96 protein-coding genes, 1 tRNA gene and 2 pseudogenes (1 of these 99 only partly in view) are annotated in these 114,700 nt (G+C 60.1%); 47 read left to right on the forward strand and 52 right to left on the reverse strand.

Features of this window, described 5'->3' with window-relative positions:
- The 7 genes and pseudogenes from NRB16_RS02660 to NRB16_RS02690 all read right to left on the reverse strand — a co-directional run.
- Positions 1-545, reverse strand: a pseudogene (locus NRB16_RS02660) (hypothetical protein); the annotation flags it as partial.
- Positions 532-4,017 (reverse strand): toxin VasX, encoded by a 3,486-nt coding sequence (locus tag NRB16_RS02665; RefSeq protein WP_306456352.1) that lies wholly within the window; start codon positions 4,015-4,017, stop codon positions 532-534. The gene NRB16_RS02665 and the pseudogene NRB16_RS02660, both read right to left, overlap by 14 nt.
- A complete protein-coding gene (locus NRB16_RS02670) occupies positions 4,014-4,895 on the reverse strand; it encodes a DUF4123 domain-containing protein (protein WP_253113153.1) in 882 nt (293 codons plus the stop codon). The genes NRB16_RS02665 and NRB16_RS02670 overlap by 4 nt, the downstream gene beginning before the upstream one ends.
- 198 nt (positions 4,896-5,093) lie before the next feature.
- The gene (locus NRB16_RS02675; RefSeq protein WP_257105411.1) at positions 5,094-6,455 is read right to left on the reverse strand and encodes an imelysin family protein; all 1,362 of its coding nucleotides are present in this window, start codon (positions 6,453-6,455) and stop codon (positions 5,094-5,096) included.
- Positions 6,456-6,644: 189 nt separating this feature from the next.
- Positions 6,645-8,696: a bifunctional diguanylate cyclase/phosphodiesterase gene (locus NRB16_RS02680; protein ID WP_045488129.1), complete on the reverse strand. Its 2,052-nt coding sequence runs from the start codon at positions 8,694-8,696 to the stop codon at positions 6,645-6,647.
- Between the two features lie 406 nt (positions 8,697-9,102).
- Positions 9,103-9,684, reverse strand: a complete 582-nt coding sequence (locus NRB16_RS02685; RefSeq protein WP_257105412.1) for a superoxide dismutase — start codon at positions 9,682-9,684, stop codon at positions 9,103-9,105.
- A 197-nt stretch (positions 9,685-9,881) separates the two neighbouring features.
- The gene (locus tag NRB16_RS02690; protein WP_045494343.1) at positions 9,882-10,484 is read right to left on the reverse strand and encodes a LysE/ArgO family amino acid transporter; all 603 of its coding nucleotides are present in this window, start codon (positions 10,482-10,484) and stop codon (positions 9,882-9,884) included.
- Between the two features lie 93 nt (positions 10,485-10,577).
- Between NRB16_RS02690 and NRB16_RS02695 the strand changes: the two genes are divergently transcribed.
- From NRB16_RS02695 to NRB16_RS02710, 4 genes are all read left to right on the forward strand, one after another.
- The gene (locus NRB16_RS02695; protein ID WP_253113159.1) at positions 10,578-11,468 is read left to right on the forward strand and encodes a LysR family transcriptional regulator ArgP; all 891 of its coding nucleotides are present in this window, start codon (positions 10,578-10,580) and stop codon (positions 11,466-11,468) included.
- A gap of 70 nt (positions 11,469-11,538) precedes the next feature.
- On the forward strand, positions 11,539-12,540 hold the full coding sequence (locus NRB16_RS02700) for an NAD(P)-dependent oxidoreductase (RefSeq protein WP_045488136.1): 1,002 nt from the start codon (positions 11,539-11,541) through the stop codon (positions 12,538-12,540).
- 60 nt (positions 12,541-12,600) lie between these two features.
- The gene (locus NRB16_RS02705) at positions 12,601-13,464 is read left to right on the forward strand and encodes an ATPase (protein WP_257105413.1); all 864 of its coding nucleotides are present in this window, start codon (positions 12,601-12,603) and stop codon (positions 13,462-13,464) included.
- Positions 13,465-13,808: 344 nt separating this feature from the next.
- Positions 13,809-14,372 carry a hypothetical protein gene (locus NRB16_RS02710; protein WP_257105414.1) on the forward strand — a complete coding sequence of 188 codons (564 nt, stop codon included), beginning with the start codon at positions 13,809-13,811 and terminating at the stop codon, positions 14,370-14,372.
- Here NRB16_RS02710 and NRB16_RS02715 read toward each other — a convergent pair whose 3' ends face one another.
- Positions 14,373-15,422 carry an alkene reductase gene (locus NRB16_RS02715; RefSeq protein ID WP_045488140.1) on the reverse strand — a complete coding sequence of 350 codons (1,050 nt, stop codon included), beginning with the start codon at positions 15,420-15,422 and terminating at the stop codon, positions 14,373-14,375.
- 49 nt (positions 15,423-15,471) lie between these two features.
- Positions 15,472-15,786 carry a helix-turn-helix transcriptional regulator gene (locus NRB16_RS02720; protein ID WP_253139513.1) on the reverse strand — a complete coding sequence of 105 codons (315 nt, stop codon included), beginning with the start codon at positions 15,784-15,786 and terminating at the stop codon, positions 15,472-15,474.
- A gap of 163 nt (positions 15,787-15,949) precedes the next feature.
- Here NRB16_RS02720 and NRB16_RS02725 point away from each other — a divergent pair, with 163 nt between their 5' ends.
- Positions 15,950-16,576 (forward strand): ACP phosphodiesterase, encoded by a 627-nt coding sequence (locus tag NRB16_RS02725; RefSeq protein ID WP_257105415.1) that lies wholly within the window; start codon positions 15,950-15,952, stop codon positions 16,574-16,576.
- Here NRB16_RS02725 and NRB16_RS02730 read toward each other — a convergent pair.
- Together NRB16_RS02730 and olsB are read right to left on the reverse strand one after the other, a co-directional pair.
- Positions 16,507-17,298 (reverse strand): 1-acyl-sn-glycerol-3-phosphate acyltransferase, encoded by a 792-nt coding sequence (locus NRB16_RS02730; RefSeq protein ID WP_257105416.1) that lies wholly within the window; start codon positions 17,296-17,298, stop codon positions 16,507-16,509. The two genes, NRB16_RS02725 and NRB16_RS02730, sit on opposite strands and share 70 nt — an antisense overlap.
- Complete coding sequence (gene olsB, locus NRB16_RS02735; protein ID WP_045488149.1) at positions 17,298-18,053, reverse strand: L-ornithine N(alpha)-acyltransferase; 756 nt, start codon at positions 18,051-18,053, stop codon at positions 17,298-17,300. The genes NRB16_RS02730 and olsB overlap by 1 nt, the downstream gene beginning before the upstream one ends.
- 207 nt (positions 18,054-18,260) lie before the next feature.
- Between olsB and NRB16_RS02740 the strand changes: the two genes are divergently transcribed.
- From NRB16_RS02740 to NRB16_RS02755, 4 genes are all read left to right on the forward strand, one after another.
- The gene (locus NRB16_RS02740) at positions 18,261-19,367 is read left to right on the forward strand and encodes a serine hydrolase (protein WP_257105417.1); all 1,107 of its coding nucleotides are present in this window, start codon (positions 18,261-18,263) and stop codon (positions 19,365-19,367) included.
- Positions 19,364-19,690, forward strand: a complete 327-nt coding sequence (locus NRB16_RS02745) for a hypothetical protein (RefSeq protein ID WP_045488155.1) — start codon at positions 19,364-19,366, stop codon at positions 19,688-19,690. The genes NRB16_RS02740 and NRB16_RS02745 overlap by 4 nt, the downstream gene beginning before the upstream one ends.
- A 94-nt stretch (positions 19,691-19,784) precedes the next feature.
- Complete coding sequence (locus tag NRB16_RS02750; protein ID WP_158497587.1) at positions 19,785-19,928, forward strand: hypothetical protein; 144 nt, start codon at positions 19,785-19,787, stop codon at positions 19,926-19,928.
- Positions 19,929-19,930: 2 nt separating this feature from the next.
- Positions 19,931-21,088, forward strand: a complete 1,158-nt coding sequence (locus tag NRB16_RS02755; RefSeq protein ID WP_045488157.1) for a phosphatidylserine/phosphatidylglycerophosphate/cardiolipin synthase family protein — start codon at positions 19,931-19,933, stop codon at positions 21,086-21,088.
- 434 nt (positions 21,089-21,522) lie between these two features.
- Here the strand turns inward: NRB16_RS02755 and NRB16_RS02760 are convergent, their stop codons facing one another.
- Complete coding sequence (locus NRB16_RS02760; RefSeq protein ID WP_257105418.1) at positions 21,523-23,046, reverse strand: fumarate hydratase; 1,524 nt, start codon at positions 23,044-23,046, stop codon at positions 21,523-21,525.
- Positions 23,047-23,237: 191 nt separating this feature from the next.
- Between NRB16_RS02760 and NRB16_RS02765 the strand changes: the two genes are divergently transcribed.
- Positions 23,238-24,188 carry an iron-sulfur-binding ferredoxin reductase gene (locus NRB16_RS02765; protein ID WP_257105419.1) on the forward strand — a complete coding sequence of 317 codons (951 nt, stop codon included), beginning with the start codon at positions 23,238-23,240 and terminating at the stop codon, positions 24,186-24,188.
- Positions 24,189-24,249: 61 nt separating this feature from the next.
- On the opposite strand, the gene pyk is transcribed toward NRB16_RS02765, so the two are convergent.
- Positions 24,250-25,701, reverse strand: coding sequence for a pyruvate kinase (gene pyk, locus NRB16_RS02770; RefSeq protein WP_045488166.1), 1,452 nt, complete (start codon positions 25,699-25,701; stop codon positions 24,250-24,252).
- 178 nt (positions 25,702-25,879) lie between these two features.
- Here pyk and NRB16_RS02775 point away from each other — a divergent pair, with 178 nt between their 5' ends.
- Positions 25,880-26,254, forward strand: coding sequence for a tol-pal system YbgF family protein (locus NRB16_RS02775; protein ID WP_045488169.1), 375 nt, complete (start codon positions 25,880-25,882; stop codon positions 26,252-26,254).
- 190 nt (positions 26,255-26,444) lie between these two features.
- Positions 26,445-26,804 carry a PilZ domain-containing protein gene (locus tag NRB16_RS02780; RefSeq protein WP_045494355.1) on the forward strand — a complete coding sequence of 120 codons (360 nt, stop codon included), beginning with the start codon at positions 26,445-26,447 and terminating at the stop codon, positions 26,802-26,804.
- A gap of 26 nt (positions 26,805-26,830) precedes the next feature.
- On the opposite strand, the gene NRB16_RS02785 is transcribed toward NRB16_RS02780, so the two are convergent.
- Genes NRB16_RS02785 through NRB16_RS02810 form a run of 6 tightly spaced genes read right to left on the reverse strand, consistent with a single transcriptional unit; the run spans position 26,831 to position 33,628 of the window.
- Positions 26,831-28,162, reverse strand: a complete 1,332-nt coding sequence (locus tag NRB16_RS02785; RefSeq protein WP_257105583.1) for a DUF58 domain-containing protein — start codon at positions 28,160-28,162, stop codon at positions 26,831-26,833.
- Positions 28,163-28,170: 8 nt separating this feature from the next.
- Positions 28,171-29,208, reverse strand: a complete 1,038-nt coding sequence (locus NRB16_RS02790; protein ID WP_045488172.1) for a MoxR family ATPase — start codon at positions 29,206-29,208, stop codon at positions 28,171-28,173.
- The gene (locus NRB16_RS02795) at positions 29,205-30,407 is read right to left on the reverse strand and encodes a DUF4350 domain-containing protein (protein ID WP_045488175.1); all 1,203 of its coding nucleotides are present in this window, start codon (positions 30,405-30,407) and stop codon (positions 29,205-29,207) included. Before NRB16_RS02795 ends, NRB16_RS02790 begins: the two co-directional genes overlap by 4 nt.
- Entirely contained in the window at positions 30,404-31,954 is a 1,551-nt protein-coding gene (locus tag NRB16_RS02800) for a DUF4129 domain-containing protein (protein WP_257105420.1), read from the reverse strand. The genes NRB16_RS02795 and NRB16_RS02800 overlap by 4 nt, the downstream gene beginning before the upstream one ends.
- A complete protein-coding gene (locus NRB16_RS02805; protein ID WP_257105421.1) occupies positions 31,941-32,921 on the reverse strand; it encodes a stage II sporulation protein M in 981 nt (326 codons plus the stop codon). Before NRB16_RS02805 ends, NRB16_RS02800 begins: the two co-directional genes overlap by 14 nt.
- Positions 32,918-33,628, reverse strand: a complete 711-nt coding sequence (locus NRB16_RS02810; protein ID WP_045488183.1) for an RDD family protein — start codon at positions 33,626-33,628, stop codon at positions 32,918-32,920. Before NRB16_RS02810 ends, NRB16_RS02805 begins: the two co-directional genes overlap by 4 nt.
- A 241-nt stretch (positions 33,629-33,869) precedes the next feature.
- On the opposite strand from NRB16_RS02810, the gene sbcB reads away from it, so the two are divergent.
- Complete coding sequence (sbcB, locus tag NRB16_RS02815; protein WP_257105422.1) at positions 33,870-35,300, forward strand: exodeoxyribonuclease I; 1,431 nt, start codon at positions 33,870-33,872, stop codon at positions 35,298-35,300.
- A 201-nt stretch (positions 35,301-35,501) separates the two neighbouring features.
- Here the strand turns inward: sbcB and mvaT are convergent, their stop codons facing one another.
- Positions 35,502-35,879, reverse strand: a complete 378-nt coding sequence (gene mvaT, locus NRB16_RS02820) for a histone-like nucleoid-structuring protein MvaT (RefSeq protein WP_257105423.1) — start codon at positions 35,877-35,879, stop codon at positions 35,502-35,504.
- Between the two features lie 505 nt (positions 35,880-36,384).
- Between mvaT and purU the strand changes: the two genes are divergently transcribed.
- On the forward strand, positions 36,385-37,236 hold the full coding sequence (purU, locus tag NRB16_RS02825) for a formyltetrahydrofolate deformylase (protein WP_045488193.1): 852 nt from the start codon (positions 36,385-36,387) through the stop codon (positions 37,234-37,236).
- 78 nt (positions 37,237-37,314) lie between these two features.
- Entirely contained in the window at positions 37,315-37,515 is a 201-nt protein-coding gene (locus tag NRB16_RS02830) for a hypothetical protein (protein WP_045488195.1), read from the forward strand.
- Here NRB16_RS02830 and NRB16_RS02835 read toward each other — a convergent pair.
- Both NRB16_RS02835 and NRB16_RS02840 read right to left on the reverse strand, forming a co-directional pair.
- The gene (locus NRB16_RS02835) at positions 37,488-38,252 is read right to left on the reverse strand and encodes a DUF2334 domain-containing protein (protein WP_257105424.1); all 765 of its coding nucleotides are present in this window, start codon (positions 38,250-38,252) and stop codon (positions 37,488-37,490) included. The genes NRB16_RS02830 and NRB16_RS02835 overlap by 28 nt on opposite strands.
- A complete protein-coding gene (locus NRB16_RS02840) occupies positions 38,245-39,342 on the reverse strand; it encodes a glycosyltransferase family 1 protein (RefSeq protein ID WP_257105584.1) in 1,098 nt (365 codons plus the stop codon). Before NRB16_RS02840 ends, NRB16_RS02835 begins: the two co-directional genes overlap by 8 nt.
- A gap of 176 nt (positions 39,343-39,518) precedes the next feature.
- Here NRB16_RS02840 and NRB16_RS02845 point away from each other — a divergent pair, with 176 nt between their 5' ends.
- Positions 39,519-41,009 (forward strand): DUF853 domain-containing protein, encoded by a 1,491-nt coding sequence (locus NRB16_RS02845; RefSeq protein ID WP_257105425.1) that lies wholly within the window; start codon positions 39,519-39,521, stop codon positions 41,007-41,009.
- Between the two features lie 42 nt (positions 41,010-41,051).
- Here the strand turns inward: NRB16_RS02845 and NRB16_RS02850 are convergent, their stop codons facing one another.
- A complete protein-coding gene (locus tag NRB16_RS02850; RefSeq protein WP_045488204.1) occupies positions 41,052-42,524 on the reverse strand; it encodes an inorganic phosphate transporter in 1,473 nt (490 codons plus the stop codon).
- Between the two features lie 175 nt (positions 42,525-42,699).
- The gene (locus tag NRB16_RS02855) at positions 42,700-42,897 is read right to left on the reverse strand and encodes a hypothetical protein (protein ID WP_045488206.1); all 198 of its coding nucleotides are present in this window, start codon (positions 42,895-42,897) and stop codon (positions 42,700-42,702) included.
- A gap of 763 nt (positions 42,898-43,660) precedes the next feature.
- On the opposite strand from NRB16_RS02855, the gene pcaR reads away from it, so the two are divergent.
- From pcaR to NRB16_RS02880, 5 genes are all read left to right on the forward strand, one after another.
- Positions 43,661-44,503, forward strand: a complete 843-nt coding sequence (gene pcaR / locus NRB16_RS02860) for a pca regulon transcriptional regulator PcaR (protein WP_045488209.1) — start codon at positions 43,661-43,663, stop codon at positions 44,501-44,503.
- Positions 44,504-44,650: 147 nt separating this feature from the next.
- Entirely contained in the window at positions 44,651-45,511 is an 861-nt protein-coding gene (locus NRB16_RS02865; RefSeq protein ID WP_253113228.1) for a CoA transferase subunit A, read from the forward strand.
- The gene (locus tag NRB16_RS02870; RefSeq protein ID WP_045488215.1) at positions 45,508-46,287 is read left to right on the forward strand and encodes a CoA-transferase subunit beta; all 780 of its coding nucleotides are present in this window, start codon (positions 45,508-45,510) and stop codon (positions 46,285-46,287) included. The genes NRB16_RS02865 and NRB16_RS02870 overlap by 4 nt, the downstream gene beginning before the upstream one ends.
- Positions 46,284-47,486, forward strand: a complete 1,203-nt coding sequence (pcaF, locus tag NRB16_RS02875) for a 3-oxoadipyl-CoA thiolase (protein ID WP_173426718.1) — start codon at positions 46,284-46,286, stop codon at positions 47,484-47,486. The genes NRB16_RS02870 and pcaF overlap by 4 nt, the downstream gene beginning before the upstream one ends.
- A gap of 248 nt (positions 47,487-47,734) precedes the next feature.
- Positions 47,735-49,027: an MFS family transporter gene (locus NRB16_RS02880; protein ID WP_045488221.1), complete on the forward strand. Its 1,293-nt coding sequence runs from the start codon at positions 47,735-47,737 to the stop codon at positions 49,025-49,027.
- A gap of 93 nt (positions 49,028-49,120) precedes the next feature.
- On the opposite strand, the gene adeC is transcribed toward NRB16_RS02880, so the two are convergent.
- From adeC to NRB16_RS02895, 3 genes are read right to left on the reverse strand one after another with little or no spacing between them, the layout of a single operon-like run.
- Entirely contained in the window at positions 49,121-50,581 is a 1,461-nt protein-coding gene (adeC, locus tag NRB16_RS02885; RefSeq protein WP_045488224.1) for an AdeC/AdeK/OprM family multidrug efflux complex outer membrane factor, read from the reverse strand.
- Positions 50,578-53,712: an efflux RND transporter permease subunit gene (locus NRB16_RS02890; RefSeq protein WP_257105426.1), complete on the reverse strand. Its 3,135-nt coding sequence runs from the start codon at positions 53,710-53,712 to the stop codon at positions 50,578-50,580. The genes adeC and NRB16_RS02890 overlap by 4 nt, the downstream gene beginning before the upstream one ends.
- 3 nt (positions 53,713-53,715) lie before the next feature.
- Positions 53,716-54,876: an efflux RND transporter periplasmic adaptor subunit gene (locus NRB16_RS02895; RefSeq protein WP_045488228.1), complete on the reverse strand. Its 1,161-nt coding sequence runs from the start codon at positions 54,874-54,876 to the stop codon at positions 53,716-53,718.
- Positions 54,877-55,116: 240 nt separating this feature from the next.
- Between NRB16_RS02895 and NRB16_RS02900 the strand changes: the two genes are divergently transcribed.
- Positions 55,117-55,782, forward strand: a complete 666-nt coding sequence (locus NRB16_RS02900) for a TetR family transcriptional regulator (RefSeq protein WP_253113234.1) — start codon at positions 55,117-55,119, stop codon at positions 55,780-55,782.
- A 43-nt stretch (positions 55,783-55,825) separates the two neighbouring features.
- Here NRB16_RS02900 and NRB16_RS02905 read toward each other — a convergent pair whose 3' ends face one another.
- Positions 55,826-57,361, reverse strand: coding sequence for an MDR family MFS transporter (locus NRB16_RS02905; RefSeq protein WP_257105427.1), 1,536 nt, complete (start codon positions 57,359-57,361; stop codon positions 55,826-55,828).
- Positions 57,362-57,711: 350 nt separating this feature from the next.
- On the opposite strand from NRB16_RS02905, the gene NRB16_RS02910 reads away from it, so the two are divergent.
- On the forward strand, positions 57,712-57,954 hold the full coding sequence (locus NRB16_RS02910) for a hypothetical protein (protein ID WP_045488234.1): 243 nt from the start codon (positions 57,712-57,714) through the stop codon (positions 57,952-57,954).
- 8 nt (positions 57,955-57,962) lie between these two features.
- Here the strand turns inward: NRB16_RS02910 and NRB16_RS02915 are convergent, their stop codons facing one another.
- The 7 genes from NRB16_RS02915 to bglX form a co-directional block, all read right to left on the reverse strand.
- Complete coding sequence (locus NRB16_RS02915) at positions 57,963-58,586, reverse strand: flavin reductase family protein (protein WP_253139212.1); 624 nt, start codon at positions 58,584-58,586, stop codon at positions 57,963-57,965.
- Between the two features lie 226 nt (positions 58,587-58,812).
- Entirely contained in the window at positions 58,813-59,280 is a 468-nt protein-coding gene (locus NRB16_RS02920; RefSeq protein WP_253113240.1) for a hypothetical protein, read from the reverse strand.
- Positions 59,281-59,625: 345 nt separating this feature from the next.
- Positions 59,626-60,948, reverse strand: coding sequence for an MFS transporter (locus tag NRB16_RS02925; protein ID WP_045488242.1), 1,323 nt, complete (start codon positions 60,946-60,948; stop codon positions 59,626-59,628).
- 174 nt (positions 60,949-61,122) lie between these two features.
- Positions 61,123-63,498 (reverse strand): PAS domain-containing sensor histidine kinase, encoded by a 2,376-nt coding sequence (locus NRB16_RS02930; protein ID WP_257105428.1) that lies wholly within the window; start codon positions 63,496-63,498, stop codon positions 61,123-61,125.
- A 129-nt stretch (positions 63,499-63,627) separates the two neighbouring features.
- The gene (locus NRB16_RS02935) at positions 63,628-64,950 is read right to left on the reverse strand and encodes a sigma-54 dependent transcriptional regulator (RefSeq protein ID WP_045488248.1); all 1,323 of its coding nucleotides are present in this window, start codon (positions 64,948-64,950) and stop codon (positions 63,628-63,630) included.
- Positions 64,947-66,713 (reverse strand): ATP-binding protein, encoded by a 1,767-nt coding sequence (locus NRB16_RS02940; protein WP_045488251.1) that lies wholly within the window; start codon positions 66,711-66,713, stop codon positions 64,947-64,949. Before NRB16_RS02940 ends, NRB16_RS02935 begins: the two co-directional genes overlap by 4 nt.
- 60 nt (positions 66,714-66,773) lie before the next feature.
- Positions 66,774-69,077 carry a beta-glucosidase BglX gene (gene bglX / locus NRB16_RS02945; protein WP_257105429.1) on the reverse strand — a complete coding sequence of 768 codons (2,304 nt, stop codon included), beginning with the start codon at positions 69,075-69,077 and terminating at the stop codon, positions 66,774-66,776.
- A 438-nt stretch (positions 69,078-69,515) separates the two neighbouring features.
- On the opposite strand from bglX, the gene NRB16_RS02950 reads away from it, so the two are divergent.
- Positions 69,516-70,151: a YgcG family protein gene (locus NRB16_RS02950; protein ID WP_257105430.1), complete on the forward strand. Its 636-nt coding sequence runs from the start codon at positions 69,516-69,518 to the stop codon at positions 70,149-70,151.
- 23 nt (positions 70,152-70,174) lie between these two features.
- Positions 70,175-70,792, forward strand: coding sequence for a TPM domain-containing protein (locus NRB16_RS02955; protein WP_045488257.1), 618 nt, complete (start codon positions 70,175-70,177; stop codon positions 70,790-70,792).
- Positions 70,793-70,862: 70 nt separating this feature from the next.
- Here the strand turns inward: NRB16_RS02955 and NRB16_RS02960 are convergent, their stop codons facing one another.
- Together NRB16_RS02960 and NRB16_RS02965 are read right to left on the reverse strand one after the other, a co-directional pair.
- The gene (locus NRB16_RS02960) at positions 70,863-71,867 is read right to left on the reverse strand and encodes an alpha-xenorhabdolysin family binary toxin subunit B (RefSeq protein WP_257105431.1); all 1,005 of its coding nucleotides are present in this window, start codon (positions 71,865-71,867) and stop codon (positions 70,863-70,865) included.
- A 25-nt stretch (positions 71,868-71,892) separates the two neighbouring features.
- Complete coding sequence (locus tag NRB16_RS02965; protein WP_084709980.1) at positions 71,893-73,086, reverse strand: alpha-xenorhabdolysin family binary toxin subunit A; 1,194 nt, start codon at positions 73,084-73,086, stop codon at positions 71,893-71,895.
- A 290-nt stretch (positions 73,087-73,376) separates the two neighbouring features.
- Between NRB16_RS02965 and NRB16_RS02970 the strand changes: the two genes are divergently transcribed.
- Entirely contained in the window at positions 73,377-74,597 is a 1,221-nt protein-coding gene (locus NRB16_RS02970) for an SAM-dependent methyltransferase (RefSeq protein WP_045488264.1), read from the forward strand.
- On the opposite strand, the gene NRB16_RS02975 is transcribed toward NRB16_RS02970, so the two are convergent.
- Positions 74,590-75,489, reverse strand: a complete 900-nt coding sequence (locus tag NRB16_RS02975; RefSeq protein ID WP_257105432.1) for a DMT family transporter — start codon at positions 75,487-75,489, stop codon at positions 74,590-74,592. The genes NRB16_RS02970 and NRB16_RS02975 overlap by 8 nt on opposite strands.
- A 201-nt stretch (positions 75,490-75,690) precedes the next feature.
- Here NRB16_RS02975 and yiaY point away from each other — a divergent pair, with 201 nt between their 5' ends.
- Together yiaY and NRB16_RS02985 are read left to right on the forward strand one after the other, a co-directional pair.
- Entirely contained in the window at positions 75,691-76,839 is a 1,149-nt protein-coding gene (yiaY, locus tag NRB16_RS02980) for an L-threonine dehydrogenase (RefSeq protein ID WP_257105433.1), read from the forward strand.
- A 62-nt stretch (positions 76,840-76,901) separates the two neighbouring features.
- Complete coding sequence (locus tag NRB16_RS02985) at positions 76,902-77,237, forward strand: DUF2025 family protein (protein ID WP_257105434.1); 336 nt, start codon at positions 76,902-76,904, stop codon at positions 77,235-77,237.
- On the opposite strand, the gene fliB is transcribed toward NRB16_RS02985, so the two are convergent.
- From fliB to rtcR, 4 genes are all read right to left on the reverse strand, one after another.
- On the reverse strand, positions 77,234-78,418 hold the full coding sequence (gene fliB, locus NRB16_RS02990; RefSeq protein ID WP_257105435.1) for a flagellin lysine-N-methylase: 1,185 nt from the start codon (positions 78,416-78,418) through the stop codon (positions 77,234-77,236). The genes NRB16_RS02985 and fliB overlap by 4 nt on opposite strands.
- 166 nt (positions 78,419-78,584) lie before the next feature.
- Positions 78,585-79,523, reverse strand: coding sequence for a DMT family transporter (locus tag NRB16_RS02995; protein WP_257105436.1), 939 nt, complete (start codon positions 79,521-79,523; stop codon positions 78,585-78,587).
- A gap of 97 nt (positions 79,524-79,620) precedes the next feature.
- Positions 79,621-80,355, reverse strand: a complete 735-nt coding sequence (locus NRB16_RS03000) for an AraC family transcriptional regulator (RefSeq protein WP_257105437.1) — start codon at positions 80,353-80,355, stop codon at positions 79,621-79,623.
- Between the two features lie 199 nt (positions 80,356-80,554).
- Positions 80,555-82,153, reverse strand: a complete 1,599-nt coding sequence (rtcR, locus tag NRB16_RS03005) for an RNA repair transcriptional activator RtcR (protein WP_257105438.1) — start codon at positions 82,151-82,153, stop codon at positions 80,555-80,557.
- 204 nt (positions 82,154-82,357) lie between these two features.
- Here rtcR and NRB16_RS03010 point away from each other — a divergent pair, with 204 nt between their 5' ends.
- The 6 genes from NRB16_RS03010 (at position 82,358) to NRB16_RS03035 (ending at position 91,225) form a co-directional block, all read left to right on the forward strand.
- Positions 82,358-83,923 carry an RNA-binding protein gene (locus tag NRB16_RS03010; RefSeq protein WP_253113313.1) on the forward strand — a complete coding sequence of 522 codons (1,566 nt, stop codon included), beginning with the start codon at positions 82,358-82,360 and terminating at the stop codon, positions 83,921-83,923.
- A 359-nt stretch (positions 83,924-84,282) separates the two neighbouring features.
- On the forward strand, positions 84,283-85,509 hold the full coding sequence (locus NRB16_RS03015; RefSeq protein WP_253113321.1) for an RtcB family protein: 1,227 nt from the start codon (positions 84,283-84,285) through the stop codon (positions 85,507-85,509).
- Positions 85,510-85,630: 121 nt separating this feature from the next.
- Positions 85,631-86,662, forward strand: coding sequence for an RNA 3'-terminal phosphate cyclase (gene rtcA / locus NRB16_RS03020; protein ID WP_257105439.1), 1,032 nt, complete (start codon positions 85,631-85,633; stop codon positions 86,660-86,662).
- A 146-nt stretch (positions 86,663-86,808) separates the two neighbouring features.
- Positions 86,809-88,404: an ATP-binding cassette domain-containing protein gene (locus NRB16_RS03025; protein ID WP_045488296.1), complete on the forward strand. Its 1,596-nt coding sequence runs from the start codon at positions 86,809-86,811 to the stop codon at positions 88,402-88,404.
- A 90-nt stretch (positions 88,405-88,494) separates the two neighbouring features.
- Positions 88,495-90,636, forward strand: coding sequence for a TonB-dependent siderophore receptor (locus tag NRB16_RS03030; RefSeq protein ID WP_257105440.1), 2,142 nt, complete (start codon positions 88,495-88,497; stop codon positions 90,634-90,636).
- 148 nt (positions 90,637-90,784) lie between these two features.
- Positions 90,785-91,225, forward strand: a complete 441-nt coding sequence (locus NRB16_RS03035; RefSeq protein WP_045488299.1) for a RidA family protein — start codon at positions 90,785-90,787, stop codon at positions 91,223-91,225.
- 45 nt (positions 91,226-91,270) lie between these two features.
- Here the strand turns inward: NRB16_RS03035 and dmeF are convergent, their stop codons facing one another.
- Positions 91,271-92,203, reverse strand: coding sequence for a CDF family Co(II)/Ni(II) efflux transporter DmeF (gene dmeF / locus NRB16_RS03040; RefSeq protein ID WP_045488302.1), 933 nt, complete (start codon positions 92,201-92,203; stop codon positions 91,271-91,273).
- A 61-nt stretch (positions 92,204-92,264) separates the two neighbouring features.
- On the opposite strand from dmeF, the gene NRB16_RS03045 reads away from it, so the two are divergent.
- The 5 genes from NRB16_RS03045 to NRB16_RS03065 all read left to right on the forward strand — a co-directional run bounded on the left by NRB16_RS03045 (position 92,265) and on the right by NRB16_RS03065 (position 95,518).
- The gene (locus NRB16_RS03045; RefSeq protein ID WP_257105441.1) at positions 92,265-92,540 is read left to right on the forward strand and encodes a metal/formaldehyde-sensitive transcriptional repressor; all 276 of its coding nucleotides are present in this window, start codon (positions 92,265-92,267) and stop codon (positions 92,538-92,540) included.
- A gap of 40 nt (positions 92,541-92,580) precedes the next feature.
- Entirely contained in the window at positions 92,581-93,228 is a 648-nt protein-coding gene (locus NRB16_RS03050; protein ID WP_257105442.1) for a DUF998 domain-containing protein, read from the forward strand.
- Between the two features lie 96 nt (positions 93,229-93,324).
- Positions 93,325-94,284 (forward strand): alpha/beta hydrolase, encoded by a 960-nt coding sequence (locus NRB16_RS03055; protein WP_084710240.1) that lies wholly within the window; start codon positions 93,325-93,327, stop codon positions 94,282-94,284.
- Positions 94,268-95,065, forward strand: a complete 798-nt coding sequence (locus tag NRB16_RS03060) for an AraC family transcriptional regulator (RefSeq protein ID WP_257105443.1) — start codon at positions 94,268-94,270, stop codon at positions 95,063-95,065. The genes NRB16_RS03055 and NRB16_RS03060 overlap by 17 nt, the downstream gene beginning before the upstream one ends.
- 78 nt (positions 95,066-95,143) lie before the next feature.
- A complete protein-coding gene (locus tag NRB16_RS03065) occupies positions 95,144-95,518 on the forward strand; it encodes a cupin domain-containing protein (protein ID WP_045488311.1) in 375 nt (124 codons plus the stop codon).
- Positions 95,519-95,676: 158 nt separating this feature from the next.
- On the opposite strand, the gene dsbD is transcribed toward NRB16_RS03065, so the two are convergent.
- Positions 95,677-97,404, reverse strand: coding sequence for a protein-disulfide reductase DsbD (gene dsbD, locus NRB16_RS03070; RefSeq protein WP_257105444.1), 1,728 nt, complete (start codon positions 97,402-97,404; stop codon positions 95,677-95,679).
- A gap of 163 nt (positions 97,405-97,567) precedes the next feature.
- Between dsbD and NRB16_RS03075 the strand changes: the two genes are divergently transcribed.
- From NRB16_RS03075 to NRB16_RS03090, 5 genes and pseudogenes are all read left to right on the forward strand, one after another.
- Positions 97,568-98,245 (forward strand): response regulator, encoded by a 678-nt coding sequence (locus NRB16_RS03075; protein ID WP_045488315.1) that lies wholly within the window; start codon positions 97,568-97,570, stop codon positions 98,243-98,245.
- Positions 98,242-99,576, forward strand: coding sequence for an ATP-binding protein (locus NRB16_RS03080; RefSeq protein ID WP_045488318.1), 1,335 nt, complete (start codon positions 98,242-98,244; stop codon positions 99,574-99,576). The genes NRB16_RS03075 and NRB16_RS03080 overlap by 4 nt, the downstream gene beginning before the upstream one ends.
- Before the next feature lie 110 nt (positions 99,577-99,686).
- Positions 99,687-100,457 (forward strand): annotated as a pseudogene (locus tag NRB16_RS29545) (MCP four helix bundle domain-containing protein); the annotation flags it as partial.
- On the forward strand, positions 100,455-101,312 hold the full coding sequence (locus tag NRB16_RS29550; protein ID WP_373568429.1) for a methyl-accepting chemotaxis protein: 858 nt from the start codon (positions 100,455-100,457) through the stop codon (positions 101,310-101,312). The pseudogene NRB16_RS29545 and the gene NRB16_RS29550, both read left to right, overlap by 3 nt.
- 118 nt (positions 101,313-101,430) lie before the next feature.
- A complete protein-coding gene (locus NRB16_RS03090) occupies positions 101,431-103,089 on the forward strand; it encodes an FMN-binding glutamate synthase family protein (RefSeq protein WP_253113342.1) in 1,659 nt (552 codons plus the stop codon).
- Between the two features lie 107 nt (positions 103,090-103,196).
- Here the strand turns inward: NRB16_RS03090 and NRB16_RS03095 are convergent, their stop codons facing one another.
- On the reverse strand, positions 103,197-104,186 hold the full coding sequence (locus NRB16_RS03095) for a hypothetical protein (protein ID WP_257105445.1): 990 nt from the start codon (positions 104,184-104,186) through the stop codon (positions 103,197-103,199).
- 9 nt (positions 104,187-104,195) lie between these two features.
- On the opposite strand from NRB16_RS03095, the gene NRB16_RS03100 reads away from it, so the two are divergent.
- Entirely contained in the window at positions 104,196-104,549 is a 354-nt protein-coding gene (locus tag NRB16_RS03100; protein ID WP_257105446.1) for a hypothetical protein, read from the forward strand.
- A 734-nt stretch (positions 104,550-105,283) separates the two neighbouring features.
- Here NRB16_RS03100 and NRB16_RS03105 read toward each other — a convergent pair.
- From NRB16_RS03105 to NRB16_RS03130, 6 genes are all read right to left on the reverse strand, one after another.
- Positions 105,284-105,357 (reverse strand) — tRNA-Gly (locus tag NRB16_RS03105).
- A 143-nt stretch (positions 105,358-105,500) separates the two neighbouring features.
- Positions 105,501-106,394 (reverse strand): alpha/beta fold hydrolase, encoded by an 894-nt coding sequence (locus tag NRB16_RS03110; RefSeq protein ID WP_045488363.1) that lies wholly within the window; start codon positions 106,392-106,394, stop codon positions 105,501-105,503.
- 348 nt (positions 106,395-106,742) lie between these two features.
- Positions 106,743-107,435, reverse strand: a complete 693-nt coding sequence (locus NRB16_RS03115; RefSeq protein ID WP_257105447.1) for a pseudouridine synthase — start codon at positions 107,433-107,435, stop codon at positions 106,743-106,745.
- Between the two features lie 2 nt (positions 107,436-107,437).
- Complete coding sequence (locus NRB16_RS03120; RefSeq protein ID WP_045488369.1) at positions 107,438-107,668, reverse strand: cysteine-rich CWC family protein; 231 nt, start codon at positions 107,666-107,668, stop codon at positions 107,438-107,440.
- Positions 107,665-109,134 (reverse strand): sensor domain-containing diguanylate cyclase, encoded by a 1,470-nt coding sequence (locus NRB16_RS03125; protein ID WP_045488371.1) that lies wholly within the window; start codon positions 109,132-109,134, stop codon positions 107,665-107,667. The genes NRB16_RS03120 and NRB16_RS03125 overlap by 4 nt, the downstream gene beginning before the upstream one ends.
- Positions 109,135-109,237: 103 nt before the next feature.
- Positions 109,238-112,486 carry a dermonecrotic toxin domain-containing protein gene (locus NRB16_RS03130; protein WP_257105448.1) on the reverse strand — a complete coding sequence of 1,083 codons (3,249 nt, stop codon included), beginning with the start codon at positions 112,484-112,486 and terminating at the stop codon, positions 109,238-109,240.
- A gap of 299 nt (positions 112,487-112,785) precedes the next feature.
- On the opposite strand from NRB16_RS03130, the gene NRB16_RS03135 reads away from it, so the two are divergent.
- Together NRB16_RS03135 and ung are read left to right on the forward strand one after the other, a co-directional pair.
- Positions 112,786-113,214, forward strand: a complete 429-nt coding sequence (locus NRB16_RS03135; protein WP_257105449.1) for a hypothetical protein — start codon at positions 112,786-112,788, stop codon at positions 113,212-113,214.
- A gap of 122 nt (positions 113,215-113,336) precedes the next feature.
- Positions 113,337-114,029: a uracil-DNA glycosylase gene (ung, locus tag NRB16_RS03140; protein ID WP_257105450.1), complete on the forward strand. Its 693-nt coding sequence runs from the start codon at positions 113,337-113,339 to the stop codon at positions 114,027-114,029.
- Between the two features lie 203 nt (positions 114,030-114,232).
- Here ung and NRB16_RS03145 read toward each other — a convergent pair whose 3' ends face one another.
- Positions 114,233-114,700: the end of an AbrB family transcriptional regulator gene (locus NRB16_RS03145; protein ID WP_257105451.1), read on the reverse strand. Its footprint extends 564 nt past the window's final position; only the last 468 of its 1,032 coding nucleotides appear in the window; its start codon lies off the right edge, out of view; it ends in the stop codon at positions 114,233-114,235.

Here is a 114,700-nt window from a genome sequence, read left to right on the forward strand (position 1 = left end):
CCATATTTGGTTGGCACGAGACGGCTGCTGAGACAGGCAATCACACTTTCCCAAGGGATGATGCAGGGTTTGTCACCGCGCTTGGCCACATAGGCCACTTCGCGACGTTGACGGTTGAAGCGGATGGGCGGGATACGGGACAGGACCCAGATGGCGTGGAGGATGGGGAGGCCGGTGATTGATGCTATAAGTGCCAAAATAATTGGAAGGAAATTCCCTCCAGTAAACGCGATAATGATGACCTCAGAGAAAGTTCGATCCCATGCTAAAGAGATGTATAAGTCCAAGACGAGTGCAGTCAAGAAATAGAGCAGGCTTATTCCTAAAATGCTGCCTATGAAAAATCTGATAGAAAGCTCAAAAGAAGCTTTGCCTAGCATAAAGTCCATGTAGGTTTGGTTAGCGTTCTTTTGCAGTTCCCTGCCACTGAAAGGTTTGACTCCAGTCGGTAATGGCAGTGGGGCCAGATAAAAAACTTTCTGGCCTGGCTCGTCCTCCGTATCGCCGGCGCGAGGGAGCCGGTCGTATTTATTATCGGTTGTCATTGATAAATTTTCTGGTGATCTGGGTAGGAGGAAGTTCAGCGGTAATACTGGGCGGCACAATCAGTGGGGTGATCGATTTGTTGGGCATATCCTGAGTGAGCGTAACGCGATAATTCAGGTAGCCGGTGTCCGCATTAAGGAAGTCTTCGGCCAGCGCAGGCTTTACCGCCAGGCATAACTCCAGAGTTACTTGATGTCCCTGAAGCTCCGTGGGAATGCTGAGTTGTAGAGTCAGTGGCATGACGCCTGCAATGCTCAGCATTTCCCGGAAAAACTCGCTGAACTCTCGTTTGTCCGGGCCGTTCAGCCAGGTGACTCTCCAGCGCAGCGAGTCGCTGTCCAGCATGCCGGGTGTCATTGCTGGCAGGATTAACTGCAAGACCCTGGCCGACTCTTGCGTGGCAGGGTCTTCTGCGATGCCTTTGTCGATGATCGTTGGGCGCAGGGTCGACTCTGCCAGTTTCTGCCGTGATTGAGCATCGCTCCATCCCTGAGGTTGTGTGCCCCATACGCAGCCGACCAGCCAGCGTTGCAAGTGGTCGAGATGGTAGAAGTTATAGAGCGTCTCACCGGCCAGCTGCAGAGCCAGAGCGGCCAGCCCCCAAAGATTCAAGCGAGCGGAGAGACTTAAGAATCTGGTCCCTCGGGTAGCCCACGCCTGATTGGCCACCAGTTTTCGCTGTGACGGATCGGCTTTGAGGACTTCCCTCAGTAATCCCCCAAATTCTTTAACCGCAGCGCCACTTTGAGTTACAGCGACTCCTGAGGCGATCAGGTCGCCACTCAAGCCGATAAACGCAGCGGTGCGTTCTTCCCATGTGCCTGTGGATATTGCATCGCGCCACTTGTTCATATTTTTGCCGAGTATGTAGGCGGACGGTATGACGTTCAATATGGCCACGCCGCCACCGAGACCCAAGCCAAGTTTGCCTATCTTGACCGCAGGCAGAGCGCCTGCTGAGTGGCTGGCAAGCGTCGCTACTCTTGCCATTGTTCTGTCCAGCATCGCAATCTTGGCCAGTTGGTAGGCGGTCAGGCTGCTATTGGTAAAGCTGATAAGCGCGACAAAGATAGGAAGGAAAATTTCATAAGAAAAGCCCTCTTTTTTCGAATCTTTCAGCCCTGTTTCCACGGCCGACTTCAAGTTCATCAGTTGAAAAACGCTCAGTATCGAAGGCACCAGCCCACTCTTGAACGCCGCCCGATAAGTTCCCGAAGTACCGTATCCGCCAAGCGCCCCCGCCTGTACTCGACGAACCTCATCCTGCAAGGCCATGCGTTGTGACTCTGGCATATCCAGCCTGACCCCTATATACCCACTTGGTAAGGTATTGGTCGGTGATGTCGAGCTGTCGATCAAACGCCCCAACGCCCTTCGTTGATGGCGGACAGTTGAAAGTTTCTGCTGAACAAGGTGCCTTTCCTGTTTTATTTCATACCGCTCTTCAGGTGTCAGTCTTCGGCTCTGGGCGCGTTTTCTCAGACGGTTGGCCGTTCGGCGCAATTGCGTCTCTTCCTCCGTCCACTGATGAAAGCGCACCAAGCGCTGTTTGAACTCTGCGATATCCGACTCGTTGGCGATTTGCAGATGCAGGCCTTCGGTTTGCAGCGCGACCAGCATGCCCAGCCGTTGAGCGCGGTTGGTGGCCTGGGCCATCTTGTCCAGATGCGCTTTCAGGTCCTGGCTGTCGAGCAGTGACTGGGTTTGCGCGTGCCAGTCATTCAGGCTGTTGGCAATGGCGGGGATGTAGCTGGCCAGAACCCCCTGATGCAGCGCCTGCAACTGCGGTGGCAGGTTCAGGCTGGTGGACCAGTGGTTGTTCATGATCCGTTCGATTTGCGCGAGCCGGCTGCTGGCGTCGGCCAGGCCGGAGGTGAAGTTGCGCGTGTCGTCCAGCCACTTGGTCAGGTCGCCCACCTTGGTTTTCAGGTAGCTGACATCCAGCCGGGTCTGAAAAGCCGGCAAGATGAAATGCGGATTGTTGTCAAAGAACTCGCCCACCTTGCGCAGGCCTTCGTCAGTGCGGCACAGGTCGCGCATGCAGTTTTGTTCGAGGCTCAGCGCGTGGTGCAGTTGCCCTTTGCGTTCTGCGGGGTTGAAGTACCAGGCGCTGCGATGAAATTCGCCGCTGGCAAACAGTTCGACACGATCTTCGCTCACCTCATCCAGACGCTGCTGCCAGCGCTTGAGGTGGGCACGTTCCTGTTGCAGATAGCTCTGCATCTCTTCATGGCGAACAAGGTCGTGAATACCTCTGGCGCCGATCCCAACACCATTCAAGACGCCCTGACTGGTGTCGTTGAGTGCCTCTATTTCACTTTTCAGGTCCTCATAACGCTGCTTGCCCAGCGCCTTGATCATCTCTTGCTGACGCAGGTCCATGGTTTGTCTGGCCAACTGCGTAGCAGGTGTCTGCATGGGAATGACTTCTCCCCGGTTTGAGTAAGTAATGCCGTGCCGATAGGGCGGTGTCAGGTCCTGGCGGTGTTCCCAGAGCCATTTGTTGCGGGCATTGACCCAGGCATAGATCCGCGTGCGCTCCTGTTCGGTGGTGGCGTGCAGCAGGAGGGGAAGGTCGGCCGGGGTCTTGCGCGCGGTGTGTTCACCCACGGTCATCAGGGTGTCGATGTAGCTGGCGGTGATGTAACGCAGTTCGTTGTCGTGCTCTTCGCGCCAATTGCTGATCCAATCGACGATCGTGTCTTGCTCCTGTGCCAGGTCCTGCATAATGCCCAGGCTGTCTTCGAGCACCAGGTAGAGATGGTCGTGCTCGTAGCGGCTCACCAGAATCTGCTTCAGCTCACCGATATGGGCCTCACGAAACAGCCTCTGGTGCTCCCAGCAGTAGTCTTCACGCTCCTGTTCAGGCGTACCGGGTACGGCGCACTGGGCCGCAGGTGGTTCAGCGACTTCTGCCAATTGCAGCGCAACCTGCATCTCGACCCGTAGATGCTTGCCGCCATGCTGGCAGTCGGCCTTGGCCAGATGGATTTGTTGCATGAAGTAGTAGCGGTCTGCTGCGCTGTGCAGCACCTGTGAGCACTTGGCGGCGCTCCATTGCAGCTCGGCGTACGCCACATGCAACATGGCGTCTTTGGCGAAAATCAGCTCGGGTTCGCCAACCGGTGTCTGGCGCAGATCCTGAGTGACTTCGCCACCCCGCCACAGACATTCCTCCAATAGCCCGTCGGCAAGGCGGTATTCATGCAGCAGGCGGCTGCTTTCTTCAATGATGTACAGGTAGCCGTCGCGGACCAGGCGCAGACCCAGCGGCCTTTTGAGGTTTCGATAACGCTCGCCGTCGGGTTTGCTGTGCAGGCGCTCCACTCGCCCGTAACGAAGCGGGATCAGTTGCACCTTGTCCCCCGTCAGCGGGCAGGCACTGACGTTGTTCATCACGTCCAGATGACTTTTTGCCCGCGCCTCCCAGTAGGCTTTTTCCAGCGGGCTCAAGGTGGTTTTGCGACTCATGAGAGGGCTCCAGTACGCGCTCGTTCCACCACCAGGGCGTTGGCCTGCTGAATACGTTGGGAGTGAGTCAATGACGACACGTTGAGCACCAGTTGGCGGATATCGGCATGAGCTTCGGGTGGCTGGCGGTCGAGAAACTGGCTGACGTTGGCGTAATGAAACAGATCAATCTCGGTGCTGAAGCCCATTTCGCAGGCTTGCCGGGCAAGCCTGTACAAGTGCTGGTAGCGGTGCGCCAGGCTGGCGTCGGGCAAATAGTCGGGAAAGAACCGGTGCATGTGCTGCTCCAGTTCGACGACCTTGATGCGCAGGTCGGCGTCACCCAAGGCCTGGGTCTGGGCCGGGTTGAGGCAGTACAAGGCAGCGTTATGATCAGATGCCGCGCAGCCCTCACGTATGTGGCGTATCCAGCGCTGATCGATGACGTCGACGGCGTACAACTGGTCGATTGGGCCGAACAGGCGGTTATCCGTGTGCCGGGGATACAGGCCAAACAGGGCGTTGGCGACGAGCGGGTCAGAGATATTCAGATAGGTCGGCTTACGTCCAGGCTCATCGACAAACAGCAGCCAGCGCAGATGCTGGAGCAGGGTGTCTGTCGTTGCCTGGCTGAACAGCAGTAAGCCCCACTCTTTGTCTGCCTGTTCGAGAAACAACTGATAGACCGGATCATGGCTGTCTGTAATCGCCACCAGGTAGGGGGACTTGTCTACCAGGTCCTTGAAGCGGGTCATCAGAAACACCGGATGCGCATCAATATCGCCCCGACACTGGTAAAGCGTTTTGGCCAGTTGTGGGACGTTGACCGCGTTGAACAGCACAAAGGCGTTACAGCTTGACCAGGGAAGATTGGCGGGGCCGGATTCGAGTTCGGACATGGGCGCGGCTTCAAAAAATGCGAGAAGCGCGATAGTCGTCAGGGATGCGCAGGCGGGCAATGGGCTGTAGGTGCTTTAGGAATAGCCCTACAGTATTTGCAGAAAGGTCGCAGCCTGACGCGGCCAGTAAGCGTGTTCACAAACAAAAATGCCGGTCAGCGAACTGACCGGCATTGGATGACGCACCTTGCAACGTGATCAGAATTCGTGATCGGCGTTATCCGGGTTCAGGTCGGTGATGCCCAGCTTGCCAGCGGCTTGCTCGATGGCACCGGTCTGTTTGACCAAGGCTGCGATGGCGTCACGCACCACCTGGTTGCCTTCGGTGTTGCCGGCAGCGATCAACTGGTCGAAATGCTCGCCCTTGTTCGCGCGGTCAACCAGGACCTGCAGTTTGGCCTGGGTGCTGTCCAGGTCGGCGCGCAGGGTGGTGTCGGTGGCTGCATCGGCCTTGGCGACCAGCGACGACAGGCTCGGGCCGCTGATCTTGGTGCCGTCGGTACGGGTGTATTCGCCCAGGTAGACGTTACGGATACCCAGACCATTGTAGTAATGCGAGTTGTGGGTGTTGTCGCTGAAGCAGTCGTGCTCGTCTTCGCTGGAGTTGGCTTCCAGCGCGACTTTCATGCGCTCGCCGGCCAGTTCGCCGAGCGACAGGCTGCCCATGCCGAACAGGATCTTGCGCAGACCGTTTTCGCCGGACTCGCCTTCCAGGGTTGCACGGTAGTTGTCAGCAACGCCCGGCTTCCAGTTGTTGACCATCTCTTCGAGGTCGGTTACCAGCAGCTCGGTCACCGCCTTCAGGTAGGCGCGGCGACGCTCATTGTGGCCGCCGGTGGCGCCAGCGCCTTCGAGGTAATCAGTGGCCGGACGCTCACCGGCACCAGGGCCGTTACCGTGCAGATCCTGACCCCACAGAAGGAATTCGATGGCATGGTAGCCGGTGGCAACGTTGGCCTCCGAACCGCCCAGTTCATTGAGGCTGGCCAGCGTCTCGGCAGTGATTTCCTTGACGTCTACCTTGTCTTCGCCTACCTGAATCTCGGTATTGGCGATGATGTTGGCGGTGGCGCCCGGGTTGCCCAGCGCGTGCTGGTAATCCTTGGCGACGTAGTCGATCAGGCCTTCGTCCAGCGGCCAGGCGTTAACCTGACCCTCCCAGTCATCAATGATGGTGTTGCCGAAGCGGAACACTTCGCTCTGCATGTAAGGCACCCGCGCAGCCAGCCACGCATCGCGAGCGGCCTTGAGGGTCTTGTCGTTCGGGGTGGCGAGGAATTCGTCGATTGCCGTCTGCAGCTTCTTGGCACCGGCTTCGGCGTCGCTGAACACCGCATAAACGATACCGGCGTAGTTGGCGACTACGGCTTTGGCAGCGGTTTCGTCCAGTTGCGAGGCAGAAGCGGCTGCCGGCGCGGCAGCAGGAGTCGCTGCGGCCGGTGCAGTGGCTGGAGCGGGGCTGGCGGCTGGCGCTGCTGCTTTGTCCTTGCCTTCGCCGCAACCGGCGAGAGAGATAGCGATGGCCAGCAGACTGGCATAAGCCAGGGGCGTACGAATCATGACGAAATCCTGCGTCTGGGAAAGGGGGGGAGGGCGCCGGGCGCCCTGAAAACTGCGACATGATGCGAAAGATTTGCATTCGGTGTAAAGGCATAACGCCGGTAAACATTCGTGTTGGTCGCAAACGGATGTAACTAATGTTTACAAGATGGCGGGATACAGTGTGCCAGAGGTGTCTATCAGCGGGACTCAGAACGCTGGCGCACTGCTGCGTCTGGCCTGCTTCAGATAAGCCAGCAACTCACGACTCGGCAGCGGCTTGCTGTAGTAGTAGCCCTGGCCTTCATGGCAACCCTCGGAGATGACGTAAGCTTCCTGCTCGGCGGTTTCCACCCCCTCGGCGATGACCTGCATGCCCAGGCTCTTGCCCAGCTGGATGATGGCGCGCACGATGGTCGCATCATCATCGTCATCGATCAGGTCTTGCACGAAGCTCTTGTCGATCTTGATCTTGTCCAGCGGCAGGCTCTTGAGGTAACTCAGTGATGAGTAACCGGTGCCGAAATCGTCGATGGCAATCAGGGCGCCGGAGCGGCGCAGGCTTAGCAGGTGTTGTGCGGCAGTGTTGATGTCTTCCATCAGGCCGGTTTCGGTGACCTCCAGCTCCAGGCTGCGTGGCGGCAGGCGGTAGATTTGCAGCAGGTTGTTGACCACCCGCGGCAGCTCGCTGTGGTGCAACTGTACGGTCGACAGATTGACTGCCATGCGCAGTTCGCAGAAGCCTTGATCGTGCCATTCACGCAACTGACGGCAGGCCTGGTCGAGCACCCATTCACCGATGGCGATGATCGTGCCGTTCTGTTCCGCCAGCGGAATGAACACATCAGGCGGGACCATGCCGTGTTCCGGGTGCTGCCAGCGGATCAGGGCTTCAACGCCCATGATCGAATGATCGCGATAGCTGACCTGTGGCTGATAGACCAGATACAGCTGGTTGCGCGGCAAGGCTTCGCGCAGGTCTTTTTCCAGTTCGCGGCGACGGCGCATTTCGCTGTCGACACTGGCGATATAGAACTGATAGCGGTTGCGTGAGCGGGTCTTGGCGAGGGTCATGGTCTGTTCGGCTTTTTGCAGCAGCTTTTCAGTGCTGTCGCCATCCTCTGGATAGAGGGTGATGCCGATGGTGGCGCGCAGGCGGATTTCCTGCTGTTCCAGCGCAAAGGGAGCTTCCAGGCCATCGAGAATGTTCTGAGCCAGCTCGGCGGCCTCATAGGGCTGTTCAATATCCGCCTGGACCAGTGCGAACTGGTCGCCGCCCAGCCTGGCCAGTGCCCCCAGCCGACCGCTGTGGGTCCGCAGACGATCAGCCAGGGCCAGCAGTAACTGGTCGCCAGCCTGATAGCTGAATTGCTCGTTGATACCCTTGAAGTCATCCAGGCCGACACAGAGCACCGCCACGCGGTGCTGCTGGCGGCCGGCGGCGTCCAGAATCTGATCCAGTTGCTGCTGCAATTGCAGGCGGTTGGGCAGCCCGGTGAGAAAGTCGTACTGGGCCATGCGTTGCAGGCTGTTTTCCGCCTCATGGCGCAGATGAGTATTGCGCTCTATGGAGGCCAGCAACTGGTTGGCGGTATTGATCCACAGGCCCAGCTCGTTTCTTTCGTGGCCTTTTAATTGAGGAAGCTGATGTTCGCTTGGCCGGTCAGGGTTGATCTCGGTCAGTGCCTCGATAATCTTCGATAGCGGTTTGGTGAGCATCCAGTGATAGACCAGATACAGCACCAACCCCATGGCCAGTGCGCGCAACGTCCCGGAGAGGAAGATGATCAAGGCGCTGGTCAGGAAGCTTTCACCATAGTGGGCGGTGTCAAGGGTGATGCGCAGGTCGCCGTAGTATTCACTGTACGGTGCACGGCCGGTCAGTTGGGTGGTGAAGCTGCGTTCCTGGCCAAGAATCAGGTCAGTCAGCCAACGGCTGGACGAACTTTTGAGGGGGCGTTCCTTTTCGGCCAGCAAGGTCTCGTTGGGGTGGCCGATTGAGGCCTGGCGCACCGAAGCGTCCTGAAACAGACCTTCAATGACCTGCATGCCCATTTCCCGGTCCAGGCTGTACACCGCTTGGGTCGACGGGTCGCGAAACATATCAAGGATGCGTTCGGCATCGGCGGCGACCGTCTGCCGCGTCTTGTAGGCATCGAAGACAATCTGGGCGCAACTCAACACAACGCCTACCAGCAGCGCTGAAAGCAGTACGACGCGCAAGAGCTTCACTGACAGGCTGTGTTTGAGTTCCAGCTTCAAGTGGTCATTCCTTAATCCGTTTCGGGAACCTAGCGTTCTTCGATAACCATTCGAACTGCCTGTGGTTCAAGGAGCGACTCATCAGGCTCGCCCACTCGCGACGTATGCCGACCGGTTTGCGGGAGTCGGGCATATCACTGTGTCGGACACACAGGTATGGAACTTGAGCGGGAACCAGCAAAATACAAAAAGTGACATTACTACGCTATCGCTTTCTGATGAGCTAAAAAGTGTGCCTCTATTCTAGTCTGTGACGGGCTGCTCAATCTTTTTCCCGTTTTTTTCATAACCCGCCTGCCAGAGCGTCCGGCGGTCACCGGTGTGCGCCAAGGCGCAAAAAAGGGTGCCAAAATGCGGACAACAAAAAACCCGGACGCGCCGGGTTTTTTGTTGGGGGAGCGGGGAATCAGGCAGCGTACTGCTGAGCCACGAAGTCCCAGTTGACCAGGTTCCAGAACGCTTCAACGTACTTTGGACGCAGGTTGCGGTAGTCAATGTAGTAAGCGTGTTCCCAGACGTCGCAGGTCAGCAGCGGGGTGTCGCCGTTGGTCAGCGGGTTGCCGGCACCGATGGTGCTGGCCAGCGCCAGGCTGCCGTCGGCTTTCTTGACCAGCCAGCCCCAGCCGGAACCGAAGGTGCCGATGGTGACCTTGCTGAACTCTTCCTTGAATTTTTCGAAAGAGCCGAACGAGCTGTTGATGGCATCGGCCAGTGCGCCGGTAGGCTCGCCGCCGCCATTCGGCGACAGGCATCCCCAGTAGAAAGTGTGGTTCCAGACCTGGGCCGCGTTGTTGAAGATACCGCCCGAAGAAGTCTTGATGATTTCTTCCAGGGTCTTGCCTTCGAACTCGGTACCAGGGACCAGGTTGTTCAGGTTCACGACGTAGGTGTTGTGGTGCTTGTCGTGGTGAATTTCCAGGGTTTCAGCGGAAATGTGCGGCAGCAGTGCGTCTTTGGCATACGGCAGCGGCGGCAATTCAAAAGCCATGGTCTATCTCCTTTCAGGTCGAGTGCGTCAATCGCTGGGCCGCTCACGGTGCGGCCGTTCAACAACGTTGCGCCGGGAGTTTTCCACTCTTATGCGGCGCAGGTCCCGGATCATAGCACCGGGCCTGCGGCTTAACCACGTAACAACTGTATGGAATAGAGGTTCCGCTGGCGTATCCAACGCACCCTTTAATCGATTCAAACATTGCGTATCAGTTGTATGGCGACACTGAACATCATCACCGCGACCATCAGGTCGACCAGCCGCCAGGTCGTTGGGCGGGCCAGCCAGGGCGCCAGCCATGCAGCCCCGATCGCCAGTGCGGAAAACCACATCAGCGATGCGCTGGCAGCGCCGGCAACATAAGCACCCGGCACACTCTGCTGGGCCCCTAGCGAGCCGATCAACAGTACGGTATCGAGATACACATGGGGGTTAAGCAGTGTCACGGCCAGCGCGCTGAGCAGCACTGCCCGCCGCGAGCGCGTCCCCTGACCGGCACCGTGCGCCAGGCTCTGTCGGGCGCAGGCGCGGCGCAAGGCTTGCAAACCATACCAGGTGAGAAACAACACCCCGCCCCAACGGGCGACGGTTAGCAGGGTGGGGTTCTGCATCAGTACGCTGGCCAGACCGAATACGCCGACGGCGACCAGCACCGCATCGCAGAAGATGCACAGCAATGCCACCGGCACATGGTGCTCACGGCGCAATCCCTGGGCCAGAACAAAGGCATTCTGGGTGCCGATCGCCATGATCAGGCCGAGGGCGACCAGCAGGCCGTTAAAATAGCTTTGCCACATGATGAGAGTGTCCAGATCCGGGTTTTGACTGGCGATTCTGCGCAGATTGCCTGTATAAGAAAAATCAATCATCGTCATCACTCGTTAGGAAAAATGATGTTCGATTACAAGCTTCTCGCGGCGCTGGCAGCAGTGGTCGAACAAGCCGGCTTCGAGCGCGCAGCGCAGGTGTTGGGGTTATCCCAGTCAGCTGTTTCACAACGCATCAAGCTGCTGGAGGCGCGCGTCGGTCAGCCGGTGCTGGTGCGCACTACGCCGCCGGGGCCAACCGATATAGGCCGGCGCCTGCTCAACCATGTCCAGCAGGTGCGCTTGCTGGAGCGCGACCTGCAAGGCCAGGTTCCCAGCCTGGATGAAGACGGCCTGCCCGAGCGGCTGCGTATCGCACTCAATGCCGATAGCCTGGCCACCTGGTGGGCGGCGGCGGTTGGTGAGTTCTGTATCGCCCATCGGTTGATGCTGGACCTGGTGGTCGAGGACCAGGAGGTGGGCCTCAAACGCATGCGCGCCGGCGAAGTGGCAGCCTGTGTGTGTGCCAGCGAGCGGCCGGTGGCCGGTGCCCGCAGCCTGCGGCTGGGTTCAATGCGCTACCTGGCGTTGGCCAGCCCGCGCTTTATCGCCCGGCATTTTCCCGATGGCATCGAAGCGGCGAAGCTGATTCAGGCACCGGTGCTGGTCTTCGGCCCTGACGATACCTTGCAGCATCGCTATCTGGCCTCACTTGGTCTGCACGACAGTTTCGAGCATCATTTGTGCCCGTCCTCGGAAGGCTTCGTGCGTATGCTGGAGGCCGGACTGGGGTGGGGGCTGGTGCCTGATCTGCAAGTGGTCGAACAGTTGCGCGGCGGGCAACTGGTGGATCTGTTGCCCGGGCACAGTATCGAAGTGCCGCTGTACTGGCATCACTGGCGCAATGGCGGCCAGTTTCTGAACCGGCTTACCGAGCATCTGGCCCGACAGTCTGGCCAGTGGCTGGTGCCGTGATGGCGTTATAGAGCGTCACTGCACCCTTGTTTGAGGTTTCTCTCCAGGTTTGGGTTGAAAGGATAGGTAGATGAAGATTCTGGTCACCGGCGCGGGCGGCTTCATTGGCGGGCGCTTTGCGCGGTTCGCTCTGGAGCAGGGGCTCGACGTACGGGTCACTGCCAGGCGCAGTGAGGCCGTTGAGCAACTGATCAGCCTGGGGGCCGAGTTCATGCCCGCTGATCTGGCTGATGCCGAGCGGGTCAGGGCGCTGTGCAAGGAGGTCGATAGCGTTGTGCATTGCGCCGGTGCGGTGGGCTTCTGGGGGCGGCGCCAGGCGTTCATGCAGGCCAACGTGCAATTGACCGAAAATGTGGTCGAAGCCTGCCTGAAAGAAAAAGTCCGGCGGCTGGTCCATCTGTCTTCGCCGTCGATCTGTTTTGATGGGCGCTCGCACCGCGGTCTCAAGGAAGATCAGGTGCCGCGGCGGTTTGCCAATGCCTATGCCGCCACCAAGTACCTGGCGGAGCAAAAGGTCTTCGGCGCCCAAGAGTTTGGTTTGCAGACCATCGCCCTGCGTCCCCGGCTGGTGACGGGCGCTGGCGATCACAGTATCTTTGCGCGACTGATAAAAATGCAGGCCAAGAACCGCCTGGCGATCGTCGGTAACGGTTTGAACGTGGCGGATTTCACCAGCATCGGCAACCTCAACCAGGCATTGCTGCGTTGTCTTGAAGTCGGCAATGCGGCCTTGGGGCAGGTCTACAACATCAGCAACGGTCAGCCGGTGCCGCTCTGGGATGCGATCAACTACGTCATGCGCCAGATGCAGTTACCGCAGGTCAGGCGCTACCGCTCTGTCGGACTGGCCAGCAGTATGGCGATGCTCAACGAGGCCGTGTGCCTGCTTTGGCCTGGCCAGCCGGAACCCACGATGTCACGTCTGGGGGTGCAGATGATGAGCAAGGATTTCACCCTGGATATCAGCCGTGCCCGGCATTATCTGGGTTATGACCCGCAGATCAGCCTGTGGTCGGCGCTCGATGAGTTCTGTGCCTGGTCAAAGGCGGGGCATCTGTATCAAGGCTATTAACCGTAGCGCCGTATTCGGGCATTTATACTGCCTCGGGCTGGACCACTTTAAGGATTGAGTATGCGTAACGATCCACACGACGACATCGATGACATCCCCAGCCTGAGTGCCAGGGATGATGACGATGACGACTTCGTAACGGCCAAAGGCGCCCGTGAGCGCACCACGGTGTATTCCCGTGACACGCCAGTGGTCAAGGTCAGGCCCGCCAGCACCGGTGCGCTTTGGGCGCTGATAGGCGCGCTGGTAATCGCTTTTTGTGGCCTGGGTTGGTGGAGCTTTCAGCAGATTTCGCTGATGGAGCAGCAACTGGTGGCAACCCAGGAGAGCTTTGCCAGGATCAGCGAAGACGCGGCAGGCCGCCTGCAGGACATCTCCGGCAAGATGGTGGCCACCGAAGCGCTGAGCAGCGATGGCGAAGTCCTCAAGCAGCGTCTGGGCCTGCTGGAAGCGCAACTGCAAGACCAGGAAAAACAGCGCGAAAGCACCGAGGGCCAGCAGGGCAGCCTGGACAAGCGCCTTGAGCAGCTAGGTGGCCAAGCGACCCAGCAGCAGAGCGAACTGAGCCAGGTGCAGGAGCAGCTCAAGACGTTGCTGGCCGAACTCAACGCGTTCAAAACGGCCCTGCCTGAACAGCTCAAGGCGGCGCAGGGCGAGCAGGGTAAGCTCGATACCCAGCTCAAGGCGTTGGCTGCCGACGTTGCGGCGTTGAAGAAGCAGGGCAATTCCACGGCTGCCATCGAGCGTCTGGAGCAGGAACTGCTGGTGCTCAAGAGTGAGCAGGAAAACCGTCCTGCGCCGAGCGCTGGCAATGGTCCGAATAACGCCGAGTTTGATGCGTTCCGTACCCAGGTCACCCGTAATATCAATGCCTTGACCAGCCAGGTGCAGAATCTGTCGCAGCGCATCGGGTCCGGGCAGTGATGGGCCCGCGGGCGTTGAATTGATTGCAGTAATTGGCGGTGCGTTACATATGTAGCGCACCGTGTCAGACAGGGTGTTTTATCGTGCGGCCATCCTCAACCAGATGGAGTTTCACGATGAAAGGACCCAGTGCAATCAATAGCTTCAATAAACGCCTCGCCCCGCGCATACCACCTGGCAAGCCCAAACCGTCTGTTTCGCCGACGCCTGCGCCGCCCAAACCCGGGGCTGCGACCGGCCAGCCGCCCAGGCCCCTGCCGCCAGGGGGCAGGCCAACCCCAGGCACTCAGCGTCCTGGTAGCCAGACGCCAGGTCCAGGTTCCGTCACTGCCGGTACCCGCCCTGTGATCCCGCCAAAACCTGCCGCAAAGGCCCCTGAGCCTGCACCGCGCAAGCCATCACCTGGCGCGGTTACCGCACCGGGCATGCTGCCCATGCTCAGCGATACGCCGCGTAACCGGCTGGACGCCTCGACGCTTCCTGAATTGCCTGCCCGCCCGGCGCCGCTGGAAAACGTTCTGAACGTTACCGGTATCCTGGCCAATGTAGCGACAGTGGGCGGCGTGTTGTATCCGGTTGGCAGTGTCTTTCCTGACCGCGACACCGCGGTGTTACCCGATGGTGTCGTCATCGACAAGCAGGCTCAGGCCGCCATCCACCCCAATGGGGCGGTGCAGTATGCCGACGGCACCCTCCTGCACCCCGACGGGGTCAGGCAGTACCCCAATGGTGATATCGAAAATCCGGACGGTTCCTGGCGCAAGCAGGACGGGCCGATCTTTTACCCGGATGCCAATGGCCAGGAGCGCTGGCTGTACCCGGACGGCACCGTGACCGATACCGAGGGCAATGAGCTGGGGGTGATCGACCCTACCCAGGTGGCAGCCCTGTTCGAGGCTGTCGTGTGATCAAAGGCGCGGGTAGTCGATATAGCCAACCGGCCCTTTACCGTAGAACGTTTGCGGGTTGGCCTGGTTTAGCGGGGCATCCTGCGCCAGCCGCTCGGTCAGGTCCGGGTTGGCGATAAACGGCACACCAAAGGCCACGGCATCCGCCTTGCCGCTTTCGAGCCAGGCGGTGGCGCTGGCTTTGGTGAATTTCTCATTGGCGATGTACACCCCGCCAAAATCCTTTTTCAGGCGCGGCCCCAGGCTGTCGGCAGCTTCGTGCTCGCGCGAGCAGATAAAGGCGATGCCGCGCTTGCCCAGTTCTTTCGCCACATAGCTGAAGGTTTCGGTCAGGTTGTCATCGCCCATGTCGTGAGCATCGGCACGCGGTGCCAGATGCACACCGACCCGGCCTGCGCCCCAGACTTCGATCAGCGCATCGGTGACTTCCAGCAGCAGGCGTGCACGATTTTCCAGCGAACCGCCGTAGCGATCAGTGCGCAGGTTGGTGCTGGTTTGCAGGAACTGGTCGATCAGGTAACCGTTGGCGGCATGCAGTTCGACACCGTCAAAGCCTGCGGCCTTGGCGTTCTCTGCACCACTGCGATAGGCGTCGATGATGTCGCCGATTTCGGCCAGTTCCAGGGCGCGCGGTGTCGGGTAGTCTGCCTGCGGGCGTAACAGGCTCACATGGCCGGCTGGCTGAACCGCGCTGGGCGCCACCGGGGCTTCACCGTTCAGATAAGAGGGGTGCGAGATGCGCCCGACATGCCACAACTGCACCACGATACGGCCACCGGCGCCGTGCACCGCTTTGGTGATATTGCTCCAGCCGCGCACCTGGTCGCTGGACCAGATGCCGGGGGTGTCAGGGTAGCCCACGCCCATCGGCGTTACGGAAGTGGCTTCGCTGATGATCAGGCCCGCCGAGGCCCGCTGCACGTAATACTCGGCCATCATTGCATTGGGTACCCGGCCTTCGTCGGCGCGGCAACGGGTCAATGGGGCCATGATGATGCGGTTGGGCAGTTGCAGCTCGCCCACGGTGATCGGGTCAAAGAGTGTAGTCATGCACGAAACCCTCTAATGGTTAATCTGTTGGTTTTTCAAAACACGCTGTTCAGCCCGGGTTGTCGAGCTCTTGAACCAACGCGGCAATGAACGCCTGGATGGTGTCTTCATTGCGTTTGAAGAAATGCCACTGGCCGGCCTTTTTGCTGATGATCAGGCCGGCGCGTTGCAAGGTGGCAAGGTGCGCAGACACTGTCGATTGCGAAAGCCCGGTGCGCTGATCGATTTGCCCGGCGCATACGCCATGCTCATGGCAATGTTGCTGGGACGGAAAAAACGCCTCGGGCGTCTTGAGCCACACGAGAATGTCGCGGCGGACCGGGTGGGCCAGGGCTTTGATGATTTCGTCGAGGTCGATGTTCAGGGTCATTTTGAGAGTGCTGCGGTGCGTCTCGGTAGCGAGAACCATATATCGTTGTATCGCGATGTACAAATATCCAGAGTGACTAAGTACGGTATAAATCGGTATATCGGGTTATGACGATATAGAGGTGACCCTGGCGCTAAACCGGCGTAGGCTTGCAGCCATGAACTACCTCGCACATCTTCATGTTGGCGGTCAGCGTCCAGCGCAACTGCTTGGCAGCCTGTACGGTGATTTCGTCAAAGGAACCCTGGCCGGGCGTTTTGCTCCAGAGCTGGAGGCTTCGATTCGCCTGCATCGACGCATCGATGTCTTTACTGACCAGCACCCTTTGATCAAGGCAGCATTGGCCCGGTTCACTGAAGGCAATCGGCGCTATGCCGGGATCGCGCTGGATGTGTTCTTCGACCATTGCCTGGCCCGCGATTGGGCTCAGTATGCCGATGAGTCGCTGGATGACTTTACCGGCAAGGTCTATGGTTTGTTGGCTGCCGAGCCCGACTTGCCAGAGCGGCTGGCGTTGGTGGCACCGCGCATGGCGGCGCAGGACTGGTTGGGGTCATACCGCGATTATGAGGTCGTTGAGGCGGCCTTGAGTGGCATCGCCCGGCGCCTGTCGCGGCCTGCGGGCCTTTACGAAGCCATGCGCGAGTTGCCTGGCTTGTACCGGCCCTTGAGCGCCGACTTCAAGACCTTCTACCCGCACTTGCAGGCATTTGCTCAGGCCGCTTTGGCCGACGAGGCGGCGACGGTGACGTCTTCGCAGGTCGTACCGAACAGCGCGTGCTGAACCGCCTGTTGCGCCTGGTAGGCCAGGGCGGCACGTTCCTGGCCGTTACTGGCAATCGGCTTGAGCAGGTGAATATGCACGTCGCTCTGTGGGTTGGCGAACAGGCGGCGGATGTGTGACAGCAAGTCATCATCACCGATGAACGGCGCAATCGGGTCAGGTTGGCCGTCGCGGCGGTATTCAATGGCCACCGGCTGCAGAGCGACTTCAGCTTCTATGGCACTGGCCAGCAAGCGACCATGGAAGGTGCGCAAGGCGCGGCCATCGGTGGTGGTGCCCTCCGGGAAAATCATCAGCGGGCTGCCTTGTTGCAGCAAGCCGCTCATCTGGCGTTGCACCAGGCGGCTGTCACCGGCGCCGCGGCGGATGAACAGGGTGCCGGCCTTGAGCGCCAGCCAGCCGGCGATGGGCCAGGTGCGTACCTCGGCCTTGGACAGAAACGACAGCGGGGTCAGTTGGCCCAGCAGTGGAATATCGGTCCATGACACGTGATTGCAGACCCACAGCATCGGCTCGCGGGGCAACTCACCGTGTACCGTCACGCGAAACGGCAGGGCGTTGCTCAGACGTGCCATGAACCAGCGGCTGCAGTTTTGCCGCAGACGCATGGAGCCGCCGAGCCTGAGGCGTTCGAGTGTCGCCACCAGCGTTGCCAGCAGCAGGCCGGCGCCGATCACCAGCAACACCCGGGCCACGCGCGCAAGGCTGCGCAGCCGGCTCATTACACGGCCGCCTTGAAATGGCGGGCGTAGCGCGGGCAGAGCTCATCGCGCTTGAGCAGGATGAACACGTCGGCCACCTGGAAGTCCTGATCCCAGCACGGCTCGCCGCAGATCTTCGCGCCCAGCCGCATATAGGCCTTGAGCAAGGGCGGCATTTCGCAGATCACGTTGCCAGGTACATCCATGCTCGGCAGCGGGGTCTTGGGTTCGGCGCGCAGGTGTTCGGTGCACAGGTAGCGCTCGCGCAGCCGCTGCATGATCGCGTGGGCCTGTACGCCGCCGTCCTGCATCGGGATGCTGGCGCACCCCATCAGGTAGCTGTAGCCGCCTTCGTTGAGCACTTCGGCCAGTTCGCTCCACAGCACGGCAATGGTGCCGCCGTTGCGGTAGGCCGGGTCGACACAGGTGCGCCCCAGTTCCAGGATCGGACCTTGCAGATGGGCCAGGCCATGCAGGCTGAATTCTTCTTCGCTGTAGAAGCGTCCCAGCGTGCTGGCGGCTTTGTGATCCAGCAGGCGGGTGGTGGCCACCAGGCGCCCGGTGTTCAAGTCGCGTACGCCGATGTGCATGCAGTGGACATCATAGTCATCGACGTCCAGGCCCTGTTCAGCGCCTTTGAGCCGGGCGTTGAACTCTTCGCTGAATACGCTGAAGCGCAGTGCCTGGGCTTCGAGCAGGGCGCGTGGCCCGGCCAGGCGTTCGGCCTGCAGACGACGTTCGGAACTGTTGTCACGGATGCGGGCAATCTGGGTCATGCGAACTCTCCGGGAGCCAGCCATGCAAGGGGCCGGTCGACTGATTTGTCCAAGCGCATTGCTGTACTTGCAGGCTAGGGAGGTGCCGTGTCATGCCCGTGAAGATTTGGTGATGCTTGTGTTACGGCGCATTTCCTTGTCTTGACGAATCGGTTTTGTCATCAAAAGTTGCTAACGTCGCGCAAACCTCCAGTGGAACATTCCCTCATGGCAGCTCGCCTGGTCAGGCTCGGCCTGCTTCTTGTCTTGAATGTCGCCTGCGCCTTCAGCCATGCCGAGCAGTGGCCAGATGCGCAGTGGAGCCGCGCGCCTGTGGTGGCAACGCCGGCCCTTGGGGGGCTTGAAAGCTACGCGTTCCCTGCACGTGACGAGGTTGAGCGCAAAGGCGTGCGCAGCGATGCCTTGCTGGTCATCCGTGACGGGCAGATCGTCTACGAACGTTATGCCGGGGTGACCGGCGTGAACACACCACACCTGACCTGGTCGGTGAGCAAGAGCGTGCTGGCCACCTTGCTGGGCGTGGCATTCGGTGAAGGCCGGTTGCGCTTGCAGGACCCTGTCGCAAGATTTTATCCGTCGTTCAAGGCGCACCCGGATGTCACCCTGGCCGACCTGCTGCATTGGTCATCGGGACTCGACTGGCAGGAAGACTACGAGTACGCGCCGCTCAACTCTTCGGTGGTGGCGATGCTCTACACCCGTGGCCGGCAAGACATGGCCGGTTTTACCGCCAGCCATGCCAAGGCCTGGGCGCCAGGTACTGCATGGCGCTACTCCAGTGGTGACAGCAATGTGCTGGCGGCAGCATTGAAGGGCATGGTCGGCGAGCAGGCTTACCCCGACTACCCGTGGACGGCGCTGTTCGAGCCGCTGGGCATTAGCAGTGCGGTGTGGGAGCGCGATGCCAGCGGCACCTTTGTCGGTTCGTCCTACCTGTACATGACCGCCCGCGACCTGGCCCGGATCGGCTTGCTGATGCAGCGGTCCGGGCGCTGGCAGCAGCGACAGTTGGTGCCTCAGGCCTGGGTCGATTTTGTCCTGGCGCCCTTCGCCGGTCATAACGCCGAGGCGGGCAGCGAAGTCATTGGCGGGCATTGGTGGCTCAACCGCACCGCGTCCGGTGCTGCCGGGCCGTGGCCACAGGCACCGGCTGATACCTTTGCCGCGCTGGGGCATTGGGGGCAGGCCTTGTATGTGATCCCCAGTGCCGGGCTGGTAGTGGTGCGTTATGGCGACGACCGGGACGGCAGCTATCAGCACGCTGAACTCTTGAACCATGTACTGGCCGCATTTGGCCCGCAGGCCCGCCCATGAGCCGTCAGAAAAACCTGATCCGCCGCCATCCGTTATTGAGCATGGTGCTGCCGGTGCTGATCGTGCTGGCGGTCTGGGCATGGCAGCATCGGGTCGCGCTACAGGTGTTTCCCGACATCATCAGTGCCTACACTGCCAAGGAGTACTGTTCGTGCCGCTATGTCACGGGCAACCCTGCCCAATACTGTCGCAGCTATGTGAAACAGTACCTGCCCGCCACCTTGCAGGAAGATCAGGCAACCCGTACCGTGACCGCCAGTGGCCTGGGGCGTAGCAGTCGGGCCATGTGGCTGGGGCAGCGACAGGGCTGTCGTCTGCTGTAGTTCTGGTAGCGAACCGGGCGGTTTGCCTGTGGTCTGACAGGCACAGACAAGCCACCTCAAGGTGGCTGTCACTGCCTTTCTTTGCGGAGTCTGCATGCTCGAACGCCTTTGTCTTTTGCCCGCCCAGGCCAACGGGTATCCAGACAATGAATCCTTACGGTTGCCATTTACCGCAGGCCTCGATGCGCCGCGTTTCACGATGCCGGTGGGCGCCATGCTGATGTTCGCGGCGCACTGAGCATGGGCGGTGCGATTTTTCCGTGGCGCAAGGACAATCAGTTCGAACTGCTGATCGACGGTCCGGTATTTTTCCCACGCATGCTGGCCGCCATCGACAGCGCTGTGCAGCAGGTCGATCTGGAGTTGTATCTGGTCGAGGCGGGCGCGTGTGCCGAAACCGTGGTGCAGGCGCTGACGGCTGCCGCGCAGCGTGGGGTTATCGTTCGTTGTCTGTTCGATGGCTATGGTGCCCAGGCGTTTGGTAACGACTTGCGCCAGCGTCTGGAGAGTGCCGGGGTTATCCTGCGCTTCTACAACCCGATACGCTGGCAGCGTGGTTTGCGTAACTTCTACCGTGATCACCGCAAATTGCTGTTGGTCGACAAGCGCTTGGCGGTAGTCGGTGGTACCGGGGTCACTGATGAGTTCTGGGAGCCGCACAAACCGGTCAGCCAGTGGCATGAGGTGATGGTGCAGGTTCAGGGGCCGCTGGTGATCGACTGGCAGGCGTTGTTCGACCGGCAGTTTCACGTCAACGAACGGCGCACCGCCTGGCGACCCGAGCAGAATTTCGGCCTCACCCATTTACCCAGAGTCCCGACATCCGGGCAGGGCTTGGGGCGGGTGGCCTATGCCGATGCCCGCCAGCACCGTGACATTGTTCAGTCACTGGTCCGCGCCCTGCACAGCGGCCAGCGCCGTATCTGGCTGGCGACGCCGTATTTTCTACCGACCTGGCGTGTGCGCCGGGCCTTGCGCAAGGCGGCGCTGCGTGGCGTGGATGTGCGCCTGCTGCTGACCGGGCCGCGCACTGATCATCCTTCGGTACGCTACGCAGGTCATCGTTACTACCCAAGACTGCTGCGCGCCGGGGTGAAAATCTTCGAGTACCAGCCGTGCTTCCTGCACCTGAAAATGGTGTTGATCGACGACTGGACCAGCATTGGCTCGTGCAACTTCGACCACTGGAACCTGCGCTTCAACCTGGAAGCCAACGTCGAAGCCATCGACCCGGTCCTCACCGCACAAGTCAGTGCCAGCTTCAGCGCCGACTTTGCCAACAGCACACAGGTCACCCTGGCTGACTGGAAATCCCGGCCATTGTGGCGGCGAGTCAAACAGCGGGTCTGGGGCTGGCTGGACCGGCTGGTGGTCAATTTGCTGGACAGACGTGGTTGAACCGAAGTTGCCTGATGAGCTATGCCGTTGCCATCGCCCACGTTTTTAGAGGTGGCGCAGGATCGCTCCTGCACAGCATTGCCGCTGGCAGGTCAATCAATTGAGCCTTCTCCCTCTCGGCATTGCCGATGGCCACCAGTTCACCGATCAAGACACGCCTGACCATGCGCATTGTCCCGAGTGGTCTAGCTGATCGCTTTTGGCAGCAACACCACCAGTGTTGCCAGCACCATCCTGTTGCTCGGCCACGCCCGATAACCTGACGGACCTGACCAGAAGGGAGAAGGGCTTGTCATCCCTGACACTTTTCCAGCACTGCGGCGCCAGTGTGCGGGCTGCCACGGCGCAGGTCTACTGACAGAAATGACAGGCCCTGACGGGCGGGCATAAAAAAGCCCGGCCATTTCTGGCCGGGCTCTCCTCTGACGCAGTGCTTACTGCACCTCTACCGCCAGGCTGTCGCTGATCTTTTTCTGCCAGATCGCGGGACCGGTGATGTGCACCGACTCACCCTTGCTGTCCACCGCAACGGTGACCGGCATGTCCTTGACCTCGAACTCGTAGATCGCTTCCATGCCCAGCTCGGCGAAGGCAACCACTTTCGATTTGCGGATCGCCTGGGCCACCAGGTAAGCCGCGCCGCCGACCGCCATCAGGTAAACCGCTTTGTGATCCTTGATCGCGTCGATGGCAGCAGGGCCGCGCTCGGACTTGCCGATCATGCCCAGCAGGCCGGTCTGCTCAAGGATCTGACGGGTGAATTTGTCCATCCGCGTTGCGGTGGTCGGGCCAGCCGGGCCTACCACTTCTTCACGAACCGGGTCGACCGGACCGACGTAGTAAATGAAGCGACCCTTGAGGTCCACCGGCAGGCTTTCGCCCTTGTTGAGCATCTCGACCATGCGCTTGTGCGCGGCATCGCGGCCGGTGAGCATCTTGCCGTTGAGCAGCACGGTTTCGCCTGGCTGCCAGCTCTGTACTTCTTCCGGGGTCAGTGTGTCGAGGTTCACGCGGCGGGCCGACGGACCGGCTTCCCAGACGATTTCCGGGTAGGCGTCCAGCGGCGGGGCTTCCAGTTCGGCCGGGCCGGAACCGTCGAGCACGAAGTGCGCGTGACGGGTGGCGGCGCAGTTGGGGATCATGCACACCGGCAGGGAAGCGGCGTGGGTCGGGTAGTCCATGATCTTGACGTCGAGCACGGTGGTCAGGCCGCCCAGCCCCTGGGCACCGATGCCCAGCTGGTTGACCTTCTCGAACAGCTCCAGGCGGATCTCTTCGATGCGGTTCTGCGGGCCGCGGGCCTTGAGCTCGTGGATGTCGATGGATTCCATCAACACTTCCTTGGCCATCACTGCCGCTTTCTCTGCGGTGCCGCCGATGCCGATACCCAGCATGCCCGGTGGGCACCAGCCAGCACCCATGGTGGGTACGGTTTTCAGGACCCAGTCAACGATCGAGTCGGATGGGTTGAGCATGGCCATCTTCGACTTGTTTTCCGAGCCGCCGCCTTTGGCTGCAACGTCCACCTCGACGGTATTACCCGGCACGATGGAGTAATGAATGACCGCCGGAGTGTTGTCCTTGGTATTTTTGCGGCTACCGGCCGGGTCGGCCAGGATCGAGGCGCGCAGGACGTTTTCCGGCAGGTTGTAGGCGCGGCGTACGCCTTCGTTGATCATGTCGTCGACGCTCAGCGTCGCGCCATCCCAGCGCACGTCCATGCCCACGCGCACAAACACGGTCACGATACCGGTGTCCTGGCAGATCGGCCGGTGGCCGGTGGCGCACATGCGCGAGTTGATCAGGATCTGGGCAATGGAGTCGCGCGCTGCCGGAGACTCTTCACGCAGATAGGCTTCATGCATCGCCTGGATGAAGTCCACGGGATGGTAGTAGGAAATGAACTGCAGGGCGTCGGCAACGCTCTGTATCAGGTCGTCTTGCTTGATCACGGTCATGCAGCGCGCTCCTCTTCAGGGTCGGGAACATTGATTACGCTAATCGGCGTGGCGCTGGCGGCAGGTTAGAGCCGGTCCAGCGCGTTCGGTCTCACGTCGTAGCGGGCGCAAAAGGCGCGGCAGTATAACCCGCCCGGCCAGCCAACCTGTACAATCGCCGATATTTTTACCGGTGGTGTCAGGAATTCTCGATGCCCAATCTGCGAGTTGGTGAGCGGCGCTGGCCGGTCGATGTTGCCAGTAACCTGCTCGATGCACTGCATCAGGCCGGGATTGCCATTCCTTATAGTTGCCGGGCAGGCAGTTGCCATGCCTGCCTGGTGCGCTGCCTTGAAGGCGAGCCGCTGGATGCGCGCCCCGAGGCGCTGGCCGCCGCCAAACGAGAGCAGGGCTGGCGCCTGGCTTGTCAGTGTCGGGTGGTTGCCGACCTTGCCGTGGAAGTCTTCGACCCCCTGAAAGACGGCATGCCGGCGCAGGTCATCGGCTGTGACTGGCTCAGCGCCAACCTGTTGCGTCTGCGTCTGGAACCGCAGCGTATGCAGCGCTATCGCGCGGGGCAGCATCAAGTGCTGTGGAGTGCCAACGGCATCGCTCGGCCGTACTCACTGGCCAGCCTGCCCGGCGAAGACCCCTTTCTCGAATTTCATATCGATTGCCGCCATCGCGGGGCTTTTTGTTCGGCTGCGCGCCAGTTGCAGCCTGGCGATCATCTGCGCCTGGGTGAGTTGCGCGGCGGCGCTTTGCACTATGACCTGGACTGGCAGGAGCGACCCCTGTTGTTGCTGGCGGGTGGCAGTGGCCTTGGGCCGTTGTGGGGCGTGTTGCGCGAGGCCTTGCGTCAGCAGCATCAAGGCAATATTCGGGTTATCCACCTGGCGCATGACAGCACCGAGCACTATCTGGCCGGCGATTTGCGCCAGCTTGAGCAGCAACATCCGCAACTGCAGGTGCGGCTGGTCACTGCGGTCGAGTTGCAGGCGGCGTTGGCTGAACTGCGTTTGTTGGCGCGTCAGGCCGTGGCGTTGGTCTGTGGCAGCGCCGTCAGTGCCGAGACCTTTGCCAAGAGTCTTTACCTGGCCGGGGTCGCACGTAACCGGGTGCTGACGGATGTGTTTCTGGGGGCGGGCGATACGGTGCGCTGAGCACATGAAAAAGCCCCGGTCGCTCACGCGCCGGGGCTTTTTTCTACAACGTGCAGCCGTCTCAGACCAGCGGGTCGCCAACGTGCAGGATCTTCATGCCGTTGGTGCCACCGATGGTGTGGTAGCTGTCGCCCTTGGTCAGGATGACCCAGTCGCCTTGCTCGACCAGCCCGCGCTTGAGCAGCTCGTCTACCGCAGCCTGGCTGACCTGGCCTGGCGGCAGCGAAGCCGGATCGAACGGGATGGTGTACACGCCGCGGAACATGGCCGCACGGGCCTGAGTATCGCGGTGCGGAGAGAAGGCGAAGATCGGTACCGACGAACGAATCCGCGACATGATCAGCGGGGTGTAGCCGCTTTCGGTCAGGGCGATGATCGCTTTTACGCCAGGGAAATGGTTGGCGGTGTACATCGCGGCCAGCGCGATGCTCTCGTCGCAACGGGTGAAGCTTTCGCCGATACGGTGCTTGGAGCTCTTGCCGGTTGGGTGACGTTCAGCACCCAGGCAGATACGTGCCATGGCCTGGACGGCTTCGACCGGATAGGAGCCGGCGGCACTTTCTGCCGAGAGCATTACCGCGTCGGTGTAGTCGAGCACGGCGTTGGCCACGTCGGAGACTTCAGCGCGGGTCGGCATCGGGCTGGTGATCATCGACTCCATCATTTGCGTGGCGACGATCACAGCCTTGTTGTGGGTGCGCGCATGGGCAATGATTTTCTTCTGCACGCCAACCAGCTCGGCGTCGCCGATTTCAACGCCCAGGTCGCCACGGGCAACCATGACTGCATCGCTGGCGCGAATCAGTGCATCGAGGGTTTCATCGTTGGCAACAGCTTCGGCACGCTCGATCTTGGCCACCAGCCAGGCAGTGCCGCCGGCTTCATCGCGCAGCTGACGAGCGTATTCCATGTCTGAGGCGTCACGCGGGAACGACACGGCCAGGTAGTCCAGGTCCATCTCGGCGGCCAGCTTGATGTCACGCTTGTCTTTGTCGGTCAGGGCCGGCGCAGTCAGGCCGCCACCGAGGCGGTTGATGCCTTTATGGTCCGAAAGCGGGCCGCCGACCTGTACGGTGCAGTGCAGATCAGTGGCGGTCTGGGTATCGACACGCATGACCACGCGGCCGTCGTCCAGCAGCAGTACGTCACCCACGCCACAGTCTTTGACCAGGTCCGGGTAGTCGATACCGACGATTTCCTGGTTGCCATCGGTCAGCGGGTGAGCGGTGGAGAAAGTGAACTTGTCACCGACCTTGAGCTCGATACGCTTGTCGGTAAATTTGGCGATACGAATCTTCGGACCTTGCAGGTCGCCCAGCAGTGCGACGAAGCGGCCGTGTCTGGCAGCGATCTCGCGGATCAGCTTGGCGCGAGCCTTGTGCTCGTCCGGGGTGCCATGGGAGAAGTTGAGGCGGGCAACATCCAGACCCGAGAGGATCAGTTGCTCGATGACTTCCGGCGAGTTACTCGCAGGGCCCAGTGTGGCGACGATTTTGGTACGGCGAACGGTCATGCACAAACTCCTTGATTGAAGCGCAGCGAGAGGCTACTCCTCTCTGGACCTGTAGTCATTGTTCCTTTGCACTACCTTGCTGTCATCAGACAGGGCAATCGTCTGACAGCTGGTTGGTCAGGCGGGCTGAAGAAATTTGCATTGCCGCCGATATCAGGCACAGAACAGGAGATGACCCATGCGTATCTTGATGATTATCGTGTTGCTGGCCGCCGTCAGTGGTTGTACCCGTTGGGCGATGAACTCCAACCTCAACAGTGCTTACCGCGCCTATGACCGTGGCGACTGCGACAGTGCGCTGTTGTCCTTGTCCAAGGTGGATCGACAAAGCCGGGCGCGCCGTTATGTGCAGCCTGAGGTATCGATGCTGCGTGGCCAGTGTCTGGAAAAACAAAAACTGTATGTCGATGCCGCGCAGACCTATCTGTTCATCATCAACCAGTATCCGGGCAACGAATATGCGTTCCGTGCCAGGGCGCGGCTCGATACGCTGGCGCAACTGGGCCACTACCCGCAACGTGAGCCGGCGAAAACTTTTCCTGCTTCACGCTAGTTACACCCGATTGGATGATTGGTACTGTAATCGGGTGGATCTAAATATAAATTGCGCTAGTCTGTGTGTTAACGGAATGAAAGGGCTGAAAAGCCCTGCATCCAGGGATTTTCATGCAGCGGGCCGGGGCACTCGTGCAGCGTTTACAACGTCATCATGAATGCCACCCGTGGTCATTGAAGGGGCTGCCATGCTTAAGGACAGAAGAATAGAACGGCACGAGCTGCAGTATTTTCTCCAGGTGTTCAATCGGTATACCGATCGACCCATGGGGTGTCTGGGCAACGTCTCCGAAGATGGATTGATGCTCATCAGCGATTTGCCGATGCTGGTGGGCGGGCGCTTCGACCTGCGTCTGAAAGTGCCGTCGGGCAACGACGGCTTTCGAATGGTCGATGTCAGTGCGACGTGCCAGTGGTGTCACGAGGACGTGACGCCGGGTTGTTATGACTCGGGGTTTCATATCCAGGAAGCGCCGCAGGAGTACTTCGATCTGATGCACAGCCTGCAGCATTATTTCAGCTTCTATCCTCTGGAAGCTTCAGCCTGATCGACAGCAGGCATGGGAGTGCGGCGTTATAGAACGCCGCCTTTCTTCAATCCCAGATAGCGGTTTATCAAATGCGCGCCGAGTTCTTCGGGGCGTACATCGATCACGGGTATCCCTAGCGCTTCGAGACGCTCGTGCAGGCTATTGCGAGCGTTGAGAAAGTCGACCGCACCACAGTAGGCCAGCGCCTGATCGTAGCGCTCGACCTGTTCTTCACGCAGGCGGTCCAGCACACTTTCGCGCAGGCTGGCGATCAGCACCCGGTGACGTTGGCCCAGTTGCCGTACGGCGCACAGCAGTTGTTCATCATCTTCATCGCGCAGGTTGGTGACCAGAATCACCAGGGCACGGCGTTTCTGCCTGCTCAATAGCTGCTGTACAGCGGCGTTGTAGTCAGCGGGGCGCCGGGTACTCTGCAGGTCGAACAGCGCGTTGAGCAACAGGTTCAACTGGCGCTGGCCCTTGCCGGGCGGCAGGTGGCGTTGCTGTTCGCCGGCAAAGGTCGACAGGCCGACTGCGTCGCCATGGCGCAGGGCGATGTGGCTGAGGAGCAGGCAGGCATTGAGGCCGTGATCGAAGTGCGCCAGCTCATCGTCCTGGCTGCGCATGCGCCGTCCGCAATCGAGCATCAGCATGATCTGCTGATCGCGCTCGTCCTGATATTCGCGGGCTATCGGTGTGCGATGCCGGGCAGTGGCTTTCCAGTCGATCTGCCGCAGGCTGTCGCCTTCACGAAACTCCCGTAACTGATGAAATTCCTGGCCCAGGCCACGGCGTTGCAATTGACGCACACCGATCTGACTCAGCCAGTTTTCGATACCCTGCAGCGGTCCGTCATAGAGACGGGCAAAGTCGGGATAGACCTTGACGGGGGCAGGCAGGGCCAGGTAACGGCGGCTTTCCCAGAGCTGCAGCGGGCTGTACAGGATCACCTCGCAGCGTTCGAAGTTGAAGCGCCCGCGTTGCAGTGGACGCAAGCGCCAGTTCAGGCGTGCCGTCTGCTGAGGGGGCAGGTTCAGGTTTTGTGGCAGGTGTTCAAATTCCAGCCCGTCCGGTACATGGTCGAAGATGCGCAGTTGCATGACTGCGGCGGCGTCGTGTTGCACCTCCAGTTGCGCGTCGCTCCAGCGCCCCAGCGCCAGGCTGGCGGGCATATGCCGCTGCAGCCGCGGGGAGGGCAGGCGCGCAACCCGTACGGCGTCGAGCAAGGCGATGCCAAGCAGCGCCAGCAAGGTCGCCCAGTAGAGGGTGATGGCGAGTTCGGGAACCCTGATCGCCAGCGCAGACAGTATGCCCGGCACCAGAGCCAGGCTTGCCAGCAGGGCAAGTGCGCCCAACAGGCGCAGCGCAGGTCGCAGTCGCTGGGTCATAGGCGCGGAGCCGGGACCTGATCGAATATCTGGCGCAGAACCTGATCCACCGACAGGCCTTCCATGTCCAGTTCCGGAGCCAGGCGTACCCGGTGGCGCAGCACTGCCATGGCGCAGCTCTTGATGTCATCGGGGGTCACGAACTCACCGCCGCGCAGCAAGGCTCTGGCGCGTCCACCGCGTACCAGTGCGATGGAAGCACGGGGGCCGGCGCCCAGCGTCAGGCCTGCCCAGTTACGGGTTGCCCGGGCCAGCCGAACGGCGTATTCGAGCACTTGCTCATCGACTGGCAGTTCGCTGGCAACCTGTTGCAGCGTCTGCACTTCGTGGGGTTGCATCACCACCAGCAGAGGTTGTACGTCGAGCATGTCGGCGCGGCTTGAGCGGGTCACCTGGCGAACCATCTCGACCTCTTCATGGGCCTGTGGGTAGTCCATGTGCAGCTTGAGCATGAAGCGATCCAGCTCGGCTTCCGGCAACGGGTAGGTGCCTTCCTGTTCGATCGGATTCTGGGTGGCCAGTACCATGAAGGGCTGCGGGATAGGCAGGGTCTTGCCTTCCAGGGTGACTTGCCCCTCCTGCATGGCCTCAAGCAGCGCCGCCTGGGTCTTGGCCGGTGCACGGTTGATTTCGTCGGCCAGCAGCATATGGGTGAACAGCGGACCCTTGCGCAGTTTGAATTGTTCGCTCTGCAGGTCGTACACCGCGTGCCCGGTGACGTCACTGGGCATCAGATCCGGGGTGAACTGGATCCGGGCGAACTCGCCGCCAAGACAGCGCGCCAGCGCCCGTACCAGCAGGGTCTTGCCCAGTCCGGGAACGCCCTCGATCAGTACGTGGCCGCCACCGATCAGGGCGGTGAGTACGTCGTCGATCATGCTGTTCTGGCCAATCAGGGCTTTTTGCAGTTCACGACGCAAGGTCTGCGCCCGCTGGCTCGCCTGTTGGCGTTCAGCCGCTTGGGAAGAGGCCTGCAGCGGTGGCTTGTCAAGGTTTTCAACGGGATCAGACGGTGCGCTGTTGGACTCGCTCATAGGGCATTCCTGAGAGTTTGCAGATGGGCTACCTGACGGGTGAAGTCGGCGCTGGACAGGCGTTGCGCCGGACGCGGGCGCATCGCCAGGCTTATGGCACTGGTTGACTGGCGGCTGAGCCTGGCGAGAACCTGCCACTGTTCGGTGACAACCAGCGTCTCGAAGCCGGGGTGACGTTGACGGGCACGACGCAGGATGTCTTGTTGCAGGTTTTTCAGCAGCGCCTGTTGCCCGCGATGCCTCAGCAGGAAGTCGGCGCTGGCACGCAGGTGTTCGACCAGTTGCCGACGACCGGCAGGTGCCGGCCATTGCAGCGGCCCCTCACGCATTGCCACCCGCCATACGGCGAGCGCCAGCAGCAAGGCCAGGGTCACTATCGCCAGTGGAAAGTGACGCAGCAGCAAGCTCAGCAACGTATCGTGCCGGGCCTGGGCGATCAGCGTCACGCTGCTGTCCTGGGTCAGGTACCAGAGTAGCCAGGCGTTGTCGTATTCACCGATGCTGTGGTTGGTCCACAATTGTGAATCGGTAAGTACTGTGACCAGGCCGGCGCCATGCTCCAGTTGCAGCATGTGGGTGGCATTGGCACTGTTGGCCCAGTAGGCGGCCAGGTCTTGCGGGTCTTCCAGATGATAGGCCGGGTCGAAGCTCATGTAGGCCGGGGCATCTTCGTTTTCAAGATACAGCCGGGTCAGGTGTGGCCAGGGCGTCTTGGCCGGTGTGGGGCGCGCCATCGGAACGGCCGGTGCGCTGCCTGAATCCTCCGCTTGTGTCTTGGGCAGGTCGCGGGTCAATGACTGGCGAATCTGCAGACGGTCAAGCAGCAGGTCGCCGCTGCGTTGTTGCTGCTCGTCCCACAGTTGTTCGGCGACCACTACCAGATGACCACCTGCATCGGCCCAGGCCAGCAACGGGTCGACCTGCTCGGGCGTCATGCGCGAGCGATCATCGAGAATCAGCAGGGTCTGGCGCTGCGTTGTGGGTTCGGGCAGCTCGGTCCAGGTATCGGCTGAGCGAACCGTTATCGAGCGCTGGAGCAAGAACTGTTCGGCTGCCAGATAGGGGTTGGTCCTGGCTTCTGGCGACGGGCCGCGATCGATGGTTTCCTCGTAAGGTTCCAGCTGCCTGATGAACAGTACGATCACCACTGCCAGCACAACCGAGACCAGCAAGCCCGGCAGTAGATAGCCGCGCTTCATGGGCGTGCTCCGGTCTCGAACAGGCTGCGCCAGCGTTCACACAGCTCGGGCAGTACATGCGCGGCGGGCAGCCGATGACCATAGGCAAGATTCTGCCAGTGCCCGGTCAGCTCATGGCTGAAGTCGCTCAGGGCCGGTTTGTTGAGGCTGGCGATGCGCTGCAGCGCCTGTTGTTCGGTATCGGCGCTTTTTAATGGCAGTTGGTAATCAGTGATCAAATGACTGAGCAAGGCCCGGTAAAGCAGGCTCAGAGCCTCACGAGGTTGGTCTGGCCAGAGCGCCAGGACAGTGCCTGCGATGTCGTCGGGTAAACTCTGGGCGCTGACTTGCAGACCGAATAACTGCGCCGGGGGATGGGCAGTGACTGGTTTGTCTCTGCCGGGTGAGGCGATGAACAACCGCAGCCACTGACGGTAGCGCCAGATCACCAGGCCCAGCAGGCCGATGGCCAGGCTCCACAGCAGGATCTCGAACAGATGGGCGAGTACGTTGGCGCCTTTGAGCAGGTGGTTTAGCCAGTCGAACCATGTTGATGGTGCTTGTCCCGCGGTGGGCGGTTGTTCCTGCGCCTCTGGAAGCCGCCAGCCGGTTACGGTTTCTGGGTTCTTGAAGGGCGGCTTCTCCAGCAGGTCAGTGATCGCCGCATGTGATTGCTGGCTGTTAAGCGGCTGGTGCGTCAGGCGCGTGCTCTGGGGCGAGGGCTGTACGGATTCCGGGGCAGGCGAGGCGTAGGCCCAACCGCTGTGCGGTAGCGCGCCCAGCAGCAATAATGCGCCGACCACCAGAGTTGCAGCGCTACCGGCCAGACGCTGGCGCAGGCGTTTGAACACCAATTCGATATCCCAGGCTTCCAGCCGGGTACGGCGGTTGAGGTAGAGCATGAAACCACAAGACACGTAGACCGGCCCCCAGGCGATCAGGGCCACTGCGTACAAGAGGTTGAGCAAATGATCGACCCACAGTAGCTGGTCATCGCTGCCCAATATCAGTAGCCAGCTCCAGTCGACATCCATCTGCCGAGGCATGAAGACATAGACCAGCATGATTGCTGCGGTGTACAGGACCAGCTCCAGGTGCGCGCCTGCCAGGGTCAGGCAACGCGCGGCACGGGTGTCTGCCTGACACAGCACCGCCAGACGCAGGCGACGTGCTTGGCCGCTCAGCCCTTCGAGTTGCTGGACCGGCAAGGTGAAACTGCGCAGCAGGCTCAGGCGGCGCCAGAGCAGGCTTGGCAGCAGCTCGCGCTTGAGCAGACCGGGCCAGGCCTTGAGTGCTTGCTTGAGGGTCGGCGTTGCGCCAAACAGGGCGCGTGACAGGATCCATAGTGGCAGTCGTTCGTAAAGCGGCTTGAACCACCAGAACAGCGCGATGACCACGCTGGGGTAATCCCATAGCACAAGGCTCAATACGCCAAGAATCGGCAGGGTGACCAATGCCCAGGACAGCATCAGCAGGCTCCGATGCCGGCCGGCCAGCAGGACACCCAGATCCAGGGCTTCCCAGGCCGGGCGCGGGCGGATGGCGATACTGGCGTCAGTCAGGCGCATGGGTGTTTTTTCCGGCAAGTAACAGCCAGGCGGCCACCAGGCTCCACAGGATCCCGCCCGCCAGGTACTTGATCCATGGCGCAGGCCAGCTCATCGATGACCAGTAGGCTTCGATGAAGGCCGCGATCAGCAGCATGAACATGACCCCGCCCATCATTTGCACGCTTTGCCGGGCTGCGTTACGCAATGCCAGGGCGCGGGTCATGCGTCCCGGTGCCAGCAGTGCCCAGCCGAGTTTGAGGCCTGCTGCGCCAGCGATGACAATGGCGGTCAGTTCGAAGGCGCCATGGCCCGCGACGAATGGCCAGAAGGTCTGACCGTAGCCGATCTGGGTCAGGTGACCGGCCACTGCGCCGATCAGCAAACCGTTATAGACCAGGAAGAACAGGCTGCCCAGGCCGAGCAGCAAGCCGCTGGCGTAGGTCTGAAACGCGATGCCGATGTTGTTCATGATGTAGTAACCGAACATCACCCAGTCCTCGCCGGAGCCGCGTTCTGCCGGCACGCCGATGCGCCTTGAGCCCGGGTCGTACATGCCCTGCATCTGGTGCACCTGCTCCGGAGCGAGCACGCTGTAGACCATTGCAGGAACGGCATGCACGAGCAGGCCCATGCCCAGCATGCAGGCGAAAAACAGCAGGGCCGAGACCGCCACAAACCGCCACTCGGCCCTGACCCTGCGGGGGAAACCTGCCAGTACGAAGGTCAGCATCGTCATCAACTGATTGCTGCGATGCCGGTACAGCTGCTGATGGCCACGCAATGCCAATTGCTGCAGCGAGTCGACCAGATAACTGCTGTAGCCACGCTCTCTGGCCAATGCGAGATGCTGGCAGATGCGTCGGTAATCCAGGCTGAAGGTCTCGCTGGCCGTGATGGTGCGAGCGTTTTTTTCGAGCAGGGTCAGACGCGTGGCGAAACGCTGCCAGTCGGCCTGATGAAGGTTTTCAAACAGGCTTTGTTTCATGGCGCCCCCAGCAGGCCACGGGCTATGCCGTTGATCCGGCTCGCCGCCTGCCCGGGCGCAACTTGCAGCGGCTCGGCCAGCAAGCCAGCCAGCTCTCGGGTTCGCGAGTCCGACAGCTCGCCCTGGCGCTCGGCAAAATCGAGGATGGCACGTTGTTCGGCCAGTTGCAGAGCGAACGGTGCAATAGCAGGCGGTGCATCGGGCAGCACCGGAGGTTGGCGCAGTGGTTCGTTATAGACCACCAGTGTGGCTGCTGCCAGGTCGCCCAAGCGTTTGAAGTGCGGGTGATTGAGGCATGCGAGGGCGCCTGCGGCATACCCGAAAGGCAGCATGTCGACCATGCGCAACAGATTACGGATCAGCGATGAGGTCCAGCCGACCGGTGTGCCATCGTCGTGAATGACTCGCAAGGCCATCATTTGCTTGCCCGGGGTGCGACCCTGATTGAGCACTTCGAATAACACCGGATACCACCAGTTGATCAGGAACAAGCCAATGGCCGACAGTCCCATGCCCAAATCACCGAACAGACTCAGGGCACCATAGCCGGTCAGTAGCAGCAGACCACGCAGCAACAGGTCGATGCTGAACGCCAGGGCACGCACTGTCAGGCCTGCCGGACGTAACAGCAAATCGATGCCTTCTGGCGTTTCAATCCCGAGCCGGGTGTCCAGAGGTGCTGCCTGCCTTGGCGAAACTGGAAACATGATGTGCGGTACTTGAGAGTAAAAGGAGAGGGGGGATTATGCTGCTGCCTTGCAAGGGGGTGTCTAAAAAACTGGGCGATTCCCACATGCAGTGAACCTATCCTGACTGGCTTATCGAGGCAATGGGAATACGTCGATAGACAATGCAGGATATGTCCGTGTTCATTGTTGAATTTGGCAAATTAGCCATTTACGTGTTGATAGCCCTACACTTTATCGGTCTACCGTTCAGGAATAACCCGTGAATCCCAGCATCTTCTGGCACGACTACGAAACCACCGGCATCAACCCGCGCAGTGACCGACCATTGCAGATGGCCGGGATCCGCACCGATGCCGAGCTCAACGAAATCGGCGCTCCGGTCAACCTGTACTGCCAACCGAGCGACGATATCCTGCCGCATCCTGCGGCCTGCCTGGTCACAGGGATCACTCCGCAACGTCTGGCAGAGAAGGGCTTGTGCGAGGCCGACTTCATGACTCGTGTGCATGCCGAGCTGGCGCAGCCAGGTACTTGTGGTGCGGGTTACAACACGTTGCGTTTCGATGATGAAGTTACCCGTTACAGCTTGTATCGCAATTTCTTTGATCCTTATGGTCGGGAATGGCAGAGCGGTAACAGCCGTTGGGATTTGATTGATGTTGTACGCGCTGCCTGTGCATTGCGCCCGCAAGGCATTGTCTGGCCTGAAGAGGAGGGGCGCATCACGCTCAAACTCGAACGCTTGACCGCTGCCAATGGTATTGAGCATGGTCAGGCTCACGATGCGTTGTCCGATGTGCGCGCCACTATTGCGCTTGCGCGGCTGATCCGTGAGCGTCAGCCAAAACTTTATGACTATCTGTTTACACTGCGCAGTAAGCAAAAGGTTCAAGAGCAGATTCGCTTGCTGCAACCTGTTGTGCATATATCCGGGCGTTTTTCGGCGGCCCGACACTATCTGGGGGTGGTGCTGCCTCTTGCCTGGCATCCGCACAATCGCAATGCGCTGATTGTCTGCGACCTGCACCTGGATCATTCGCCACTGCTGGCACTCGATGCCGATACGCTGCGCGAGCGGCTGTACAAGCGTCGTGAAGAGTTGGCGCAGGGAGAACTACCGGTTCCGCTGAAACTTGTGCATATAAATCGCTGCCCGGTGCTCGCACCGCTAAGTGTGTTGCGTGAAGAAGACCAGCAACGTTTGCAACTGGACATGACGCTGATTCGTGAACGGGCCACGGCATTGGTGCAGGAGCAGGAACTTTGGCAGCCGCGTTTGCAAAACCTCTATGGGCGTGAAGAGTTCACGGCTCAGCAAGATCCCGAGCAGCAGCTGTATGACGGTTTTATTGGTGACCGTGATCGAAGACTGTGTGAGCAAGTGCGTGAAGCCGAGCCGCAGCAATTGGCGCAACCGGTCTGGCCTTTTGATGACGCGCGTTTGCCGGAGCTGTTGTTTCGCTACCGGGCGCGTAACTTTGCCGAAACCCTGAATGCGCAGGAGCAGCAACGCTGGCTGGAGTTTTGCCAGGCACGTCTGACACGCCCGGAGTTCGGCGCTCCCAACACGCTGCAAAGCTTTACCAAGGCGCTGATTGAGTTGTCGCTCAATGCCAGGCCTGAGCAGTTGAAGGTATTGAGTCAGTGGCAGGATTATGTGCAGGTATTGCGAGGCCGGCTGGGGATCTGAAACGGGTCGGCCTGGAGGCGGTGCTTGCCTGAAGCCCGCTGTGAAGTTGAGGGCGCGGGTGAGTTTTCGTACATGCCTTGTAGGCTTATCAACAAAAGAGCGACCCTTAAGCTGTCAGCATATTGAACGTGTCATGATGTTTGTAAAAAGCAGGTAATAAAAAACGCCAGCGAGCTGGCGTTTTGCACTACAAGACGGTGATTAACCCAGCAGGGTCGACCAGCTTTCGACTTCGTCGCCGCCCCACTTGGCTTTCCACTCTTTCAGCGTTTTGTGGTTGCCGCCTTTGGTTTCGATCACTTCGCCATTGTGCGGGTTCTTGTACTGCTTGACTTTACGAGCGCGTTTGGTGCTGGTGGTTTTCACCACGCCACGTGGTGCCTTGTTAACTTTGGCATCCGGATCAAGCAGGGAAATGATGTCACGCAGGGATTTCTGGTACTCGCCCATGAGGGTGCGCAGTTTGCCTTCAAACTCCAGCTCGGCCTGCAATTTGTCATCTTGGGACAGATTTTTCAAACGGGCTTGCAGTTCTTTGATGGCTTCTTCAGTAGCGCGGTATTCGTTGATCAGCGACATGGGGTATACCTATGTTGGGAGGGGCGTCAGGGCTGCAGTCAGGTAATAATAGTCAGTGGACTTGAGCAAGTAAACATCAAATAGTTGTTTTGTCTGAAATAGCAGGTGATATACCGATTTCCTACAGAAAGCGAGAAACTAGGCGGCGGCCTAATTGACCTGAAAAGATGTTGCTTTAAGCAGTATTGGCGCGAGCCTGTGGCGGCTGAGGGCGGCAGAAATACCCGGCATCTTGTTGCATTAGTCTGCACCGCTCCTGCCGTGCCGAGGCTCTTTTAAGAATCCTTCATGAGTCCCTGAATGCACGGCTTCAGTGCACGAAAAGTACCGGTTAAATGGCGTTGTTTTCAGTGCTGGCGGAGTCTCGATGCAATGATGGCAAGGTGCAATTTGCGGCCGAAGGCCTTTTGCTATCCCTGGCGGTGTTTACATGACGTCATTACTGCAGTTTTGCCGCGTAGCGGCTAGAATGGCCGCCTTTTTTACGTAGTCTGGAGTTTTGCCCATGCGCACTTTTCGCCTGGTGAGTGCTTGCCCGGACCGGGTCGGCATCGTTGCCAAGGTCAGTAACTTTCTGGCGTCCTACAACGGATGGATTACCGAGTCGAGTCACCATTCTGACAGTCTCAGTGGCTGGTTCTTCATGCGCCACGAAATTCGTGCCGACAGTCTGCCGCTGGACCTGGAAGGCTTGCGTGCAGCGTTTGCACCCATTGCCGAAGAGTTCTCGATGGAGTGGCGAATTACTGACTCGGCCCAGAAAAAGCGTGTGGTGCTGATGGCCAGCCGTGAGTCTCACTGCCTGGCGGACCTGCTGCATCGCTGGCACAGCGATGAACTGGACTGCGAGATCGCCTGTGTGATTTCCAACCATCAGGACCTGCGTGGCATGGTCGAGTGGCACGGCATTCCTTATCATCACGTACCTGTGGACCCGGCCAACAAGCAGCCAGCCTTCGCAGAGGTTTCTCGTCTGGTCGGTGAGTATCAGGCTGACGTCGTGGTCCTGGCCCGCTACATGCAAATCCTTCCGCCACAGCTGTGTCAGGAGTACGCCAACCAGGTGATCAACATTCACCACAGCTTCCTGCCATCGTTCGTGGGCGCCAAACCGTACCACCAGGCGGCGATGCGTGGCGTGAAACTGATTGGCGCCACTTGCCACTATGTAACCGAAGAGCTGGATGCCGGCCCTATCATCGAACAGGACGTGGTGCGTATCAGCCATCGTGAAAACATCGAGACGCTGGTGCGTCTGGGGCGTGATGTTGAGAAGCTGGTGCTGGCTCGCGGTTTGCGTGCTCACCTGGAAGACCGGGTGATGGTGCACGACAACAAGACCGTGATCTTCGACTGATTGCCGGTAACTCCTCCAGGCTCTGGCGGGTGGTGACTGATCGGTTTAAGGTCTGTCTTCCACTGCCGGAGCCAGGACATGAGCGATCCTCTGAATAAAGCCACTGCAAGCCCGCCCCCGGTGATCGGCGAAGGTTGCCTGAGTCGTTATGATCCCGATGCGTTGAGCCCCGAGGATGGCGCTGATTTTTCGGCAGCCGCCCAATTGTGGCGTCAGTTGCAAGAGGTTTCCAACGCCGCTGACAACGAGCCTCATTGCGATACCGAAGCCGATATCTGAGCACTCAGCCAGACGTATTTGGTCTGCGCTACACGACCTTGCTCAAGCAGTCTCTGCAGCGCTGCGAGCCAATATCGCCTTGCCAGCTCGTGATGCATGTCCACCGGATGCAGGCCCAGGCGAATGACCTGAGCCTGGCGCCACTGCGTTTCCTGCCAACGATTGAACACCCATGAAGCCCCGCGCCGCCAAGCGCTGCGGGCACTCCATACCAGGCCCGGAGCCCGCAGCGCAGTGAAGTCTGGCAGGCGGTATAAGTGGTGCGGGCTGCTGGTGTAGCTCAGCGGTCGCTCGCGCAATGCCAGGCGAGTACCGGGGCTCATCAGCCAGGACGGCGCCACGAATCCGTGCAGCGGCCATGCATGGCGCTGAAAAACGGCAATCCCGGCATCCAGGCGCATCAATGCCTGATCGTGCGATAACGAGTAGAACTCGCCCTCGCGGGTGTAAACCCGTCGCATCAGAAAATCAGCCGCATGGCGTGGTGGCGGGCCGGTATCGCAATGCTGATAACCGTGCAAAACCAATTCATCCCCGCGCGCCAGTCGCGTGTCGAGAAAATCAAGCAGTGCCGGGTCGTTGTCCAGAGGATTACGCTGATGAAAGTCCGGCACCACCAGCCAGGTCATCGCAACGCTGCCCAGTGCATCCACCGCCGCCACGAAAGGCAGGTAGCTGCGCCAGGTGCACGGCGCAACATCGTGCAGCACCAGCAGCAGGACTGATTGCTCAGCCATTGGCTGTCACTGGCAGATGGCTGCCCAGCACGGCCTGGTAGTGCTCAAGCAATCCGGCAACGACCCTGTCCCAGTTGTAATGTGCTTCGACATGCCGCCGGGCAATCTGCCCCACAGCCCTGACATCGTGTTCAAACAGCTCGCGTACCGCACTGGCCATGGCCTTGGGCTGATTGGCTGCGCACAGCAGGCCACATTCACCAGGGACGATCTCGCTGAACGCCCCGGCGTCGACGGCGACCACCGCAATGCCACTGGCCATGGCTTCGAGTATCACCAGGCCGAAGGTTTCCTGATCACCGGCATGCAACAGCGCGTCGGCACTGGCCAGCCATTGCGCGACCTCGGTTGCCTTGCAGAAGCGGCCGATCACCGAGACGTTGTCCGGCACTTGGGTCGGCATGTGCGAGCCTATCAGCAGCAAGTGGTAGCGCGGCCCGAGTTGTTTCATGCAGTGCAATAGAACATTGATGTTCTTCTCCCGGGAGCCGCGGCCGGCAAACACCAATAGCCGGGTATCCGGGCGCAAGCCCAGGCGTTGCCTCAGATCAGGGTCACGTCGGGTGGGGGCGAAGATCTGTAGATCAACACCCAGCGGTTGCACATGGACCTGTTCAAGGCCCATGCCGATCAGTTTGCTGGCCATGACCTGGCTGGGCGCCAGAATTCGGTCGAAGTTGCCATACAGCTTGCTGATGTAAGCCTGGGCGCTGCTGTTGATCCACTGGCCCATCCGGTTGCTGATTAGCAGAGGCAGATCGGAGTGATAAAAACCGATCACCGGCACATCGAGCTGACGCCGTGCATCCAGCGCGGCCCAGGCGGTCAGGTAAGGATCGCCGACCTCAATCAGATCCGGTTTGAGATTGTGCAGCATGGTTCGCCAGGGGCTGACCCGCAGTGGAAAGCGATAACCGTTGCCAAACGGTAATGGGGTTGCCGGAACCTGATGCACGCCGTCGTTGTGGCTGGAGCGCGCGCCAGGAATCAACAGGCTGTGTTGCACGCCTGGATAGTGTTGCAAACGCCGGTGTTTGGCATCCAGATAAGTGCGCACGCCACCGCTGGCCGGTGCGTAGAACATCGTCATGTCGGCGATATGCACGTGAGGGACTCCTCAGGTGAGTGGACCTCTCTTGCTGACCACCGGCAACTGCGGTTGTTCGTGACGACCGGCTACCGCCCGCCGGATGGCAGCCATCAGCCTCGAAGAGATGACGTAACGGGTCAATACTTGAGCAGATCCTGAACAAGAGGGGTGAAGTCATGCCCGATACTGTGCAACTGGTGCTGGGCGCAGATCCGTACGGACAACCGGTCGGTCAGGATCTGCGTCTGGCCAATCGACACGGGCTGATCGCTGGCGCGACCGGCACTGGCAAGACCGTCACTTTGCAGCGTCTGAGCGAAGCCTTCAGTGATGCCGGGGTGGCGGTGTTCGCCGCTGATATCAAGGGCGATCTGTGCGGCCTGGGCGCTGCTGGCAATGCGCAAGGCAAAGTGGCTGAGCGCATTGCCGGCATGCCCTGGCTGGGGCATCGGCCGCAAGGCTATCCTTTGGTACTTTGGGATATCGATGGCAAGTCTGGCCATCCACTGCGTACCACCCTCAGCGAAATGGGACCGTTGTTGCTCGGCAACCTGCTGGCGTTGACCGACAGTCAGCAGTCGGCGCTGTATGCCGCTTTCAAGGTCGCCGACCGGGAAGGTTTGTTGTTGCTGGATCTCAAGGACCTCAAGGCGCTGCTCAATCATCTGCGCGAGCACCCGAACCTGCTGGGCGAAGACGCGGCATTACTGACCGCGCCCTCCAGCCAGGCATTACAGCGCCGTCTGGCAGGGCTTGAGCAGCAGGGCGCCGAGGCGCTGTTTGGTGAACCGGCGTTACAGTTGCAGGACATTCTGCAGCCGGCCAGTGATGGTCGCGGGCGTATTCATTTGCTCGACGCCAGCCGCCTGGTGCACGAGGCACCGAAGGTCTATGCGACCTTTCTGCTCTGGCTGTTGGCCGAGTTGTTCGAGCAATTGCCCGAGCGCGGTGATGCCGATAAACCGGTGCTGGCGTTGTTCTTTGACGAGGCGCATCTGTTGTTTGGCAATACACCGCAGGCGCTGCAGCAGCGGCTGGAGCAGGTGGTGCGATTGATCCGCTCCAAAGGTGTCGGGGTGTATTTCGTCACTCAGTCGCCCGGTGACTTGCCGGATGCGATTCTTGCTCAGTTGGGGTTGCGTATCCAGCATGGCCTGCGGGCTTTCACCGCCAAAGAACAACGCGCCTTGCGCGCCGTGGCTGAAGGTTTCAGGCCTAACCCGCAGTTCAACAGCCTGTCGGTACTGACGGAGCTGGGCATTGGTGAAGCACTGGTCGGTACGCTGCAGAGCAAGGGCACCCCAGCCATGGTGCAGCGAGTATTGATTGCCCCGCCGCAGTCACGCATCGGTCCGCTTAATGAGTCTGAGCGAGCGGCATGGGTGCGCCAGTCTCCTTTGGCCGGGCACTATGACCAGGCATTTGATCGCGAGTCTGCCTATGAGCGGCTGGCGGTGCGCAGCGTGGCCGCGCCTGCTGGCGAACCGCCTGAGCCAACGGCATCGTCAGGTGCGGATGACTTCGGTGACAAGGCCGGGGCTTTTCTCGGCGGTCTGGCGGGCAGGGCAATGAAAAACGCCATGCGTCAGGCCGCCAATCAGTTGGGCCGTCAGTTGTTGCGTGGGGTTATGGGGTCATTGCTGGGCGCCAGCAAGAAGCGCCGCTGACAGCCTGACAGGCCCCCAGGCAGAACCTGGGGGCCTTGTGCGTCAGACCAGCGTCTTGGACGCCAGCCAGAACAGGCCGGCGGAAAGGGCGATGGTCGCTGGCAGGGTCAGGACCCAGGCCAGCAGGATGGTACGCACGGTGCTGGACTGCAGACCGCTGCGGTTGGCAACCATGGTACCGGCCACACCCGAAGACAGAATGTGGGTAGTGGATACTGGCAGGCTGAAGATGTTAGCCAGGCCAATAGCCGTTGCGGTCGTGATCTGGGCCGACATGCCTTGGGCATAGGTCATGCCCTGACGGCCGATTTTCTCGCCGATGGTCAGAACGACCCGTTTCCAGCCGACCATGGTGCCGATACCCAGCGCCAGGGCGACCGCCAGAATCACCCAGAACGGGGCGTATTCGGTGGTTGCAGTCAGGTCCTTGCGCAACTTGGCGAGGTCGGATTTCTCGCGGGCGGCCAGATCAGGCAGCTTGCTGACCTTGCGCGCAGTATCGTCCAGGCACAGCAAGTAACGGCGTACTTCGATACGGTCTTCAGCGCTCAGTGCCCGGTAGTCGGTCACCCCCTGAAGCTTGGCCAGCAGCGCATCAATGGTCGGTTCGGTCTGTTTGGGGTCGCATGCCGCGCTGGAAGGCAGGTCGCCTTTGTCGGTCTTGCCCATGGCGAGGAACTCGCCCAGAGTGGCATTGTTGCGCTGGTAGAACTGGCTCAGATGCAGGGTGGCGTCGCGGGTGCGCTCAATCTGATAAGTGGTGCTGTTCTGGTCGAGCACAAACTGTGCTGGCACGATACCGATCAGCACCAGCATGATCAGGCCGATGCCTTTCTGGCCATCGTTGGAGCCATGCACGAAGCTTACCGCCATGGCGGAAATCACCAGCACCAGGCGATTCCAGAACGGCGGGTGTTTCTTGTCGTCGAGTTCGCGGCGCTGCTCCGGGGTCTTGTGCATTTTCGACAGCGGGCGCCACCACTTCAGTACAAGCAGCACAAGGCCGGCAGCCAGAAAACCACCCAGCGGCGAGAACACCAGAGACATGCCGATATCGGCTGCCTTCTGCCAGTTGACGCCTTCGCTCACCGGGATGCCGTTGATCAGTGCATTGGCAAGGCCGACGCCGAGAATCGAACCGATCAGGGTATGCGAGCTGGAAGCCGGGATACCGAAGTACCAGGTGCCGAGGTTCCAGGCGATGGCGGCGGTCAGCAATGAAAAGACCATCGCCAGCCCGTGGCCGGTGTTGACGTTGATCAGCAACTCCACCGGCAGCAGGTGAACAATCGCATAGGCCACACCGACCCCGCCGAGCAATACCCCCAGGAAGTTGAAGACGCCGGAGGCGAAGACCGCCAGATGCGGTGGCATGGCCTTGGTGTAAATGACTGTCGCTACCGCATTGGCGGTGTCATGAAAGCCATTGATGAACTCGAACGATAGGACGAATGCCAGGGCGAGCAGCAGACTCACAAGCACCCAGGGATCAAGCCCGCTGAATAAATCGATCATGTAGGTTTTCTGATGCGTTCTGAAGGGGGCGAGATTATGACAGAAAAAATACACTTCGACGCACCGACTGCTGGTCGGTATCGATCAGATCTGTTTCGCGGTCATGACATCGCCGGTCCAGCAGGACAGTGGCAAGCATCAGAAAAGCGCCGGTGGGCTTACAACAGCCGGACGATCACTGCTCTTCTTTCAGTTCTTTTTCCATGCGTTGCAGTTCTTGCTTGAACGCCTGGTCCTGAACCGTGGCTCTTTTACGCCAGGGTTTGCGTTCCGGGTCCGGTTGTGCGGCGTAGGTAGTGACTTCGCCGCCATAAACCTCCTTGAATCGTTGTTCCTGGCGCTCAAGTTCCGCGCGCATTTCATCTTTAGTCACGATGTTACCTGGTCAAGTCAAATGAACTCTGGTGCAAACGTCAGGCATCGGGAATGTGCACTCGTTCAGTGTCCTTACAGGGCGATTGGCCAAGGGTATTGAACCATCGAGGCCCATTGGACACTTTGAACGTCATGCCACATTCGGTGGCTGGCGGCTACGGGCACCAGAAAAAAACATCTGTCGTAGCGACATGGGTATTTGCGCATCCGCGGGGCGGTTGCCGGGCTGGCTTGTGTCGGATCAACGCAACAGGGAATTGCGTGGCACATCGAAAAGGCGCTCAGGCCCTGAATGACACGATGGGCACCGTCACGGCACAAGGTATTGCCAACCAGATGAAAGCTACTATCTCCAAGAAGTCTGCGGACGTCAACTACAGGCACTGTCGTTTTCAGGATGCTTTGTTAGTGTTCGGCCTATTGAAGTTTATAGCGAACGCATCATGAAAGAACTTTCATGGCATCGAAGGTTGCAGTGAGCTTGCAAAAGAGGCAGAGCGCGGCGCAGCAGAGGGCAAATAAAAACGGCCTTGCTTCGTGGACAAGGCCGTTGCCTAGGACTTCTCAGTGGGTACCTGACCAGGATTTCCAAGAAGCCACTTCATGGCAGGCATAAAGGTATAAGTATATTTGTCATGGGTCAATTGCGATTATCGGCCACTTGTTCGATAATCGGACGGTCTGACCTGTGCCCATCTGTAGTGTCCAGGCCTGAAACCGTTGATATACAAGGCCTGCAAGGGTAAGTCCGAGGTGTTGTCATGAATGAAGAACTGCGCAATTCTTTTGTCTCGCTGGCACCTCCGATCGTGGCTTCACCTGCGCGACGTATTCAGGCGCTGACCGGCGATCCTGATTTCATGACCTCGCTGGCTCGCGGCCTGGCGGTCATTCATGCCTTTCAAGAGCGCAAGCGTCACCTGACCATTGCCCAGATCAGCCACCGTACCGAGATCCCGCGTGCGGCAGTCAGGCGTTGTCTGCACACGCTGATCAAGCTCGGCTACGCAACGACGGACGGTCGCACCTACTCGCTGTTGCCTAAAGTCCTGACGCTGGGGCATGCCTACCTGTCGTCCACCCCGCTGGCAGTGTCTTCGCAACCCTATCTGGACCGCATGAGCGATCAGTTGCATGAGGCCTGCAATATGGCCACGCTGGAGGGCGAGGACATTTTGTATATCGCCCGCTCGGCGACCACTCAGCGCTTGATCTCGGTAGACCTCTCGGTGGGTGGGCGACTGCCGGCCTATTGCACGTCCATGGGGCGGATTCTGCTGGCGGCACTCGACGACGTGTCGCTGCGCGAATACCTCGACCATGTCGACCTGCAACCCAAAACCAGCCGGACCATCCGTACTGTTGAAGCGCTTTATGAATGCCTGCAGCAGGTTCGTCAGCAAGGCTGGTGCATTGTCGATCAGGAACTGGAGCAAGGCCTGCGCTCGATCGCCGTGCCGGTGTATGACGCTTCCGGCCAGGTACTGGCGGCACTGAACGTCAGCACCAGTGCCGCGCGAGTGGCGCGTAGCGAACTGGAACAGCGCTTTTTACCGATCATGCTCGACGCCAGCCGGGAACTGAGCGCGCAGATTTTTACCTGATTCGGTCAATCAAATTCGTTCGATTATCGAACGAATAATCGATTATCGGATTGTTTGCCTGGGTGCCTCGCGCATAACCTCATGTCCATCGCGGCGCGAATCAACGCGCCGATCATTGAACGTGATGTTTGGGTTCGGGAGCACCTCATGGCTGAAATCATGTCTTTACGCGATGCGGTGAAACAACTGGTCAACGATGGCGACACCGTTGCGCTGGAAGGTTTCACTCATCTGATCCCCTCGGCAGCGGGCCACGAAATCATTCGCCAGGGCAAGCGTGAGCTGACTCTGGTGCGGATGACTCCCGACCTGATCTACGATCAGTTGATCGGTGCCGGTTGCGTCAAGCGCCTGGTGTTTTCCTGGGGCGGTAACCCTGGGGTCGGTTCGCTGCACCGCCTGCGTGATGCCGTCGAAAAACAGTGGCCGCGGCCGTTGGAACTTGAAGAGCACAGCCATGCCGACCTGGCCAACGCTTACGTCGCCGGCGCATCGGGGCTGCCGTTCGCGGTACTGCGCGCCTACGCCGGTTCCGACCTGCCCAAAGTTAACCCGTTGATCAAGACAGTCACCTGTCCGTTCACCGGTGAAGTGCTGGCCGCCGTGCCGTCGGTGCGTCCGGACGTCACCGTGATCCATGCGCAAAAGGCCGACCGCAAAGGCAACGTGTTGGTCTGGGGTATTCTCGGTTCGCAGAAGGAGGCGGCCCTGGCGGCCAAGCGCTGCATCGTCACCGTCGAGGAGATCGTCGACGACCTGCAGGCGCCGATGAACGCCTGCGTGCTGCCAACCTGGGCGCTGAGTGCGGTCTGCCTGGTACCCGGCGGTGCGCATCCGTCCTACGCCCACGGCTACTACGAGCGTGACAACCGCTTCTATCAGGACTGGGACCCGATCGCCCGTGACCGTGAGACGTTCCAGGCCTGGATTGACCAATACATCCATGGCACAGCGGATTTCAGTGAATTTCAACGCAAGCTGGCCAGCGCCGCGGAGGCAAAGCAATGACTTACTCGACCAGTGAAATGATGACCATTGCCGCCGCGCGTCGTCTCAATAACGGCAGCGTATGCTTCGTGGGCATCGGCCTGCCGTCCAAAGCCGCCAACCTGGCGCGCCTGACTTCCAGCCCTGATGTGGTGTTGATCTACGAGTCAGGCCCGATTGGCGCCAAGCCGAGCGTGCTGCCGCTGTCGATCGGCGACGGTGAACTGGCCGAAACGGCTGACACCGTGGTGTCGACCAGTGAAATTTTCCGCTACTGGCTGCAAGGTGGCCGGGTCGACGTGGGGTTCCTTGGCGCGGCGCAGGTCGACCGCTTCGGCAATATCAACACCACGGTGGTCGGTGACTACCACGCGCCGAAAGTTCGCTTGCCGGGCGCAGGCGGTGCGCCGGAGATCGCAGGTTCTGCCAAGTCGGTGCTGATCATCCTCAAGCAGTCACCGCGCTCGTTCGTCGAACGTCTGGATTTCATCACCTCCGTAGGCCATGGCGAAGGCGGCGACTCGCGCAAGCGTCTGGGTCTGCCAGGTGCCGGCCCGGTGGGGATCATCACCGACCTGTGCATCATGGAGCCGGAGCAGGGCAGCAACGAGTTCGTGGTTACTACCCTGCATCCAGGTGTAACCCGTGAGCAGGTGGTTGCAGCCACTGGCTGGCCGGTGCGCTTTGCTGAAAACGTAACGGTGTCTGGCGAGCCGACCGAGGTTGAACTGGCCGCCCTGCGTGACCTGGAAGCCCGGACTGCGGCTGCTCATGGTCAAGTGGCAGGAGAAGCCTGATGCGTGATGTATTCATCTGCGATGCCATCCGCACGCCGATTGGCCGCTTCGGTGGCGGGCTGGCCGGCGTACGCGCTGACGATCTGGCAGCCGTTCCGATCAAGGCATTGATCGAGCGTAATCAGTCGGTCAACTGGCAGGAGGTTGACGAAGTGTTTTTCGGCTGCGCCAACCAGGCCGGCGAAGACAACCGCAACGTGGCGCGCATGGCAGCGTTGCTGGCCGGCCTGCCGCCAAGCATTCCTGGGGTGACCCTCAATCGCCTGTGCGCATCCGGTATGGATGCTATCGGTACCGCTTTTCGGGCCATCGCTGCCGGTGAAATGGAGCTGGTGATTGCCGGTGGCGTGGAATCGATGTCCCGTGCGCCATTCGTAATGGGCAAGGCCGATGCGGCCTATTCGCGAGGCATGAAGCTGGAAGACACCACCATTGGCTGGCGCTTCATTAACCCGTTGATGAAGGCCCAGTACGGTGTCGATGCGATGCCGGAAACCGCCGATAACGTGGCTGACGATTACAACATTTCCCGCGCCGACCAAGACGCTTTTGCCTTGCGCAGCCAGCAACGTACGGCTGCGGCGCAGGCGGCAGGTTACTTTGCCGAGGAAATAGTGCCGGTACGCATTGCCCACAAAAAGGGCGAGACCATTGTCGACACCGATGAACACCCGCGTGCCGAAACCACGCTGGAGGCGCTGGCCCGGCTCAAGCCGGTCAACGGTCCGGACAAGACCGTCACCGCCGGTAATGCTTCAGGGGTCAACGACGGTGCAGCGGCGTTGATCCTGGCGTCCGCCGAAGCGGTCAAGAAACATGGCCTGACCCCGCGTGCGCGGATTCTCGGTATGGCCAGTGCTGGTGTCGAACCCCGGGTCATGGGGATCGGCCCGGTACCTGCGGTGCGCAAACTGGTCGAGCGTCTGGGCATTGCGGTGACTGACTTTGACGTCATCGAACTGAACGAAGCCTTTGCCAGCCAGGGCCTGGCGGTGCTGCGCGAGCTGGGTCTGGCTGACGATGCGGCGCAGGTCAACCCTAACGGCGGCGCCATCGCCCTGGGCCATCCGTTGGGCATGAGTGGCGCGCGTCTGGTGCTGACGGCCTTGCATCATCTGGAAAAGACCGGTGGCCGCAAAGGTCTGGCGACCATGTGTGTCGGCGTGGGCCAAGGCTTGGCACTGGCCATCGAGCGCTGAGTTTCACGTTTCACCCGGCAATCCTCCAGATCCGGCCCTGGCTCCACGAACAGGCAGGCTCCGGGGCTGGCGGATTGCCCTTTCTGCTGGACTCCTCCTTCCTCAACGCAGGCTCTGGCCTGCGCTTTTTCCCGCCGGGATAGCTGCTCGCATTGAACTTTAGGTTCGATGAATGTGACCAATTGTTTCAGGGGTAGCCTCGTCTGCTCAGGGATGACGCTGCCGATATCACACGGGGAGACCAGCCAATGGCAACCACCATGCATTACACCGGCGAAGAGCGCCGCAAACGAATCTTCGCTATCGTGGGGGCCTCTTCGGGCAACCTGGTCGAATGGTTCGACTTCTATATCTACGCTTTTTGCGCCATCTACTTTGCGCCGGCGTTCTTTCCCTCCGACGACCCTACCGTGCAGTTGCTCAATACCGCTGGTGTCTTCGCTGCCGGATTTCTGATGCGGCCGATTGGCGGCTGGCTGTTTGGCCGGGTCGCCGACAAGCACGGGCGCAAGAACTCCATGCTGATTTCGGTGAGCATGATGTGTGCAGGCTCGCTGGTGATCGCCTGTTTGCCGACCTATGCCTCCATCGGCGCTTGGGCACCGGCCTTGCTATTGGTCGCGCGCCTGATCCAGGGATTGTCGGTCGGTGGTGAATACGGCACCACGGCAACTTACATGAGTGAAGTGGCCCTGCGCGGGCAGCGCGGCTTCTTTGCCTCGTTCCAGTACGTGACGCTGATTGGCGGTCAGTTGCTGGCGGTGCTGACGGTGGTCATTCTTCAGCAGTTTCTCAGCACCGAGGAACTGCGTGCCTACGGCTGGCGGATTCCGTTCGTGATCGGTGCCTGTGCGGCAGTCATTGCGCTGTTGCTGCGCCGCAGCCTGAACGAAACCACTACCGCCGAAAGCCGCGATGACAAAGACGCCGGCAGCGTGGCTGCGTTGTTCAAACACCATAAAGCAGCGTTTATCACGGTATTGGGTTACACCGCCGGTGGTTCGCTGATTTTCTATACCTTCACCACTTACATGCAGAAGTACTTGGTCAACACCGGTGGAATGGAGCCCAAGACCGCCAGCTTCATCATGACCGGGGTGCTGTTTTTGTACATGTGCATGCAGCCGCTGTTCGGCATGCTGGCCGATCGTATTGGCCGACGTAACTCGATGCTGTGGTTCGGCGCGTTGGGGACTCTGTGCACGCTGCCGATTCTGACCGCGCTGAAAAGCGTCGAAAGCCCGTTCATGGCGTTCGTGTTGATTACCCTGGCGTTGGCCATTGTCAGTTTCTATACGTCGATCAGCGGCCTGGTCAAAGCGGAGATGTTCCCGCCTCAGGTACGTGCGCTGGGTGTTGGCCTGGCTTATGCCGTGGCCAATGCAGTGTTTGGTGGCTCGGCGGAATATGTGGCGCTGAACTTCAAGAGCCAGGGGGTGGAGAACTACTTCTACTGGTATGTGACGATCATGATGGCCGTGGCGTTTCTGTTCAGCCTGCGGCTGCCGAAACAGCCGGCCTATTTGCATCATGATCATTGATTTGCAGTGTGCTGTGGCGTGAGCGATCCGGTGCATGCCTTCAGAAAAAACAAACCCGCCATAAAAGGCGGGTTTGTTTTCACAAACAGAAACTCAGAACAACTGCACCGAAGGTTTTTCCTTGGCCAGCGGCTGAATCTGCCCGCTGTTCTCGTACCAGCCGCCACCGAGCGCCTTGTACAGATTGACCTCACTGGTCAGCTGCGACAGACGATCAGTAATCAGCGTCTGCTGGGCACTGAACAACGAACGCTGTGAGTCCAGGAACGTCAGGTTGCTGTCGATCCCGATCCGGTAGCGACGTTCTGCGAGACGATAGTAGTCCTGACTGGCAGCCACGTAGTCGCGCTGCGCCTGCAACTGCTCGTCATAGGTCTTGCGTGCTGCCAGGCCATCGGACACTTCCTGGAACGCCGTCTGGATCGCCTTCTCATAGTTGGCAACGTTGATCTCTTTCTGGATTTTCGAGTAATCCAGGCTGGCCCGCAGGTTGCCAGCGTTGAAGATCGGCAGGTTGATACTCGGCTGGAACAACCAGGTACCCGAACCACCCTTGAACAGCCCCGACAGATCAGGGCTGATTGATCCGGCATTGGCGGTCAGGCTGATGCTTGGGAAGAACGCTGCACGGGCTGCACCGATATTGGCGTTGGCCGCCTTGAGGTTATGCTCGGCCTGGAGAATATCCGGGCGGCGTTGCAGCAGATCCGATGGCAGGCCGGCCGGCATTTCGCTAAGCAGGTCGGCACTCAATGGCTGGGCTTCAGGCAGGTTGGCCGGCAGGCCGGTGCCCAACAGCAGGGTCAGGTTGTTCTGATCCTGGGCAACCAGACGCTGATACTGGGCCAGCCGTGCCTTGGCGCTTTCCACCGACGTACGTGCCTGGCTCAGGTCCAGCGCCGAGGCCACACCCACTTCGTTGCTACGGCTGGTCAGACGCAGGCTTTCCTCATAGGTCTTGAGGGTGTCCTGGGTCAGCTTGAGCAGTTCCTTGTCGGCCTGCCAGGTCAGGTAAGCGTTGGCAACGCTGGCGACCAGGCTGATCTGGGTCGAGCGTCGCGCTTCTTCGCTGGCGAAGTAGGTCTGCAAGGCCTGTTCACTGAGGCTGCGCACCCGACCAAACAGGTCCAGCTCATAGGCGCTGACGCCCAGGGTGGCCGAATAGCTGCTGGTGATGCTCGACTGGCCGGTGCTGGACATGTCGGCCGGCATGCGCTGGCGACTGCCGCTGCCGGTGGCCGAGACCGCCGGGAACAGGTCAGAACGCTGAATGCGGTACTGCGCGCGATAAGCATCGATGTTCAACGCCGCGACGCGCAGGTCGCGGTTGTTTTCCAGCGAGGTCTGGATCAGTTGCTGCAACGCAGGGTCGCGGAAGAACTGCCGCCAGCCTTGTTCGGCTGCTGCCATGTTGGCCGCTTCGGCCGGCCCATAAGCCGGACCTTGCGGGTATTGCGCGGCCACCGGAGCGGCCGGCTGCTGATATTCGGGAATCAGCGAGCAGCCGCCGAGAATGAACGCGGTGACTGCCAGAGAGATCAGGGACTTGCTCATTGGCCAGCCTCATGCTGTGGAATGTTTTTCTGTTTGCTCTTGAACAGCCCCGAAATCGAGACAAAGAACAGCGGCACCCAGAAGATCGCCAGAACGACGGCGGTAATCATACCGCCAATTACGCCAGTACCAATCGAATGCTGGCTACCCGAGCCTGCGCCGCTGGCAATGACCAGTGGTACAACACCAAGAATAAACGCCATCGAAGTCATGATGATCGGGCGCAAACGCATCCGGCAGGCTTCGATTGTAGCCTCTACCAGGCCTTTGCCCTGTTCGTGCAGTTCCTTGGCGAACTCGACGATCAGAATGGCGTTCTTCGCTGCCAGACCCACTGTCACCAATAGCCCGACCTGGAAGAACACGTCATTGGACAAGCCGCGCAAGCTGGTTGCCATCAGTGCACCGATAACCCCCAGCGGTACGACCAGCATGACTGCAATCGGGATCGACCAGCTCTCATACAGGGCCGCCAGGCAGAGGAATACGACCAGCAGCGACAGGGCGTAGAGGGCCGGCGCCTGAGAGCCGGACAAGCGTTCTTCGTACGACAGGCCGGTCCAGGAGATACCGATGCCCGCAGGCAGATCCTTGGCCAGCCGCTCGATCTCGGCCATGGCCTGGCCGGTACTGTAGCCCGGTGCCGGAGTACCCAGTACTTCCTCGGCAGGTACACCGTTGTAACGCGACAGTTTTGGCGAACCAAACACCCACTCGCCGCTGCTGAACGCCGAGAACGGCACCATTTGCCCGGAGCCATTACGCACGTACCACTTGTTCAGGTCTTCAGGGTTCATGCGCGCATCGGCATTACCCTGCAGGTAAACCTTCTTGACCCGGCCACGATCAATGAAGTCGTTTACGTAGCTACTACCGAAAGCAATCGACAGGGTGCTGTTTATGTCCGCCAGGCTGATGCCCAAGGCGCGGGCGCGCTCGTCATCAATGCTGAGCTGATATTGCGGCTCATCGTTCAGGCCGTTGGGGCGTACACCCGCGAGGATCTTGCTTTGCGCTGCTGCCCCGAGCAACTGATTGCGTGCCTGCATGAGTTTGTCATGGCCGACACCGCCCTGGTCCTGCAGGTAGACGTCGAAACCGGTGGCGTTACCCAGTTCCAGTACCGAAGGCGGGACCACTGCGAACACCATTGCATCGCGCAGGGTAAAGAAGTAGCCCTGTGCACGCTTGGCCAGCTCGAACACGCTGTTGTGCGCGCCTTCGCGCTCACCCCACGGTTTAAGCAATACGAAGGCGATACCCGAGTTCTGGCCCCGGCCTGCAAAGTTGAAGCCGTTGACGGTAAACACCGACTGTACCGAATCGGATTCCTTGCTCAGCAAGTGCTCACGCATGGTGTCCATGACCTGCTGGGTGCGCTCGGCAGTGGAACCGGCCGGGGTCTGCACCTGCACGAACATCACGCCCTGGTCTTCCTCTGGCAGGAACGCGGCCGGGATGCGGTTGAACATCCAGACCATGCCGACGCAGATCAGTACGTAGCCCAGGTAGGCTGGCCACTTGTGCTTGAGCATCCCGGCCACGCCGCGCTCGTAACCGTGAACGCCACGGTCGAAGGTGCGGTTGAACCAGCCGAAAAACCCGCGTTTCTCCAGATCGTGGGAGTGGTCGATAGGTTTGAGCATGGTGGCGCACAGCGCCGGGGTGAAGATCAGTGCCACGATCACCGACAGGGCCATGGCCGAGACGATGGTGATCGAGAACTGCTTATAGATGACCCCGGTGGAACCACCGAAGAACGCCATGGGCAGCAGTACTGCCGACAGCACCAGGGCAATACCTACCAGCGCGCCCTGAATCTGCTCCATGGAGCGGATCGTCGCATCGCGTGGTGAGAGTTTATCTTCGATCATCACCCGTTCGACGTTTTCCACCACAACGATGGCATCGTCCACCAGCAAACCGATGGCCAGCACCATACCGAACATGGTCAGGGTGTTGATGGTGAAGCCGAATGCCGCGAGGATACCGAAGGTGCCCAGCAGTACCACCGGCACAGTCAGGGTGGTAATCACCGTGGCGCGGAAGTTCTGCAGGAACAGGTACATCACCAGAAAGACCAGAACCACGGCTTCGAGCAGGGTGTGGACTACGCCGGAGATCGACTCGCTGACCACCGGGGTGGTGTCATACGGGAATACGACCTTCATGCCCGGCGGAAAGAACGGCTCCAGCGAGCTCACGGTCGCACGAATCGCTTTGGCCGTGTCCAGGGCGTTGGCACCCGGTGCCAGTTTGATCGCCAGACCAGAAGCCGGTTTACCGTTGAACTGCGAGTCGACGCTATAGTTCTGTGCACCCAGGCCCACGGTCGCGACATCTTTCAAGCGTACTTGAGAGCCGTCGGTGTTGACCTTGAGCAGGATGTTTTCAAATTGCTCGGCAGTCTGCAGCCGGGTCTTGCCAATAATGGTCGCGTTGAGTTGCTGGCCCTGAACGGCTGGCAGGCCGCCCAACTGGCCGGAAGCAACCTGGACGTTCTGGGCACTGACCGCTGTCCTGACATCATCCGGGGTCAACTGAAAGTTGTTCAGCTTGGCCGGGTCGAGCCAGATCCGCATCGCATACTGGGCACCGAATACCTGGAAGTCGCCTACCCCTGAGGTCCGCGAAATAGGGTCCTGCATGTTGGAGACGATGTAGTTGGCCAGGTCTTCCTTGGTCAGGCTGCCGTCTTCAGATACCAGACCGATCACCATCAGGAAGTTTTTCACGGCCTTGGTAACGCGAATACCCTGTTGCTGCACTTCCTGCGGCAACAGAGGCGTGGCCAGGTTCAGCTTGTTCTGCACCTGAACCTGGGCGGTGTCAGGGTTGGTGCCTTGTTCGAAGGTCACGGTAATGGTCATGCTGCCGTCGGAGGTACTTTCCGAACTCACATAACGCAGGTTGTCGATGCCGTTGAGCTGCTGCTCAATGACCTGAACCACCGTATCCTGGACCGTCTGCGCCGAGGCACCCGGATAGGTGACCTGAATGGCGATGGCTGGCGGGGCGATGCTCGGGTACTGGTTGATCGGCAGCTTGAGAATCGACAGGCCGCCCACCAGCATGATCACCAAGGCGATCACCCAGGCAAAAATAGGGCGATCAATAAAGAATTTCGACATGGGTTACTCCCCTTGGCTGCCAGCGGCTTTGTCAGTGGCCGCAGCAGGTGCCGGGTTGGCGCCTTTGACGTTGGTCGCTTCGGATACTTTGACTTCGGCACCAGGCTTGACGTACTGCAGGCCCTCGGTGATTACCCGGTCACCTTCGCTCAGGCCTTTTTCGATCAGCCACTTGTCGCCCACGGTGCGGTTGGCCACCAGGGTGCGCAGCTCGACCTTGTTGTCCTTATTGACGACCAGTGCGGTCGGCGTGCCTTTTTGGTCGCGGGTCACGCCCTGCTGCGGCGCGAGAATGGCCTTGGCGTTAGTGCCCGCCTGTAACTGGGCGTGAACGAACATGCCTGGCAGCAGACGATGCTCAGGGTTTGGGAACACGGCACGCAGGGTGACCGAACCGGTGCCCTGGTCGACCGAAACCTCGGAAAACTCAAGCGTGCCTTCCTGCGGGTAGGCGCTGTTGTCTTCCAGGGTCAGCTTGACCTTGGCGGCATTGCTGCCGACTTTCTGCAACTTGCCGCTTTCCAGATCCGAACGCAGCTTGAGCATTTCGGCGGAGGACTGCACTACATCCACATAAATCGGGTCGAGCTGCTGAATGGTCGCCATGGCTTCGGTTTGCGCATTGCTGACCAGCGCACCTTCAGTCACCGAAGAGCGACCGATACGGCCGGAGATTGGCGCCAGGACCTTGGTGTAGCGCAGGTTGATCTCGGCGGTTTGCAGCGACGCCTGGGCTTCGCGGCTGGTGGCCACGGCCTGGTCGTATTCCTGGCGGCTGACGGCTTGCTCGTTGACCAGCAATTTGTAGCGGTCGGCCAGCGATTTGGCCGATTGCAGGGTGGCACGGGCGCTGTTGGCCGTGGCCTCGTACATGGCCGGATCAATCTGATAAAGCTGCTGGCCAGCCTTGACGTCGCCGCCCTCGGTGAACAGACGCTTGAGAATGATGCCGTTGACCTGTGGGCGTACTTCGGCCACCCGGAACGCGGTGGTGCGGCCTGGCAGCTCGGTGGTCAGGGTGTAGGGCTGTGCTTTGAGGGTAACAACGCCGACCTGAGGAGTCTGAGCGGGCGGGGCCGCTTCTTCCTTCTTGCTACAACCGCTGAGCAGTGTTGCCAGGGCGACGGCAGTGACCAGAACGGGAACAGCTGGCTTGAATTGCATGAAGATCCTCGGGGGCCGAAAGCCTTGATTGCTCAAGAAAGTAAAGGTGTAAAAAAATTTTGCAGCTAGATACGTAGCATGCTAATAAATATACTTACATTCACGGCTGTTTGTAAACAACCTGCCACTACGCTTCATGAAGCTGTAATCGCGATCGGGACAAGGCGTAACAAAGGCCGCCCGAGCACATCTCCAGGCCACGTGCAGCAAGGGCTGGAGCATTTTTAGAGGTTTTATGCCATGGTTCGTCGTACCAAAGAGGAAGCCCAAGTTACTCGCGCCCAGATTCTCGAGGCCGCCGAACAGGCGTTCTATGAGCGCGGCGTAGCGCGTACCACCCTGGCCGATATCGCCACCCTGGCCGGTGTGACGCGCGGTGCCATCTACTGGCATTTCACCAACAAGGCCGAACTGGTACAGGCCATGCTCGACAGCTTGCACGAGCCTCTTGAAGAAATGTCCCAGGCCAGTCTGAGCGAGGACGAGACCGACCCGTTGGGTTGCATGAAAAAGCTGCTGATTCATTTGTTTCGCCAAGTTTCCAGAGACCCTAAAACCCGGCGCATCAATGAGATCCTTTTCCATAAGTGCGAGTTCACCGATGAAATGTGCGACTTCCGCCGTCAGCGACGTGATAACGCTTTGTGGTGTAACGAACGTATCGGTCTTTCATTAAGCAATGCCGTGCGCAAGGGCCAGCTCCCGGCGGAACTGGACATCGACAAAGCCGCCATCGGCCTGCATGCCTTTGTCGATGGCATCCTTGCCCAGTGGTTACTGATACCTGAAGGTTTCTCGCTGGACCAGCAGGCTGAGCAATGGGTCGATGTGTGCATGGACATGCTGCGCTTTAGCCCCGCGTTGCGTATTGCTAAGGTAGCCCCGGCAGTATTATCGGCCGGTTAACGGTTATAGCCGTTGTTGGCCAGCCTGTCATGGCAGATAGATGTCATTCACGGCCACGCAGCATCTGATTGGGCATGGCCAGTGCGGCGGCCAGGCCCAGCAGGGCGATTGCCGCACTGACCATCAGCAACTGCCGGAAGGTCACCGCCAGCTCGGCCCGCAAAGCTTCAAGGGCCGGCCCGCTACTGGCGTTAAGGCTGTCGAGCAGGGCATTACCCGACTGTCCCTCGCCACCCAGGCTGCCAGCCCCCATATGTCCGATCCCGGTATCCTGCAGCATGGCCAGCAGCAGTGCCGACATCAATGCCACGCCCAGTGCCCCGCCCAATGAGCGGAACAAGTTGCTGGTGCTGGTCGCCACCCCGATATCCTTGGCCTGTACGGCGTTCTGGCTACCCACCAGCGAGGTGGGGAACTGCATGCCGGTGGCGATGCCGGTCAGGATCATGAACAGGCTGGTCAGCAGTACATCCTGCGGTGCACTGAAGGCCATGCCCATGATCGTCAGTGGCATCAGCAAGGCGCCACTGACAATCAGCGGTTTGTAGCGGCCGCTCAAGGAGGTATGACGCCCGGCACAGTAGGCGCCCAACGGCATGCCCATGGCCAGCGGCAGCAAATGCAGCGCTGCGCTGTCGGCGCCTGAGCCGGTCAGCGTCTGATAGCGCAGCGGCATCAGGACGCTGAGGGAGATCGACTGGAAACTGGCAAAAAATACGGTGATCCAGCACAGCACTGCGCTGCGGCTGGCGAACAGATGCATCGGCAGCACCGGCTCGATGGCTTTGCGTTCGTAAGCAATGAACAGCGCCAGGCTCAGCAAGGCTATGCCGAGCAACCACTGCACCGGGCGGTCGTTCAACGCATGGCCCTGGCCGATCTGGGTGATGCCCAGTAACAGCGCGCTGAGGCCGATGATCATCAACATGCTGCCCAGATAATCGATCACCGGTTTGCGCTGCGGTGTTGGCAGACCCCTGAGGGTGCGCCGGGCGACCAGCCAGGCGGCGATGCCCAGCGGCAGGTTGATGAGAAACACCCAGCGCCACGACAGATACTCAGTCATCAAGCCGCCCAATACCGGGCCTGCGACGCTGGCCAAGGCGTACATACTGCTGAAATAACCCTGATAACGGCCGCGTTCACGAGGCGGGATTATGTCACCGATGATTGCCTGACTGACCGATACCATGCCGCCGGCGCCTATACCTTGCAGCACCCGGGCCAGCACCAGTTGTTCCATATTTTGCGCCAGCGCGCAAAACAACGAGGCGAGGGTGAACAGCGCAAGGCCGGTAAGCATCAGGCGCCTGCGCCCATAGAGGTCGCCCAGCTTGCCGTAGATCGGCACGGCTACGGTCATGGCCACCAGATAACCCGAGATCACCCAGGCCAGTAGCTCGACATCGTGCAATTGGCTGGAAATGGCAGGCAACGAGACGGCAACGATGGTTTGATCCAGCGCACTGAGAAAGATCGCCAGCATCAGGGCGAACAGAATGCTGCGAATTCCCGGCGTGGTTGCGGGTGTCGATGGGCTAGGGCAGGTCACGGCAAAACCTGAAGGCTGTTGTGCCATCAGTCTATTGCGTTAGCTTGCTAATCGATAGCCCTGCGAAGTACTACTCGGGTCGTCATCGCAATACCACGAGTGAAGCATTTGCCGGGGCGCAGTGGCCGAACATACAGACCACGCTATGTGGCGACAGGCGCGCCAGTTCGATGCGGTAGGCGCCTGCTGCGTAGAGGGCGACGACGGCGACAAGACCCACTGCAGCCAGGCATTTTCTTGTTGTGACTCTCATAAGGCACCCCTTGGATCAACCGTGGAGTAGAGGAAGAGTTACTTAGAGTCTAGGTCATGCTGGCAAACCTGCTGGCACCGCAGGTTAGAATTGCGGCCCGATTTTCAGGACAGGCAAAAGATCCATGGCACGCAAGGTTTTCGAGTATTACGAAGCGGTCACCGCGATGATCCCGACCCAAGGCGGCTATCAGGCCGCAATCGCTGTCAAATCGCTGGAGGGCGGCGGTGCGCCGCGTTTTCATGCGGTGTTGCCGGGTCAGCTGTTCAAGACTGCTGATGACGCTGACCAGGCTGCCAGCGACGAGCTGGAGCGCTTGCTCGACGTGGATGCTGACGCCGACCTGGTGTGGCGTCAGGTTTCCTGAGTCCCGGCTCAGACCACCGGGCGGTTCATTTTGAACAACGCTTCAGGGCCCAGTTGGAAGTAGTCCGCCGGTCCACCGCCACGCAAAATCGGCTCGGCGGCAGCCGTGTCATAAATGCCGTCCTTGAGTAGCCAGCTGGCGATATGGACGGCCACCACCTCGCCGAGAATCAGCCAACTGGGCACCGGCTCCTGATCTGCACGTTTGAGCTGGATGATTTGTGTCACCTTGCATTCGAATGACACCGGCGTCTCTTTGACTCTGGGCGTCGAGATCACCTGTGAAGGCAGGGGCGTCAGGCCGGCGAGACGAAATTCGTCGACCTCGGCCGGTACTGCTGCGCAGCTCTGATTCATGGCCTCGGCCAGTGAGCGTGTGGCCAGGTTCCAGACGAACTCACCGGTCTGTTCGATGTTGTTCAGGCTGTCTTTGCGGCCCACGCTGCTGAAGCCGATGATCGGCGGAGTGTAGTTGAAGGCATTGAAGAAGCTGTATGGCGCCAGGTTCAGAACCCCCTGGGCATCCTTAGAAGAAATCCAGCCGATGGGCCGAGGGCCGACGATGGCGTTGAACGGGTCGTGCGGCAGGCCATGGCCTTTAGCGGGTTCGTAAGAGTAAATCTCGTCTGACATGGCGGTTTTCCTTGCTGCCGGAGGACTGGTAAAGCCTATGGATTATCGCCTCACAGAGCCTGTCGAGGACAGGCACCGTGTTGGTATAAGCGTGCCCGATACTGTAGTACCGCAGAGTTTCATCAGTTCAGTTCTCGTGAAAGCCCGAAGCCAAAAAAAATGCCAGTCAGGGGGCTGACTGGCATACAAGGAGCATCAAGGGAGGAGGATGAAGCGATGAAGCAAATCAGATCAGGCGGTTAGCACCGACACGGTCAGCGCCATCGGCGGCCAGGCGGTTGGCGCCTACGTGGTCAGCACCGTCGGAGGTCAGGCGGTTGGCGCCTACGTGGTCAGCACCGTCAGCGGCCAGGCGGTTGGCACCTACATGGTCGGCACCATCGGAGGTCAGACGGTTGGCGCCCACGTGGTCTGCACCGTCGGCGGCCAGGCGGTTGGCGCCTACGTGGTCAGCACCGTCGGAGGTCAGGCGGTTGGCGCCCACGTGGTCGGCACCGTCAGCAGCCAGGCCTTGATCGGCGCTGCTATTGGTGTCCAGAACTGGCTGGCGGTTAGGGCCAACGTTGTCCGAGCCATCGGCTGCGATGTAGTCAGCGCTCAGAGGTTGTTGAACGGCATCAGTCACCGGCAGGGCGAAAGCGCTGGTAGCCATTACGGAGAAAGCGATGCTGGCAAACAGAGTGGTCTTTTTCATGATGGTAGCTCCAATTCGGGAAGTCGGTTCGGGTTCAGTTGTGTTCCCGGTATGGAGGCCATGTTACGTGTCCAAGGATTATTAAGAAGTTAATAGGGTTGTTAGCGATCATTGCTGAAAATGATAGTTGGCCTCGATGCCCGGTTTTCGGGCCTTGTACAAGAAATCGAACGCTTGACGTGCATTTTTCGGGATATCTCACGGGAAAGCATCTTGACAAATCAAGAAGCACTATTAAATCAAGGCCTGCGGGTTCAGGGCCGGCTCGTGCAGTGGCTGCTCGCTGAACGAAAAAGGGGCAGCCCACGCTGGTGGACTGCCCCCTGATATCACTGTGACGCTAGATCAGTCGGTCTCGATCCGCGAGTGCTTACGGGTGTCCTTCATAAAGATGTACACCAGCAGCGAGCAGGAAATGCACGCAGTGACGTACCAGTAGTAGCCGCTTTCCATACCGATGCTCTTGAACCACAGGGCGATGAATTCGGCAGTGCCGCCAAACAGCGAGACGGTCAGGGCGTAAGGCAGGCCGACACCCAGGGCACGGATTTCGGCAGGGAACAGCTCAGCCTTGACCACGGCATTGATCGAGGTATAGCCACTGACGATGATCAGTGCGCCCATGATCAGGAAGAACGCGCCCCACCAGGTCTGGATGGTCTGCAGAGTGGTGAGGATGGGTACGGTGCACAGAGTCCCCAGTACGCCGAAGGCGATCAGGATTGGACGGCGGCCGATCTTGTCGGACAGCGCGCCGACCAGCGGCTGCAGACACATGAACAGGAACAGCGTCGCGGCCGAGATCATGGTCGAGTCGCTTTTGCTCATGCCTACGGTGTTGGCCAGGTACTTCTGCATGTAGGTGGTGTAGGTGTAGAACGCCAGGGTGCCGCCCATGGTCAGGCCGACCACGGTCGCCAGCTCTTTGGGATGACGCATCAGGGTGCGCATCAGGCTTTCCTTGGGTTCCTGTTTCTTCGCCTTGGTGAACGACTCGGTTTCTTCCATGCCGCGACGCAGGTACAGAGCTACCACCGCACACAGGGCACCGATGATGAACGGAATACGCCAGCCCCAGGAGTACAGCTGTTCCTCGGTCAGCGTCTGTTGCAGAACGATCAATACAGCCAGGGCGATGAGCTGGCCGGAAATCAGGGTCACATACTGGAAGCTGGAGAAGAACCCGCGACGCTCCTTGGTCGCCATCTCGCTGAGGTAGGTGGCCGAGGTGCCGTACTCGCCCCCGACCGACAGGCCTTGAAGCAGACGGGCGATGATCAACAGGATCGGCGCACCGATGCCGATGGTTTCATAACTTGGGGTCAGGGCAATGACCAGTGAGCCGAAGCACATCAGGATGACCGAGGCCATCAGTGCGGCCTTGCGGCCTTTGCGGTCAGCGTAGAGGCCCATCAGCCAACCGCCGATCGGGCGCATCAGGAAGCCTACGGCGAAGATTGCGGCGGTGTTGAGCAACTGTGCGGTCGTGTCGCCAGCAGGGAAAAAAGCCTTGGCAAAATACAGCGAAAAGGCCGCATAGACATACCAGTCGTACCATTCGACCATGTTGCCTACTGAACCACTGAAAATCGACTTCAGGCGCGAGGAGGTGGTTTTTTCGGAGGCAGAGGTGCCAGCCGACTCTGAGAGGGAGTTGGGGAGGGCCATAGTGATCCTTGTCCGGTCATTGTTTTTAGAAAGCCGTCGTGCAGCCTTATGACCCTTTTGCAGAACCTGTGCCACATAGAGAAAGCCCGGAATAGAGCCGTTATGGCAGTCCGGATAAGCAAGAATCCGCTTATTGACCGGCCAGCCATAAGCGGATTCTTGCTTATAAAAGTCTCAGCGACGGTGACGCTGCACGCAGCTATGCAGTCGTGCGCTGAGCTCTTCAACCCGGTAGGGCTTTGGCAACAAGTCAAAGCGCTCAGCCTGCTCATGGCTGACGTCGACAAACTCGGTGCTGTAACCGGTGGTGAGGATTACCGGCAGGTCTGGCCATTGGCGATGGATCTGTGCGCAGAGTTCGAGGCCGCTCATGCCGGGCATGGCGATATCGGAAAACACCACATGGAAATGTTCCGGGCGATTCTTCAGCTCCTGCAAGGCTTCACGGGCGCCAGGCACCCATAAGACTTTGAAGCCGGACTGTTCGAGCATGGCCGAAGTGTAGGTGCCGATCTCCGGGTTGTCCTCGACCATCAGCACCTGCAAACCACTTTCGCCAGCCGTGACGGTGACCGGTTGGCGTGGGCGAGGCTGCGGGGCCTGGCGGGCACTGGGCAGGTAAAGCGTGAAGCGACTGCCATGGCCCAGCTCGCTGTCGACCACCACTTCGCCGCCAGACTGCTTGGCGAAGCCGAACACCTGTGACAGGCCAAGACCGGTGCCTTGGCCGGCGGCCTTGGTGGTGTAGAAGGGCTCGAAGATCAGGCTGAGTTGATCTGCAGCAATCCCGGCACCGGTGTCGGTCAGCGTGATGGTCACGTAATCGCCTTCGGCCAGGTCGGGTAATGGCGAGTCAGTCCGTGCATGCAGCCGTTCGACCTGAATCGTCAGTTGGCCCACGCCGGCCATGGCGTCGCGGGCATTGACCACCATGTTGACCAGCGCTGTGTCGAACTGGCTCTGATCGGCATAGATATAACAAGGTTCGGCGGGCAGCTCGATAGACACCTGAATGCGTGAACCGGTCAGGGTGTCCATCATTTCGCCAATGCGCGACACACATTCGTTGATGTCGAAGACTTCCGGCTGCAGCGCTTGACGGCGGGCGAAAGCCAGTAACTGGCCGGTCAGCCGGGCGGCGCGATCCACGGTACTGGAAATGGCCTGGACATACTTGACCCGCTTGGCTGGCGAAAGCTGCGACGATTTCAACAGGTCGGTACAGGACTTGATAATGGTCAGCAGATTGTTGAAGTCATGGGCCACGCCACCGGTCAACTGGCCGATGGCTTCGAGCTTCTGAGCCTGGCGCAAGGCTTCCTCGGAGATGCGCAAGGCCTCGCCTGCTTCTTCCTGATTCTGGATATCCCGGCCCACGGCATGGATGAATTGCTGGTCGGGTACGGCCGTCCAGGCAATGGTGCGATAAGCGCCATCGGCGCGCCGGTAGCGGTTCTTGAAGTCGGAAATGCTCTGCCCGCTCATGAGCTGAGCCATAGCCTCACGGGTGCCGGGCTGATCCTCAGGGTGCACAAGCGTCATAAAGTCGCTGCCCAGCAGTTGCTCTGGACTCCAGTTCAGCGCCGTATTCCAGGCAGGGTTGAGCGCATGGATGGTGCCGTCAAAGCGCGCGACCAGCATCAGGTCGGTAGACAGGCGCCAGATCCTGTCGTGCTCACGGGTGCGCTCCTGCACTTGCTGCTCAAGGGATTCATTAAGGGTGCGCAGCGCTTCTTCAGCTTCATACAAGGGCGTCATGTCACGTGAGACGCTGAGGATTTTTTCTGGCTTGCGGTCTCTGCCAAACACCGGGCTGACTTGTACGTGCCACCACTTCTCGCTGCCGCCCATGGTGCGGGCCAATCCACTGAAGCTGGAACTCTGGCCATTGCGCGCGGTGCTGATTGCCCGATGCACATCTGCCTGGCCCTGACCTTCCCAGAAATCCGGCCATGGGCAACCGCGGATGGCATTGAAGTCGCTGACCTCCATCAACCGCTGGCCACCTTCGTTCATGTAGCTCAGCCGTCCATCGAGGTCCATGAGTTTGATGCAATCATTGAGGCTGGCCAGCACCCTCTGCGAGAAGGCCAACTCTTCCTGCAGGCGAGTCTGGGCCTGGCGTTGTGCCGTTACGTCATGCACCACACAGAAGGCGCCGAGAACCTGGCCATCATCATCGGCAATTGGCGAGCAGGACAGTGACCAGCAACCGGGTACGGGGGAGTGGATCTGCAGCAATTCGCAACGGCTGGCCTGGCCAGTCAGGCTCTGGGTAATGAGCGGTTCGAGGTTGCCCCACGGCAGTTGGGGCAGCGCTGCGGCGGGATGGCCCAGGGCCTGTTGCGCGGTCAGGCCCAACAGCGCGCAGCCAGCATCATTGGCCAGCAGCAGATGCTGTGCGCCCCAGAACAGCAGCATCGGTTGTGGCGAGCAGAGGATCAGGTTCAGGCTGGCGGGCAGGGCAGGCGGCCAGTGTTCCTTTGGCCCCAGCGTGCTGGCGCTCCAGTCATGTTCGCGGATAAAACGTCCGGCAGATGCATTCGCCATGGAGCTATTCAGGGAGGTGGTCACGGCAGGCACAGTCTCGAATCCAGCGCTATTGGCAGCAAGGCATTATCAGGTAACGGATAGTGGCATTATGCTTTGTCATTGGCTGTTGCCGCGACTGAAGGTGCCTTAAAGAAACATATCGCGCACCAGCCCATGCCTCTGCATCTTCTCGTTCAGAGTACGCCGCGGCAGTTGTAGTTCATTGAGCACCGCCTTGATGTCGCCTTTATGCCGGCTCAAGGCAGCACGCAGGCACTGGGCCTCAAAGGCCTCCTGCTGGTCGGCAAGCGATTGTGCTACCGCTTCGCTTGGTTGTGGATTGAGCCCCAGCGTTTCGCGCTCGGCGGCGTTGGCCAGTTCGCGGACATTGCCTGGCCAGTCGTGGCTGAGCAGGTTACCAAGCTGCTGGCCGCTGAGTTGCGGTGCCGGGCGGCTCAGCCGTTCGGCTGCGCTCTGGGCGAAATGATTGAACAACAGGGCGATGTCTTCGCGGCGTTCACGCAAGGGCGGCAGGCGCAGCTCGGCGACGTTCAGGCGATAGGCCAGGTCCTCGCGAAAACGTCCGGCCCGTGCCTCTTCAAGCAAGTCTGGCTTGGTTGCGGCGATGATCCGCACATCCACGGCAATGTTCTGGTTCGAGCCCAGACGTTGCAGTTGTCGGTCTTGCAGAACCCGCAGCAACTTGGCTTGTTGCGCCAGCGGCATGCTTTCGATCTCATCGAGAAACAGCGTACCGCCATGGGCATATTCGAGGCGGCCTATGCGTTTACCCTGGGCGCCGGTAAATGCACCGCTTTCGTGGCCGAACAGTTCGGCCTCGAACAGGTGCTCCGGAATGGCAGCGCAGTTCAGAGCGACGAACGGTTGAGCTGCCCGCGAGCCAAAGTCGTGCAGGCAGCGGGCGACCAGTTCCTTGCCGCTGCCTGTTTCGCCACGGATCAGCACATTGACCGGCATGTCGGCCAGTTCCAGCACCTGGCGGCGCAACGTCTGCAGCCCTGGCGAGACGCCCAGCAGCGTGGCTTCAAGCTGAGCCCGGGCGTCGGCCTGTCCGTGCAGGCGGCGATTTTCGAGGACCAGTTGGCGTTTTTCCAACGCGCGGCGCAGGGTGTCGAGCAAGGCCTGAGGGCTGAAGGGCTTTTCCAGAAAATCGTAGGCGCCGTTACGCATGGCTTCCACCGCCATGGGGACATCACCGTGGCCAGTGAGCAGAATCACTGGCAAGTCCTTGTCTATCGCGCGCAGGCGTGACAACAACTCAAGGCCGTCCATGCCGGGCATGCGTACATCGCTGAGCACCACACCTGGAAAGTGTTCCGGTAACTGGGCCAGGCATTCTTCGCCGCGTGGGTGCAGGCGCACTTCAAATCCTGAAAGCGTCAACCAGGGCTCGATGGCCTGGCGAATCGCGGCTTCATCATCCACGACAATCACTGAGTTGAGACTCATGGCTCCGACTCCAGAAAGTCATTGGGCAGGCTGAAACTGAACATGGCACCGCCAGCGACATTGCGCGCGCTCAGCTGCCCGCCCAGGCTGTGAATAATGGCGTAAGACACCGCCAGACCCAGACCCAGGCCGTCACCGACAGGCTTGGTCGTGAAAAACGGATCGAACAGGCTGGACAGGTGCGCGCTGTCGATCCCGGTCCCGGTGTCGGTCACACTCAGTTGCCATTGCTCACCGACCGCTTCGATCTTTACTTCCAGGCGCTTGCGTGGCCGCTCGCGCATGGCATCGAGCGCGTTGCGTAGCAGGTTGATCAACACTTGCTCGAGGCGAATGGCATCGCCGCGTACCCAGGCCGGTCGAGCCAGATGCAGGACGCATTCGATCTGTTCTTCGCGCAGGCGGGTGTCGAGCAGCAGCAGTGCCTGATCGACCACATGGGCCAGGTCCAGGCGTTCGCGTAGCCCGTCCGGGCTTTTGCGGGCAAAGGTTTTCAAGTGCCCGGTCAAGGCGGCCATACGGGTCAGTTGCTGATCGAGCAGCGCCAGCGCCTGATTGGCATCCTCGATACGACCCTGGTCAAGCAGCAGGCGCAACGTTGCCAGTTGCATGCGCTGGGCGGTCAGCGGCTGGTTGATTTCGTGGGCCAACGCCGCCGACATCTGCCCCAGTGCGGCGAGCTTGGTCGATTGCACAAGACCTTCCTGGGCCGTGCGCAGGTCACGGGTACGCTCTTGCACCAGTTGCTCCAGTTCATCGCGGCTACGCTCACGCAGGCGTGCCATGCGCCAGCGCTGGGAGAGGAACAGGCATAGGAACACCAGCGTCAGCCACAGCCCGGCGGCGGCCAGTGCGGCATTGCGCACATCTTCATTGGCGGCTTCAGGCTTGCGCAGCAGGTGCAGGGTCCAGTTTTCATCCGGCAGGCTCATGGACTGCCAGAGATAATCGGCCGTACCTGATGGTGCTTCGACCCGGCTCAGGTGGCTATTGGGGCCGAAGCGCTGCAACACGCGGCTGCGCAGTGGCGACAAGGGTTTTTTGTCGTACTGACGGGTGCTGAGCAATTCGGCGCGGTCTTCGACAGAAATCGGCAGCAGCTCGCGGTAGCGCCATTCAGGCTGGTTGGCCAGAAACGCAATGCCTTTGGTGTCGCTGACCATCAACAGGTCAGTGGTATTGAGTGCCCATTCGCGTTCCAGACTCGGGAACTCCAGCTTGACCACCATGGCGCCAATGAATTCGCCGTGGTCGTCGAGCACCGCGTTGGACAGGAAGTAACCCGGAATGCCGGTGGTCACACCAACGGCATAGAAACGGCCCACGCCTTTGGCGCGGGCTTGTGAAAAGTACGGACGAAAGCCGTAGTTGTTGCCGACGTAGCTCTGTGGCGTGCGCCAGTTACTGGCGCCGACTGCAACGCCATGGCGGTCCATCAGTTCAAGTGTCGATGAGTGGGCGGCGCCGTTGATGCTTTCCAGCTTGCGGTTGAGTTCGGCTTGCGCCTGCTCGCTGAGCGGACCACTGACGGCTGCCCGGATCTCGCTGTCCAGCGCCAGCACCGCCGGCAGGGCGCGATAGCGCTCGATCAGCGTGTGCAGGGTATTGGCGTACAACGACAGTTGCAGGTTGGCGCGGCGGGCCTCTTCGCTCAAAACATGCTGCTGCGCCTGGTGCATTGCCAGCCCCGCGCACAGCACCGCGCCGCTGACGATGATCAGAACATAGGTGAGCAGGCGCAGGGTACGCTGGGTAGAGGTCATGGACGGACTGCCTTGGCAAGGAACACTGGCAGCCAGGCCGCCAGTGTTTCGTCAAACGTCTTACAGCAGGGTGAAGCTGGCCTCTTTGACGTCGGCCGAATCCAGGCCGATCATCACTTTGAATTCACCGGCTTCGGCAGCGTACTTGAGTTTCTGGTCGTAGAACTTCAGGTCGTTTTCGCTCAACGTGAAGGTCACGACTTTTTCTTCGCCCGGCTCCAGGCTGACTTTCTCGAACCCCTTGAGCGCCTTGACCGGCTGGCTGACCGAAGCGGCGACGTCATGCAGGTACAGTTGCACGACGGTGGCGCCGGCGACCTTGCCGGTGTTTTTCAGGGTCACACTGGCAGTCAGCTTGTCCTGACGCTTGAGCCTGGCGCTGGACAACTTGACGTCAGACAGCTCAAAGCGGGTGTAGCTCAAACCGTAGCCGAACGGGAACAGCGGGCCCTGGGTCTGCTCCTCGAAGTACTGCGAGGTGTAGTTGCCCGGGTGGCCCGGCGTGTACGGACGGCCGGTGTTCAGGTGCGCGTAATACATCGGTAATTGACCCACCGAACGCGGGAAGGTCATCGGCAGTTTACCGGATGGGTTGTAGTCACCGAACAGCACATCGGCAATCGCGTTGCCGCCTTCGGTGCCGGAGAACCAGGTCTCCAGCATCGCGTCAGCCTGCTGCAGCTCTTCACCCAGCGCCAGCGGGCGGCCGTTCATCAACACCAGCACCAGCGGCTTGCCGGTTGCCTTGAGCGCCTTGATCAGGTCGCGTTGCTTGCCAGGGATGTACAGCGTGCTGCGGCTGGCTGACTCATGGGACATGCCGCGTGATTCACCGACTACCGCGACAATCACATCGGACTGCTCGGCGACCTTGACCGCTTCGTCGATCATTTCCTGGGCCGGACGCGGGTCGACTTCGATTTCTTTTTCGATGAAGTTCAGGTAATCGAGAACATACTCTTTGTCACTGACGTTGGCGCCACGTGCGTAAACCAGCTTGGCCTTGTCACCCACAGCGTTGCTCAGGCCTTCGTAGATCGTGACTGACTGGTGGGGGCGACCGGCCGCCGACCAACTGCCGAGCATGTCGAGTTTGCTTTGCGCCAGGCTGCCGATCACGGCAATGGTGCCCTGCTTTTTGAGTGGCAGCGTGTCGTTCTGGTTCTTCAGCAGAACCATGGTCTTGCGCGCCACATCGCGGGCTTCGGCGCGGTGCAGGCGGTCGTCCGAGTAGGTGTCGGCAGGGTCGTCGGCGGCGTTGCCAATGCGCCGGTACGGGTCAGCGAACAGTCCCATGTCGTACTTGGCACCCAGCACTTCACGCACTGCGTTGTCGATTTCCGTGATCGAGACTTCGCCGTCCTTGACCAGGCCTGGCAAGTGCTCGCCGTAGGCTTCATCGTTCATGCTCAGGTCGACACCGGCCTTGATCGCCAGCTTGGCCGCTTCACGCTCGTCCTTGGCCACACCGTGCTTGATCAGCTCGCCGATTGCGCCATGGTCGCTGATGGTCACGCCCTTGAAGCCCCAGTCCTTGCGCAGCAGGTCTTGCATCAACCACAGGTTGGCGCTGGAGGGCACGCCATTGATCGAGTTAAGGGCAACCATCACGCCACCGGCCCCGGCATCGAGACCGGCACGATACGGCGGCAGGTAGTCCTGGTACATGCGCGTCGGGCTCATGTCCACGGTGTTGTAGTCGCGGCCGCCTTCAACGGCACCATACAGAGCGAAGTGCTTGACCGCTGCCATGATGCTGGTCTTTTCAGCCGGGTCCTTGCTCTGGAATGAGCGGACCATCACCTCGGAAATTTTCGACACCAGGTGGGTATCTTCACCAAAGCCTTCAGAGCTGCGGCCCCAGCGCGCGTCGCGGGAAATATCGACCATCGGCGCAAAGGTCATGTCGATGCCGTCGGCGGCAGCTTCCTTGGCCGAAATACGCCCGCTCAGGGCGATGGCGTCCATGTCCCAGCTGGCCGCCATACCCAGGCTGATCGGGAAAATGGTGCGATGGCCGTGGACCACGTCGTAGGCAAAGAACATCGGAATTTTCAGCCGGCTCTTGGCCACTGCCGCTTCCTGCAGCGGGCGGTTTTCCGCGCGGGTGATGGAGTTGAACGTGCTGCCAATGCGGCCGGCGGCAATTTCCTTGAGAATCTTCGGTTGCGGCATCTCTTTGCTGATGCTGATCAGCCGCAGTTGACCGATTTTTTCATCCAGGGTCATTTGCTTCATCAGGTCATTGATGAAAGCATTCTTGGCTTGCAAAGGTGTTTGCTGCGAAGCTCTGGCCGGTGTAGCTGCCAGCGCCGTTTGACTGGTCAGAGCGACCGCCAGACCTATTAGGCACAACTTGTTCATGAATGATTTCTCAAGGCTTTTGCCGACAACTTGCATTGAATACCAGGCTTGCAGGTGGGGAATCTGAACCTTTGGCGTTATTGTCCGGACAGAGTGCAGGGTAGTCGTTGGGCTAATTGTTGCATCATGCTTCGCATAGACAACGGTTTTTGCCTGATACTCCGTGGTAGGCGCCAGATTATGCCGGGGAACTTGCCGTTTGGCTAAGGCACGTCGTTTCATGAAACGTAAAAACTACAAGAGGAGACCCGCCAGGATGCATCCAGAGGGTGACGCAAGTACCTCGAAACTGTGCTGCAAAGCGGCAAGCGGCCCTGCACTGGTATACGATGTCCGGCTGTGCGGGTCGTGTGTGCGGGTGAAGCCTTGAAGTTTGTGCTGGGATGGGTGCTGTGGTGCTGCATATGCAGCCAGGTGGTACGGGCCGATGAGCCCGCTTTGTTGTTTCCGCCGCTGACCGGTCGGGTGGTGGATGCTGCGCAGTTGCTTGACATGCCGACCACCGCACGGTTGTCGCAGATGTTCCAGGAGCATGAACAGGCGACCGGCGAACAGATCGTGGTGGTCACCCTGGTTGATCTGCAAGGCGCGACCATCGAAGAGTATGGTGTGCGCCTGGCCAAGACCTGGTCGATCGGCCAGAAGGGTAAACACAATGGTGTCCTGCTGATCGTCTCGCGGGACAACCGCAAGGTCCGCATCGAGGCCGGCAGTGGCCTGCGCGATCAGCTCAGTGATGCCCAGTCGGCGCTGATCATCAACATGCTGGTGACTCCCCAGTTCCGTGAGGGCAATTTTGCCACTGGCATCGAGCTAGGCTCGCAGGCCATCGTTACGGCATTGGGCGGGCATGTGCCGGATGGGCCTGAACCTGGTTCCGAAAATCTTTATCCAGGACAGCCTGCCAGCACCTTATGGCCGGCATTGTTGGTACTGGCAGCGCTGGTGCTGATGATGTCGACCTGCGCCATGACCAATCTGGGCCGGCGCATGCGTTTGAAAGGTAGCAGTGCGGCAACCCGGCATGATGACGATCAGGGGTTTGGCGGCGGTGGTGCCTCCGGCAACTGGTGAGTGTGACTCTGAAAGAGGGATACATGGCTTTACTCAGTGAGGATGAACAGCGGCAGGTCGCCGAGGCGATTGCTCGCGTTGAACAGCGCACCGATGCCGAACTGGTCACTGTGCTGGCGGCCAAGGCTGATGATTACGCTTACGTGCCATTGGTATGGGCCGGAGCCATGGCGCTGCTGGGGCCGGGTGTCTTCAACTATGTCACTGACTGGTTCAACGCCAGCCAGTTGGTGCTGGCCCAATTGGTCACATTTCTGCTGGTTGCGCTGGTGTGCCGTATTCCCCCGGTCACCAGCCGTTTGGTACCGTCCTCAGTGCGCCGCTGGCGGGCAGGCAACCTGGCCCGCCGGCAGTTTCTTGAACAGAACCTGCATACCGCGCCGGGCGGTACAGGAATTCTGCTGTTTGTCTGTGAAGCCGAACGTTATGTCGAAATTCTCGTCGATCATGGCATTTCCAGTCGTCTCAACGACCAGACCTGGAAAGCCATGATCAACGTCTTTACCCAGCAGATACGCAACGGCCAGAACCTGAGTGGGTTTCTAGGCTGTATCCATGCCTGTGGCGAGCTGCTGGCCGACCATGTTCCGCGTACGCGTGCACACGCCGAGAGCGCCCGGCGCGTGGTGGTTCTGGTTTGATCGCAGGTGCCTGGCCGGCGGTTAAGACTGCCTTGTACTGGTTGCCTCACCTGCGCTTTTTAACGGCCTGTCAGAGTTCTCGTTGTATGCCGATGAGCTTGTTCAGATAAGCAATCAGCTCTTGCAGTTGTTGCTGAATCAGGCTGCTGGTGCGAGTGTCGGACAAGTAGCTATCGCTAAACATATGCAGTGAATCAACCGCCTTGCGTGCTTCGGTTACCCAGGTTGTCTTGCCCAGGTCCAGGTCGGACAGTGCGCTCAATTGCAGCAGATCACGGCTGACCTCCTGGGCCAGTTGATTGATACGGGTCGATTCCCGGAGCAATTGATCGTAACGTGCCCGGAGTCTGTCGCGTTCTGTCGTCAGGTCCAGATAGCTCAGGCCTTTACTGATCTCGTCCCGTAACTTCTCCAGGCGGGCGATGCCTGCATTGATTATGGCGACTTCAGCAATAGGTGTGCTGGTCAGTGCCGCCAGTTCTTCAGGGCTGGGCAACACATTCTTGAAAACGTCAGCCAGGTTGTTCTTCTCGTATGCCGTGATGGCCGCATCCAGGATTTGCTTGTCTTCCATCAGGGCGGCCATCTGTTTGCCGAGTTCGGTGATGCTTTCCTGATAGGTGTCGAGCCGGCTCTGTAGCGTCTGTTGCAGCCGCTCGCTCGCCGGTTTCAGATCGATTTGCGACAGGTCATCAATGCCTTGCAGCATGGCGCTTTCAGCCTGGCGCATGGTGTTGGCCAGTGCCAACAAGATGTGGGTACGTTGTGCCTCCACTTGCCGAAGCGCTTCCTGTTTTTGCTCGGCATGCAGGCTGGCATCAGACTCGATTTGCACGCGAAGCTGATCGGTTTGATTCAGGTTGATAGTACGTGCAGTAGACAATACCTTGTTGAGCTCTTTGCGAAACGTGTAGCTCGCCTGGCTCACGGCCGCTTTAACGAACGGCAGCTTGTCTTTCATGACCGGTAGAAAATCAAGTGATAATGACTTGATCTGGTTATAGATAAGTGTCTGTGCCTCAGTCATGGCTTTTAAGTCAGGTGTTTTAAAAGTCTGCGAAACGGGAGCGAGCATGGTCATATCCTTGTACCGATAAGTGTCATTGATTATTGAATTGTTCAAGCGCGCTGTTGAAAACAGCCAGCAACTTGTTGGTGAAGCCGTTGATGTCGTTCCAGGGGGTTACGACATTTGAGAATTTCAAGGCAAAGGTCAGCAGAGACTGGTTGTCTTCTATCGTCTCCAGTTCATTGGCAGCAGCCTGGATGTACTCAGACAACATCATCCAGATATCCCGCAGATTGACGGCACTGCGATGAGCATCGAGCATGCGGAACTGCATGTCCTCAAAGTAGATGGCAAGGCTTGCAACTGTATTGAGAAGCGGGCGCGAGACCTTCAGCTTTTCAAGGGCGGCGTCCTTCTCTTTCAACAGGCGATTTTTTGCCTTGCGGGCATCTTCGGCTTTTTTGCCAAATATACCGCCGGTGATAATCAGACCAAACGCTCCCCCTGGCGCACCGCTGAACGCCAGCGCTACATTCTTTTTGTACTCCGCTGCTTTTTCGGCGATCTGCTGGGTCAGGTCATCAATGTACCTTTCCAGTTCGGTGATTTCAGAGGCCAACCCGGACTGGTTTGCCTGATTGAATTTCTGATTGATGTCCGGAATCAGTGTCTGAGTCAACGTATTGGCGAAGACTTCAATGGAGTTGCTCAATGTGCTGGCGCTCTGGCGATGCTGCTCCACCTCGTCAGCGATGCTTTTCAGAAAGGCTGACAGCTCGTTGCGAATGCTCAGGTCCTGATCGTCGAGGGCCGACGGGTCGAGGTCATTGATGAACGCCACGCTCAGATCGGAAACCTTGAGTTTTAAACGTTGAGCGATGCTCATCTGCTCAATGCTTTCGATGATGGCGCTGCCGTTTTTGTAAAAGCTGCCCGCGAACCGGTCGATGGTGAAGGTCACGCTTTTTATGTTGTTTTCAATCGGGCTCCAGCTCAAGGCATGGTCGCGAATCTGGCGGTAGGTATGCAGTATGTCCTGAGGTTCAAGACCGGGTACGTTGCTTTTTTTAAAGCCCAAAGCGTGTTCTACACCGGTTAGCGTGACGGGCAGATTGAGGCTGTGCCGTTCATAACGCTTGATGTTGAAGATGTCTTCTTTGGTCAAGATCAGGGCCGGGCTGCGGCCTTCGAACTCTTCATCCAGCAGCGCTGTTTTTATATAGATGATCGGGATATCCGAGGGGGTGGCCTGGGTGTCATCGGATATAAGTGTTTTCAGCATCATGTGCACGTTCCTTGTGTTGATAAATGAAGTTGCTCCGTTGCTGATCACGTTGCTGATCAACAGTGTGGGTGAGGCTGTTTTATAAGTAACACGGGTGTTTGATGGGCGGCAATCGTGGCGCTGTGTATAAACTGAGTGGCGTGTTTACTATTTGTTATATGTGTAACTTTTTAAATGGTCGCCATTGTGTTGCTGAAACTTCCGACAAAATAATGTCCCGTTTCCCGCCTTAATTGCTTAAACTGCGCGCTGATTTTCAAGGTCCCGAAGGGACACCCGAGGCGTAGTCAATGTCAGTTTCCAACGATGCCGCTACCGGCTCTGTAGTGGATCAGCGTGCCCAATTCTTCACCTTGCTGGACGATTGCCTGGCGCAGAGTGCGCTGGTCAAGCTGGTCCTGGCCCGCTATGTCGGTGCCGAGACCGACCTGCAGCGTATCCTCATCGCGCCGGTGACCCTCAAGGGCCAGGCCTGCCTGTCGTTCGTGTACCGCTACAAGACCCGCGACATCACCAAGAATCATCCGCTGGCTGAGGCTGTGGCGCTGATCGCCGATCTGCTGCCAGGCTCGTTTCGCAATGCTCACCTGCTGTCGCTCAGCGATGAAGTGCAGCTGGAGTTCAGCAAGAAGGGCAAGGCCAATCTGTCACGCAGCCAGGCCGGGCAATCGCGTGTGGCACCTGCGGCGGCCCATGATCGGGAGAAAAAACGCTACCTGGAGCTGACCCGGCCGTTTCTCACCGACCTGGGCGTTACCAACCGCCAGCATGAATTGATTCCTGCCATGTCACGCAAGTGGAAGCAGATCAACAAGTTCATCGAAGTGTTCTCCCATGCCCTGGCTAGCTCGGCTATCCGCCTGGACAAGCCGGTGCGGGTGGCCGACTTTGGCTCCGGCAAAGGCTATCTGACCTTCGCGATCCACGATTACCTGCGCAATACCTTGCAGGTGCAGGGCGAGGTCACCGGTGTTGAGTTGCGCGAAGACATGGTCACCCTGTGCAACAACGCGGCCGCACGGCTGGAGCATCCGGGCCTGGTGTTTCGCTGTGGTGACGTGCGCAGTGTGGCGCCCAGCGAGCTGGAGGTGATGATCGCTTTGCACGCCTGCGATATCGCCACTGACTATGCGATTCACACTGGCATCCGCTCCGGGGCGGCGATCATCATGTGCTCGCCTTGCTGCCACAAGCAGATTCGCCAGCAGATCCAGAGCCCGGGCCTGCTGCAACCGATGCTGCAATATGGTTTGCACATGGGCCAGCAGGCCGAGATGGTCACCGACAGCCTGCGTGCCTTGCTGCTGGAGGCCTGTGGCTACGAGACCAAGGTCTTTGAGTTCATTTCGCTGGAGCACACCAACAAGAACAAGATGATCCTGGCCGTCAAACGCGCCGGGCCGGTTGATCCGGCGTCCATCCTGGCGCGCATTGGCGAACTGAAAAGCTTCTACGCCATCGACGAGCAGTGCCTGGAAACCTTGTTGCGGGCTGACGGCTACTTTAGCTGAGCTTCACTGTCGTGGCGGGCGCACTGACTACCGTAGTCTTGCGCCCGAGAATCACCGTACCAACCACCGCTGCGGCGAAAATCCAGGTCACCGGCTCGACCTGTTCGCCGAACAGCAGGGCCGACAGGGCGATGGTGAAGAAAATCTGCAGCAACTGAATCTGGCTGACCCGGGAGATGCCGCCCATTGCCAGCCCCGAATACCAGGAAAAAAAGCCCAGAAATTGCGAAAACAAGGTGACGTAACCGAACGCCCACCAGGCTTGCGGCGAAATCGCGCCCTGGTGCTGGCTGGCCAGCCAGGCCACTGGCCCCAGCAGAAGCGGGAACGACAGCACCAATGCCCAGCAGATCACCTGCCAGCCGCCCATCTGCCGTGCCAGCCGCCCACCTTCGGCATAGCCCAGGCCACCGACGGCCACTGCAGCTAACATCCACAGGTCGCCCAACTGGATGCTGCCGGCACCATTGATCAATGCGTAGCCCAACACCAGAGCGCTGCCCAGCGCCGCGCAGCCCCAGAACGAGCGTGATGGACGTTCGTGAGCCAGCCAGGCGGCATAGAGGGCGACGAACAAGGGCTGGATGCCATTAACCAGCGCGGCATGCGAGGCCGGCAGGCTCTGCATGGCCCAGGCCGACAGCACCGGAAAGCCGACAATCACCCCCAGCACCACCAGCAGCAGGCCTTTGAGCTGAGCGAAGGTGGGCAGCTTTTCGCGGCGCCACAACAGCAGCAGTGCCGCCGGAATCGCCGCCAGCAAGGCGCGGCCCATGCCGTTGAGCAGTGGATGGATGTCCTGAACCACGATGCGTGTCATCGGCAGGGTCAGGCTGAAAATGATCACGCCCAGCAGGCCCAGGGCCATACCGGTATTTTCACGAGAAGACATGGGAAACGCCAAATGCCAGAAGAGAACAGGATCGTCATCAGGCCATAGAACCGGCGGCCGTGCCTTCTACAGCTAGCGGCAGATTGAGCAGTACAGTTAGGAACTCTGGCTGGCGAGCGGGAAACTGTTCATTGAGCTGAATCAATACCTTTGTCATGCACTACGGCGATGCTGGAGGCCTGTCACGTCAGGAGAGTCAGCATGAGCAGCACCTTTTTTATTCCAGCAGTGAACCTGATCGGTGCCGGCTGTATAAATGAGGCTATGGACGCGATCGGTAAATACGGCTTGCTCAAGGCGTTGATCGTGACCGATGCGGGGCTGGCCAAGGCCGGCGTGGCCAGTCGGGTCGCGGGTCTGTTGGTCGAGCAGGGGATCGATTCGGTGATCTATGATGGCGCCCGGCCCAACCCGACCATTGCCAATGTTGAGCAAGGTCTGGCGCTGCTCCAGCAACACGGGTGTGATTTCGTCATTTCTCTGGGAGGCGGCTCGCCCCACGACTGTGCCAAAGGCATTGCCCTGTGTGCCAGCAATGGCGGGCATATCAGCGATTACGAAGGCGTTGACCGTTCTGCACGTGCGCAGTTACCGCTGGTGGCGATCAACACCACCGCCGGTACAGCCAGTGAAATGACGCGGTTCTGCATCATTACTGACCAGACCCGGCACGTGAAAATGGCGATCATCGACCGCAATGTCACGCCGATCCTGTCGGTCAATGATCCGCAAATGATGGTGGGTATGCCGCCAGCGCTGACGGCCGCCACCGGCATGGATGCGCTGACCCATGCAATCGAAGCGTACGTTTCCACGGCTGCCACGCCGATTACCGACGCCTGTGCCTTGAAAGCCATCGGCCTGATTGCAGGTAACCTGCTGCGTGCCGTAGAGCAGGGCGATGACCTGCAGGCGCGGGAGAACATGGCCTATGCCCAGTTTCTCGCTGGTATGGCATTCAACAACGCCTCGCTGGGGTATGTGCATGCCATGGCGCACCAGTTGGGCGGCTACTATGATTTGCCCCACGGAGTGTGCAATGCGGTCTTGCTGCCCCATGTGCAGCGCTTCAATGCCTCGGTCAGCGCTGTGCGATTGACTGATGTGGCGCACGCCATGGGCGAAAGCATTCGCGGTTTGTCCCCTGAAGCCGGTGCCCAGGCGGCGATCCGGGCGATCAGCGAGTTGTCTGCCAGCGTCGGCATACCTGCCGGGCTGAGCGAGCTGGGGGCATTGGCAGCCGACATCCCGATTCTGGCCGCCAACGCGCTGAAGGACGCCTGCGGGCTGACCAATCCACGACCTGCCGATCAGCAGCAGATCGAAGACATTTTCCGCCAGGCCCTGTGACCTTACCGGCAGCCGGTGGCGGGTTTAAACCACGGCCGGGTGCCCTGCAAGAGGGATTCTTGATGAGCATAACCTCCATGGACATTTGCCAGGCCGCCGAACGACTCGAAGGCTTTGTTGGCTATCACCGCAAGATCCAGACATATATCGTGCGCTTCAGCGAAGACTCGTTCGGCATGGATGTCGATGAACACAGCATCACACCAGTGCGTGAGTTCGTCTGGACGGGCGCTGAAGGCTCGCCCATGACGCTGGACCGCGAACGGCTGCAGATGCTGGTCAACCAGAACATCGACAGCCGCCTGGGCATCAGTGAACCACTGCGTGTCTATTTGCACCGCCATGACCTGCCACCGATTCGCGCCGAGCGTTTGCTAAAGGCGGGCTTAGCAGTTTAATGAAGCGCCTGCTGGGTCTGGCGCACCAGAGCCAACAGGTAAGGTGCTCCCTGCTGGCTGATGGCCTGGCGCAGAACCTTTTCCGAAACCGTGGCGCCGTTGTGGCTGGCGGCGCGGCAGTAGCGATAGACCCGGTCGACGATCTGTTGCTGGTCAGGTGCTTCAGGCAGCGCCGCAGCGGCCTGTACCAGTAACAGATAGCGCAGGGCGAGGGTGCGGATTGCCAGGGTCGCAGCCCATTCGACCAGGGTCACACCATAATCCTGACCGGCGCTGGTGGTGGAAATGAAGGGAAAACCGGTGCGGGTCATCTCGGCAGCCATAAAGCGTTTGAGTACCGGTTCCAGCGCTGCGCCTGCCGCGCTGTAGGCCAGTTCGCGTACCTGCGGTTTAAGGTTCACGCGGTTGTGTTGCGGGGTTTGGCCAGCTTCGATATCGATGGCGGCCATCACGCTCTGGCGCAAACTGTCTGGCACGAACGGTGCCTGAGTGATTTCGAACAGCACCAGCAGCAGTGGATCGGTAACGATGAGGGCCGGATCGGCGGCCGGTAACTGGTAGCCCCGAGTCAACGGCGCAGCCGCTTCGCCCCATTGCGCATAAGGCACCTGGTTCAGTTGCCCGACCAGCTCATACAATTGCACGAGAACGTCACCGGCGGATCGCTGCGAACCGAGCACCAGATCATTGAAGAAATTGACCGTGCTGACCCAACCCTGATCATCGAGGCCGTCAAAGGTGCTCGGGCTGCTGGCTGAAGAGCGATAGTCATCCTCAAGCTGTTCTTCGAGCTGGAACGGTGCGTCACTGAACAGCACCAACCGGGTCACCTCCGGGCAGCTCATGGTTGCCGACTTGACGGTCAGCTCATTGATACGCCGGTACATGCGCGGGTAGGTCGAGCAGATGTCCGGCAAGGCCGGTTCACCGCGTGCCGCATGAATCGAGCAACGACCGTGCTGCAGGGCCAGGCACTGATTGTGGTCATTTTTCTTTATCCGGTAGTCGTCATGCTCCCGGGCGATCAGGTTGAGCAATTCGGGCGCCGTCTGGCCTGCGCGTTCTACCCAGCGCGGTGTCACGGCGATGGGCCAGTTCTGGCAGCACGTGTCTTCACACTGTTCGGCCAGGCAGGAAAACGACTGGATGTACTGGAACGCCTTGACGGGCAGAGTAGCCATACACACCTCAAGCAGAAGGATCGCTTAAAGCCCCTTGAGTGGCGTGGCGGGACGGGTAGTTCCATTGGCTTTGCGCTTTAGAGGGTGTTTACGAAATGGCCGCACTCGCCAGTACGGCGTTGCAATCGCGCAGGCTGCCTCGCTTACGTTTTTTCAGACTCTTGAATCAACCGCTTTGCGTCCTGGCCTGATGGCATCTCAGGCACCAGACCACGCCTGTTATCAGCAGGACAATGGCTGACCACTGCATTGCATCCGGCCAGTGCCCCTCCCACACAAAGCCCAGCAGTAACGCGGCCAGGGTTTCGATGACCAGCACCTGGCCGCTGAGTGCCAGTGGCAGCAGGCGACTGGCCTGATTCCACAGTGCCCCGCCAAGCAGCGAAGCGAGCAGGGCCACGCCGCCGGCAACCATCAGATGGCTGAGCCACTTCTGGGGATCATGGTGGGTTATCTCCGGCCCCAACAGGGGAATGGCCAGCAGCAGGGACTGGGCGCCGGTCATGACGCCGGCCAGTAACGCCCAATCGTAGGCTGATACGCCCGGCATGCGATTCAGGCGTCGGGCATTGCTGACCGCGAACCAGCTCCAGGTCAGCAATGCGCCGAAGGCACAGAGCAGGCCGGGGCCGATATGGGCTGACTGGCCAGCAGCGCCGGTTTGCAGGGTGTGCAGGCTGATCAGCGCCGCTCCCGCACCGGCGCAGCACAGTGATGGTGCCAGACGACGCAGGGGGACGGCCTGGTCATCATTGCGCCCGGCCAGCGCAACCAGCACTGGAATCAAGCCCACGATCAGTGATGTGGTGGCGACTCCGGCCAGTTGTACGCCGCTGCCGACCAGTGTGTAGTACAGCAGATTGCCGATCAGGCTCAGCCAGAACAACGAAATCCAGTCTTCGCGACGCAATGCGGCGCACGCGATGCGCCAGCGCGGTGTCAGCAACACGGCGCAAATCAGGCCGTAGCAAAGAAAACGCAGGATGGCGAACTGGGCGCCAGACAGTTCCGGTGCGAGCTTGGGGCCGAGAAATATCACCCCCCAGCATAATCCGGCGCCAACCCCATAAAACATGCCCTTGAGCGCAACCCGATCTGCCAGCATGAGCCTGTCGCCTTATTCAAATGCAAGGCTGCGAGTCTAGGTGGGGGGAGCGGGTGGATATTGCTCGAAAATTCCGGATTTTTTACCCAGGCTGTTTTTACCGGGGTGATTTCATGCCAGTGTTTTTGCGCCAGACGGCCGGTGTGGTACCGCACTGCCGGCTCATTGCTCTGGTCAGCGCTGCCTGGTCGCAAAAGCCGCAGCGCAGGGCAATCTCGGCAATCGGCAGGTGCGTATCGGTCAACCAGCGCTGGGCCTGGCGCAAGCGAACCTGAGTCAGCCAGGCTTGCGGGGTGGTATCGAGCAGTTCACGAAAGCGCAGGTGTAATTGGCTCAGGCTGACGGCCGCGAGGCTCGCCATCGCTTCATTGCTCCAGGCTGCGGCCGGATTGGCCTGTACTTGCGCAAGCAGGCGCTGGAGACCTCCAGTTGCCGATTGAGGCCCGGCGGCGAGTGCGGACAGTAGCAGCGGTGCGAGTTGCTCGGCGTGATTGACCAGGGCTTGACTGCCTGCCAGCTCGGCAAATTCAATCAGTCGTCTGGCGGCTGGCGAAACAGGCACATAAATGCGTTGGGCCAACGTGTCGAGGGCTTTGTCCTGCAACCAACTGCTCGGGCAGTCGAGCACCAGAAAACAGCTGTCTGCATCAGCCTGTTGCGCGTGTGCCATACCGGGTGCCACCAGTGCTGCCGTTGAAGTGTCGAGCCTGGCGCCATGGCCTTGTACTTCTATTTCCATCCGCCCATGGATCGGCAGCACCAGTTGCGTAAATGCGTGCTGGTGGTGAGGGGATTCACCCTGATAACGGCGAATGGTGAGAACTGGGCTCATGGCACCCTGTTGCAGATAATCAAAAGTCTGTTGGGCTGAATTTACCATAGCCATCTGCCTGATGGTTCCGGTTCCGCCATGAGCGGCCAGCGGCTGGCGCCAGTCAATATCGGCTTATCCGCAATACTGTTTGATTAGGTACTGTATGCCCCCGGCTCTTCCCACTTGGTCCGCAGTGCTTGTCTGAACAATATTAGGCTTACCCGCGAATCTGCTTCCACTCCAGCCCGTAGCGCGCCAGGTATTTGCGTAACCGGTCGGCGTCGTTGGGGTTGGCCTTGCCCTGGCGGGACACGTCGAACAGTTTGCGTCCGGCATCGGACAGGCTGCCTGCGTGGCGGCAGACGTCGATCACTGCCTTGAGTTGCAGACGATCGAACAGGTCCAGCTCAAGGTCGTCTTGCAGCAGCGGTTGCAGGTCGTCCTGTTCGGCAACCAGGCCCCAGGCATAGCTCAGGCGCTGGATTTCTTCCTCGACCTGGCTCTGGTCGATGCGCCCGCTGTCGGCCAGGGTCGCCATGCGCGTGATCGACGCTGAAAGCTCACGGAAATTGCCCAGCCAGGCGGCTTGGCTGGAACTGGCGAAATCCAGGTAGCGGCGCCGCGCTTCAAGGTTGAAGCGAACCAACCGGCCCTGCTCGCGGGCATGACGTTCCAGTTCGAAGTCGATGTTCGGTTCTATGTCTTCGCGGCGGCCACTCAGGCCGGGGAGGTTGAAGGTCCACAGGTTGATCCGCGCATACAGGTCCTCACGAAACAGCCCTTGGGCCACTCGCTCGCGCAGGTCACGATGGGTGCCGGCGATGATCAGAAAGTCGCTGTCGACCTCTTTGTCCGAACCCATGGGGAAGAAGCGTTTTTCTTCGATGGCTTTGAGCAGCATGGCCTGTTCATCGGCGCCCAGTTCGCCAATCTCGTCGAGAAACAGCATGCCGCCGTCTGCCGCACGCAGCAGGCCGTCGCGAGCATTCTGGGCGCCGGTGAACGCGCCTTTGATATGGCCGAACAGTGCCGACATGGCGCCGTCGCCGCGCAAGGTCGCGCAGTTCACTTCCACGAAACGGCCCTGCACCTGATGCCGGCTGCGCTTGAGCTCAAAGATGCGCCGGGCCAGAAACGACTTGCCGGCACCGGTCGGGCCGATCAGCAACATCGGTGCGGTGGAGCGCAGCGCGACCCGCTCGATCTGTTCGATGGTTCGGTTGAAGGTGGTGCTGCGGGTGGCAATGCCTGACTTGAGAAACGCCAGGCCTTCCAGGCGCTTGCCGGCGAAGCGCGAAGCGATGTGGTCGTAGCGCGACAGGTCAAGATCGATGATTGAGTGGGTACCCGGTGCTCGCAGATCCGGTTCCAGACGGCGGGCAGGTGAGGTCTGCACCAGGCGCGCCGGCAGGTAGCGAGCCTCTGTGAGCAGAAACCAGCAGATCTGCGCCACGTGGGTGCCGGTGGTGATGTGGATCAGGTAGTCCTCATGCTCGGTGTCGAAGGCATACGCTGCGGCGAAGTCATGCAGGGCGCCATACACCTCCTGAAAGTCCCAGGGATTTTTCAGGTCCATCGGCTGCAGGCGGACTTCAGTCTCCGGCGAGACCTGACGGATGTCATCGGCCACGCGCTGGGCCAGGCTAACGTCACGGGCGTCGATGCTGTGGATCAGCTCCAGGCGATCAATCAGCAGGTCCGGTTGCTGGCACAGGCCGACAGTAGGCCGCCAGACGGACCAGCGGTTGGCGCCTTTGCCGACCCGGTCAAGCTTGGAGCCGATAAACCCTACAGCCACAGTGCGCTTGCCTGGCATTTTTATCCTTTTAGATAAATGACGATAACCAAGGATAATTTTTGTCGGCGGTTTTGTCTCGCTGACGGACCAATAAAATTCATCTTTTAAAATTAATTCGTTATTAATCAAACACTTATAAATTTATTTAGAGTGATTTTCGAAAGCTGGCACAGCGGCTGCAATACCTCTGATAACAACGGAACATCAGAGCGAGACGCCAAGATGGCCAACTTCAAACTGTTCAATCGCCAGGCGGCGACCTTACCGGTCACTGATACTGTCAATGCAAGCCAGGCGCCGGCCTATGCCTACAACGCCCGTCACAAGCTGGCACAACTGGCGGTGACCGGTTGCCTGAACCAGACCTTCCATGCCTCGGCCCAGGCCCAGCTTGACAGCGTGCTGCAACTGGTCGCTGAGCTGGACAGCCGCTACGTGGCCAAGGCGGCGGTGTATGCCCGCCAGCGAGGACACATGAAGGACATGCCGGCACTGCTGTTGGCTGCGCTGGTGGCTCAGCGCTCGGCGCTGGTGCCCGAACTGTTCGCTCAGGTGGTGGACAGCGGCAAGATGCTGCGCACCTTCGTGCAGATTCTGCGCAGCGGCGTGACCGGGCGTCGCTCCCTGGGCTCGCAGCCCAAGCGTCTGGTGCAGGACTGGCTGAACAATGCCAGCGAGTACCAGTTGTTGCAGGCATCGGTAGGCACGCAGCCTTCGCTGGCTGATGTGGTGAAGATGGTCCACCCCAAACCTGCCGAAGCCTGGCGTGCCGCGTTCTTTGCCTGGTTGCTCGGCAAACCGGTGGATGTGCAGGCCTTGCCGGAGCTGACCCGTGACTTGCTGGCGTTTCGCAGCGGTGCCACGACCGAGGTGCCAGCGGTGCCATTGCAGTTGCTCGGCAATGAAACCCTCAGTGCCGAACAATGGGCTGAACAGGCCCGATACATGGGCTGGCAGGCATTGCGGATGAACCTCAATACCCTGGCGCGGCATGCTGCGTTCCAGGTGCCGGGATGCGCTGAGCAAGTGGCGGCGCGGCTGGCCGATGCTGCACAGGTGGCCAAGGCGCGGGTCTATCCGTACCAGTTGCTGGCCGCTTACCGAATGGCCGGCGACGAAGTCCCGCAGGTGGTGCGTGAGGCTTTGCAAGAGGCGCTGGAGTTATCGCTGGCCAACGTGCCGACGCTGCCGGGCGCGGTGGTGGTCTGCCCGGATGTGTCCGGTTCGATGCACAGCCCGGTCACCGGCTATCGGCAGGGCGCGACCACGGCGGTGCGTTGCATTGATGTGGCCGCACTGGTCGCCGCCGCCGTGCTGCGCAAGCAGCCCAAGGCCCGGGTGTTGCCGTTTGAGTTCGAGGTGGTCAAGGTCAGGCTCAACCCGCGTGACAGCGTGATGAGCAACGCACAGAAGCTGGCCTCGATTGGCGGTGGCGGCACCAATTGTTCGGCACCGCTGGCGCGCCTGGCTGATGAAAAGGCCAGGGTCGATACGCTGATCCTGGTCTCGGACAACGAGTCATGGATCGATGCGCGGCGCCATGGTGCCACCGAGACCATGCGCCAATGGGAGCGCATCAAGCGGATCAATCCGCAGGCGCGGCTGGTGTGCATCGACATGCAGCCCGGCGCGACCACCCAGGCGCCAGAGCGTGAGGATATCCTCAACGTCGGCGGCTTCAGTGATGCGGTGTTCGATGTGATCGAGCAGTTCGCCCTGGGCCAATATGCTGCCCGGCACTGGGTGCGGGCCATCGAAACCTGCGGGACCGGCTTGGGCCGGAAATGAGTTTTTTGCTTCACCGGTGCTGAATGCTGACGGGACTACATTCCAAGACGTCTCGTCAAACCCTGGTCAGCGCCTGTGAACGGCACGAATGCCGGTGGCTGTACATCTGGTTTAGCCGGTTCGATTCCGGCAGCAGGTCCTGGACCTGCTTTCAGTCACCCCCTTTAGTCGTGCCACTTTTTTGAATTTGCCCGGCGAATGCCGGTGGAACTACAGGATGCCGAGGTCGCGGGTTCGATCCCCGCCCGCCGTGAGGCGGTAGCTCAATGGCAGAGCGCGGTACATGTTTCACCCCCTTTTGTCGCCTTGAGGCTGTGAATAGACGCCGAGTAATCGGCCAATTAGAGAAGAACCCGATCATGCAAGAGAAAACCTTTCAGCTACTCGAAGTCGCCAACGGCAAGCCCATCAAGATGTGGACCCAGGGCGTACCGGTAGAAAGCGAAGCCCGTGAGCAGTTGATGAACACCGCGAAGATGCCGTTCATCTTCAAGCACCTGGCGGTGATGCCGGATGTGCACCTGGGCAAGGGCTCGACCATCGGCAGTGTGATCCCCACGGTCGGGGCGATCATTCCTGCGGCAGTCGGTGTGGACATCGGCTGCGGCATGATTGCCGCGCGCACCACGCTGACTGCCCAGGACCTGCCGGATAACCTGCATGGCTTGCGCAGTGCGATCGAGAAGGCCGTGCCGCACGGGCGTACTTCCGGTCGCGGAGGACGCGACAAAGGCGCCTGGGAAAATGTGCCGCAGCAGGCCGATGACGCCTGGGGTGCGCTGGCCAGCCGCTTCAAGTTGATCACCGACAAGAACCCGCAACTGAGCAAGACCAATAACCGTAACCACCTGGGAACCCTGGGCGGCGGTAACCACTTTGTCGAGGTGTGCCTTGATGAGGCCAACCGGGTCTGGTTCATGTTGCACAGTGGCTCGCGCGGGGTGGGCAATGCCATCGGCAACCTGTTCATCCACAAGGCTCAGGAGGATATGCGTCAGCACATCGCCAATTTGCCGGACCGTGACCTGGCGTATTTCGAGGAAGGCAGCCAGCACTTCGACGATTACGTCGAGGCGGTGGGGTGGGCCCAGGATTTCGCCCGGCAGAACCGTGCGCTGATGATGCAGGCGGTGATCCATGCCACCCGGCAGGTCATCAGCAAGCCCTTTGAGGTGGCACTGGAGGCGGTGAACTGCCACCACAACTATGTGCAGAAAGAGCGGCACTTTGGCCAGGACGTGTTTATCACCCGTAAAGGCGCGGTATCAGCGAAAAAGGGCGAGTTGGGCATCATTCCAGGCTCGATGGGCGCCAAGAGCTTCATTGTCCGCGGTCTGGGTAACGAGGAGGCGTTTTGCTCGTGCAGCCACGGCGCCGGGCGAACCATGAGCCGTACCAAAGCCAAAAAGCTCTTCACCGTCGAGGACCAGATTCGCGCCACCGCCCATGTCGAGTGCCGCAAGGATGCCGATGTGATCGATGAGATTCCGATGGCCTACAAGGACATCGACCAGGTCATGGACGCCCAGCGCGAACTGGTGCAAGTGCTGCACACCCTGCGTCAGGTGGTGTGCGTGAAAGGGTGAGCTGGGCTCATGAAATGCACCGCACCGAGCGCCACTCGCGTTGCCGCCAGATGCCTGAGCGGCACGCCCGGGCTGCCGGCCTGGGTAAAGGCCGGCGGCCTTGATCGAATCAGAGGGAACGATGAAAAACGTCATTGAACTGGACGGCGCCATCGGCGGCGGGCAGGTGCTGCGCAGTGCCTTGAGCCTGTCGATGATCACCGGCCAGCCGCTGCATATCCACAATATCCGCGCCCGGCGCAGTCGGCCCGGACTGTTGCGTCAGCATCTGACAGCGGTACTGGCAGCGGCCGAGATCTGCACTGCACACACCGAAGGTGCGCATTTGCATTCTCAATCGCTGAGCTTTGTACCCGGCCCGGTCCGTGGCGGTGATTACCGCTTCAGCATCGGCACTGCCGGCAGTTGCAGCCTGGTATTGCAGACCCTTTTGCCTGCGCTGCTACAGGCACCTGCACCTAGCCGGGTGAATGTCACGGGCGGCACCCATAACCCGCTGGCACCACCGGCGGATTTTCTCCAGCGGGCCTTTGTGCCGTTGTTGCAGCGTATGGGCGCGCAGGTCGAGCTTGAGTTGCTGCGCCATGGTTTTGTGCCGGCCGGTGGTGGTGAGCTACAGGCAATCATTCAGCCTTCGGCCTTGCAGCCGCTGCAACTGAACGAGCGTGGTCGCGTGCTGGCGCGGCGTGCCACGGCGCTCAGTGCCGCAGTGGCCGGGCATGTGGCCGAGCGTGAACTGGGGCGGGCGGCCAGGCGGCTGGACCTGCAGCCGGCAGAGTTGTTGCGCCAGGTGCTGGATGCCGAACGCGGACCGGGCAATGCCCTGTTGCTGGAGTTCACCTGCGAGCACCTGACTGAGCTGTTCAGTGCGCTGGGTCAGGCCAGCCTGCGGGCCGAGAAGGTCGCTGACCTGGCGGTGGACGGCGCACGGCGCTGGCTGGCCAGTGAGGCGGCGGTGGCTGAGCATCTGGCCGATCAATTGCTGTTGCCCATGGCGCTGGCCGGCGGCGGCAGCTTTAGCACCACGCATGTGAGCGAGCACTTGCAGAGCAATATCAGCGTGATCGAGTGTTTCTTGCCGGTACGTTTCGAATGCAGGGAATTGTCCAGCGACTTGTTGCAGGTGCAATGCTTGAAGACCACCGGCACTTGACCCATGCCTGATCGGCGCTAAAGTGTGGCGCTTGTTTCCTCCGATTGAGGTGTTCGTCCGATGCGCCATTGATGCCGCCGTCCTTTGACGGCTCGTTTAACTAGCCCGCTTTGCTGCGGGGTGTTTTCGGCATCTGTGGAGTTCATATGACGGGCCCTTGTCTGACGCTTGATAGCGTTTGTTTTGTGTTGCCTGATGGCAGACCGCTTTTTACGCATCTCAGTGCACAGTTCGACCAGCAGCCGACCGGGCTGGTGGGGCGCAATGGTGTCGGCAAAAGCATGCTGGCGCGGATTCTTGTCGGCCAGCTTCAACCTGCCAGTGGCCGTTGCCTGCGCAGCGGGCGGGTGCATTACCTGGCCCAGCAGGCCAATGGCGCCTGTGTCGCCGAACTGGCCGGTGTGCAGACGGTGCTGGAGGCGTTGCAGCGCATTGAGGCCGGTAGCACGGCCATTGAGGATTTCGACGCCGTCGGCGAGCGTTGGGATATTCGTCAGCGCCTGGAGCAGGCGTTGCAATCGGTTGGCCTTGGGCATCTGCAAGCCACCACCCCGGCGTCTGAGCTCAGCGGGGGCCAAGCCATGCGCGTGGCGCTGCTGGGCGCGATGTTGTCGCAGGCTGATTTTCTGATTCTCGACGAGCCGAGCAACCACCTTGATGCGTCGAGCCGAGCGGCGCTGATCGAGCAACTGCAACGCTGGCCGGGCGGTTTGCTGGTAATCAGTCACGACCGGCAGTTGCTGGGGGCCATGCAGCGCATCGTCGAGCTGACCCCCTCGGGGCTGCACAGCTATGGCGGCGATTACCCGCACTACGTCCGCTGCAAGGCCGCCGAACAGCACGGTGCCGAACAGCACTTGCAACAGCGGCGTCTGGAGCTCAAACGCGGCCAGCAAGCGCTGCGTGAGCAGCAGCAATGCCAGCAGCGCCGTCAGGCGCAAGGCCGGCGCCAGGGGCGCGAGGCCAATCAGGCCAGGATCCTGCTGGGCCGCCAGAAGCAGCGCAGCGAACAGTCGGCAGGCCGACAACAGCAACGGCAACTGGACGAGACCGCCCGCCTGGCAGCCAATGTCCGTGAGGCCGCCAGGCAACTGGACGACGAGCGGCTGATCAACCTGCACGTTCCACCGGTCGATACGCCGCCGCAACGTTGGGTGGCCGAGTTGCTTGATGTCGAACTGGCGCATGTCCCGGTCAGGCAACAGATCAACCTGGCCCTGCGCAGCGGTCAGCGGCTGGCAATCAGCGGGCCGAACGGTTGCGGCAAATCCAGTCTGTTACGCCTGCTGGCCGGTCAGCAGGCACCGCTGGCAGGGCATTGTCGGGTGTCAGTCGCCAGCGTGCTGCTGGATCAGCCACTGAGCCTGTTGCTGCCGCATCGTTCGGTGCTTGAGCAATTGCAAGCGCTGAACCGGCGCGAGCCGCAAGCTGTGCTGCGCATGCGTCTGGCGCAGTTGGGGCTTGATGCGCAACAGATCCTGATGCCCAGCGCCCGGCTCAGCGGTGGCGAACAGGTCAAGGCCGCGCTGGCGTTGGCCCTGTACGCCGAGACGCCCGCGCAACTGCTGTTGCTCGACGAACCGGGCAATCACCTGGACCTGCCGTCCCTTCAGGCGTTGGAAGCCATGCTGCGGGCTTATACCGGGACACTGGTGGTGGTCTCCCATGACCCGGTTTTCAAGGCAGCACTGGCATTGGACAGTGAGTTTATGGCGAGCACTGACGGCTGGCAGATGGGTTAGCGGTGGTGTATATAAAAGAGATTCACAAATGATATTTGTTTCTATTTAATACGCGCACTCCGCCTATTTCTCCTCTTCAGGTACACCCGCATGCGGCATTTTTCACGTCCCCTCGTCTCGGCTGCCCGTGGTACGGCCATTGGTTTACTGGCTATCAGCCCGGCGGTCATGGCCGACAACAGCCCGACGTCGGCTGGCCAGGCACTGGAGCTGCCCGATACCACTGTTCAGTCCAGCTATGAACAGACCTCCAGCACCGCCCCGTTCACCGGTTACAAGGCTGACCGCGCGCAAAGTGCGACCAAGACCAATACCCCGCTGAACGAAACGCCGCAAACGGTGAGTGTGATCGGCAGCGAGCAGTTGCGTGACCAGAACGCCCAGTCGCTGGCCGAGAGCCTGCGCTATACCGCCGGGGTCAATGCCGGCCAGCGCGGGCGCCGGGGGCTGGATGACTTTATCGTGCGCGGCTTCGTCCAGAGTGCCTACAAGTTCGTTGATGGCATGCGCATGGATTCGGACATGTGGATCCAGAGCGACCCGTTTGCCTTCGAACGCATTGAAGTGCTCAAGGGGCCGGCCTCGATTCTGTATGGCCAGATCGCACCGGGCGGTGTGATCAACCAGGTCAGCAAGCGGCCCACTGATCAGCCACAGGCCGAAGTGGGCATGGGCCTGGGTAACTACGGCCAGCGCAAATACACCGCCGATCTGTCTGACAGCCTCAATGCCGATGCCAGCCTGCGCTATCGTCTGGTGGCGCTGTACTCCTCCAGCGATGACATCGTCGATCACGTCGACCGCGACCGCAGTTACATCGCCCCGTCGCTGACCTGGGACATCAATGACGACACCAGCGTGACCCTGCTGGCCAGTTACCAGAAGAGCCACTATGTGCCGATCCGTGGCCTGCCGGCTGAGGGCACCGTGCTCGCTAACCCCAACGGCAAGATCGACCGCGACCGTTTTGTCGGGGTGCCGGGCATCGACAACTACACCACCGAGCAGCGGATGTTCGGCTATGAGCTGGAGCATCGGTTCGCACCCAACGTCAGCTTCCGCCAGAAGCTGCGCTACAACGAATACGACCTGGACGGCGCGTTCGCCAGCCCCACCTCGCTGGCCGCCAACAAGCGCAACTACAACCGCCAGATCCAGTGGCGAGATGTCAAAGGTGAAGTGTTCACCATGGATAACCAGCTCAACGTGCAGTTCGACAGTGGCCCGCTGAGCCACGACGTATTGGTTGGGCTGGACTGGTTCGACTTCCATACCGATGACACCCGTCACACCTCGACTCTGGCGGCGATCGACCTGTACAACCCGTCTTACAACGTGACGCCCGGAGCAAAGACTTTTCAGGCTGCCACCAGCGGCACCGAAGACCTGCTGCAGCGCGGCCTGTACCTGCAAGACCAGATCAAGTTCGGTGACGGCTGGAACCTGCTGCTGGGCTTGCGCCACGATGACTCGGAACTCAAGTCCCATCGCGGCACGACCCGCACCACCACTGACGAGAACGCCACCACCGGCCGGGTGGGGCTGTTGTACGCCTTCGAGAGCGGCTGGTCGCCGTACATCAGCTATAGCGAGTCGTTCGTGCCGGTCACTGGCAGTGATGTCAGTGGCAAGGCCTTCGAGCCGGAAACCGGTGAACAGGTCGAGGCCGGCATCAAGTACCAGTCGCCGAGCAAGGCCTTCGATGTGACGTTCGCGGTGTATGACCTCAAGCGCCAGAACGTCACCACCACCGACCCGAACAACAGCGGTTTCAGTGTGCAGGTGGGTGAACAGCGCCACCGCGGCGCTGAAGTCGAGTTGCATGGCCAGTTGACCGAAAAGCTCGACCTGGTGGCGACCTATAGCTATATCGAGGCCGAAATCACCAAGAGCAACGATGGCTTCCAGGGCAATCGCCCGGTGCAAGTGCCCGAACACATGGCCAATGCCTGGCTGCGTTATGACCTCTCCAGCCTGCTGCCGGGCCTGGGAGTCGGTGCCGGAGTACGTTACATCGGTGAACAGGCCGGCGATCAGGCCAACAGCTTCAATTCGCCCGAGTACACCCTGTACGACATGATGGTCGACTACAAGACCGGCCCATGGCGCTTTGCGGTCAATGGCAGCAACCTGAGCAACAAGGATTACACCGCCAGCTGTGCCAGTACCTCGCAGTGCTTCCCGGGTGATCCGCGCATGCTGATGTTCAGCACCAGCTACCGCTTCAGGTAATTGCCGGGGAGGGGGCGGTTACATGCTGTGGGTGCAAGCAGCGCCGCGTGACAGTTTGCCGGTTTACCGGGCCTGATCGGAAACATAGCCTGCCGGGCGCTTCACTATGAAGTGCCCGCATGCAGTTTCATCAGATCAAGGACCTTTCATGAAAACCACCCGTTCACTGCTGCTCGGCCTGTTGGCCCTGTTCGGCGCCACGACTGCGGTAGCTCAGGTCAAATTCGCCAATTCCGGTGCCAGCGGCTTTCCCATTTCCGATGCTGTCCAGGTTGGCAATACCCTCTATCTGTCTGGCCAGTTAGGGATGCTGCCAGGCACCGGCAAGCTGGCCAGCGGCGGCATCGAAGCCGAGTCGCGCCAAGCCATGGATAACATCCAGCGTATCCTGCAAAGCCATGGCCACAGCATGCAGGACGTCGTCAAATGCACGGTGTTTCTGGCCGATATTGCCGAGTTCGGCCAGTTCAACGAGGTCTACACCCGCTACTTCGAAGCTGACCGTTATCCGTCCAGAAGTGCTTTGGGCGGTATCAGTCTGGTGAAGGATGCGCGGGTAGAAGTGGAGTGTCTCGCCGCCAAGGGGTGAGCCACCGTCAGCCGCGCCGCCTGGTCGGTGCGGCTCAAGCGCTTTTCAGACCGGTGCCGGGCGGTTGATTTCCACCGTCACATGCACCAGTTCTTGATGGATCGACAAGGCATTGCGCACCGTTTCTGCTTCCAGCGGCTCGTTACAGGCCAGGCTCAGCATGCAGGCGTACTGGTCCTTGCCGACCCGCCACACATGCAGGTCTGTCAATGTCGAGCTGACCGGCAACTGTTCGATCACCTCGCGCACCTCGGCCACCACCGGTGCCTGCATTTCTGCATCCAGCAGCACCCGTGCGGTGTCACGCAACAAGCCTTTGGCCCATACCCCCACCAGTATCGCGCCGACAATGCCCATTACCGGGTCCAGCCAGCCGGCTGCCCAGAATTTGCCGGCCAGCAGGGCGATGATCGCCAGCACCGAGGTCGCTGCATCGGCCAGGACATGCAGATAGGCCGAGCGCAGGTTCAGGTCGTGGTGATGCTGGCCGTGGTCATGAGGGTGGTCATGGCCGTGATGGTGATGGTCGTCACGCAGCAACCAGGCGCACAGCAGATTCACTGCCAGCCCCGCCACGGCAATGACGATGGCTTCGTCGTAGTGGATTGGCCCGGGATACAGCAGCCGCTCGACGGACTGAAAGACCATCAGCCCGGCCACGCCGAGCAACAGGATGGCACTGGTGTAGCCACCCAGAATCTCGATTTTCCAGGTGCCGAAGGTGAAGCGCGGGTCACTGGCCAGCCGTCGCGAGGCCGCATAGGCGAACAGCGACAGGCCCAGTGCCAGGGTATGGGAACTCATGTGCCAGCCATCGGCGAGCAATGCCATAGAATTGAATTGCCAACCACCCACGATTTCCACGAGCATCATCACTGCCGTGATCCACATGGCGATTCGCGTCTTGCGTTCGGCTGACAGATCGGGCTGGTGAAACTCATGCGAATGCAGGCAATGCCCGGTGTCACGAGTGATCATGAGCAGCGTGCTCCAGAAATGAAGTTTTATACTATACCCCAGTATAGTTTTAGGAAGGCTAATGGCTCATACCGTAAAGGGCAAGAAGCAGTTGCTGACCCGGGTCCGCAAGATCCGTGGCCAGGCCAATGCATTGGAAACAGCGCTGGAAGATGAAAAAGACTGCGTGGCGATCCTGCAGCAGATTGCGGCGATTCGCGGCGCGGTCAACGGCTTGATGGCCGAGGTGATGGATGGGCACATTCGCGACCACCTCGGCGATGCCGAGCTGAGCGCTGAACAACGTCAGGTCGAAATCGAGCAGATTTCCACATTGTTGCGTTCGTATCTGAAATGAACTGACAGCCAATCTGCGCAAGCAAGTTAAAGGAATAACAATGCAAACGATTTTCCTGAATCTGGGCCGGCTGATTCCCGTCTGGCTGTTTTTCGGTGTGCTGTTCACGGCGCTTGGTTATCCCGGCTACAGCCATCTCGACCAGGCCATGAGTCAACTGGGTGCGCAGGGCGCTGCTACTCACGGCTACTCGCCATGGGTCAACAACTACCCGCTTGGCGTGTTGTTCGTGCTGTTTGCCTTGGGTGTGAGCCAACGTTTTCGCGGGTCGCGTCTGGCGCAGCTGAGCGCCGCGCTGATTGCGCTGCATGGTCTGGCCAGTTTTGCCACCGGCTACTTTGCCTGCGATCAGGGCTGTGCACCTGAGCAGCCGTCCTCATCCCAACAACTGCACAACCTGGCCGGGCTGGTCATGTTCCTGTCGCTGACCCTGGCCAGTGCCCTCTGGATCTTGCTGGGCAAACGGCTGCTGCACTCTCGCGGCTTTGGCGGTTATTCCGCGCTCTGTACCGTGCTGGCGCTTGTGAGTGTGGCGTTTATGGCTCAAGCGCTGGAGGCCGGGCATCTATTTGGTCTGTATCAGCGGCTCAACTACGGCGTGTCGGTCCTGTGGTTGGCGGGCCTGGCGCACATGGCACTGGGTTCGCAGCGGCCCGGTTTAAAGTTCGATATCCGCCGGTCAGCCTGAAGCCGGGCTTGTTGATCGGGGCATTTGCCAATCCGGGCGGCGGCAGGCAGCATGCGCGGCGTGACCGATCCAACGGCGCCTGAGCTGAGGTTGAAGATGTTCTTGAAGTGGACGCAGAGGCTGCTATTGCCTCTGGCATTGATGTCGATCCCGGTGCTCGCTGCCGAGCAAACCGTGCAGGTCCCAGGTCCTTTGGGGGCGCTCTCGGGCAGCCTTGTTGCTGTCGCCGACCCGCAGGCCCCGGTGGTGCTGATCGTGCCAGGCGCAGGCCCGACTGACCGCGACGGTAACAATCCGCTGGGCATTCGTGCCGCCACCTACCGGCTGCTGGCCCAAGGGCTGGCCGGGCAAGGCATCAGCAGCTTGCGCATCGACAAGCGCGGGCTGTTTGGCAGCCGCGCAGCGATTGCCAATCCCAATCAGGTGACCGTTCAGGACTACGCCAGCGATGTGCGCTTATGGATGAGCTATCTGGCCCAGCGTGAACGCTATCGCTGCGTCTGGTTGCTGGGCCACAGTGAGGGGGGCCTGGTCGCCATGTTGGCGGCGCAGAACAACCCGGACCTGTGCGGGGTGATCCTGCTGGCCGCCCCCGGCCGACCGATGGGGCAGGTGTTGCGCAGCCAACTGGCCCGCAACCCGGTCGAGCGCAAGCAACTGGACGCCGCGCTGGCGGTGATCGACTCGCTGGAGCGCGGGGTGCCGGTGGCTGAGGTGCCGGGCGTGTTGCAACCGTTGCTAAGACCTGAGGTGCAGAGCTTTCTGATCAGTGGCTTCGCGCTCGACCCGGCGCAGTTGCTGTCGCGGGTCAACAAGCCAGTGCTGATCCTGCAGGGTAACAGCGACCTGCAGGTCGGGATCAACGACGCCGAGGCGCTGCATGCGGCCCGGCCGGGCTCGGTGTTGCGTATCCTGGCGGGCGTCAATCATGTGTTCAAGGCGGTACCGCAAGGCGATCATGAAGCCAATGTCGCGGCCTATGGCGACCCTGATCTGCCACTGGCCAGTGGCGTGATCGAGCCCATTGTGCAGGTGATCCATGGCGCCGCGCACTGATTGGGTCGTGCACAGCGGTCACTCCTCCAGGGTCGAGCGCATCGAGGCGTTTTTCGGTGGTCACGGTTACGACCCGCACCGCCACGATACCTACGCGATTGGCCGTACCTTGTCAGGGGTGCAGAGTTTTCTGTACCGCAAAAGCCTGCGTCACAGCCTGCCGGGCGGCACCATGGTGTTGCATCCCGATGAATTGCACGACGGCATGGCGGGCACCGAAGAGGGCTTTCATTACCGGATGATTTATATCGAGCCGGTGTTGATCCAGCAGATTCTAGGCGGCCAGCCATTGCCGTTTATCAAGGGCGGCCTGTCGACCGATCCGCGTTTGTACCGGGCCAACGAAACGTTCATGCAGGCCATGGATTGCCCGCTGGAGCCGCTGCAAGAACAGGACGCGCTGTTCGACCTGGCCCAGGCGCTGCAAGCGGTGTCCGGTCACCCCAAGGGCCGACGCAGTTTCGATTATCAGGCCGCCGAGCGCGCTCGCGAGTACATCCATGATTGTCAGGGCGGCCAGGTGAGCATGGATGAACTGGAGCGGGTCAGCGGCCGCGAGCGCTGGAGTCTGTCGCGCGACTTTCGTGCGCTGTACGGCACCAGCCCCTATCGCTACGTGACCCAGCGCCGCCTGGCGCTATGTCGGCAACTGCTGCGCTCGGGCTTTACCCTGGTCGATGCGTCGCTGGCGGCCGGCTTCTTCGACCAGAGCCATATGACCCGGCACTTTGTACAGTGTTATGGGTTGTCGCCGTCGCGCTGGTTGAAGATGCAAGGCTGAGGTTGCAGGATCGTACAAGAAGCCAGCGTCCTGGCCTCATTAAGCTGACACCACTCAATCAGCCAGGAGTGTCAGTCCATGAATCCGCTCAACACGCAATCGATCAACCTGCTGCACAAGGTCTCGCTACTCAACGAGCAGTGGTCACCCCGAGTGGTGGCCGAGATGAACGACTACCAGTTCAAGGTGGTGCGCATTCAGGGCGAGTTCATCTGGCATTGCCATGCCGAGACCGACGAAACCTTTCTGGTGCTCGACGGTAATCTGCGCATCGATTTTCGTGACGGGCATGTGCTGTTGGGCGCTGGCGAGCTGTACGTGGTGGCTAAAGGTGTCGAGCATAAACCGTACGCCGAGCACGAGGTCAAACTGCTGCTCATCGAACCTCGCGGGGTGCTCAACACCGGGCATGAAGGTGGCGAGCGCACCGCGCAGAACGACGTGTGGATCTGACGGGCCCACCTCAATACTGTTCGATTAAGCGCTTTATGTCCCCGGTGGGAGCTACCTTGGTAGCGAAGAGGCCAGTAAAAACACTGCATCTGCTGTGAATGTGCCGCCGCCTTCGCCAGCAAGCTGGCTCCCACTGGTCTAACTGACAAGTATTGGATTTAACCTCGGTTCAGGGTGGCGTTGGCATGGCGGATGAATTCGTCAGCGCTTACTTCACCGGTGATGCGCGCCTCGCGGCGTTCCTTGCCATCCGGTCCGATCCACAGCAGGGTCGGCGGCCCCAGTACTTCAAAGCGCTTGAGCAGCGCCTGGCTGGCGGTATCGGCGCGGGTGACATCAGGTTTTACGATGCGCACGCCACTGAGACTGGCCTGTACCTCAGGGTTGGCGAACACCTTGGCTTCCATGGTTTTACAAGACACGCACCAGTCGGCGTAATAGTCGACCAGCACCCACTGGCCCTGATTACGCGCTTGAGCCAGTTGCTCTTCAAGCGCCTGCAGTGAGTCGAGTTTTTGACTGGCAGGCGCACTGCTGAGCAGCGGCGCGCTGCGGCCGGCATACACCGAAAGTGGCTGCCAAGGATCACTCGCGCCGCCCGCAGCGCCGACCAGCATCAGCACGCCCCACACCCCCAATACACCGGCAGCGGCGCGGCCTGCTGCTCGGCGAGCGCTGCGCTGCCTGGCCAGATCGCGCAGCCAGGCTGCGAGCATGATTGCCAGCACGCCCCACAGCCCCAACCACAAGGTATCAGCCAGCAGCGGGCGGGCGACCAGCAGTGCGGTGGCAAGAAACACATAGCCGAACAGCGCCTTGAGCTGTTCCATCCACGCCCCAGGCTTGGGCAGCAAGCGATTGCCTACGGTGACCAGCAACATCAGCGGCAGGCCCATCCCCAGACCCAGCGCAAACAACACCAGGCCACCGTGCAGGGCACTGCCGCTTTGCGCAATGAACAGCAGCGCGGCGGCCAAGGGGGCGGTCATGCACGGGCCGATCATCAGCCCGGAAAACAGCCCGAGCAGGCCGGCACTCAACACACTGCCGCCGCGTTGCTGCTGGCTGGCACTGTCGAGCCGGTCACGCAAGAAGGCGGGCAGTTGCAGTTCGAACAGACCAAACATCGGTAAGGCCAGGATGACGAACAGCAGGGCAAAACTGCCCAGCACCCAGGGTTGTTGCAGCGCCGCCTGCAGGTTGGCGCCGAGCAATGCTGCCGCCACGCCCATGGCGGCGTATACCAGTGCCATGCTCAACACATAGACACCGGCCAGCAACAACCCCCGACCGGGTGCAGTGCCTTTGCCGACCACAATCGCGGCCAGGATCGGCAGCATGGGCAGTGAGCAGGGCGTGAAGGCCAGCAACAGGCCCAGGCCGAAGAATATCAACAGGCTCCAGCTCAGTGTCTGCTGCTCCAGCATTCCGGACAGTGCCTGATCTGTGGCCTGCAATGGCGGTTTTTCAGCCGGGTCTGCCTGCAAGGCCACTTCCCGGCTTTGCGGCGGGTAACACAGGCCGGCGTCTGCGCAGCCCTGCCAGCTCAGCTTGACCAAACTGGCCGAACCCGGCGGGATGCTCAGGCTTAAACTGTGACGATAGACCTCGCTGTCGCCAAAGTAGTCATCATGATGAGCCTCGCCTTCTGGCAACGAAGGCATTTGCTCAGGCGTCAGCCCAGAGAATTGCAGGCGCTGCTTGTACAGGTAATAGCCCGGGGTTATTCGCCAGTACAGCTGGGTCGAACCATCGGCTTGCGCATCGATACTCAAGGCAAAGGCCTGGTCGGCGGGCAAAAACTCAGCCTGCCGGCTGCCCAGCAACCCGTTGGCCGATACCACGCTAGAAAACAGCAGCACGATTAGCAACATCAATGTACGCATGGGAGCCCCTGTTTCAGTCACGGTGGACGGGCAGCATGCGAGTGAGGCATTAACAGCGGGTTAATAGCGGGCGATGCAGTGTTTTACGGCGCGGACATGTCCGATAATGCCGTCTTAATCGAAATGGCCGATGATTGGCTGATATTGATACCGGAGTTGCCCCATGCACGTATTGCTGATCGAAGACGATGCGCTGATCGCCAGTGGTATCGTGGCCGGGCTCAATGCCATGAGTCTTACCGTGACCCATGTGGCCGATGCACGCAGCGCCGAGGCCAGCCTGCGCATGGGGCATTTCGACGTGTTGATTCTCGATCTGGGCCTGCCCGATGAAGACGGCATACGTCTGCTGCAACGCCTGCGCCAGCAGGGCATGGAGTTGCCGGTGCTGATCCTCACAGCACGCGATGCGGTCACCGACCGGGTCACCGGTCTGCAGGCCGGTGGCGATGATTATCTGCTCAAACCTTTCGACCTGCGCGAACTGGCAGCGCGCCTGCATACGCTGGTGCGCCGTGCCGCCGGGCGCAGTGTGAACATCGTCGAGCATGGCCCGTTACGCTTCGATCCGGGGACGTGCCAGGCCTGGCTTGACAGTGAGCCGGTGCATTTGCCACGCCGTGAACTGGCACTCTTGCAGGTGCTGCTCAACAACCCGACCCGGGTGCTCAGCAGCGACAACCTCAAAGATGCCCTGTACGGCTTCAGCGAAGACGTCGAGAGTAACGCGCTGAACGTGCACATCCATCATCTGCGGCGCAAGCTCGGCAACAGCATTATCGAAACCGTGCGCGGGCTGGGCTATCGATTAGGCCCGGCCGGTCGAGAAGTGGAGTCATGAGTCTGCGCCTGCGCCTGACCCTCATGCTGGGCTCGTTTTTCGTGCTGCTCTGGCTGTTGGCGGCAGCCTGGATGTTACAGAACCTGCACGGGCAGATGATGCGCTCGCTCGATGGCCGGCTGGAGGCATCGGCGCATATGGTCGCGAGTCTGTTTGCCCAGTTGCCCCATATTCAGGATAAGGACGGTTCGCGCGTGCCGATCAGTGCCGAGCAACTGGCGGTGGCCAACGGTATGGCCTGCCAGGTCAGCTCCTTGCGTGGTGAGGTGCTGCTCAGCAGCCAGACCGCTCCTGATCAGGCCCTTGAGCCCGAGGCTCACGGTTTTAGCCAGCAGGTGATCGAAGATGTCGTATGGCGCACCTTCACCCTGGTCGCGGGGAATTTACGCATCACCACTGCTGATAAACTCAATGACCGCGACCATCTCAATCGCTCGGTGCTGTTCGCCGCCGCCTTGCCGGTCCTGGTCGCCTTGCTGGGCAGTCTGGCGCTGTTGTGGTTCTGTGTCGGGCAGGGACTCAAGCCTTTGCAGGTCATGCGCGAAGCCTTGACCCGGCGCGACGCCGACTCGTTACATCCCTTGCAGATGGGCGCTCTGGCCGGTGAACTGCAACCGCTGGTCGACACCCAGAACCAATTGTTTGCGCGCATTGCCCAGACCATCGAGCGCGAGCGGCGTTTCAGCGGCGATGCGGCCCATGAGTTGCGCAGCCCGCTGACCGCGATCAAGACCCACCTGCAAGTGGCAAGGATGGTGCACGGCGAAGACGACCCGTCGTTGGCCCATGCCGAGGCTGGAGCCGATCGCCTGCAACGCACCCTTGAGCAATTGCTGTTGCTGGCACGGGTCGAAGGCAGCCAGGACTTTAACGATGGCATGCAGGGTTCGGCCGAGGACGTGGCACGCATGGCCATTGCCGATATCGACCCGGCGCAGCGCCCGCGAGTGGTCCTGCAACTGGCGGCCGACTTGCCCGCCGCGCCGATTCAGGCGCCGGTCACGCTGGTGGTGTCGGCGCTGCGCAACCTGCTGGAAAACGCCCTGCGTCACTCCTCGGCGCAAAGCCCGGTCGAGTTTTGGGTGCGTCACAGCGAGGCGGGGTTGCAGTTCTGCGTGTCTGACCGGGGACCGGGAATGGCGCAAGAGCAGATCCCCAACATGACCCGGCGCTTCTGGCGCAAGACCGGCAGTGACGGCAGCGGCCTTGGCCTGTCGATCGTCGAAGCCATTGCCGAGCGTTGCGGCGGCAGTCTGGTGTTCAGCAATCGGGCCGATGGGCTGGAGGTGACGTTCAGCCTGCCTGAGTCGTTGACTGCCAAGGATTATTGAAGTCGCCTTTCCAGCATACATTTTGGTTGATGAATCAATTCATCAATTGCTTCAATTTATGACATGTCATGCCGATAGCCTCTCAATATCAATCGAAGGGATCGGCAATGATGGGACTGCGTAACTTTGGTATTGCACCACGAGCGTCGATTTTTTTCGGCATCATGGCGTTGCTGGTCCTTTTTCTGGGGCTGATGAGTCTCAATAAAATGTCCAGCCTTTACGACGCCACGACGAGCATTGCTCAGGACAGCCTGAAACCGACTCGGATCCTCGGTGAGCTGGCCGATACCACCACCCGCCTGCGTACTGTTTCGTACGTTATCCAGGTAGGTCGCTCGCAGGCAGACATTGATAAAGGCGAAGCGCGTCTTGAGGTGCTGACCAAAAAGGTCAACGCCAGCATGGACGAGTATGCGCCTTTGGTAGGCAGTGCCGAAGAGGCCGATAAATTTCGTCAGCTCAAAGAAGCACTCGCTAATTATCTGCTTGCGCAGGACACGCTGCGCAAAGCATCCATTGACAAGCGTGACGGAGAAATTCTGGGCCTGATCAATGGTGATCTGAAGCGTTACTCCGATCAGATGGCGCCGTTGATTCAATGGTTGCTGGACGTGAATCGTCAGGATTCTGACAAGGCTGTTGCCGATGCCGCTGACCAGTATCTATCGGCGCGTAATATTGTTATCACCGTGCTGGTGCTGGCTGCGATCATGACGGCCCTGCTCGCGGTGATTTTTACCCGCAGCATTGTGCGTCCTCTGGATGAAGCCGTGCAGGCCGCCGAAACAGTGGCCAGCGGCGATCTGACGCAAACTGTCGAGCCCGATGGCCATGATGAGGTTTCGCGCTTGCAGCAGGCATTGCGGAAGATGCAAATGAATCTGCGCGATACCTTGCAGCAGATTTCCGGGTCGGCAACGCAGGTGGCTTCTGCTGCCGAAGAGCTCAATGCCGTCACCGAGGAAGGGTCACGTTCGTTGCAGCAGCAAAGCAACGAGATAGAGCAAGCGGCTACCGCGGTAAATGAAATGACGGCAGCGGTCGAAGAAGTGGCCGGCAACGCGGTCAGCACCTCTACGGCGTCGCAACAATCCAGTACCTCTGCGTTGCATGGCCGTCAACGTGTGCAAGAGACCGTCACTGCCATCCAGAAAATGAACGAAGACGTTGGCAACACCGCTGATCAGATACGCAACCTCGCGGAACAGACGCGTGACATCGGTAAAGTACTGGATGTCATCCGGGCCATTGCCGAACAAACCAACCTGTTGGCACTCAACGCGGCTATCGAAGCGGCAAGGGCGGGGGAAGCCGGGCGCGGTTTCGCGGTCGTCGCCGATGAAGTAAGGGCTCTTGCCCATCGTACTCAGCAGTCGACCCAAGAGATCGAGGTGATGGTCGGGGGCATCCAGCAAGGCAGCAGCCAGGCGGTCGTTTCGATGCAGAACAGCAACGCTCGTGCTCAGGCCACTCTGGATGCCGCTCGAAGTGCTGGCGAGGCTCTTGAGGAGATTACCAAGAGCGTCAACCTGATCTCCGATCGCAACCTGGTGATCGCCAGTGCAGCTGAAGAGCAGGCACAGGTATCGCGAGAGGTTGATCGTAACCTGGTCAATATCCGTGACCTGTCGCTGCAATCTTCGGCCGGAGCCAAACAAACCAACTCCGCCAGCCAGGAATTGTCGCGGTTGGCTGTCGATCTCAATCAAATGGTGGGTCGCTTCAAACTTTGAAGTTGTCCAGTACCGGAGCGGGGCGTGTAAACCTTCTGGCACTCTGTTGCTTGAATCCATCAACAACAGGGGATTATTGCTATGGTGATCCTACCGTGCCATGCCAGAAGGAAATCCCATGAGTTTTTCGCTGCTCAGTCGTTATGCGTTCTTTGTCTGCTGCGTCGTGTTCACCTTGGCGACCCTGCCGTTCGTGCACCAGCATGAATGGCTCTGGATATTCACCCTGGTGCTGGGGTTGTTGAGCCTGCAGGGCATCTTTGATCTTTTACAGTCGCGTCATGCTGTACGGCGCAACTACCCGATCCTTGGCAACATCCGCTACCTGATCGAAGGCATCCGCCCGGAGATTCGCCAGTATCTGCTTGAAGCCGACGACGAGGCCACGCCGTTTTCCCGCGCCCAGCGCGCGCTGGTTTACTCCCGGGCCAAAAGCGAAGCCTCGGACAAACCGTTTGGCACCTTGATGAACGTCTACCAGACCGGCTACGAATTCATCAGCCATTCGATGCGCCCCGCGCCCTTGTCAGACCCTGAAAGTTTTCGGGTTGAGATCGGCGGGCCGCAATGCACGCAGCCTTACTCGGCTTCGGTATTCAACATCTCGGCCATGAGCTTCGGCTCGCTCAGCGCCAATGCGATTCGCTCGTTGAACAAAGGCGCGAAGATGGGCCATTTTTCCCATGACACCGGTGAGGGCAGCATCAGCCCTTACCACCGCGAACACGGTGGTGATCTGGTCTGGGAACTGGGCAGTGGCTACTTCGGCTGCCGGACGGACGACGGCAAGTTCGATGCCGAGAAATTCGCCCGCCAGGCCGGCGACCCCCAGGTGAAGATGATCGAGATCAAGCTCAGCCAGGGCGCCAAGCCCGGCCATGGCGGGATCTTGCCCAAGCACAAGGTTACCCAGGAAATCGCCAGCACCCGTGGCGTGCCGATGGGCCAGGATTGCATCTCGCCATCGAGCCACAGCGCCTTCTCCACGCCGCTGGAACTGATGCACTTCATTGCCCGGCTGCGTGAGTTGTCCGGCGGCAAGCCCGTGGGTTTCAAGCTGTGCCTGGGCCACCCCTGGGAGTTCATGGGCATCGCCAAGGCCATGCTGGAAACCGGCATCCTGCCAGACTTCATCGTGATCGATGGTGCAGAGGGCGGCACTGGCGCCGCGCCAGTGGAGTTCACCGACCACCTTGGCGTGCCGATGCGCGAAGGCCTGTTGTTCGTGCACAACACCCTGGTGGGCATCAACCTGCGCGACAAAATCAAACTCGGCGCCAGCGGCAAGATCATCAGCGCCTTCGATATTGCCAGTGTCCTGGCCATCGGCGCCGACTGGGGCAACGCCGCACGCGGCTTCATGTTCGCCATCGGCTGCATCCAGTCCCAGTCGTGCCACACCAACAAATGCCCGACCGGTGTCGCCACCCAGGACCCGCTGCGCCAGCGCGCGCTGGTGGTCGAAGACAAAGCGACCCGGGTCTATAACTTCCACCGCAGTACCTTGAAGGCCCTGGCCGAAATGCTCGCCGCCGCCGGTTTGACCCATCCACGGCAACTGACGGCACGGCATCTGGTCCGGCGCATGTCTGCCACAGAGGTCAAGCTGTTCTCGCAAATGCATGTGTTCCTCAAGCCCGGAGCATTGCTTGGCGGCCACGTTGAGGGTGAGTTTTACGAGCGCATGTGGCGGGCGGCGCGGGCCGACAGCTTTGATCCGATGCCGGCCGATGAAACGGCGATGGAGCCTACGCTGGTGGGGCAGGCGCGGGCCTGACCGGCGGCTTTTTCCGGATCAGTTGTTGTCCTGAACTGATCGGCCTTGGCCCTGCATGCTGCACTGCCCGTGGTGTTTACCTGATGAACCACGGGCAGTCGCAGGGTTTAATTGCCGCGGTTAAGGGGTGTCTCGGCTTTGGGTAAAGCAGGCTTCACTGGCGTGGAGACTTCGTTCCCCGTGCCCTTGATGCCGGGGTTGGCATTGTCGTTCATGAGCACCGTCGGGTAGTTCTTCTGGGTCCAGGTACGCCAGCTGGAGACGCCAATCATCATCTGCAGCGAGTAATCCAGTGAGTTGAATCCTGGCGTAAAAGGCTCGCCGGATTTGAGGTTACGGTAGAAAGGCGCTACCGCCGCTTCATTGACCTTGCAGCCGGCCACGCGCTCGTAGGTTTCATTGTCGCTGCCGGGAAGCGCGACTGCTCTGAGGCAGCTATCCGGGTAGCTGGGGTTGAACTCTGGTGCACGTTCGCCCCGAGTGTCCATGGCTCGGCCGTGGCAGCTCATACAGCTGGACAGTGGACTGTCGACCGGGCCGTTCATGCGGCCCAGGTACCCCATCTGGTCATCGGGTGCACGCTTGGCGAACATGCGCTTGGCTTCGGGGTTGATCCAGCTCTCTTCAGGACGCTTGCCTGCCTGGTAATCGGCGTAGGTCAGGTTCGGCGAGTTGCCCCATTCCAGACCCACAGCAATCAGATTATCCCAATAGTTGGCCGCTTGACGCTCGCCGTTGAATACAAAGGTACCGAACACCCAGCCGCTATGGGTCGCGTCTGCCTGTTCCTTGACCGCGATATCCATTTGCAGCAGGCGAACTGCCCTTGGCTGGCCGTTACCATCGATGTCGGCTTTCCATACCAGATTGTTACCCTTGAGATAGGGCGCTTCGCTATCGGTGGCATCGGTGAACAACAGCTTGGCGGTGACCGTGCCTACAGGGAAAAGCGTGTTGGTGGTTACGGGCCGTGCCGGGTCTGCCCATACGTTGCCGAAGGTACTGGCACCCAATTCGTTGTAGAACCCTACCGCCCAGTTATTTGCCCGGCGTGTCTGGTTGGGGCCTAGTTCATGAAAGCGGCTGCGCCTTTCCATGGTCAGTCCATGGACCGGTTCGCGTTTATCGTGCATCCAGGGGGCGTGGTACCAAGGACGTACGGCGTTTTTCTGCAATTGCCAATCAACTTCGGTATTACCTTCGACAACATAGCTCAGGACCGCGGCCATGTACTTCTCTGGTTCGGTTTTGTAATCAATGCCGCTCCAGGGGAACGCCGCGACAGAAGCGGGCGGTTGCCGGGGGTATTGATTGCTGATGCTGAAGCAGGGGAAATCGCTGATGCAGGGCGCTTTGGCGGAGGTATTGAACTGTTCTATGGCGGCCTTTTCGTAGCCGTTATCGCTGGACAGGGCATGGGCGTTGAGCCCATAGACAGTGGCCACCGCTGTTATGACTGAACACACTATATGCTTATATGACATCGCGCACTCCTTGGGCTTTTTTTCATCACGTGTTGCTGATCAAGTGTTGTTTTAATAAGTGTTAATCACGCGGATCGATGCAAGTTGATCAATCAGGTGCTCGCTAACGACGTCCGCGTCCAATACGCGAAAATGTCTTTGAGCCGAGTCTGGATTAGCCGGCTGCCGGGATATCGCAGAACGGATGCAACGCCTGGCGAGTCATTGGCGGGCTGAACGCACCCAAGACCAGAGGGCCAATAGAAAGCCCGCGTGGTGCTTACGCTGCGACCTGGATTGCTTGCTGGCATGGACCATCCTGATGCCTTCCCTGGATTCGTGCCGCTCGCGTAATACCGCTGCGCGACTGTGATGTACGGATGGATTGAGTCGAAAGGCTTTTGCTTGGAACCGGCTTCGGATTCAAACCGGGCTTTACGAGCTCGGAAATGTACTCCGGATCCGATGACGGCAAAACGAATATTTAGCACATTGCCATCATTTCTTGGGTGTCGTGCTTTTTGTTGCAGGTAGCCGTCGATATTGGATCGGGAGGGGGATGATGCAGGCAGTCGCTGCGCACGTTCATTCGACGACGCTATGGCCGGTTTGGTTAATGCGCAGTAGAAGGCAGGGACAGGAAGATTGCGATGCTTATCGCGAATAGCCAAAGCCAGTTACTGCGTGGCTTTGAGGCTATCGTCGGTGAGCGATGGTCACCGGGAGGAGACTGGAGCGGGTGAAGGGAATCGAACCCTCGTTATCAGCTTGGGAAGCTGGAGTAATGCCATTATACGACACCCGCTTTGCGCGCCTGACTTTGTACCAGATAGAGCGGGTTAAATGAAGCGTTGATTTACTGACCGATCATTCAGGCAACATTCGCCGAGAGGCTTTGGTGGGCATCGGCGAATGTATGTGCTTGGTTGGGGCCGGGTACGGCAGGTTTCAAAGAGCAAATGCGTGAGTTCCCTGTGGCTGGTGGTAGGCATGACGGGTATTGCTGGCAGATACCGCACCTGGCTGCAGAAATCCCAGCAGGGCGTGTTTCGAGTCGCGGCAGGCGGCCTTGTTTTCCATGTCGAGGAAATGACCGGCGTCCTGGATGGTGCTGAAGCTGCAGTCTTGCACGTACTTGGTGAAATGGTGGACATCCTGGCCACTGGTGTATTCGTCCAGCGCACCGTTCATGAACAGGACGGGGATTTTGATATTGCTCGCGGCTGCCAGGTAGTTCTGCGGGTCGACTGCCAGCACCTGGGTGATGTGATGATGCATCTGGTCGTATTCGTGCAGGTCCAGACTGCTGACATGCCGATAGTTGAAGCGTTTGAACAACGAGGGCAGGTGCTTGCCGATGGTGTCGTTGATCAGGTGACCGACTTCGTAACGGTTACGTTCGCCCAGGTGTTTCACGCCGCGCAGCAGATAGTCCTGCATGGCGTCGTTGATGACCGGCGAGAACGAACTGACAACGGCTTTCTCGATGCGCTTGGGACGCTGCGCCAAGGCCAGCAGGGTTGCCACCCCGCCCCATGAAAAGGACATGACATGATCGGCATGGAAGTGCTCGATCAGTTCCAGCAGCAGATGGGCTTCTATCTCACGGCTCAGCGGTGCTTCGTGGGTGTTGTGCGGTTTGGAACGACCGGCGTACGGCTGGTCGAACAGGACGATGTTGAACTGTGGGTACAGGTTACGTACGGTCTGCGCATAGGACGCGGTGGTGGCCAGTGAGCCATTGACCATGATGATGGTCTTTTCCGCGGCGTCTGCACGATAGAATTCCGTGTAAACCCTGAACAGTCCTTGTATATCAAGCACAGCGATTTCTGGGCTCATATGTCTTCTCCTGGCGTAGACAAGGGTTACCAAGCAGTCGAAAACGGCCGGCGTTTTTCAACGGCTTGTTACGCGCAAATCAATTTGCACGAGTTTCGTGACAGGTAGGCATATGCCTTGGTTAAAAGCCCATGTCGATCCGAACCATCTGTCCGACAGGTATTGTTATTAGGCGGGCGATTTGTCGCGGGCCTGAATGGCCCTGGTACGGCAAAAAGGTTTCTTAGAATGCGGGTATGACTTGTCGGTCACATGTGGACCGACGTCTGGATTCAAGCAGTCGATCCGGGAACCCGCAAGTGCCGTTCGTATGAAGTCACATTTCGTGGGGTGTGGGCCGACTGACGGTCAGATCGAGTCGACTTCCTGGGCCGTCAGTGCGCGAAACCGGCCCGGTTTCAACCGCTCATCCAGTAGCAAAGGGCCCATGCTTTCGCGGTGCAGGCGCATCACTTTGTTATCGAAGTGGCCGAACATCCGCTTTACCTGATGATAGCGGCCCTCGACGATACTCAGCCGTGCCTGGCGTGGGCCGAGCAAGGTCAAGTGAGCGGGCTGGGTGGTGAGGTCTTCGAAGGCGAAATAGAAGCCTTCAGCGAAGCGCGCCACATACCGTTCGTCGATTACCTGCTCGGTTTCAACGTAATACACCTTGGGCAGTTTGGTCTGCGGCTGGGTCAGTCGCCGCGACCACTGGCCGTCATTGGTCAGCAGCATCAGGCCGGTGGTATTGAAGTCCAGGCGCCCGGCGATATGCAGTTCATGCCGGTCCGGCACATCCAGCAGGTCGAGCACCGTCGGATGCCGATCATCCTGGGTCGCACTCACGCAGCCCATCGGTTTGTGCAGCATGAAGTAACGCGCCGGCTTGCCTGCCTGTAACACCTCGTCGTCCAGTTGCACGAGGCTGAACTCGCGGACCTCGTGCAGCGGGTCACGGGTGGTGTTGCCATCGACCCGGACCCGGCCAGCAATCAAGAGCAGCCGCACTTGCTTGCGGCTGAACTGGGGCAGGTTGCCAAGGAAGCGATCCAGGCGCATGGTCAGGCGCCGTCCTGCGCCAGGGTATCGACAATCCCTGCGCAGCGCGGGCACAGGCAGGCTTTATTGCGCAGGTCATCGGGCAGGGCGGCGAGGCGGGCAGGGTCGATGCTGACACTGAAGCACCAGCAAGCCTGGGCGGCGGTACGCGGATCGGCCAGCGAGCAGTCGTTGCTGTAGCCGCATAATGGGCAGCGTTGGGCGATGGCGCTGCTCTGCGGTATTGCACTCATACCGGTACTGCCCGCTCGACGCACACTTGATTGCGGCCGCTTAGCTTGGCCTGATACAGCGCCCGGTCAGCGCGGGCGATCAGATCGTGCAGGTTGTCGTTGGGCAGGCGCTCGGTCAGGCCGACGCTGACGGTGACCTGCAGCATGCTTCCGGAAAAAAAGTAATCGTGTTGCTCAGCCAACCGGCGAATCTGCTCGGCCACGCGCTGGCCGCCGGCCAGGTCGCTGTCTTTGAGCAACACGATGAATTCCTCGCCACCCCAGCGGCAAATCACGTCGGACTGGCGCAGGCAACTCTTGAGGTCTTCCGCGAAGCCCGCCAGCACTGCATCGCCTGCCAAATGGCCATGGGTGTCGTTGAGGTGTTTGAAGTGGTCCAGGTCCAGCAGCAGGGCGGTCACCGGGCCGGGGCTGTCCAGGGTATTGCTGGCCAGCAGATTGAAACCGCGACGGTTGGGCAGGCCGGTCAGGGGGTCGAGCGTGGCCTGGGCTTCCAGGCGGCTCTGGTAGCGGTGCAGGGTCTTGTTCAGTAACAGCATGACGATCAGGGTCACCGCCAGGCAGATCGCCAGGTTCAGGTAGAGTGAATGGCGGATGCCGTCCAGCGCGCCGTTTTCCTTTTTGGTGACGAACAGGAACCAGTTCAGTTCAGGGATGAAGCGCACATTGACGAAGCTGTCAGCGCCTTCGGCGGTGTACTCGTAACTATCGCTGTTGGCCTGGGGCAGTTTTTCCATGAGCGTGCCCAGGCCGGGCAGGTCCAGCAGCGTCTGGCCGGCCTGCGGATCGTGCGGGCTGCTGCTGGTGCCGGTGAGCACCACAACGCCGCGGGTGTCGACGAAAAATACGCCGCGATCATAGCGCTGCTGGTAGCGGTCGATCAGCTTGACCACTGCATCAACGGTCAGCCCGACCCCGGCGGCGCCGATGAAGCGATTGTTGTAGTCGAACACCTTGTAGTTGATGAAGAAGCTCGGCCGGTCCTGGTTGGCCATGTCCGGATCGAAGCTGATCTCGTAGGGCTCGCTCATGTCCCGAACCCGGTAGTACCAGGCATCGCGGGGTTCGCCGGGCTTGATGGTCTTGAGGATGCCCTTGGCCTGGTAGTAGATCCCGGTCTTTTCGGAAATGAAAAATGAGGTATAGGCGCCGTAGTGATCATGCACCTCGCGCAGGTAGCGGATGATCTGCTCGGGGTTGTTCTCGCCGCTCACCACCCAGTCGCGCATGAAGGTGTCACGCGACATCATTGAGGCGATCAGGGTTGGGCGCACCAGGTCCTTCTGGATTTCCGAGTAAACCGTGTCGGAGGTCAGTGGCAGCTCGGTATGAATGATGTTGTCGCGGATCGAGCTGCGCGAGGCGTAATAGCTCAGCAACGAGGTGACCAGAAAACCGCCTGCCAATAGCAATGCCAAGGTGAACAACAAGGTGCGCTGTGAGGTGATGGCATTGGGAAAAGGCATAACGATTCCGGGTGGCTGGTAAACCGCTGAGGGCGGCATAGTAGACGAAACCCATTGCTGTGCTCTATCACTGCGTGGCCAGCATTTATCGGGCCAGATTGCTTCACGGGCTGATCGGGCGTCCCGGCAGCCGTGCAGGCACAGTGTAGACCGGTGCCTGGCCGATCAGCCCTTGCAGCGCGGCGCAGCGGCAATGCACCAGAAGTATCCGGTCGTAATGAATGCCCTGCTGAAAAAGATTACCGAACAACTCGTCCAGCGTCGCCGGCAGGCGGCCAAACCGGTTGCGTACCGTCAGCACGTCCATCGGGGTCGGTGGCAGTTGTCCGGAGAAAAAGCCGCTGTTGCTGTTGCGCACTGTCCGGCCGACATCGTCGTAACTTTCTGCACCGGCACTCTGGTATTTCGCCAGCGTGTAATTTTTCAGGCGACCCGGCAGCGAGGTGCCGGCCAAGAGTTTGTCGGTGGCGACCAACGGCGGCAGCGCGGGTGTGTGACCGGCCGGGCTGGAAATGGCAAACGGGCTGACCCGCTGGCTGACCACCCGGTGCAATCCGGGATCGATCAATATATGGCCGTGAGGCGCATAGGTGTGGATTTGCGTGCCGTTCGGGATTTTCACGGTTTTGCTCCACGGCAGGTAGTAGCCATGGGTGCTCACCACCAAGGTGCGCGCCTGGCCGCGGTCTGAGGTCCAAAGCAGGAACTTGCGGCCCAGCTTCCACACATGCACTGGCAATTGGCCGTACTGCGGGCCGCTGAAGGTCCAGCGTTTGAGCAGGCCGCCGTTATGAAAGAACGGCTCCAGGCGGGTCTGGCGGGGCATGGTCGGGCCGCCGATCCGTTGTCCGGGCGCCCGTGCCTGGGCGACGGTGCGCAACACGCGCCGGCCGTTGTCGAGGAGCTTACGCTGGGCGTCCAGTACCCGGACAGTGGCCGGGCCCACGCGCCAAAGAGCGAAGCTCAAAAGCGATGCCAGTGCCTGTTGCTTTTCCGGGTAGCGACGGCCGGGCAGGTTGGCCATGGCGATCTCAGTACCTAGCACCCCCAGTTCGGTCGCCAGGGCCGCGACGGCCGCCGGTGTCAGGACCAGTGACATGGGCGCCAGCAGCCATTGCAGATGACGCAATTGCCCGCTCCAGTAGCGCAGGGTCTGTTGCGTAGGGGTGACAATCTGCTGACGGGCGTGCTCCAGCGCGTTGGCCCTGAGGGTCTGGCACATGTAGGCAAACGGTTGCCCGGCTGGCAGCGGCTGTTCGTACAGTGACTGATCATGGCGTTGGTGGCGATCGGGCTGATACAGAATGTCGGACCAGGGGCGCAGAATCGAGGGCGGTGTCTGCAGCGGTGCCTGGCTGGTCCAGAACCTGAACAGATAATCCAGGCGTTGCTGATGCCGGTCTGGTACGTAACGCATTACCGTCGTGCGCCAGTCGGAATCAGCCATCGCGTTGAGCAGGTAGCGGTTCATCTGATCGGCGTCGGCGAACTCGATAAAGCCGTTGGCCTGCCCGGCCTGGTACAACACCCGCTGCTTGAGTTGGGCCGGTGCCAGCATCAACAGGCTGCAGCACGGTTGCTGCTCAAGGCCTTCGATGAACGAACTCTGCACTTCAAAGCCCAGTACGCTCCAGCTGGCGGCCGGGTCGCTCAGGGCCTCGACCACGCGGTCGAAGCCGCCACGCTGCAAATTGCCCTGCTTGAGCGCGACGATCGCCTGGCTGATCATCGCGGCGCGCAAGGCGTGTTCCACCTGGGCTTGCTGTTGTGTCCAGAATGTTTCAATGCGCCGGCTGACCAGTGTCAGGAAGTCAGTTCGCTCGATGTGCACGGCCAGTTGTCGGGCACTGAGCGGCAGTTGTTTATCCGCTTGCCACTGACCCTTACCAGTAGGGTCGTGCCAGATTGCCCACTTGCCACCTTCATCGATGTAGCCCTCGGGCTGTTCAGCCTGATAGCGGCTGATCAATGCCTTGGCGATGTTCATCGGCCGGGTTTCGGGCGTATGAATACGATTGCCAGCCTGACGTACATGGCCCAGCGGGGTTCGTCGTTGGCCAGGGCGCCAGGCGACGAACACCTGGCGTGGGTTGAGATCAAGCCCGTGCTGCTTGTGCAGCCAGTCGCGCATCAGGCCGGTGGCGATGTTCATTGGCGCGGGCAGGCTGTCGAGAATGGCTGGCCGTGCCTGCCACAGCTCTGCGGCGCCGGCCAGTGCCAGCGCCGGTCTGGCTGGCTGCCACATGAATGCGTCGCTGCCGGTCCGCGTAAAAGACTCGGCAGCGCGCTGGCTGGCCCGTTGCAGGGCGTGCATCGGGTCCCCCACATACAGGCGTGCTTCGATCTGGCCGGGTTGTTGGTGATACAACCAATGGCGGTGGATGGCAGAGTCGTTAAGTTCGCCCAGCAGACGTTCGGTCATGTAGCTGGCGTTGTCGCTGATGTATTCGACAGGGCGCCGTCCTGAACCAGGCTGGTGGATGAAGCAGTGTGCAGTTAACGGCGAGCGTACCTGAAACAGCCCGGGGACTACCTCATCACCAAGATGCAACAGCCAGATCTGCGCACTGCGCGACGGGCCAGTGTCGAGCATTGCCTCAGGCGTCTCGGGCGGCTGGGCATAACCCAGCGCATCGAGGGCAAGGTAATAACCCTCGCGGTGCAGGTGTTTGCGCTTGAATTGCCGGGCCAGTTCATCCAGCCAGGACAAACGGGCCAGTTGACGCCAGGTGTCAGCGTGGTGTCGCCAGAACCTGTCAAGCTGTTGTTGGTAGTCGTCTGCCCAGGGTTGGTCGATGATGTTGCGCAGCAAGTCGCTGCGTTTGAATGACGGCAGTTCCGCCAGTGGCGCATCGTCAATCACTTTGGCCCGTGCCAGATGCGGCAGCTCTGACCGATCACCGGCCCTCACCGCCAACTGGCTCAGGTTCAATTCCAGGCTTTGCTGCTCCGGATCGACGCCGCTATGAGGGCTTTCGATGCGCAGCCGAAGCGTGTCTGGGGCCAGCGGTTTGCCTGCAATTTCATGCAGCCAGTCAGTCAGACGCTTGCGCACATAGCGCGGCCAGGCCGCAGGGGCGTCCATGTCCAGTTGCAGGCTGCGCAGCAGCAGTACCGAGTCGGCCAGCAAGGCATAGCCCGGACGTCTGCGCAGACGGGCCAGTTGCTCAAGGCGCCGGGCATTCAAAAGGCGGGTATCGTCGGTGGCCGGTTCTGGCTCGGGCTGAGGGAGGCGGATATCGAAAAACGGTGAAGTTGCAAAGGCATTGGCAGCGGGCAAACTGTCGGTACGCTCCTGATCCTGGCCGGCAAGCAGAATCGGTCTGGGAGGGATGACACTGGGATCATGCATGGCAGAGACTCGAATGAGAAAAGCCACGCACTATGTCGTTGTTGTCGGTGCCGATGAGGGTAATTATTTATGGATCGCGCAGAATAGCGGCTATGAAATTTTTTGTTGCATTGTCACGAAGCGCCGCGAGGCCGATGGCATGGGATGCGCGGGACTTTCATGTGGTTTTCGACGGCCTGGCGAAGGATTGTTACCGCACCAGAATCGGTTTTTCCGGTCTTATGTAATGTCCCCCAGAATCGGGCGGATACGCGGTCAGCGGCGCTGATTCGCGACCACTCGCGGTCCAGGAGGCCGCCATGTATCGACGATCCCTGCTTGTTCTATTGGTTCTTTCACTGGCCGGCTGTTATGGAGGCGCCAGTTACTATGAATCGGATGTCTATACCCAGCCTACGATTGCACGCGGCTATTACGACGGCCCGGGTTATTACCAGGAGCGACGCATCTATGTAGCACCCCCACCGCGCTATTACGGTCCACCACCGCCCCGTTATTACGCTCCACAGCCGCGTTATTACGGTCCGCCACCAGGGCCGCGGCTCTATGTACCCGGCCGCCCGCCGGGCCAGGCCTGGGAGCATCGTGGCCGCGATTATGACCGCCACCCTGATCGTAACCGCTGGGATGACCGGCGTGATCGTAACCGCTGGGACGATCGTCGCGACCGCAACCGTTGGGATGATCAACGCCAGCGTGACCACAACCGCTGGGATAACCGGCGCTAACCTTGCCTGATGAATGACGGCGCCTGATACGGCGCCGTTTTCATGGCAGCGGCGATCAGGTGCATTTGACTTTGCCTGCGAGCTTTTCTAGTGTCCGCGCAACGTTTTTAGCAGGCACCTTCATGACAAGCGACGACCGGATCAAACTCGAACCCAGCTGGAAGCACGCACTGCGTGAAGAGTTCGAAAAACCCTACATGGCTGAGCTGCGCGAGTTCCTGCGGCAGGAGCATGCCGCCGGCAAGCAGATCTTTCCGCCAGGGCCGCTGATTTTCAATGCGCTGAACTCAACCCCGCTGGACAACGTGAAAGTGGTGATTCTCGGCCAGGATCCGTACCACGGTCCGGGCCAGGCCCATGGCTTGTGCTTCTCGGTACAGCCGGGTGTGGCGACGCCGCCGTCGCTGGTCAATATTTATAAAGAGCTGCACCGCGACCTGAACATCGACATACCCAACCATGGTTGCCTGCAATCCTGGGCAGACCAGGGCGTATTGCTGCTTAATACCACCCTTACAGTCGAGCGGGCCAATGCCGCTTCACACGCCGGGCGTGGCTGGCAGCATTTCACTGACAAAGTGATTGAAGTGGTCAGTGCTCATCAGCCCAACCTGGTATTCCTGCTCTGGGGCGCGCATGCACAGGGCAAGCGCAAGCTGATAGACGCCACCAAACACCTGATCCTCACCTCGGTGCATCCGTCACCGCTGTCGGCTTACAAAGGTTTTATCGGCAATGGCCATTTCGGGCGGACCAACAAGTTTCTCGAACAGAACGGCCTGACGCCGATTGACTGGCGGCTGCCTGCGCTTTGAACTGGGCCACATGAACGGGGTTTTGTAGGGGTAATGCCGATCAGTTAAGCGATTATCGAACCTTGCTCGGTCTTGGTGGGAGGAGCCGGCCGGCTCCTCCCACAGGACCGCGCAGACCTTAACTGATCGGCATTACTTCGTAGGAGCAGCTTTAGCTGCGAAGCCTTGGCGGTTGCAGGTACCTACACGGGGTCGCGTGCGCACTAAGCGCTGTTTCTAACCCAGCGCCGATACAGCGGCTCGGCCAGAAACAGCACGAACAGCAAGCGCATGACCTGCATGGCGGTGACCAGCGGCACCGACAGTTGCAACACCTCCGCAGTCAGGCTCATTTCGGCTATCCCGCCGGGCATCATGCCCAGCGTCAGCGAGCGCACATCCAGATGGGTGAGGGCGCCCAGGCCAATGGCCGCGAGGCTGGCGGCCAGCATCATCAGTGACGTGCCCAACAGGGTGCGCGCCAGAAATGATGGCGCGCGACGAAAGAATGCCCGGTTGAAGTGACAGCCCAGGCCGCTGCCGATCAGCAGTTGCCCCAGTTGGCTGGCACCGTTGGGCAGGCCCAGTTGCAGGTCGCAACTGATGCTCGCCACCGAGGTGAGCAGCAACGGCCCGAACAGCCAGGGGTTGGGTTGTTTCAGGCGTTGCCATAACCACGCGACCACTGCGCC

This window comes from Pseudomonas sp. LJDD11 (assembly GCF_024584215.1).
Classification (GTDB): domain Bacteria; phylum Pseudomonadota; class Gammaproteobacteria; order Pseudomonadales; family Pseudomonadaceae; genus Aquipseudomonas.

Coding starts and splice junctions, on each gene's coding strand:
- NRB16_RS02670 (WP_253113153.1), bottom strand. CDS start 4,895: ATGTCCGAACTCGAATCCGGCCCCGCCAATCTTCCCTGGTCAAGCTGT.
- NRB16_RS02965 (WP_084709980.1), bottom strand. CDS start 73,086: ATGATGCTGAAAACACTTATATCCGATGACACCCAGGCCACCCCCTCG.
- NRB16_RS02850 (WP_045488204.1), bottom strand. CDS start 42,524: ATGATCGATTTATTCAGCGGGCTTGATCCCTGGGTGCTTGTGAGTCTG.
- NRB16_RS02725 (WP_257105415.1), top strand. CDS start 15,950: ATGAACTACCTCGCACATCTTCATGTTGGCGGTCAGCGTCCAGCGCAA.
- NRB16_RS02835 (WP_257105424.1), bottom strand. CDS start 38,252: ATGGCTGAGCAATCAGTCCTGCTGCTGGTGCTGCACGATGTTGCGCCG.
- NRB16_RS03125 (WP_045488371.1), bottom strand. CDS start 109,134: ATGCCTTTTCCCAATGCCATCACCTCACAGCGCACCTTGTTGTTCACC.
- NRB16_RS02960 (WP_257105431.1), bottom strand. CDS start 71,867: ATGCTCGCTCCCGTTTCGCAGACTTTTAAAACACCTGACTTAAAAGCC.
- NRB16_RS29550 (WP_373568429.1), top strand. CDS start 100,455: ATGAATCTGCGCGATACCTTGCAGCAGATTTCCGGGTCGGCAACGCAG.
- NRB16_RS03010 (WP_253113313.1), top strand. CDS start 82,358: ATGGCCAACTTCAAACTGTTCAATCGCCAGGCGGCGACCTTACCGGTC.
- olsB (WP_045488149.1), bottom strand. CDS start 18,053: ATGACCCAGATTGCCCGCATCCGTGACAACAGTTCCGAACGTCGTCTG.
- NRB16_RS02760 (WP_257105418.1), bottom strand. CDS start 23,046: ATGACCGTGATCAAGCAAGACGACCTGATACAGAGCGTTGCCGACGCC.
- dmeF (WP_045488302.1), bottom strand. CDS start 92,203: ATGATCACTCGTGACACCGGGCATTGCCTGCATTCGCATGAGTTTCAC.
- dsbD (WP_257105444.1), bottom strand. CDS start 97,404: ATGCGTACATTGATGTTGCTAATCGTGCTGCTGTTTTCTAGCGTGGTA.
- NRB16_RS03000 (WP_257105437.1), bottom strand. CDS start 80,355: ATGAGCCCAGTTCTCACCATTCGCCGTTATCAGGGTGAATCCCCTCAC.
- NRB16_RS02920 (WP_253113240.1), bottom strand. CDS start 59,280: ATGAAAAAGACCACTCTGTTTGCCAGCATCGCTTTCTCCGTAATGGCT.
- NRB16_RS03060 (WP_257105443.1), top strand. CDS start 94,268: ATGGCGCCGCGCACTGATTGGGTCGTGCACAGCGGTCACTCCTCCAGG.
- NRB16_RS02845 (WP_257105425.1), top strand. CDS start 39,519: ATGCCCGATACTGTGCAACTGGTGCTGGGCGCAGATCCGTACGGACAA.
- NRB16_RS02925 (WP_045488242.1), bottom strand. CDS start 60,948: ATGGCCCTCCCCAACTCCCTCTCAGAGTCGGCTGGCACCTCTGCCTCC.
- NRB16_RS03130 (WP_257105448.1), bottom strand. CDS start 112,486: ATGCATGATCCCAGTGTCATCCCTCCCAGACCGATTCTGCTTGCCGGC.
- NRB16_RS02890 (WP_257105426.1), bottom strand. CDS start 53,712: ATGTCGAAATTCTTTATTGATCGCCCTATTTTTGCCTGGGTGATCGCC.
- NRB16_RS03055 (WP_084710240.1), top strand. CDS start 93,325: ATGTTCTTGAAGTGGACGCAGAGGCTGCTATTGCCTCTGGCATTGATG.
- NRB16_RS02995 (WP_257105436.1), bottom strand. CDS start 79,523: ATGCTGGCAGATCGGGTTGCGCTCAAGGGCATGTTTTATGGGGTTGGC.
- NRB16_RS02775 (WP_045488169.1), top strand. CDS start 25,880: ATGCGTATCTTGATGATTATCGTGTTGCTGGCCGCCGTCAGTGGTTGT.
- mvaT (WP_257105423.1), bottom strand. CDS start 35,879: ATGTCGCTGATCAACGAATACCGCGCTACTGAAGAAGCCATCAAAGAA.
- NRB16_RS02910 (WP_045488234.1), top strand. CDS start 57,712: ATGGCACGCAAGGTTTTCGAGTATTACGAAGCGGTCACCGCGATGATC.
- NRB16_RS03015 (WP_253113321.1), top strand. CDS start 84,283: ATGCAAGAGAAAACCTTTCAGCTACTCGAAGTCGCCAACGGCAAGCCC.
- NRB16_RS03035 (WP_045488299.1), top strand. CDS start 90,785: ATGAAAACCACCCGTTCACTGCTGCTCGGCCTGTTGGCCCTGTTCGGC.
- NRB16_RS02700 (WP_045488136.1), top strand. CDS start 11,539: ATGAAGATTCTGGTCACCGGCGCGGGCGGCTTCATTGGCGGGCGCTTT.
- NRB16_RS03045 (WP_257105441.1), top strand. CDS start 92,265: ATGGCTCATACCGTAAAGGGCAAGAAGCAGTTGCTGACCCGGGTCCGC.
- adeC (WP_045488224.1), bottom strand. CDS start 50,581: ATGAGCAAGTCCCTGATCTCTCTGGCAGTCACCGCGTTCATTCTCGGC.
- NRB16_RS03025 (WP_045488296.1), top strand. CDS start 86,809: ATGACGGGCCCTTGTCTGACGCTTGATAGCGTTTGTTTTGTGTTGCCT.
- NRB16_RS02930 (WP_257105428.1), bottom strand. CDS start 63,498: ATGGCGAATGCATCTGCCGGACGTTTTATCCGCGAACATGACTGGAGC.
- rtcA (WP_257105439.1), top strand. CDS start 85,631: ATGAAAAACGTCATTGAACTGGACGGCGCCATCGGCGGCGGGCAGGTG.
- NRB16_RS02955 (WP_045488257.1), top strand. CDS start 70,175: ATGGCTTTACTCAGTGAGGATGAACAGCGGCAGGTCGCCGAGGCGATT.
- bglX (WP_257105429.1), bottom strand. CDS start 69,077: ATGAACAAGTTGTGCCTAATAGGTCTGGCGGTCGCTCTGACCAGTCAA.
- NRB16_RS02690 (WP_045494343.1), bottom strand. CDS start 10,484: ATGTGGCAAAGCTATTTTAACGGCCTGCTGGTCGCCCTCGGCCTGATC.
- NRB16_RS03095 (WP_257105445.1), bottom strand. CDS start 104,186: ATGGAAAGGCGCAGCCGCTTTCATGAACTAGGCCCCAACCAGACACGC.
- NRB16_RS02975 (WP_257105432.1), bottom strand. CDS start 75,489: ATGTCTTCTCGTGAAAATACCGGTATGGCCCTGGGCCTGCTGGGCGTG.
- NRB16_RS02750 (WP_158497587.1), top strand. CDS start 19,785: ATGCTCGAACGCCTTTGTCTTTTGCCCGCCCAGGCCAACGGGTATCCA.
- NRB16_RS02905 (WP_257105427.1), bottom strand. CDS start 57,361: ATGGCACAACAGCCTTCAGGTTTTGCCGTGACCTGCCCTAGCCCATCG.
- NRB16_RS02745 (WP_045488155.1), top strand. CDS start 19,364: ATGAGCCGTCAGAAAAACCTGATCCGCCGCCATCCGTTATTGAGCATG.
- NRB16_RS03050 (WP_257105442.1), top strand. CDS start 92,581: ATGCAAACGATTTTCCTGAATCTGGGCCGGCTGATTCCCGTCTGGCTG.
- NRB16_RS02935 (WP_045488248.1), bottom strand. CDS start 64,950: ATGAGTCTCAACTCAGTGATTGTCGTGGATGATGAAGCCGCGATTCGC.
- NRB16_RS03030 (WP_257105440.1), top strand. CDS start 88,495: ATGCGGCATTTTTCACGTCCCCTCGTCTCGGCTGCCCGTGGTACGGCC.
- pyk (WP_045488166.1), bottom strand. CDS start 25,701: ATGACCGTTCGCCGTACCAAAATCGTCGCCACACTGGGCCCTGCGAGT.
- NRB16_RS02830 (WP_045488195.1), top strand. CDS start 37,315: ATGAGCGATCCTCTGAATAAAGCCACTGCAAGCCCGCCCCCGGTGATC.
- NRB16_RS02780 (WP_045494355.1), top strand. CDS start 26,445: ATGCTTAAGGACAGAAGAATAGAACGGCACGAGCTGCAGTATTTTCTC.
- NRB16_RS03065 (WP_045488311.1), top strand. CDS start 95,144: ATGAATCCGCTCAACACGCAATCGATCAACCTGCTGCACAAGGTCTCG.
- NRB16_RS02810 (WP_045488183.1), bottom strand. CDS start 33,628: ATGTTTCCAGTTTCGCCAAGGCAGGCAGCACCTCTGGACACCCGGCTC.
- NRB16_RS02675 (WP_257105411.1), bottom strand. CDS start 6,455: ATGATTCGTACGCCCCTGGCTTATGCCAGTCTGCTGGCCATCGCTATC.
- NRB16_RS02940 (WP_045488251.1), bottom strand. CDS start 66,713: ATGACCTCTACCCAGCGTACCCTGCGCCTGCTCACCTATGTTCTGATC.
- NRB16_RS02870 (WP_045488215.1), top strand. CDS start 45,508: ATGACTTACTCGACCAGTGAAATGATGACCATTGCCGCCGCGCGTCGT.
- NRB16_RS02985 (WP_257105434.1), top strand. CDS start 76,902: ATGAGCATAACCTCCATGGACATTTGCCAGGCCGCCGAACGACTCGAA.
- NRB16_RS02840 (WP_257105584.1), bottom strand. CDS start 39,342: ATGACGATGTTCTACGCACCGGCCAGCGGTGGCGTGCGCACTTATCTG.
- NRB16_RS02765 (WP_257105419.1), top strand. CDS start 23,238: ATGCCCAATCTGCGAGTTGGTGAGCGGCGCTGGCCGGTCGATGTTGCC.
- NRB16_RS02865 (WP_253113228.1), top strand. CDS start 44,651: ATGGCTGAAATCATGTCTTTACGCGATGCGGTGAAACAACTGGTCAAC.
- NRB16_RS02715 (WP_045488140.1), bottom strand. CDS start 15,422: ATGACTACACTCTTTGACCCGATCACCGTGGGCGAGCTGCAACTGCCC.
- NRB16_RS02900 (WP_253113234.1), top strand. CDS start 55,117: ATGGTTCGTCGTACCAAAGAGGAAGCCCAAGTTACTCGCGCCCAGATT.
- NRB16_RS02665 (WP_306456352.1), bottom strand. CDS start 4,017: ATGAGTCGCAAAACCACCTTGAGCCCGCTGGAAAAAGCCTACTGGGAG.
- NRB16_RS02805 (WP_257105421.1), bottom strand. CDS start 32,921: ATGAAACAAAGCCTGTTTGAAAACCTTCATCAGGCCGACTGGCAGCGT.
- NRB16_RS02895 (WP_045488228.1), bottom strand. CDS start 54,876: ATGCAATTCAAGCCAGCTGTTCCCGTTCTGGTCACTGCCGTCGCCCTG.
- purU (WP_045488193.1), top strand. CDS start 36,385: ATGCGCACTTTTCGCCTGGTGAGTGCTTGCCCGGACCGGGTCGGCATC.
- NRB16_RS02755 (WP_045488157.1), top strand. CDS start 19,931: ATGGGCGGTGCGATTTTTCCGTGGCGCAAGGACAATCAGTTCGAACTG.
- NRB16_RS02695 (WP_253113159.1), top strand. CDS start 10,578: ATGATGTTCGATTACAAGCTTCTCGCGGCGCTGGCAGCAGTGGTCGAA.
- rtcR (WP_257105438.1), bottom strand. CDS start 82,153: ATGCCAGGCAAGCGCACTGTGGCTGTAGGGTTTATCGGCTCCAAGCTT.
- NRB16_RS02790 (WP_045488172.1), bottom strand. CDS start 29,208: ATGAGCGAGTCCAACAGCGCACCGTCTGATCCCGTTGAAAACCTTGAC.
- NRB16_RS03135 (WP_257105449.1), top strand. CDS start 112,786: ATGTATCGACGATCCCTGCTTGTTCTATTGGTTCTTTCACTGGCCGGC.
- NRB16_RS02730 (WP_257105416.1), bottom strand. CDS start 17,298: ATGAGCCGGCTGCGCAGCCTTGCGCGCGTGGCCCGGGTGTTGCTGGTG.
- NRB16_RS03090 (WP_253113342.1), top strand. CDS start 101,431: ATGAGTTTTTCGCTGCTCAGTCGTTATGCGTTCTTTGTCTGCTGCGTC.
- pcaR (WP_045488209.1), top strand. CDS start 43,661: ATGAATGAAGAACTGCGCAATTCTTTTGTCTCGCTGGCACCTCCGATC.
- NRB16_RS02970 (WP_045488264.1), top strand. CDS start 73,377: ATGTCAGTTTCCAACGATGCCGCTACCGGCTCTGTAGTGGATCAGCGT.
- NRB16_RS02685 (WP_257105412.1), bottom strand. CDS start 9,684: ATGGCTTTTGAATTGCCGCCGCTGCCGTATGCCAAAGACGCACTGCTG.
- NRB16_RS02915 (WP_253139212.1), bottom strand. CDS start 58,586: ATGTCAGACGAGATTTACTCTTACGAACCCGCTAAAGGCCATGGCCTG.
- NRB16_RS02705 (WP_257105413.1), top strand. CDS start 12,601: ATGCGTAACGATCCACACGACGACATCGATGACATCCCCAGCCTGAGT.
- NRB16_RS03115 (WP_257105447.1), bottom strand. CDS start 107,435: ATGCGCCTGGATCGCTTCCTTGGCAACCTGCCCCAGTTCAGCCGCAAG.
- fliB (WP_257105435.1), bottom strand. CDS start 78,418: ATGGCTACTCTGCCCGTCAAGGCGTTCCAGTACATCCAGTCGTTTTCC.
- NRB16_RS03080 (WP_045488318.1), top strand. CDS start 98,242: ATGAGTCTGCGCCTGCGCCTGACCCTCATGCTGGGCTCGTTTTTCGTG.
- NRB16_RS02800 (WP_257105420.1), bottom strand. CDS start 31,954: ATGCGCCTGACTGACGCCAGTATCGCCATCCGCCCGCGCCCGGCCTGG.
- NRB16_RS03075 (WP_045488315.1), top strand. CDS start 97,568: ATGCACGTATTGCTGATCGAAGACGATGCGCTGATCGCCAGTGGTATC.
- NRB16_RS02740 (WP_257105417.1), top strand. CDS start 18,261: ATGGCAGCTCGCCTGGTCAGGCTCGGCCTGCTTCTTGTCTTGAATGTC.
- ung (WP_257105450.1), top strand. CDS start 113,337: ATGACAAGCGACGACCGGATCAAACTCGAACCCAGCTGGAAGCACGCA.
- NRB16_RS03110 (WP_045488363.1), bottom strand. CDS start 106,394: ATGAGCCCAGAAATCGCTGTGCTTGATATACAAGGACTGTTCAGGGTT.
- NRB16_RS03100 (WP_257105446.1), top strand. CDS start 104,196: ATGGACCGGTTCGCGTTTATCGTGCATCCAGGGGGCGTGGTACCAAGG.
- NRB16_RS02795 (WP_045488175.1), bottom strand. CDS start 30,407: ATGAAGCGCGGCTATCTACTGCCGGGCTTGCTGGTCTCGGTTGTGCTG.
- yiaY (WP_257105433.1), top strand. CDS start 75,691: ATGAGCAGCACCTTTTTTATTCCAGCAGTGAACCTGATCGGTGCCGGC.
- NRB16_RS02880 (WP_045488221.1), top strand. CDS start 47,735: ATGGCAACCACCATGCATTACACCGGCGAAGAGCGCCGCAAACGAATC.
- NRB16_RS03120 (WP_045488369.1), bottom strand. CDS start 107,668: ATGAGTGCAATACCGCAGAGCAGCGCCATCGCCCAACGCTGCCCATTA.